The following is a 114,219-nucleotide window of genomic DNA, read 5'->3' on the forward strand; positions in this document are numbered from 1 at the left end:
CGCGGATCAGCGGCGACAGGATGATCAGGCCGATGCCGGCGGCGAGCCCGATCATCAGCGCACGGATGAGCACGGCGACGAGCTCGGTGCGGTCCCCTGCCCCCAGCGCCTGGGCGGAGAGGCCGCCGGTGGAGAGCCGGAGGAAGCCGAAACCCCAGAACAGGAAGGAGAAGACCAGCGCCCCCACGGCAATGGCCCCGATGTAATAGGGTTCCTTCAGCTGGCCGATGACGGCGGTGTTGACGACACCGATCAAGGGCTCCGAGACGTTGGAGAGCATGATCGGCACCGCCACCGCGAGGACCGAACGGTGCGTCACCTTTGCCTGTGGATCGAAGGACATGGGCTGCTGTTGCGTGTTCGGCGAAGCCAAGTCAAGCTGGGCCTCCCATGAGCCTGCCGCAACGCTTCCTCGACTGGTTTTCGGCGCGTGGCTGGGCGCCGCGCGCGCACCAGCTGGCGGTGCTCGATCATGCGCAGGCCCGCGAGAGCGTTTTGCTGATCTCGCCCACCGGCGGCGGCAAGACGCTCGCGGGCTTCCTGCCGAGTCTCGCGGAGATCACCGAGCGGGGATCGGGTGAGGGCATCCACACGCTCTACATCTCGCCCTTGAAGGCGCTGGCCGTCGACATCGCCCGCAACCTCGAGGCGCCCATCGCCGAGATGAAGCTGCCGGTGACGGTGGAGACGCGCACCGGCGACACGCCGCATTCCAAGCGCCAGCGGCAGCGGCAGAAGCCGCCGGACATCCTGATCACCACGCCCGAGCAGGTGTCGCTGCTGGTGGCGGACCCCCATGCGGCGCATCTGCTGAAGGGCCTGCGCACCGTCATCCTCGACGAGCTGCACTCCATGGTGACTTCGAAGCGCGGCGTGCTGCTGTCGCTGGCCCTCACGCGCGTGCAGTCCCATGCGCCGGAGGCGATCCGCATCGGATTATCGGCGACGGTGGCGGACCCCGATGCGCTGCGGGCCTGGCTGGCGTCGACCGGCGCCGAGCCTGCGCCACTGGTATTGGGCAAGCCCGGTGCGAAGCCGGAGATCCGCATCCTCTCCTCCGTCGAGCGCGTGCCGTGGTCGGGGCATTCCTCGCTCTATGCGATCCCGGAGGTCTATGAGGAGATCAAGCGGGCGAGGATGACGCTGATCTTCGTCAACACGCGCAGCCAGGCGGAGATGGTGTTCCAGGCCTTGTGGGAGGCGAATGACGACAATCTGCCGATCGCACTCCACCATGGCTCGCTGGATGTCGCACAGCGGCGCAAGGTCGAGGCGGCAATGGGCGAGGGCAAGCTGCGCGCCGTGGTCTGCACCTCCACCCTCGAACTCGGCATCGACTGGGGCGACGTCGACCTCGTGGTGCATGTGGGGGCGCCGAAGGGATCGAGCCGCCTGCTGCAGCGGATCGGGCGCTCGAACCACAAGCTGGACCTGCCGTCACAGGCGCTGCTGGTGCCGTCCAACCGCTTCGAGGTGCTGGAATGCACGGCGGCACTGCAGGCGGCGGAGGTGAATGCGCAGGACACCGAATACCCCATGGTGATGAAGCTCGACGTGCTGGCGCAGCACATCTTGGGCCGCGCCTGCGCCGGGCCGTTCCACCCGGATGAGCTGTTCGGCGAGGTGAGCAGTGCCTGGACCTATCGCAAGCTGACGCGGGTGGAGTTCGACAAGGCGGTCGATTACGTGGCGACCGGCGGCTATGCGCTCCGCGCCTATGAACGCTATGCCAAGCTGAAACTGCAGGCGGATGGCACGCTGCGGCTGGCGCATCCGCGGCTGGCCATGGCCTATCGGCTGAACATGGGCACCATCGTCGAGGACGAGATGCTGAAGGTCAGGCTCGCGCACGTGAAGCGCCGGCTGGGCAAGCGCGTGGTGGTGGGCGGGCGCGTGCTGGGCGAGGTGGAGGAATGGTTCGTCAGCCAGCTGACGGTCGGGCAGACCTTCGTGTTTGCCGGCGAGGTGCTGCGCTTCGAGGGGCTCGATGAGTTCGGGGCACTCGCCACGCGCTCCAATGACCGGGAACCGATGGTGCCCTCCTACCAGGGCGGCAAGTTTCCGCTGTCGACTTACCTTGCCGAGCGCGTGCGGCAGATGCTGGCGGACCCGAAATCCTGGAAGGACCTGCCGCCGCAGGTGCGCGGGTGGCTCTCCCTGCAGCGCTTCCGCTCGGTGGTGCCGAAGGCCGGGCAGATGCTGGTCGAGACCTTCCCGCGCGCCGACAAGCACTACATGGTGTGCTACCCCTTCGAAGGCAGGCTCGCGCACCAGACGCTGGGCATGCTGCTGACAAGGCGGCTGGAGCGCGCGGGGATGCAGCCCCTGGGCTTCGTCGCCTCGGAATATGCGCTGGTGATCTGGATGGTGCGCGATCTTTCTCTTGCGATCTCATCGAACCGCATCGCGCTGGGGCGACTCTTCGACGAGGACATGATGGGCGACGACCTCGAGGCCTGGATGGCGGAATCGGCGCTGATGAAGCGGACCTTCCGCAATGCCGCGATCATCGCGGGGCTGATTGAGCGCCGCCAGCCGGGCAAGGAGAAGACGGCGCGGCAGATGACGGTGAACACCGACCTGATCTATGACGTGCTGCGGACGCATGAGCCCGACCACCTGCTGCTGCGCGCGGCGTGGGACGATGCGGCGGAAGGGCTGATCGATGCCCATCGCCTCGGCGCCATGCTGAGGCGCATCAAGGGCCAGATCCTGCACAAGGCGCTCGACACGGTGTCGCCGCTGTCGGTGCCCATCCTCTTGGATATCGGCCGCGAATCGGTTTACGGCGAAGGCCATGATGCCCTTCTCGCCGAAGCCGCGAATGCCCTCATCGACGAGGCCATGCGGCTTGTCTAGGTCCCACCGCATCACGCTGTCCGGGGTTGATTTCATTCCTGACCTGTCGGGCGCCCTCTTCGCGCCGGAGTTCAACGCACTCCTGGTGGCGGACCTGCACCTCGAAAAGGGCACGAGCCTCGCGCGGCGCGGCGTTCACCTGCCGCCCTACGACACGCGCGAGTCGCTCCTGCAGCTGAAGGCGGCGGTGGAGAGCACGCGGCCACAGCGGCTGATTTTCCTCGGTGACAGCTTCCACGACCAGGGCGCGCGGGAGCGGATCGATGCGTCCGACCTCGCGATGCTACGGGCCATCACGGCAAAGGTGGAGACGGTGTGGATCACCGGCAACCACGACCCGGCGCCACCGGAGGATGTCGGCGGCATGATCGTGGAGGAGATGGTGCTGGGGCCGGTGAGCCTGCGCCACCACCAGAAGGCGCTGCGCGACGGCGAGGCGGAGATCTCCGGCCACCTGCACCCCGCAGCGGCGATCCATGCGCGCGGCCACCGCATCCGCTGCCGCTGCTTCATCGCGGATGAGAAGCGGCTGATCATGCCGGCCTTCGGCAGCTATACGGGTGCGTTGAGCGTCAGGTCAGAGGCCTTCGAGGGGCTGTTCGGCGACTTCCATGTGTGGATGATCGGCGACAAGGCCGTGCACCGCTTTCCGGCAGCCCAGGTCAGGTAACGATCACCGCCAGCAGTGCGGCGATGAGCGAGACCACCGCGCCCGCGGTGAGGATCATGCGCAGCCGGCCGAACCAGGCGGGCAAGCGGCCGGCATCGGCGCTCATCACGTCCCACAGGCCCTGCATCAGGAAACCGGCGATCAGCAGTGCCAGGGCCGGGATGGGCGGCAGGAAGGCGGCCGCAAGCCCGGCAAGCGAGCCCAGCACGGAGGCCGAGAATTCCAGCGCCTGGCGGCCCTGGTCATAGGGCCCGATGGCGGTGCCCCAGCGAATGCCGCCGAGGAACGAGAGAATGATCGCAGCGTAGACGATGACGAGCTTCAGCCCCGTCTCGGCGGGGAGCAGCGGTAGGCTGGCCCATTGTGAGGCGGCACCGGCAAGAAACGGAATGAGGCCTGCGAGGCCGAGCCACAGGGCGGGTGCCGGAATCCTGCCGGAAAGGGAATGATCGTTCATCCCCCCGTTTTGGCGCGGCGGCGGGCACGAGGCAAGGCTTACGAGGACTGCTTTACCGTATTGCCCGGCCGGCCGTCATTCCAGGCCGGGTCGACGACCGTCACCACATTGGCGCTGTCATCGGACGGGGTGGGCGTCCAGCCGGCGAGGCGGGCGGCGGCGCTGATGCGCTCGGTCTCCGGCATCTTCCGGGAAAGTGCCGTGGCCCGCTGGGCCGAATCCGGGTCGCCCTGCTTGGCCGACAGCGAATACCAGACGAAGGCGTCCTGCGCGCTCTGCGGCGTGCCGAGCCCGCGCTCGTAAAGGATGGCAAGATTGAACTGGCTGTCGGCGAAGCCGCGCTCGGCAGCGGCCTTGAACCAGCGGAAGGCGCGGTCGAAATCGGCAGGACCCGCCTTGTCGCCCGCCGCGATGACCGCCGCATTGTGCATGGCCTTGACGTTGCCGGCGAGTGCCGCCCGCTCATACCAGGCCAGGGCCTTGGCAGTATCGATCTCCGTGCCCTTGCCCAGTTCGTAGAGCGTGGCGAGACGATATTGCGCCGGGGCGAGACCGCCATTGGCGGCCTGCTGATACCAGTAGAGCGCCTTGGCGAAATCCTGCGGAACGCCCTGCCCATCGAGATAGCGGCCGGCGACGATGAACTGCGCAGTCGGATTGCCGTTGGCGGCGGCGATGCGCAGGGCCTCGGTGCCGGTCTCCGGCGGCGGCAGTTCGAGCCGGGTGACGAGCGGCGCATCGGCGGAGCGGGTGACGCTGCCCGGCGGCAGCGACCCGGTGACCACCGGATCGGTGGGGGCCACGAGCAGGCCGCCCTTGGCGGCAGCAACGGCCGGCGGCGCGGCAACGGCCGGGGCAGCGGGCATCTCGATCTGGCCCGACTGATTGGCGGCAGGCGGCGGAGCGGAGGGGGCGAAGAAGCTCCGGTACATGAGGAAGCTGGCGGCCGCGAGCACCACCACCCCGGCCAGGATCCAGGTGCGGCGGCCCACTGCCGGCTGGGCAGCAGGCGCGGCAGGAGCCGCAGTGCCTTGCTCGGCCTTGGGCGCGGCCTGCGGGCGGAGGTTGCGCAGGCGCTCCAGGAAGGAAAGCTTCGCTGGCTTCGGTTCCGCCACCGGCTGGGTGAGCACCGCATATTCGGCTCGCAGCGCCGAGGGCCGCGTGGCGGCGGCCTGGGCGGCGCGGCGCGCGGCGGCAATGAAGTCATCAGCCCCCGACAGCGGGTCGGCCTCGTTGGCGGCGGGGACTTCATCGGCTGGCAAGTGAGGCGCCGGTGCGGCAACCTCGCTCACGGGCGCCTCCACGGGCGGAGGCGGTGCTGCAGGGGCCGGCGCGGGCGGCGGCGGCGCTTCGAGCTCGGCGATCTTCTCGACGATCTCGGCCAGCGTCTCATGCACGGCTTCGAATGTGTCCTGGTGGCGGCGCTCGGCGGCGGCCGCGCTTTCGCGGATGGCGCGCAGGCCATCCTCCAGCGCCTGCAGTTCGGGCGAGGGCCCGGAGTAGGCGGGCTGCGGCGGCTGGTAGCGCTCCAGCGCGCGGCTGGCCGCGGCCTCCGCCGCCTCGCCCACCGAGCTGCGCGTCTGTTCGATCGAGTCGTAGAGCTGGCGGATGGCCTGTTCCATGGTCTCGAGGTGGCCGAGCTGCTGTTCGGTCTGGACCACGCGGTCATTGACGGCGGCGATCGAATCCTCGAGGCGATGCAGCGCCTGCTGGTCGCCCTGCAGGCGGATGGCCTCGGCCAGGCGATGGTCGAGTTCGGCGATGCGCTGCTCCAGCGCGCCGACCTGCGGCTCGTCGCGGCTGGCCATGGCGGCCTGTTCGAGCCGCCGGTTGATGTCGCCGAGGCGCTTGTCCATGTCGGCGAGGGGGCGCATGTCGGGCCCCTGCGCGACGCGGGCCGACAGCTGCTCCAGAGCGGCGCGCAGCGACTGCACGTCGCGTTCGCTGGCAGCACCCGCCTTGACGTCATCGAGGCGGCGGGCAAGGCCCGCCATGTCGCCGTGCAGCTTGGCAATCTCGGTGGCGACGATGGAGGGCGCGTTGGCGGCGGCCGCCTGCGCCTCCTTGAGGGAGGCCAGCATGCGGGTTTCCACCTCGCGCAGTTCACCGCGCAGCGCGGTGACGGCGGACGCCTGTGCCTGGTTGGCCATCTGCTGGGCGGTGGACCGCACCGCCTCCACCCGCTCCGTCATCAGGCCTTCGGAGCGCTGGATGCGGTTGACCATGTCGGCGAGCCGGCTTTCCAGCCCGGACAGGACCGGCACGGCGCGCAGGATGTCCTCGCCGTCGGGCATGACGCCACGGCGTTCGGCGACCTCTGCCATGCGGTCCTGCATCGACTTCAGGGAATCGCGGGTGCGCTTCTCGCTGACCTCGATGTGTTCGACGACCGAGCGGATGGCCGCTTCGAGCGCCGGGTAACCCGGCACGTCCTCCGGCCGCTCGAAGCCGCCGGGGCGGCCGAGCTGTGCAACCTGCCGGGACAGCAGGGTGAGGCGGTCGTTCACGGCGGTGAGCGCCTCCACGGTCTGCCGCTCGTTTTCCTCGATCCGGCTGGCGATGCGCTCGAATTCCGCACGGTCGGCGGCGCTGCTGCGGTCTGCCGCGGGAGACGGCGCCGAATGGCGCTCGCGCTGGGCGAGGTCGGCCAGTTGCTGGGCGATGTCCTGCAGGCGCAGCGCACTGTCATCGCGCCGCTCGGCGCGCGCCGAGAACGGGCGCGGGCTGACATCGGGAGGCCGGGAAGACTCAGAAGGCGGCGGCGGCGGAGCGGACACGAAGTTTTCCCATGGGTGAGAATCAGCCTGTCCCGACACATTATGCGCTCTCTGGTCGAAAATCACGCTATTTAACCACTCCCCCAGCGTGAGGCCGGCCTTGCGCGCCGCGAGCTTCGCGGCCTCGCGCGCCTCGGGTTCGATGCCCTTCACGCTCCAGGGTATGCCCGGTTTCATCAACCTACGTCTTTCAGTTGCCCGCGCCTGCGGCCGGGTGACCATGAAATGATCACGAAAACGGCGCGGGAATTCCCTCTCCAAAGCTTAAGGAGTTCGGTAAATATTCGGTTAAGCGGTTGTTCTTTTGCACGATTTTGTGCGGACTTCGCGAACCGGACGGTGTGTACTTAACCCAATCGAGAGATTTGCGGGCATTAAAATTGACGCAGGGGGATACACAAGCTTCCCTCCTGGGTTTATATGAACGACAACGGCCCCAGCGACTCGCCTTACCGGAGCAAGACAAATCATGAGCGTGACTGAAACCACCGAACGGTCGAAACGCGACCGCACCTATTCCATTACCGAGCTGTGCCGTGAGTTCGACGTTACCCCCCGCACCCTGCGCTTCTACGAGCAGAAGGGCCTGCTGCACCCGGCGCGCCGCGGCTGGACCCGCCTGTTCAGCTATCGCGACCGGGCCCGCCTGCAACTGATCCTGCGCGGCAAGAAGGTTGGCTTCGCCCTTGAGGAAATCAAGGAGATGCTCGACCTCTACAACCTGCGTGACGGGCAGCTGACACAGCTGCGCATCGCCTCAACCAAGATGCGCGAGCGCCTTGAGGCGCTGCGCAAGCAGCGCGTCGAACTCGAGGATGCGATCGGCGACCTCGAACGCACCGTCGTCGTCGTCGACGGCATGCTGAAGGAGCGCGAGGCCGCGCAGCCCAAGGCCGCGAACAGCTAAGCCCATCCATCCGCCTTGCGGAGTTCAGGCATCCGGGTGAAAACCCGGGTGCCTTTTTCTTGGACCGGACCCCTGCCCCATGACGCTTGCCTATGTGCTGAACCCGCTCGACCGCCGCGCCAATGACCGGCCCAATGCCGGCTGGATTGCCGAACGGCGCCAGCGGGCCGATGCAAGGCTGATCCGCATCGCGGGTGATGCCGCCCTGCTGCAGGACGGGACGCTGGTGACGGCGAATGACGTTACGGCCGAGCCTTCCGTGTTCCTTGGGCTGGACGCCAGCGGCGCGCCGTGGTTCGCCTGCCGGGTGCCGGCAACAGACGGGATGCGCGACCTGCGCAGCCTGGCGATGGAGGAGGCGCTGCCGCCGGAACAGCTCGGCATGCTGGCCCAGGCGCGTTCGCTGCTGCAGTGGCACGAGCGGCGCACCTATTGCTCGAACTGCGCGGCGAAACTCGAACTGGCCGATGCGGGCTACCGCCGCCACTGCCCGTCCTGCGGAATGGACCACTTCCCGCGCACCGACCCGGTGGTCATCATGGTCGTGCGGCATCAGGGCAGCATCCTGCTCGGCCGGCAATCATCCTGGAAGCCCGGCATGTATTCCGCCCTCGCCGGCTTCGTGGAACCCGGCGAAACCATCGAGGATGCCGCACGGCGCGAGGTGTTCGAGGAATCGGGCGTGCGCGTGGGGCCCGTGCGCTACGTGACGAGCCAGCCCTGGCCATTTCTCTCGAACCTGATGATCGGACTGGTCGGCGATGCCGTGTCGGCGGAGATCACGATCGACCGGAACGAACTTGAGGATGCACGCTGGTTTTCGGCGGACGAGGCGCGGATGATGGTGGAGCGCCGACACCCGGACGGGCTCTATGCGGCGAACCCCTATGCCATTGCGCATGAGCTGGTGCGGGTGGCGCTGGAGGGGTGAGGGCCGCGTCGTCCGTCATGCCCGGGCTCGTTCCGGGCATCCTTTGCGTGGCCGACAAAAGGATCGCCGGGACAAGCCCGGCGAGGATGCGTGAAGTCTGGCGTGATGAAGACGCGGGCCCTGCTCAGACCTTCTCGAACCGCTTGGCGATTTCGGCGCGGTGCGGCGAGGCCTTGTAGATGCCGAGCACGCGCAGATAGCTGGTGAAGAATTCAAGCTCCTCCATGGCGAGGCGCACGTTGCGCTCCGACGGGTGGCCCTCGATGTCGGCATAGAACTGGGTGGCCGAGAACTGACCCTCGATCTGGTAGGATTCGAGCTTGGTCATGTTGACCCCGTTCGTCGCGAATCCGCCCATGGCCTTGTAGAGGGCCGCGGGAACGTTCCGCACACGGAAGACGAAGGTGGTGATGACGGGAATGTCCTCGGGCTCGGCATCCTGCGGCGTGGCCGAAAGCACGACGAAGCGCGTGGTGTTGTGGCTCTCGTCCTCGATGTTCTCGCGGATCACCTCGAGGCCATAGATCTCGGCGGCGAGCTTCGAGGCGATGGCCGCCTGCGTCGGCTCTCGCGATTCCGAAAGCTCGCGCGCCGCACCTGCGGTGTCGGCGGCGACGACGGGCTTGATGCCGAGTTCGCGGATCACCTTGCGGCACTGGCCCAGCGCATGGACATGGCTGCGCACGATCTTGATCCTGGAACGGTCAGCGCCCGGCACGATCATCAACTGGTGATGCACGGGCAGGAAGTGCTCGCCGATGATGTAGAGGTTGGAGCGCGGCAGGAGGTGATGGATGTCGGCAACGCGGCCCGCCACCGAGTTGTCGATGGGGATCATGGCAAGCGCCGCCTCGCCATCGGCCACGGCCTGGAAGGCATCCTCGAAGGTGCCGCAGGCCAGGGGTTCATAGGTCGGGTAGGCTTCGATGCAGGCAATGTGCGAATTGGCACCGGGTTCGCCCTGGTAGGCGATCTTCAGGGGCATCAGGCTTTCCTCAGCATGCGGCGGGCGGTTTCAAGTTCGGCTGGCGTATCGACGCCGAGCGGCACCGTGTCAACCCGCACCACCACGATGCGCATGCCATTGTCCATGGCGCGCATCTGCTCGAGCTTGCGCTCCGCCTCGCGCGCGCTGACGGGGAGCGACACGAAACGCTCGAGCACCGGCCGCTTGTAGGCATAGACGCCGATATGGTGCCAGAACGGCGGCTGGTGCTCGGGCCCCACCTTGCGCAGGAAATCCCGCGCGAAGGCCACCTCGCGCTCCTCGCTCAGGGGGGCGATGGCCTTGACGATGTTGGGGTTGGCCACATCCTCGTCGCGCTCGATCTTCGCCGCGATGGTGGAAATGTCGGCGGCCTCGTTGGTGAGGCCGGCAAGGCAGCGCTGGATCGACAGGGAATCGATTGTCGGCAGGTCGCCCTGCAGGTTGACCACATGCTCGAAACGGCCCTGCGGGTCGCGCAGCGCCAGCGCCTCGGCAATGCGGTCCGAGCCTGAGGGCAGGGCCGGGTCGGTGACGATGGCGTCGCCGCCCTGGGCGCGCACCGCGTCGGCAATCTCCACCTCGGCGGCGGCGACCAGCACCTGGCCAATGTTCGCCTCCACCGCGCGCTTCCAGCACTGGACGATCATGGGAAGCCCGTTGATGTCGGCGAGCGGCTTTCCGGGAAGCCTCGTGGAGGCCATCCGGGCGGGGATGAGGACAATGGTATTTCGGTTATCGATCATGGAGTTAGCCAGAGGCGCGGCAAAATGGTGCAAACCCCCCATACACTATTGCGGCGGGGCGGAGAAAGCACTAGTTTCCGCGCCCGACGACGGCTCAAGGGGTTTCTACCTTCATGGACAGCTTTGAATTCAACAAGATCGCAGGCGCGGTGCTGGGCACGGCACTGGTGGTTTTCGGCCTGAACGAGTTGAGCAAGATCATCTATCACGCGCCGGAGCCGGAGAAGCAGGGCTTTGCCATCGAAGTGGCGGAAGCCGCCGGCAGCGGCGAGGCCGCCGCCGCAACACCCGCCGCACCTGCCGAATCGCTGGGCGCCATGCTGGCCTCGGCCGATGCCGCCAAGGGCCAGACCGTGTTCAAGGCCTGCGCTGCCTGCCATGACGGCTCGAAGGGCGGTCCCAACAAGGTCGGCCCCAACCTGTGGGGCGTGGTCGGCCGCATGCATGGTTCGCACGAGGGCTTTGCCTATTCGGACGCCATGGCAGCACTCAAGGACAAGCCCTGGACCTATGAGGCGCTGAACGAGTTCATCACCAATCCGAAGGCGGCCATTCCGGGTACCAAGATGGCCTTTGGCGGCATCAAGAAGGATGCCGACCGCGCCAACCTGCTGGCCTACCTGCAGACGCTGTCAGACAGCCCGGTGCCCTTCCCCGCCCCGTAAAGGCCGCAAATCTCACCGAAATTTAACACCGGCAAGCTGCTTGCCGGTGTTTTCTTTTGGGGCGCGGCTTGCTTATCTTGACCGAACCCTCGAACCCCGAGACGCCGCCTGGAGTTTTCGCCCCATGACCATCAGCCGCCGCACCCTGATGAAGCTCGCAGCGCTGGCGCCCGCCGCCAGGCTCGTCGGCATCCAGACGGCCCACGCGGAGGATCGCGACTTCCGCCATGCGCTGACGCTGTTCAACGACATCAAGTACCCCGCCGGCTTCCAGCATTTCGACTATGTGAACCCCGCCGCACCGAAGGGCGGGCGCGTTCGCTTCGGTCTCGTCGGGTCCTTCGACAACCTGAACCCATATACCTACAAGGGCGAGGCCGGCCCCGCCGTGCAGAACGACGCTCTGCTCACCTCCTCCCTCGACGAGCCTTCGACCGAATATGGCCTCGTGGCGAGCGGCGTGTGGCACCCGGAGGACCGCTCCATGGTGGTCTATCGCCTGCGGCCCGAGGCGCGCTTCCACGACGGTTCGCCGGTGACGCCGGATGACGTGATCTGGTCGATGCAGGCGCTGCGCGATGCCAACCCGTTCTACAACGCCTATTACAAGAACATCTCCAAGGCCGAGCAGACCGGCGATCATGAGGTGACCTTCACCTTCAACCAGACCGGCAACCGGGAGCTGCCGCTGATCACCGGCCAGCTGCCCGTGCTCTCCAGGGCGTGGTGGACCGGCAAGGACGACAAGGGCAAGCAGCGCAACATCCAGGAGACGAGCTTCGAGGTGCCGCTCGGCTCCGGCGCCTATGTGGCGGACGAGGTGAAGCTCGGCACGTCGATCCGCATGAAGCGGGTTGCCGACTACTGGGGCAAGGACCTGGCCGTGAACATCGGCCAGAACAATTTCGACACCATCGAATACATCTATTTCCGCGATGCCAATGTGGCCTTCGAGGCCTTCAAGGGCGACCAGTATGACTGGCGCACCGAGAGCTCCTCCAAGCTGTGGGCCACGGGCTATGATTTCCCGGCGGTGAAGTCCGGCAAGGTGGTGCTCGAGAAGATCAGGCTGAAGCAGGTGGAAGGCATGCAGGGCTGGGCGCTGAACCTCAGGCGCAACAAGTTCCAGGATGCGCGGGTTCGCCAGGCGCTGAACCTGGCCTTCGATTTCGAATGGGCGAACCAGAACCTGTTCTACGGCCAGTACACGCGCTCGCGCAGTTACTTCAACAATTCGGAAATGGAGGCAAAGGGGCTTCCCTCCGAGGCCGAGCTTGCGCTGCTGAACCCGCTGAAGGACCAGCTTCCGGCCGAGGTCTTCACCACCGAATATGCCAACCCGGTGAACGACACGCCGCAGAACCGGCGCAAGAACCTGCGGCAGGCAGCGAAGCTGCTTTCCGACGCGGGCTGGACCATCACCCAGGATGGCGGACGGAACGTGCTGAAGAACGCCAAGGGTGAGCAGCTGACCATCGAATTCCTGCTCGACTCGCCGCTGTTCGAGCGTATTGCGCTGCCCTACCAGCAACAGCTGGAATTGCTGGGTATCGGCGTTACGATCAAGACGGTGGACAGCGCGCAATATGAACGCCGCACCCAGACCTTCGACTATGACGTGGTGGTGGGCAACTGGGGACAGTCCCTGTCTCCGGGCAACGAGCAGCGCGAGTTCTGGGGCAGCGACGCGGCGAGCCGCAATGGCAGCCGCAACCTCGTCGGCATTTCGAACCCCGCCATCGACAAGCTCATCGAAACCCTCATCTTCGCGCCCGACCGCGAGAGCCTCGTGACGGCCAGCAAGGCGCTCGACCGGGCGCTGGTGTGGAACCACTACGTGATTCCGATGTGGTTCATCGACTATGCCCGCACCGCGCGCTGGGACCGCTTCGGCCGCCCGGACAAGCTGCCCGAACTCTCCACCGGCTTCCCCACCACCTGGTGGTGGGACGAGGAGAAGGCCAAGACGGTGGCCTCGAAGTGATGCGCCTTGCTGCGGCGGCGATTGCCCTGTGCCTCGGCGCGGTGGCGGCGCAGGCGGAAGCCCGCCATGGCATTTCCACCTTCGGCGACCTGAAATATCCCCCGGACTTCAAGCATTTCGACTACGTGAACCCGGCGGCGCCGAAGGGCGGCAGGATCGCCACCATCGGCACCGCGGCGATGGACACCTTCGACAGCTTCAACGCCTATATCCTGAAGGGTGATGCCGCACAGGGGCTCGACCTGCTGTTCGACAGCCTGATGGTGCGCGCCATGGACGAGCCCGACGCAATGTACGGGCTGGTCGCCAGCGACGCCGACATCGCGCAAGACCGCAAGAGCGTGACCTTCAACCTGCGTCCGGAGGCGAAATTCTCCGACGGTTCGGCGCTGACCGCAGAGGATGTCTGCGACAGCTTCCGGCTGATCTCGACCAAGGGACATGAGCGCATCCGCATCACCATCCGCGATGTCGAGGCCTGTGACGTGATCGATCCGCACAAGGTCCGCTATCGCTTCAAGGGCGAGCGCACGCGCGACCTGCCGCAGGCCGTGGCCGGCCTGCCGATCCTGTCCAGGGCCTATTACGCGAAGGTGGATTTTTCGAAATCGACACTCGAGCCGCCGCTCGGCTCCGGCCCCTATCTGATCAAGTCCTTCAAGCCCGGCGAATACGTCACCTACGGACGGCGCGACGATTACTGGGCGAGCGACCTGCCGGTGAACAAGGGGCGCTATAACTTCGACGAGGTGCGCTACGACTATTTCCGCGAGCGCATCGCGGGTTTCGAGGCGCTGAAGGCCGGCGCGGTCGACGTGCGCGAGGAGTTCACCTCGAAGGACTGGGCAACCGGCTATGACTTCGCCGCGGTGAAGGACGGGCGCGTCCTGAAGCAGGAAATGCCGGACGACACGCCGTCGGGCGCGCAGGGCTGGTTCTTCAACCTGCGCCGGGCGCAGTTCCAGGACATCCGCGTTCGCGAGGCGATCAACCTCGCCTTCGATTTCGAATGGACCAACAAGAACCTGTTCTATGGCGTCTACGACAGGACGCAGAGCTTCTTCCAGCGCTCGCCGCTGCAGGCAGACGGTGCGCCGAAGCCCGGCGAGCTTGCATTGCTCGACCCGCTCAAGTCTGCGCTGCGCCCGGAGGTGTTCGGCCCGGCCGTGCTGGCGCCGGTCAGCAACGGGTCAGGCCAGGACCGCGCGCTGCTGCGCAAGGCCTCATCACTGCTCGACGCGGCGGGCTGGAAGACCGACGGCACGCTGCGGCGCAATGCGGCCGGACAGACGCTGGATGTCGAATTCCTGATCGAGAGCCCGGTGTTCGAGCGCGTTCTCGGCCCCTATGTGAAGAACCTCCGCCTCATCGGCATCAATGCCACCATCCGCACGGTGGATGATGCGCAGTACCTGAAGCGCCTCAAGGACTACGACTATGACGTGGTGGGAAGCCGCTTCGTGACCAGCCAGACGCCGGGCGACGAACTGCGCGTGTTCTTCGGGTCGGAATCCGCCAATTCGCCCGGTTCCTACAATCTCTCGGGCCTCGCCTCTCCGGCCATCGACGCGCTGCTCGACAAGGTGGTGGAGGCCCCCTCCCGCGATGAGCTGAACACGGCCGGCCAGGCGCTGGACCGCGTGCTGCGGGCGGAGCAGTTCTGGGTGCCCAACTGGTACAAGGGCACCTATTGGCTGGCCTATTGGGACCGCTTCGGCAGGCCCGAAACCAAGCCCAAATACGACCGTGGCATCCTTGACACCTGGTGGTATGACGAGGCCAAGGCCAAGCGAATCGCCAACGGAAACTGATCCCGCTCCATGGGCGCCTATATCCTCAAACGCATCCTGCTGATGATCCCGACGCTGGTCGGGATCATGCTGATGACCTTCGCGGTCATCCAGTTCGTGCCGGGCGGCCCGGTCGAGCAGGTGATCGCCAAGATGCAGGGCAATGACTCCGATTCCACCGGGCGCATCAGCGGCAACACCGGAAACGAGGCAGGCGGCAACCAGGCGCAGATGACGCCTGGTGCGGACGCCGTGAACGTCAAGTATCGCGGCGCCCAGGGGCTGGACCCCGAATTCATCAAGAGCCTGGAAAAGCAGTTCGGCTTCGACAAGCCCGCACCCGAGCGCTTCCTGCTGATGATGAAGGACTACCTCACCTTCAACTTCGGCCAGAGCTATTTCCGCGACCGTTCGGTGATCAGCCTGATCCTCGAGAAGATGCCGGTGTCGATCTCGCTGGGCCTGTGGCTGACACTGATCCAGTATCTCGTATCGATCCCCCTCGGCATCCGCAAGGCGGTGAAGGACGGCTCGCCCTTCGATGTATGGACCTCGGGCGTCATCATCATCGGCTACGCGATCCCGAGTTTCATCTTCGCCATCATGCTGATCGTGTTCTTTGCCGGCGGCAGCTATTACAGCTGGTTCCCCTTGCGCGGGCTGACCTCGGACAATTTCGAGCAGCTGAGCTTCCTCGGCAAGATCGGCGACTATGCCTGGCATCTCGCGCTCCCTCTCTTCGCCATGGCCATCGGCAGCTTCGCCACCATGACGATGCTGACCAAGAACTCCTTCCTCGACGAGATCCGCAAGCAATATGTCACCACGGCGCGCGCCAAGGGGCTGACGGAATCGCAGGTTCTCTATGGCCATGTATTCCGCAACGCCATGCTGCTGGTGATCGCCGGTTTCCCCGGCGCCTTCATCGGCGCCTTCTTCGCAAGTTCGCTGCTGATCGAAACCATCTTTTCGCTCGACGGGCTGGGCTACCTGTTCTTCACCGCCACGGTGAACCGCGATTACCCGATCGTCTTCGCCAGCCTCTACATCTTCACGCTGTCGGGCCTGCTGGTGCAGCTGATCTCGGACCTCACCTATACCTGGATCGATCCGCGCATCGATTTCGAGAAGCGGGACGTCTGAGCCATGGCGATGCGCATCAGCCCCCTCAACAAGCGCCGCTGGCAACTGTTCCGCCAGAACCGCCGCGGCTTCGTGTCCTTCTGGCTGTTCATGGTGCTGTTCCTGATCTCGATCTTCGCACCCTTCATCGCCAATGACCGGCCCATCCTCGTCTCCTACAAGGGTGAATGGCTCTATCCGACTTTCGTGGATTATCCGGAAGCGAAGTTCGGCGGCTTCCTCGCCCGCACCGATTTCCGCGATCCGGTGAACCAGGAAGAGATCGAGGCCAATGGCTGGATGGTCTGGCCGCCGATCCGCTATTCCTACAACACGGTCAACAATGAACTTCCCAGGCCGGCCCCCTCGCCGCCGGCCTTCGAGCTCACGCGCGAACAGGCCTGTGCCAAGTACCCGCAAGGGGTGAACGACCCCAACTGCGTCTTTGGCAACCTCAACTGGCTGGGCACCGACGACCAGGGGCGCGACGTGGTGGCGCGCCTCATCTATGGCTTCCGCATCTCGGTGGCCTTCGGCCTCATCCTCACCGTGATCTCGTCCCTCATCGGCATGGCGGCGGGCGCGGTGCAGGGCTATTTCGGTGGCTGGACGGACCTCCTCTTCCAGCGCTTCATCGAGATCTGGACCTCGATGCCGTCGCTCTATCTGCTGATCATCCTGGCGGCTTTCATCACGCCAACCTTCTGGATCCTGCTGTTCATCCAGATCCTGTTCTCATGGACCTCGATCGTCGGCCTCGTCCGCGCCGAGTTCCTGCGGGCCCGCAATTTCGAATATGTGCGGGCGGCGCGCGCCCTGGGCCTTTCGGATGCCAGGATCATGTTCAAGCACCTGCTGCCCAATGCGGTGGTCTCCACCATCACCTTCATGCCCTTCATCGTGGCAGGCTCGGTGACGGTGCTGACCTCGCTCGACTTCCTCGGCTTCGGCCTTCCGCCCGGTTCGCCGTCGCTGGGCGAGCTGATCGCCCAGGGCAAGAACAACCTGCAGGCCCCGTGGCTGGCCATCACCGGCTTCCTCGTCGTCTCCATCATGCTGTCGCTGCTCGTCTTCATCGGCGAGGCGGTGCGTGATTCACTCGATCCGCGGAAGACCTTCGCATGAGTGACAAACTCCTCGCCGTGAAGGATCTTTCGGTCGCCTTTTCGCAAGGTGGCAGGACCACGCTGGCCGTCGACAGGCTGTCCTTCGACATCGCCAAGGGCGAAACGCTGGCGCTGGTGGGCGAGTCCGGCTCGGGCAAGTCCGTTTCAGCGCTGTCGATCCTCAAGCTGCTGCCCTACCCTTCGGCCTCGCATCCTTCAGGTTCCGTGCGCTTCATGGGCGAGGAGCTGCTGGACGCCGACGAGCGCGACCTCCGCCGCGTGCGCGGCAATGACATCACCATGGTGTTCCAGGAGCCGATGACCTCGCTCAACCCGCTGCACACGGTGGAGCGGCAGATTGGCGAAATCCTCGAGGTGCACCAGAACATCAAGGGAGATGCAGCCCGCACCCGCATCGTGGACCTGCTCGGCAAGGTGGGCATCCGCGACCCGGAAACGCGCCTCCTCGACTATCCGCACCAGTTGTCGGGCGGGCAGCGCCAGCGCGTGATGATCGCCATGGCGCTCGCCAACAACCCGGACCTGCTGATCGCCGACGAGCCGACGACAGCCCTCGACGTGACCGTGCAGGCGCAGATCCTGAAGCTGCTGAAGGACCTGCAGGCCGAGTTCGGCATGGCCATGCTGCTCATCACCCATGACCTCGGCATCGTGCGCAGGATGGCCGACAAGGTCGTCGTCATGCAACGCGGCAAGGCAGTGGAGAGCGGCGACGCCAAGGAAGTCTTCGCCAATCCGCAGCACGCCTATACCAGGATGCTGCTGACGGCGGAGCCCAAGGGCGCGCCTCCGCCAAGCGACCCGTCGGCACCCACGGTGCTGGAGACCAGGGGCCTCAAGGTGTGGTTCCCCATCAAGCGCGGCTTCTTCCGCAAGACGGTAGGGCATATCAAGGCCGTGGACGGAGTCGACGCCACTGTGCGCAGCGGGCAGACACTCGGCGTGGTGGGTGAATCGGGCTCCGGCAAGACGACACTGGGCCTTGCGCTGCTGCGCCTCATCCGCTCCGAAGGGCCGATCGTCTACATGGGCCGGAACATTGACGGCTACAACACCGCGATGATGCGCCCGCTGCGCAAGGAGATGCAGATCGTCTTCCAGGATCCCTTCGGTTCGCTGTCGCCGCGACTGTCGATCCAGCAGATCGTCGAGGAAGGCCTCACCGTGCAGGGCCGCAACCTCGGCTATGACCAGCGGCGTGAAATCGTGGCGCGTGCCCTGACGGAAGTAGGACTCGATCCCTCCACCATGGACCGCTATCCGCATGAATTCTCGGGCGGTCAACGCCAGCGCATCGCCATTGCGCGCGCCCTGGCGCTCGAACCGAAGTTCATCATGCTCGATGAGCCGACCTCGGCCCTCGACATGTCGGTGCAGGCGCAGATCGTCGACCTGCTGCGTGAACTGCAGCACAAGCATGGCCTGGCCTACCTGTTCATCAGCCATGACCTGAAGGTTGTGCGGGCGCTGGCGAACGAGGTGATCGTGATGCGCAATGGCGTCACCGTGGAGGCCGGCCCAACCGCCGAGGTCTTCTCAAATCCCAAGACCGACTATACAAGAGCGCTGATCGCGGCCGCCCTCAACCTCAAGGCCGCGCCGGAAGGTGTGGTGAACCAATAATGGCATTCCTCTTCGTCTTGCCGACATGGCCCGTGGATGTGTGGACCGCCGCCATGAAGAAGGTGGCTCCCGACCTCGACGTGCGCGTCTGGCCCGACGGCATGGGCAATGTTGACGATATCGAATATTGCGCCGCCTGGCTGCCGCCGCCCGGCGTGGTGAAGAGCCTGCCGAACCTCAAGGTCATCATGTCGCTCGGTGCAGGTGTCGATGCGATCCTCAAGGATCCGACGCTTCCCGACAATATCCCGATCGTGCGAGTCAACGACCCGGACCTCACGGGTCGCATGACCGAGTACATCGTGCTGCATGTGCTGATGCACCACCGCCAGCAGCGCCGCATCGATGAAAATCAGAAGAAGAAGGTCTGGGACTCCTTCCCTACCCATGCCGCAAAGGACCTGAGTGTCGGGATCATGGGAATGGGCGTGATGGGAACCGACTCTGCGCTCAGGCTGCGCGACCTCGGCTTCCGGGTGGCCGGCTGGAGCCGTGGCCGCAAGGAGATTCCGGGAGTGGAAAGCTTCGCCGGCGAGGCGGAATTCGATGCCTTCCTCGCGCGCACCGACGTGCTCGTGTCCCTGCTGCCGGCGACGCCGGAGACTGACGGCATCATCAACCGCGCCACCATCCGCAAACTTTCCCGCAAGGGGCCCTTCGGTGCACCGATCATCATCAATGCCGGGCGCGGCCGGCAACAGGTGGCGGACGATATCCTGGCCGCCCTCGATGCGGGCGAATTGCATGCCGCCACCCTTGACGTTTTCGTGCCCGAGCCGTTGCCGCCCGAGAGCCCCTTGTGGACGCACCCGCGCGTGACGGTGACCCCGCATTGCGCGGCCGACAGCGACCCTGAGACGATCTGCGCCTATGTGGCGGAAAACATCCGCCGGCACCGGCGGGGTGAGAGGCTCGACAATCTCGTGGACCGCGCGCGGGGATACTGAACCGGCGCCGTCAGAACGCCATGCGCCGCACGCTCGTCACCTGGCCGTAGCGCGCGGCGATCCGGTCAACCGCATCCTCCAGAGGTTCGGCCACTACCATCATGTGATGGCCATTGGCGTGCAGGAGCGTGCGATCATCGACCATGATGCCGACGTGGCCGTTCCAGAACACGAGGTCGCCACGCTTCAGTCCGTCGAGGTCATTGACCAGCAGGCGCTCGCCCAGCGTCTGCTCCTGCATGTCGCTGTCGCGCAGCGCAGCTCTGCCGCAGGCCTCGAGCGACAGTTGCACGAGGCCGGAACAGTCGAGCCCCTGCACCGACTTGCCGCCCCAGTAATAGGGAACGTGCCGGAACATCTCGGCCACGGCCACAAAGTCGGTCTCGGCATCATGCACGGGCTTCGCATGCGCCGTGAAGATGAAGCGGCCGTTGGACAGCTGAGAGTAAACACCGCTTTCCGCCGTCACCGTCACCTGCGCATTGAGGGTGAGCGGAATGGCGGGCACAGCCTTGAGGTTGGGCTCCGGGTACATGAAGGTGGAGGGCACGGCAATACGGTGTGTGGGCGTCACCACATGGGGTGAGAGGGCATTGCCGTTCACATAGCCGACATAACCATCCTTCACCAGCTGCACCCAGGCCCAGCCCTCCTCCTCGAGGAAGACCTTCACCTCTTCGCCGAACAGCGCCTGGGTGAGTTGCATCGCGTCGAAGCGCGGCGCCTTGTGCACGGTGACGACGGGTTCGATCACCTGCATCAGCCGCGGCGCGACGAAGCGCTCGGCCTGAACCTGGCCCGCGAGGGCTGCGTCGGCGAGATCTTGTCGAAAGGCGTGAAGTCTGGGGTCGAGCGTGCTCATGCCCGCTCCCTAGAGGCTTTTCGCGTGATTGCCAATCGTGTCCGCCAGGCGTTCGAGATAGAGCGCGCCCTTCACCGTGCGCTGGACCAGAACGTTGCGGCGATCCTTCTCGTCCCGCCGGCGGCTGACGAGTTCGAGCTTGCCCATGGTGTCCAGCGCGCGGGTAATGACAGGCTTGGTGACGCCCAGTTTCCTTGCCAGGTCACGCACCGTGTGCGGCGGCGCCTCCAGATAGATGGTGAGGAGGATGCAGACCTGGCGGACCGACAGATCAGGCTCGTCGTCCCGCACCATGGCAAGGGCAACATCATGCCAGAGGGTGAGGGACTGGGCGGTGGACAACGCAACGGACATGAACAGCCTTCTAGCAACCGCTGTGGTTGTTTCGGGTCCGTTACAGTCTGGCGGGAAACCGTCGTTCTGGCAACCGCTATGTGGCGCGCTGGCGGATCACCTCGAACAGCGCCCGCATGGCCTGGGCCTCGCCCCCCTTGGGACGCCCGGGACGCGCCACCGGCGTCCAGGCGAAGACATCGAAGTGAACATAGGCCCTGGCCTTTTCCACGAAGCGCTTGAGGAACAGGGCAGCGGTAATCGACCCAGCAAAGCCCGAGTCGCCGGCGTTGTTCATGTCAGCGACGGAAGACTCGAACAGCCGCGTGTATGGCTGCCAGAATGGCAGGCGCCAGACCGGGTCATTCACATCGCGGCCGGCGCGCGCGATGGCATCGGCCAGGTTCTCGTCATCGGTGAAGAAGGGCGGCAGGTCCGGCCCCAGGGCAACACGGGCCGCCCCTGTCAGCGTCGCCATGTCGATGAGAAGGTCGGGCTGCTCCGCGTCAGCGAGCGCCAATGCATCTCCGAGAACGAGCCGGCCCTCGGCGTCGGTATTGCCGATCTCCACGGTGATGCCCTTGCGGCTCTTCAGTACGTCACCCGGACGGAACGCATTGCCGGCGATGGAATTCTCCACGGCGGGAATGAGCACCCTCAGCCTGACCTTGAGGTTGGCCGCCATGATCATCTGCGCCAGGCCCAGCACATTGGCAGCCCCGCCCATGTCCTTCTTCATCAGCGCCATGCCAGACGCCGGCTTGATGTCGAGGCCGCCCGTGTCGAAGCACACGCCCTTGCCGACCAGCGTGACCTTCGGAGCCCGCGCCGGTCCCCAGCTGAAGTCGATCAGCCGTGGCACGCGCGGGCTGGCCTTGCCCACCGCATGGATCATCGGAAAGCCCTTTTCGAGAGCCTTGCCGGTGGTCACCGTGAGCTTCGCCTTGCCGGCGCGGGCGACGGCGCGGGCCGCCTGCTCCAACTCGTCCGGCCCCATGTCGGAGGCGGGGGTGTTGACGAGATCGCGAACCATGAAGCTCGCCCGCGCTGCCCGCAACACGGCCAGGCGATCCACCCCCTTCGGACAGACCAGCTGTGCGGCCGAAGCCGCGCGCTTTCCATACCGCTCGAAGCCATATGATTCGAGGCACCAGCCCAGCGCAAACAGGTCAGGACGCTCCAGTGCTCCGCCCACCGTGTAAGCGCCCGCCGGCAGGCTGCGACACAGCTTTCCAAGAGCGAAGGGGTCACTGGTATCAGCGCCCACCAGCACCTGTGCCAGGTCACCCTTCTTTCCGGGAACCGGCAGAACGCGTCCTGGCTGCGCCTTGAAACCGTTTGTTCCTGCCCATCCGCGCAGATCATCCGCCAGTCCATGGCGCATCTTTTCCCACTCCGCGGCCGCAATGACTGTGACGGGAACTCCGCGTGCGCTGGGGCTCAGAAGAATGTTTGCTGGATCGGTCATTGCGAACTCCGGGTTTGGCCTCCCTTAACGCCTATTGCTCTCATGGTTAATCAATTATTGACCGTTGCGCGCCAAGGTAGCCGAACAAACCGGACTGGAGTTTCGTGATGCCGAGGGCCAGGCCCCGCGCCGCCATTCTTATCCTGCTGGCTTCAGCCGTGGCGCTGACGGGCTGCAACAAGACCATGAGTTCGCTGACGCCCGGCAGCAGCCTCAACACCGCCTCCACCACGCCCGTCTCGCTCGATGCGCTGGCGGAACTGGGCGAGAAGTGGCAGTCCAACCCCAAGGACGTGAACAAGGGACTGGCCTATGCCAATGGCCTCGAGAGCGTCGGGCAGAAGGATGAGGCACTGACCGTCTACCAGAAGCTCTACGAGTCAGCCCCAGGCAATGCCAAGGTGGCCGGACTCTATGGCCGCAAGCTGGTCTCCGCGGGCAAGGCCGACCGGGCCGTTCCAATACTCGAGGCCGCAGAACGCGGTGACACGGACTGGCGCATCATGTCGGCGCTGGGCACGGCCTATGACCAGCAAGGCTTGTATCAGAAGGCCCGCGAGCAATATGCCAAGGCCCTGGCTGCCGATCCGCAGAACCTCGCGGTGATGAACAATCTCGCAATGTCCTATGCGCTGGAAGGCAATCTCAAGCAGGCGGAAACCGAACTGCGCGCCGCCGACGCACTTCCCCGATCCAAGAGCGAACCGCGCATCCGCCAGAACCTGGCGCTCGTCGTCGGCCTGCAGGGCCGCTTCGATGAGGCCACGAAGCTCGCCCAGCAGGACCTGCCGCCCGAACAGGTGCAGGAGAACATGGCCTACCTCAAGAAGATGCTGTCGCAGCCCAACACCTGGCAGCAGATCAGCGCCGGCGGCAACCAGGGCTGAGCCCGGTATCTGGCTAGAGGTACTGCATGGCCTTCATTATGATGGGGGTCAGAATGACCACGAAAATGACAGGCATGAAGAACAGCATCATCGGTACGGTGAGGCGCGGAGGAAGGGCTGCGGCCTTGCGCTCAGCTTCCGTCATGCGCATATCCCGGTTCTCCTGCGCGAGGACGCGGAGAGCAGCACCCATTGGCGTGCCATAGCGTTCTGATTGTATGAGGCTCGTCACCACCGACTTCACCTGCGGCAGACCGGTACGCTTCCCGAGATTTTCCAGCGCCTTTCGCCTGTCCTGCAAGTAGGAGAGTTCTGCAACGGTGAGCGTCAACTCTTCCGCGAGGGGGACCGAGATCGAGCCGATTTCCTGCGACACACGCTGCATGGCGGGCTCGATCGCCATGCCGGCCTCGACGCAGATCAGCAGCAAGTCGAGCGCGTCGGGCCATGCCCGGCGGATCGAGGCTTGCCGCTTCGCCACGAAGTTGCGCACGAAGAGAAGGGGAACGTAGTTGCCGACGATGACGCCGGTGGCTGCCGCAGCAAGCCGCATCGGCGGTGGAAAGACGTCGCCAAGGAAGGCCGACACGTAGACAAAGGTCGTCAACCCCACCAGCAGCGGAGCGACCACCCTCGTCGCCAGATAGATGATCAGGTGCCGCTCACTCCGAAAGCCCGCCTGGCGCAGCAACTCACGCGAAGGTTCGGCTTCGAAGACCTTGCGAAGGCGCAGCAGGTCCACGAGCGTGGCGGCAGCCCCGGAGTTCGTGTTCTGCCGAAGGCGCGAATCGCCTTGCCCCTGTTTGGCTCGCTGCTGAAGGCGCATTCTCTCCCGCTCCACGCTCACCGCCTGCATGCGAGCCTTCAGGGGATCGTTCTGCAGCATGGGCGCAGCCACACTCAGCACCGCCGCGAAGGCCGCCAGCGCAAACAGCAGCGTGACCAGCAATTCGGGGCGCAGCAGAGCGGAGACTGATTCGAGCATCGCCAGGGCGCCTCTCAGATGTCGAAGTTGATCATGCTGCGCATCATCAGGATTCCAGCCAGCATCCATACCCCCGCGCCAGCCAGCACCATGTGCCCCGTCGAAGAGTAGAGCAGCGGGTCGAGGAACCCCGGGCTCATGAACAGCAGCGTACCGACCATGACGAAAGGGAGGGATCCGATGATGGCGGCCGAGGACCTTGCTTCCTGCGACATGGCGCGGATCTTGCCCTTGAGCTTCTTGCGCTCACGCAGCACTCGGGAGAGGTTTGCAAGAGCCTCGGACAGATTGCCACCGGACTTCGACTGAATGCTGATGACGATCCCGAGGAAACTCACTTCCGGCAGGGGGACACGGTCGAACATGCGCTCCAGCCCCTGGTCGATGGTGACACCAAGGCGCTGGCCTTCAACCACCTCCATGAACTCCGGGCCGAGGGGAGGACCTGATTCCGTTGCAATCACCCGCATGGCGTCAGACAGCGGCAAACCGGCCTTCAGGCCGCGAACCATCACATCCACGGCATCGGCAAGATCTTCCAGGAATATCTTCTGGCGTCGCTTGGCGGCGGAGAGAAGAAACCAGCGCGGCAATCCGAAAGCTCCGACAATGCCGCTGAGCACACCGATGTACCAAGGAAAGCCGAATAGCAGGGGAAGCACATACAGCACTGCGCCCGCAGCGCCTGAGATCATCCAGAATCTGGCAACCGAAATCGAATACCCGGCACGGCTGATCTGCAGCCGAAGCGGCACGGCGCCCTTTTTCTGGCGCGCCCTATCGTCGATCTGCTTCAGCGTATCCTGAAGCTTCGCCCGACGCTTGTCCTTCTGGTTGTCGATGAGTTGTGAAGTTCGGGGGCGGCGGCGGGCTTCGCCGGATCGTGCGTTCGTCACCAGGTTCCGCACCCGGTCTTCGCCCTCTGCCGGGACGAGATAGGGAAAAATCAGCGCAAGGATGACCCCGCCGACGGCAATCGCCACCAGGACAAGAAATAGCAACTCCGTCCGGTCAAGGCCGAACATCGCGACATCAGCCTCCGTCGCCCTGGACTTCAGCCAGCTCGAGTGTCTCGGCCAGCCGCCGTTCCTCGTTGAAATAGCGGGCCCGATCCCAGAAATGGGGCCGCGAGATGCCCGTGCCACGGTGGCGTCCGATGACCTTGCCGTTGGCGTCTTCACCTGAGATTTCATAGACCATGAGGTCCTGGGTGATGATCACGTCACCCTCCATGCCGACCACCTCGGTGACGTGGGTGATACGTCTTGACCCGTCACGCAGGCGTGCCGCCTGAACGATCACGTCGATGGAGCCGCAGACCATTTCCTTGATCGTCTTGGATGGAAGGGAAAAGCCACCCATGGTGATCATCGACTCGATGCGCGAGAGCGCCTCGCGGGGGGAATTGGCGTGCAGTGTTCCCATCGACCCGTCATGGCCGGTGTTCATCGCCTGCAGCAGGTCGAACGCCTCCGGACCGCGCACCTCGCCGACGATGATCCGTTCAGGGCGCATGCGAAGACAGTTCTTCACGAGGTCCCGCATGCTGATCTCGCCTTCACCCTCCAGATTTGGCGGACGTGTTTCGAGCCTCACCACATGCGGCTGCTGCAGTTGCAGTTCTGCCGCGTCCTCACAGGTGATGATGCGCTCATCGTTCTCGATATAGGCGGTGAGGCAGTTGAGGAGCGTTGTCTTGCCCGAGCCCGTGCCACCCGAAATGAGCACATTGCAGCGAACCCGCCCGATGATCTCGAGCAGAGTTGCGCCTTCACGGGTAATCGAGCCGAAGCGCACCAGGTCCGGCAGCTTGAGGCGATCCTTCTTGAACTTGCGGATGGTGAGGGCGGGACCGTCGATCGCCAGGGGTGGCACGATCACGTTCACACGTGAGCCATCCAGAAGGCGAGCGTCACAGATCGGGCTCGCCTCGTCCACGCGGCGCCCAATCTGGCTCACGATACGCTGGCAGATGTTGAGGAGTTGCGTGTTGTCCCGGAACCTCACGCCAGTCTTCTGCACCCGCCCGGCAACTTCGATGAAGGTCGTCCCGGAGCCATTGACCATGATGTCGGAGATGTCGTCGCGTGCCAGCAACGGTTCGAGCGGCCCAAAGCCCAGAACGTCGTTGCAGATGTCCTCGAGCAATTCTTCCTGCTCGGGAACCGACATCACCACGTCCTTCAGCGTGATGATCTCGCTGACGATGTCACGAATCTCATCACGCGCCGCGTCGCGGTCGATCTGCGACAGCTGGGTGAGGTCGATCGCATCGATCAGGGCGTTGAAGATGGTGCTCTTGATGTCGTAGTAGTTGTCGGAACGCCGTGCCCCATGACCGATCTCCAGCCGCGGCGCCGCAGGTCCGGCAGGCAGCCCAGGCTGGGCGCTCCGGTCCATCACGGGGTTGCGCTGGCCCTGCCCGGACGAGAACAGCTGCTTTCCTGCTTGCCCGCCAGACTCGGAGGATCCGGGCTGGACCGGTGCAAGGACATCCTTTGAAGGGCTGTCGCCCGAGCGCTTGCCGAACATCACTTCTTACCCCTCATCATGAACTTCTTGAGGAACGAGTTGCCGGCCGGGGCCGCCTTCGCGGGCTTGTCACCCCCCAGGCTGCGCGACAGGCCGCGGATCGCCTCAGCCGCCTTGCTGCGGGGCGCCAGTTCGAGCAGCATCTTTCCGTTGTTCAGCGCAGCGCCGAAGTTCTGCGGGTCGAATGGGATTGCTCCGGCGAGGTCGATGCCGATGGCCTTGCGGAAATCGGCAGCGGCAATCTCCGCACGCTTCGGAATGCCCACCTGGTTGAGAATGACGGTGGGCGGCGGATCGTTGGGCCGGGCGAGTTTCAGCATGTCGGCAAGCGCGCGCGTGTTGCGGAGGCTCGCCAGCTCCGGCTCGGCGGTGATGATGACCTGGTCGGCATGGAGCAGCGTGAACCTGACCCAGGGTGCCCACAGGGCCGGAACATCAACGACGATGAGCGGCACACTTGCCCGCATGGATGTCAGCACAGCCTCGACGGCATGCGCCTCAATGACGAAATCCTTGTCAACGCCACCTGGCCCGCCAAGCAGGCTCAGCTTTCCACCAAGCCGCACCAGCAGGCGATCCAGCAGCTGCGTGTCTACGCGCTCGGGCTGCGCGAGGGCTTCCATGATGCCCCCGCTGGCATCGAGATTGAAGTCGAGGGCGGCCGTGCCGAAGGCCAGGTCGAGATCGACGATAGCGGTCTCGACATCACGCGTGCGGGATAGTTCCCACCCGCAATTATGAGAAATGGTGCTTGAGCCGACGCCACCTTTCGCACCGACGAATGCAATCACGCGGCCAATGGGAACGGCCTTCTCGCTGCGATAGAGTGATGCAATGGTATCGATGAGTTGCAGGGGCGAGACTGGCGCCACCACGTATTCGCTGACGCCACGGCTGATGAGTTCGCGATAGAGGATCACGTCATTGACATGACCGATGATCACGACCTTGGTCTCGGGCTGGCAGACTTCCGCCAGGGCGGTGAGGCTGGACAACAGTTCCTCACGCGCTGCACCGGTTTCGACGATCAGGAGATTGGGCGTCGACTGCGTCTGATAGAGCCGGATGGCCGCCGGGAGACCACCCGTCACCACCGTGGCATGGGCACGCGCCATGCGACGGTCGGTGAATGCGGCCTGGAGGCTCTCCACCGTCTTTGGCAGTTCGCAGAAGGCCTGAATGTTGATCCGCGGCACCAGAGCGACCGGAAGGCCATCCGGACCACCACGCGTATTGACTTCATAAGGGCGGGTCATCACGAGATGCGCCTCGATGCGGGCTGGAGGGAAGGCATGGCTGTGATCATCAGTTGCTGGATCCCGAAGAGTTGGAAGAGACCGTGGAGTCTTTGATCGGAGCCTGCCACTCGCCGGAGAGATACTTGGTCATCGCCGGATTCTGCGCCGCGCTCCATGCCGGGGTCATTTCCCTTGGGTGCTGCAAATCCTCCGGATTGGCGATCATGGCGGCGAAGTTCTGCTGGAAAGCGCAGCCGAAGTTCGGCCCGGAATCATTGAACTGGCTGCCGCGCATGTTGCTGGACCAGTCGCCGCACGGTTTTGTTTCCGCAACTTTTCTTGCAAAAGTAAGGGTCACGTTGCTCCCACCGCCGTCATAGGGTGTGACGAGAACCGCCTGCCGCGCCATGCCTTCCTTCACGAGCACACCGGCCGCGTGACCTGCAACCTGCCTTGCCAGCTTGTTGCCAGCCGGATAGGACACTGTGACTGGCGTGGTAGCGCTGGCCCGCGCCTGGCGGCCAAAGCGGGAGATTTCGCCGATTTCCGCGGCTTGCAAGCCACCGTTCGTCACCGGCACGGTGAGCTTTACCGAACGCTCCACCACCTTGATGGGAAAGTTCTCGTCGACGCTCTGGGGCACGTAGACGTCATCGAAGCTGGCCAGGTTCGGGGAGCACCCAGCGGAGAGGACGGCGGTGGCTGCGAGCAGGCCCGTGGCGGCCATGCGGCTGCGGAGGCGAAGTATGTTCCTGATCTTCATTGGTTTGCCTGCCTCTATTCGACGATGTGGCCGACGCTGCCGTGATAGGTGCCCGCGGCCACGTCGTTCGCCGCGTCCGGCAGGCCATAGATCTTGTTCAAGCGCCCGAGGAACAGTTGCTGCAGATCGGTGGCGTTGTTGTAGCGGTCGATCGGGGTGGCTGTCTGATCCGGGTTGGCGGGGCCGACGACATAGGGCGTCACGATGACGACGAGTTCACTCTGGTTGCGCTGAAAGCTCTGGCTCGAGAACAGCGCACCAAGAATGGGCAGTGAGCGCAGGCCCGGCGTATTGTTGATCTTCTGCAGCGAGACGTTCTTGATAAGGCCTGCCAGCATCATCGAGCCGCCGGAGGGAAGCTCAATCGAAGTATTAGCATTCCGGAAGTCGATGATCGGCTTTTCACCGAAGGGGTTTTCCGCGAGGTCGCTGACCTCGGTGAAGATGCTGAGCGCAATCCGGCCTTCCGACAGAACCGTCGGTGTGAAGTCCAGCGTGATGCCGTATTTCTGGAAATCGATCGTGCAGGCATAGTAGGGGTTGTTCTGTTCCGGCGCGTCGCAGACGGAATAGGGATACTGTCCACCGGCATGAAAACTGGCGGGTGCGCCGGAGACAGCTGTCAAGGTCGGCTCAGCCAGCACCGTCGCCAGGCCGCTCGCCTCGAGGGCGCGGATCGTCGCGGAGATGTCCACCGGGCCGCCCGGGATATTTGCAACGCCGTCGAGGATGCGTTGCCGGCTTACCGGATAGGTGTCGTTTATCCACTTGAAGTTAAAGGCTCCGGCCGTAATTGAGCCATCAAGATTGATGCCCAGCTGCTTCAGCAGCGTGCGCTTCAGCTCGACCACGCGCACCTTCAGCATCACCTGGTTGCTCTCGGCGATCTTCAGCAGGTTCACCACGGACTGATCGTTTCCACCATAACTTCGGATGAAGCGCCGGGCGAGGTCCTCAGCCATCTTGCCCTGTTGCGTGTCGGCAACCGTGCCCCTCAGAACGACACTGTTGCCCGTGCTGTCGACAGTGATCGCACTGCCCGGAAGAGACCGGTCGAGAAGCGCCTTCAGCGCCACCCCATCGATTGCCACCTCGAGATTGAGCTGCAGGATCTGGCGCCCTGCCCCATCGAGGAAGAAGACATTCGTCTGCCCCAGGCTGCGCGCGAAGAGATAGGCCGTGCTGCGGTTCTTCAGGTAGACGTCGACCATCGCGGGATTACCGACGATGACGTCCTTGATCACGGCCGGCAGCTTGAGCACGGCGCTCTTCTGCAGCCCGAGCCGCAGCGAGCGTGCGGCCTGCGGGGCACTGAGATCGATGGTGCTGCCCGTTTCTGCCGCTGCTGCGTGCTGCTGTGACGTTTCGACGCCAATGAGCATGACCAGCGTGAGGGCAAGGCCAACCATGCCGAGGTGCCGCCTCAGGATGGGCTCAAGCGTGGATGGCAGGAATGAAAGCTTGCGCGTCATCAAGGTCCTCATTTTCCGGGGATCGTGCGCTCAAAGCCGTAGCGGATGATCAGTGTGCCGGCTGCCGCCCGGCGGGGGTTGCGGAATTCGTCTGACAGCATCGGTGTGTCGTCGGGGAGTCCGTTGGGCCCCACTTCGGACAGCGATCGCAACAGCAGCGACACAGTGCCCGAAGCATCGACCTTGGTGAGGATCTGGGCCTGGAGCGGGTCGAGTTCGAGCACTGCCGTCCGGCCGCCCGGTATGCTTGGGTCGTCGCCGGCGCGCAGCGTCTGGTTGATGGCGAGCACCTTCACATTGGTCAGCACCGTCTCGGTTGCGGGGACCTTGATGCCGTTGCGGCCGGTCACCTGGCGGGTGAGAAGGACGTCGACGCGGTCATTGGGAAGGATGAAGCCGCTGACCGACGTGGTTTCGTTGATGGGAATGGCAATTGCCCGCATGCCCTCGGGCAGAATGGCGCTGACAAACCCCCGGTCGCCTGGACGCACGATCTTTGCCGCGACGATGGGCTCACCCGCCACCATGGACTGGCGGGCGCGCGCCTGGGCCATCATGTCCAGCGCATCGGGTGCTGCATCCTTGGTGATCATGTCTGGTGAAATCGAGTCGCGGGGCCAGGGCCGCCATTCGACCGCGAAGTTGCCGAGCTGCTCGCCCTGCAGAAGATTTCGGGCAGCGACCAGGACATCCGTCTTGGCCGTCTTCTCGATGACAACGGGCTGGCTGACCTGCGGAGCCGGTGCGCGCCGCAGCAACCCGGCCGACAGATAGGCGGCCAGCAACGCCGCAAGCAGCGCCGCCGCGAGGAGTATGAGCCGCATCCTGTTCATCGTGGAGAACCCGTAAGGTACCAATATGGAGACATTTGGCTACCTTGAGGTGTATTCGTCAAATTTGCGTTAACTATGTTTACCCGCCTGCAGCCCGCATCATCCAGCTGAAGGGCGTGGCAAGAATGGCGCCAGCCGCGAGGGCGAAGCCATAGGGAACCTTCGGAGAAAGCTGCCGGAAAGCGTCTCCGGCAGCACTACTCCGGGCAGACACTTCGAGCTCGAGAAGCACGAAAAGCGCCATGGCAGCAGCCAGCAATGCGCCGGAGATTGCCGTAAGTCCGATGAAGAGAATCGAGGCCGGAAAACCAAGCCACAGTCCGGCTGCGGCCATGAGTTTCCCATCCCCGGCACCCAGAATACCCAGAGCGAAAAGAACGAGGCCCGCAACGAACAATGACGCTGCGGTGGCGCCGTGAACAAGCACAAGCCACCACGGCATGCCGGCGATCAGCGCGAGAGGGAAAAAGGCGACCACAGAGAGAATGACGAGGCGGTTTGGAATCCGCCTCGTCATCACGTCCCTGGCTGCGGCCAGGACCATGATAAGGGGAAACAGGAGCATGGCGACATCACCAGCCACTGACCACTCAAGATGCGGGTTCAGTCACCCTGCATCAGATGCCGCTGAGGCCGGATTTGATGTCGCCGAAGATCTCATTCACTCGAGTCCCCAGCTGGGTGACTGCCGTGATGATGACCAACGCGATGAGCCCCGCCAGCAAGGCATATTCGATTGCCGTTGCACCGGACTCCTCCCTCAGATAGCGCGCGAGAATGTTCATTTTGAAACTCCAAGCAATGGTTGAACCGACTATGGCCAGAGCTCTTCTCCAGAACCAAACCATAAGTAGCATTTTTCGCCACTTCGTTTTAAGGGGAAGTAAATGACTTCGTCAAGTGAACTGTTTTCAACGTCCTACAAGTATCTTGAACAATAAATCGTTGTTCCACAGTAGTAATGTAGTATAGTTTTAATATTACTTTATACATTCCATTCTGCCGTGTAATTCTCCCCTCATGGCGAGCTGTCATAATGATGAGAAATGAACAACCATAGATCTTTATCGATTGCAGATAAGAGGAGTGCTTCGGGGAATTCTTTGTCACATCATTTGAGCTGAGCACGAGTTCGGGCCGGCAAGACGAGGCACACACCTCGGAGTGGCTGGTCACGCATGGTGAGCACCTGCTCTAAAGCACCTATTCTGAACGACATCGGCAATCTGCGCAATTTTTAATTGAAAGTTTATCGATCCTGCGCCATGCTACCCTCAATCGTGTGAGGTGAGTTCCATGTCGCGTCTCTCAAGCAGCTCTTTTTGTCGAATACTTCCGGCCCTGATAGTATTGCTTCTGATGACCCATGATCATCCTGCTGAGGCCGCCCAGGAGTTGCGGCTCATCGACAACCAGTCACAATTGATCAAGCTTGCCGAACCCCCGTCCACCGTCGTCGTGGGCAATCCCGCCATTGCCGACATCACCACAGATGGTACCTCACTCTTCTTTCATCCGCGCGCCCCCGGGGTGACCAACGTGATTGCCATGGACGCAAAAGGCGGGAAACTGGCCGACTACCTGGTGCGCGTGATCTTTCAGGACAGCTACAGCGTCGCGATGTACACGCCGACCGGGCGCCGCACCTACAGCTGCGTCGTGGACTGCGAGCTGATCCTGCGGCTGGGCGACAACAACGACTATTTCGACAAATTCACCTACCAGGCCGAGGCCAAGAACACCCTCTCTTCCACGCAGGCCATGGGCGAAGACCTGCTGGTGCCCCAGTACAGCCCGTTCACATTCGGCATCCAACCGCAGTAGCTGATGAAACCTTTGATTGTTTAGACCACCCGTTTTGCGGTATAATGGCACTGGCGCGGCCACGAACAGCCCGCTGGAGGCATGGATGAAGGAGAGGTTCCGTTTCTCGAAGGAGTCCATCAGGACACGGGAACGCCAAAATGGTGTAACGGCGATCGAATTTGCGATCGTTGCCCCGGTCCTCTTCCTGTTGTTGATGGGGCTCGCCGAGATGAGCCTGCTCATTTACGTCAAGGCGAAGGTAATGCGGAGCGCGGAACTCGGCGCGCGCGAGATCCGGACGCTGAAAGTCGGCCCATCCGACAATAGGGCGACGACGGGCAACCAGATGACCGCGCAGAATTTCACGAAGAACGTGATCTGCCAGAAATTCGCGGACAGGGACGAATGCGTATCGCGCATATCCGTCGACGTGCGGACCGCCGACACCTTCGCCGCACTCAGGGGAAAGCTTCCGGCGAACCTCAAGGATGTGGGTCCCGATGCGGCCTATACCGAAGAATTCAAGCCCGGCGGCCCCGGGAAGATGGGATCGCTGATCGTGACTTATGACTGGCAGCTTTTCACGCCGGGCCTGACGTTCATGTTCGCCAATGTTCCCGGCATGCAGGGCATCAGCCGACTGACGGCCATTGCCGTATACCGGAACGAGATGTGACATGGCGCCGTGGCTGCCATCAGCAATGTCGCGACGGCGTGGCTCTTCCCGCGGCGTTGCCGCCATCGAATTTGCCATCGTGGCCCCGTTGCTCATCGCTTTGGTGCTCGGCACCTTCAACCTGACACAGCTGATTGCCATGAAGCGGAAGGTTGCCGCGGCCACGGAACTGGTCGCAGACCTCGTGACCCGGCACGACACGGAGATCGCGTCGACCTCGATCGATGACTACTTCGTCGCCGTCGAACTGGCGCTGAGGCCCGTGGACGTCTCGACGATGCACATCGATTTGTATAATTTCTACCAGGAAGCAGGCACCATCAAAACGCGATGGAAGAAGTCCTCGGCCAACGGCACGGCTTGCACCACGCAAACTCCCACCACCAGAGACCCCGTCGGCGAGCTTACGAACGATGGCAAGGATGTGGTCGTGGCGGTGCTCTGCATGCCATTCTTGGCATTGGGGGACACAGCTCCCGGAATGCAGATGTTCGGGGGCATCAAGCTGGAGAAAAAGGTTGTCATGCGCCCGCGCCAGTCCGTGACGCTGGCCTGCACCCCCGCCCCATGCCCGTGAAGATGCTGGCGCGGCCTCCGGGGCTGCGCTAAGCCGGAAGGCTGGAGCGCCTTCCTTGGAACTTTCGGTTTTCCTCGCCGTGCTGGCCGCGGCGGTGATGCATGCAGGCTGGAACGTGCTGGTCAAGCTGAAGCTGGACCGGTTCCTGTCCCTGTGCCTGATCCAGACGCTGATGGGATTCATGGGGCTGGCCATGCTGCTGGTCTTCCCTGCGCCCGCGCTGGCAAGCCTCCCCTATGCCCTCGCCTCGGGTGTGCTGCACCTGGGCTACAACCTGTTCCTTGCCCGCAGTTATCGCACCGGTGACCTCAGCCAGGTCTATCCCATTGCACGTGGCGCCGCGCCATTGCTCACCCTGGCCGTAACCTGGACCTTCATGCATGAAGAACTGACGCTGCTGGGTGGCGCAGGCGTGGCAATTCTCGTTCTCGGCATCTGGATGATCAGCCTCTTGGGGCACCGCGGCCTGAGGCTGGACGGGCTCACCATGTTCTTCGCCATCGGAACATCGGTCTTCATCGCGGCCTACACCATTGTGGACGGCATGGGCGGGCGGGCCTCGGGGCAACCGTCGTCCTATGCCGGCATGGTGTTCGTCTTCGATGCTCTCTTCCTTGCGGCGACCGCAATTGGCCTTCGCGGCCCCGGCATCGTGCGGGAAGTGGCGCCCTACTGGAAGACCGGCGTGGTGGGGGCCCTGCTCTCCGTCGGCGCCTACTGGATTGCCATCTGGGCCATGACCAAGGCGCCGATCGCCAGTGTCGCTGCCCTGCGCGAGACCAGCATCCTCGTCGTCATGCTGCTGTCGATGCGCGTTCTCAAGGAAACCGTGAGCCTGCCGCGGCTTGCCGGCGCAGCGCTGATCGTGGCGGGCGCAGTCCTGATCAGGCTCGCCTGAACATCAGGCACTGCCGATGAGAATGCCGGTCAGGAACACCAGGAAGCCCCCGACCGCGATCTGGAACGCCGCCTTCAGGAAGGGCGTATCCATGTATTTGTAGCGGATCCAGGAAATCGCCCAGAGCTCGACGAAGACCACAGCGATGGCCAGCCAGGTGGCGACCCAGAAATCGGGAATGAGATAGGGTAGCGCATGGCCGAGGCCGCCCACCGCCGTCATGATGCCGGCGGCAAGCCCGCGGATGAGCGGATGACCGCGCCCGGTCAGCTTGCCATCATCCGAAAGGCCCTCGGCAAGACCCATGGAAATGCCCGCTCCGACCGAGGCCGCCGTACCGACCAGAAAGGTCTCCCACGTGTTGTGGGTGGCGAAGGCAGCGGCGAACAGCGGCGCCAGGGTCGACACCGATCCGTCCATCAGGCCGACGAGGCCCGGCTGGATCACCTGAAGCAGGAACAGCCGGCGCTTGGCCTCTCCCTCCTCGATCTTGGCGTCAGCCGTGAGATGGGTCGTCCCCAGCTTCACCGCGATCGATTCGTGGCCCTTCTCGGCCTCCGCCAGTTCCAGCAGCAGCTTGCGCACCTGGGGGTCGTTGCTGCGCTCGGCCGCCTGCTTATAGAAGCAGTAATTCTCGAGTTCGATCACCTCGGCACGCTGGCGCATCTCCTCGATGTTCATCTTGCCGATGGTCCAGGCCGGCTTGTGGCGCACGAAGCCCTGTATGTCAGAACGCCGGATCAGCGGAATGAAGTCGCCGAACTTCTTGGCATAGAGGTCGGTGAGCCAGCGGCGATGCTCGTGCTCCTCCTCCGCCATCTCGACGAAGACCTTTGCAGAGGCCGGATACGTATCCATGAGGGCGTGGGCGAAGCCGGCATAGGCGCGGGCGTCGTCATCCTCGCTGGAAATCGCCAGGGCGAGTAGTTCCTGTTCCGTCAGGTCGGAGAAGCTCTTCACAGTCCGCAATCCAAGTATGAGGCCACATATTAGAATCATTCCAAACTACGGTCCAGCACAACGGCGGTTCACGGGAAAAACACATCCTTAAGTGAGACTGCGCTATGAAAAAGGCTACGTTCAGGGACCTCCATGATTGCCGTTACGAGCGTGCAGGCCACGCGCCTCAGTCACCTTGCCGCCCGCTGGTTCCGCGACAGGGCGGTTGCCCTGCTGTCCGGGTTCCGGACCCACTTCACAATCTATGTCCTGTGTGTCGGGACATATCTGGCGGGCCTGGTTCAGAGCCACCTGCTGGGTGAGCCGCTGTCGCTGGGCCTCGCGGGCCTCGCCAGCACTGCGGCGCTCATCCTGGTCGCCGGCATCGTCAGCTGGCGCCTGTTCGCGAAACTCGTGCGGCTGTGGCGCTCGGGCTATTCCGGCAGTCCCACGCTGGCGCTGATCGACGACCTGTTCAACGGCATCCTCACTCCGGGCCGGATTTCCAACGGCTTCCATGTGCTGATCGCGACCGGCATCTTCGCCATCGGCTTCACCAACATCAAATCCAACATTCCGAGGGCAAACCCGTTCAGCTGGGATGAAACCTTCATGCTGCTGGACAGGTCGCTGCACTTTGGCCTGCTGCCCCACCAGTGGCTGATGCCGCTGTTCGGCTATCCCCTCGTCACCCTGTTCATGAACGTCGCCTATAACCTGTGGTTCTTCATGATGATGGGTTTCGTGATCTGGCAGGGTTACCGTGACCGGGACACTGTCCTGCGCCAGCAGTTCCTCCTTGCCTATGTTCTGCTCTGGATCACGGGGACCATCCTGATGGGAACGATCTTCTCGTCGGCGGGGCCATGCTTCTACAGCCGCGTTGCCCTGGGACCCGATCCCTATCACGGGCTGATGAGCTATCTCAGGTGGACCAACGCGCTCTACCCGATCTGGGCGGTCACCACGCAGGACATGGTGTGGGACAGCTACGTGACGAGCAAGGGCGTGATCTCCGGCATCTCCGCCATGCCGTCGATGCATGTGGGTTCATCGGTACTGTTCTTCCTGTGCGCCCGCGCCTCGGGCCTTCGCTGGCTGGCCTGGTTCAGCGGCGTCTTTGCCGTGCTGATCATGCTCGGCTCGGTTCTGCTGGCCTGGCATTATGCAGTGGACGGCTATGCGGGGGCGCTCATCGCGCTCGCCTGCTGGTGGCTGGCGGGCTGGTGGGTGACGCGCGGCCCGCTCAGTTTTCGTCCATCTTGAGGGCGGAGATGAAGGCCTCCTGCGGGATTTCGACCTTGCCGAACTGCCGCATCTTCTTCTTGCCTTCCTTCTGCTTGTCGAGAAGCTTCTTCTTGCGGCTGATGTCGCCGCCATAGCACTTGGACGTCACGTCCTTGCGCAGCGCCGAGAGCGTCTCGCGCGCCACGATCTTGCCGCCGATCGCCGCCTGGATGGGGATCTGGAACATGTGGCGCGGGATCAGCTCCTTCAGCTTCTCGCACATCACGCGGCCGCGCTGCTCGGCGCGCGCGCGGTGCACGATCATGGCCAGCGCATCGACGGGCTCGGCATTGACGAGGATGCCCAAGCGCACCAGGTCGCCCTCCTCGTAGCCGATCATCTTGTAGTCGAAGGAGGCATAGCCGCGCGAGACCGACTTGAGCCGGTCGTAGAAGTCGAACACGACTTCGTTGAGCGGCAGGTCATAGACCACCATGGCGCGCGAACCCGCATAGGTGAGCTGCTTCTGGCGGCCGCGCCGATCCTCGCAGAGCTTGAGGACGGAACCCAGATAGTCGTCGGGGACGAGGATGGTCGCCTCGATCCACGGCTCCTCGATCGATTCGATCAGCGTCTGGTCGGGAAGATCCGCCGGATTGTGCAGGTCGAGGTGCGAGCCGTCGCGCAGGTTAACCTTGTAGATGACGGAGGGTGCCGTCGTGATGATGTCGACGTTGAACTCGCGCTCGATCCGCTCACGGACGATTTCGAGATGCAGCAGGCCGAGGAAGCCGCAGCGGAAACCGAAGCCCAGGGCCGCGGAGGTTTCCATGTCATAGGTGAAGCTCGCGTCGTTGAGGCGGAGCTTGCCCATGGCCTCGCGCAGCTCCTCGAAGCGCGCCGCATCGACGGGGAAGAAGCCGGCGAAGACGACGGACTGTGCGGGCCGGAAGCCCGGCAGCGGCACGACGTCCATGTTCTTTTCATCGACGATGGTGTCACCCACACGGGTGTCGGCCACCTGCTTGATGGACGCGGTGAAGAAGCCGATTTCGCCGGGGCCGAGCTCGTCCACGGTTTCCTTCTTGGGGCGCGACACGCCCACGCGCTCGAGCTGGTAGACCGCGTTGGTCGAGACGAGGCGAACCTTCTGGCCCTTCTTCATCACGCCATCGATGATGCGCACGAGGACGACGACGCCGAGATAGGGGTCGTACCAGCTGTCGACGAGGAGTGCCTTCAAGGGCTTGCTGCGGTCACCCTTGGGGGCGGGGAGGCGGTGGACGATGGCTTCGAGCACGTCAGGCACGCCGACGCCGGTCTTGGCGGAAATGGGGATCGCATCCGAGGCATCGATGCCGATCACGTCCTCGATCTGCTGGCGCACGCGGTCGGCATCGGCCGCCGGCAGGTCGACCTTGTTGAGGACCGGCACGATCTCGTGGTTGTTGTTGATCGCCTGGTAGACGTTGGCGAGCGTCTGCGCCTCAACACCCTGCGAGGCGTCGACGACGAGGAGCGAACCCTCGCAGGCGGCGAGCGAGCGCGAGACCTCATAGGCGAAGTCGACGTGGCCGGGCGTGTCGATGAGGTTCAACACGTATTTCTCGCCGTTCTTCGCGGTGTAGTCGAGACGGACGGTATTGGCCTTGATGGTGATGCCGCGCTCGCGCTCGATGTCCATCGAGTCGAGGATCTGGTCCACCATCTCGCGGTCGGACACGGCCCCGCAGAGCTGGATCAACCGGTCGGCAAGGGTCGACTTGCCGTGGTCGATGTGGGCGATGATGGAGAAATTCCGGATATGGGCGGTGTCAATCATGATTGCCGGGGTGTTTGGCATTGGCGGGTGGGGAGGTCAAGCACTGGCGGGGCCGCAGCCATGGGGCATCCCTTGCGAGGGTGGCCCTTGTCCCTCCGGGAGCAAGCGGGAGGCGCGGGCGCTGCCCGGCGCGGTGTGCCGATCCTTGTGGGACCGGCGGCGGAGCCCTGAGCAGCGCCCGCATCTGGCAGGGTGAGGCCTTCGAAGGAGAGCTTGCGCAACAGTCCCCTGGACTGCCCCGGCTTGCCCTGAGGGCGCGAGGGTCGTAATGCCCCCGGGTCTCCTTTTCGGCCCCCGGGAGTGTGGATTACGTTGAGCCACACCCGCAGGCCTGCCCTCCACCCCGCCCGAGCTCACCGTCGCGAGCAGGACCTCGTTGGGGAGGAGTGGCGGGTATATATCACATGGTACGAAAAAAATCTAGAAGAAGATTCCTAAGAGTGCACGGTTGAGTCCCCCTCCACGCATCATGCCCGGGCTTGTCCCGGGCATCCTTTGCGGGGCCGGCAAAAAGGATACGCGGGACAAGCCCGCGTATGATGAGCATGTGTGCAGGCGCCGCCCCCTCCCTCTGCCTTCGCCGGGATGACGGATGTAAGGGGGAAAGCACTGCGGCAGGCCGAGCTCCCCGAGGCCGTCGGGATTCGCGAGGGTGATCTCGCGGAAGGAGGCATCATCCAGCATGGGGCGAGGTTAGGGCGAGTCGGTGGTGAATGGGGATGAAACATTCCAATCAGACCGTCACCCCGGCGAAAGCCGGGGCCCCCCTTCGTGCCGTATCTGCCGAACCAAAGTGGGACCGCGGCCATCGCCGGGGTGACACCGCTATAGGCGGGTAACCTACGGCTTGAGTTGCGCCGCCTCGGCAGCCAGTTTTTCGATCCCGGCCCAGTCCTTCGCCTCGACCAGCTTCTTCGGCGCCATCCACGAGCCGCCGACGGTGATGACATTGGAGAGCTTCAGATAGCTTACTGCCTTTTCGGGCGTGATCCCGCCCGTCGGGCAGAAGCGGATTTGCGGCAGGGGAGATGCGAGAGACGACAGATAGGCCGTGCCGCCCGCAGGTTCCGCGGGGAAGAACTTCTGGATGGCATAGCCCCATTCCAAGAGCGCCATGCACTCCGACGCGGTGACGCCGCCCGGCAGAAGGGCGATGTCGTAATCCTCCGCCGCACCCAGCAACCGGCCGGTCGACCCCGGCGACACGGCGAACTTGCAGCCGAGCCGGTCGCAGTCGCGCAGCTGTTCCGGCGTCAGCACCGTGCCGGAACCGACGATGGCACCCTCGACCTCGGCGATGATGGCGCGGATGCAGTCCATCGCCTTCTCAGTCCGGAGCGTAATCTCGAGAACGGGGAGCCCGCCATTGACGAGCGCGCGCGCCAGCGGCACGGCGTCTTCCACCTTCTCGATCACCATCACCGGCACGACCGGCGCCAGCGCCAGGGCCTCGGCGAGACCCTTCTGATAGGTCTTCGTCATCACACAGCCTCGAAAATCGATGCGCCCTGGTCGGCGCGGCCCGCGTTGCGGCGGAACATCTGGAACAGCTCGCGGCCGGTGCCCACCTCATTGGCGGCGAGATCGGCCTTGACCGCCTCGCGCGCCGAGAGATCGGCCAGCACCTCGAGCGTGCCTTGATCGGCATCGAGGCGGATCATGTCGCCATCGCGGATCTTGGCGATCGGCCCGCCATCGGCAGCTTCCGGCGTCAGGTGAATGGCAGCCGGCACCTTGCCGGATGCGCCCGACATGCGGCCATCGGTGACGAGCGCCACCTTGAGGCCACGCTCCTGCAGCACGGCGAGCGGCGGGGTGAGGCGGTGGAGCTCCGGCATGCCATTGGCCTTCGGCCCCTGGAAGCGCACCACCGCCACGACGTCGCGGTTGAGCTCGCCCGCCTTGAAGGCCGCCTGCAGCTCCTCCTGCGAGTGGAACACTTTCGCCGGCGCCTCGATCACATGGCGGTCCGCCGGGATCGACGAGGTCTTGATGACCGAGAGCCCGAGATTGCCGGAAAGCACGTTGAGGCCGCCCGTCGGCTGGAAGGGATCGCGCGCGCCGCGCAGCACCTTCTCATCCGCACTCTTGTGAACAGCATCGGCATAGATGAGCTCGCCATCCGCGCCGAGCTTCGCTTCCCTGGTATAGCCCGAAAGCCCGGTGCCCATGATGGTCTGCACGTCCTCGTGCAGCAGGCCCGCGCCCAGCAGTTCGCGGATCAGGAAGCCCATGCCGCCTGCCGCATTGAAGTGGTTCACATCTGCCTTGCCGTTCGGGTAGACGCGCGCCATCAGCGGCACGGCCTGCGAAAGCTCGGCGAGGTCTTCCCAGGTGAGCGCGATGCCCGCGGCGGCCGCCATGGCGATCAGGTGCATGGTGTGGTTGGTCGAACCGCCGGTGGCGAGCAAGCCCACGACGCCATTCACCACCGCCTTCTCGTCATAGATGCGGCCGATCGGCTGGTAGTCGTTGCCGAGTGCGGTGATGGAGAGGGCGCGCCTGGCACTCTCACGCGTGATTGCATCGCGCAACGGCGTATTGGGGTTGACGAAGGTCGAGCCCGGCAGATGCAGCCCCATGATCTCCATCAGCATCTGGTTGGAATTCGCCGTGCCGTAGAAGGTGCAGGTGCCGGGGCCGTGATAGGACAGGGCCTCGGCTTCGAGCAGCTGGTCGCGGCCCACCTTTCCTTCCGCATAGAGCTGGCGGATCTTGGCCTTCTCGTCATTGGGAAGCCCGCTGGTCATCGGGCCGGCGGGGATGAACACAGCGGGTAGATGCCCGAACGACAGGGCGCCGATGATGAGCCCCGGCACGATCTTGTCGCAGACACCGAGATAGACCGCCGCATCGAACATCTGGTGCGAGAGCGCCACCGCCGTCGACAGCGCGATCACGTCGCGCGAGAACAGCGAGAGCTCCATGCCGGTCTCGCCCTGGGTCACGCCATCGCACATGGCGGGAACGCCACCAGCCACCTGCGCGGTGCCGCCCACCGCACGCGCCGCCTCGCGGATCATGGCGGGATAGGTCTCGAAGGGCTGGTGCGCCGAGAGCATGTCGTTATAGGCGGTGACGATGGCGAGGTTCGGCGCATTGCCATTGCGCAGCGCGTTCTTGTCATGCGGCCCGCAGGCGGCGAAGCCATGCGCGATGTTGGCGCAGCCCAGCGCCTTGCGCTTGGGGCTCAGCGCGATGGCGGCGTCGATCTTGTCGAGGTAGCGGCGGCGCGGGGCGCGGCTGCGCGCGATGATGTTTTCGGTGACGGCGGAAATCGTCTCGTTCACGGCCATGGCTTCACCTCTATGGGCACCAGTAGAGCGTCACGGGTGCGGCACTGCGCAGCACCGCGCGCACCGGCATGTCTTCCTCGGGGCCTTCGCCCAGAGCCTTGGTCAGCACCTGCTTCTTCTCGGCGCCTTCGATGTGAAGCGCAAGGCGGCCCGCGGATTCGAGCACCGGTAGCGTGAAGGTGAGGCGTGGCTCGCCCGCACCGGGCGCCGAAATGGCGATGAGGCGCTTGGGCGTTTCGCCGTCAATGGCTTCCGCCAGCGTATCGCCGCCGGGGAAGAACGATGCCGTGTGCCCGTCATTGCCCATGCCCAGCACGGCGACGTCGAAGCCGGGAAGCTTCGCGGCATCCGGATTGTCGACCAGCGGCACGAAGCGCGCGGCGGCGGCCTTGTTCTGCAACAGGTGCTGGCGCACGAGCCGGGCGTTGGAGCGTTCGGAGCTTTCCGGCACCTGGCGCTCGTCGACCAGCGTCACCGAGACCCTGCTCCACGGAATGTCGGCCTGCGACAGCTTCTCGAAGAACAGCTTCGGCGTGGTGCCGCCGGAAACGGCGAGCGTCGCCTTGCCCTTGGCCTCGATGGCGCGGGCGAGCTCGTCGCCCACGTCACGCGCCAGACCCTCGGCCAGCGCCTCGCGGGCCTCGAAGATGCGTTCGGCTTCAATCAATGTCCTGGTCCTCGTACCATGTGCGGCCGTCGCGTTCGATCAGCGCCACGGCGGAAGATGGGCCCCATGTGCCCGCGGTATATTGCTTCGGGAGTTCCGAAGAGGCGGCCCACGCATCGAGCACCGGGTCGATCCAGCCCCAGGCCGCTTCCACCTCGTCGCGGCGCATGAACAGCGCCTGGTTGCCGCGCACCACGTCCATGATGAGCCGCTCATAGGCATCCGGATTGCGCACGTTGAAGGCATCCGCGAAGCTCATGTCGAGCGGCACGTTGGAGAGCCGCATGCCGCCGGGGCCCGGGTCCTTGATCATCAGCCATAGCTTCACGCCCTCGTCGGGCTGGAGCCTGATGACGAGGCGGTTGGGCGCGATCGGCCCCGCCTGCCCGTCAAACACCGAATGCGGAATCGGCTTGAAGGTGACCACGATCTCGGAGACGCGCGAGGGCAGCCGCTTGCCGGTGCGGAGATAGAAGGGAACACCCGCCCAGCGCCAGTTGTTGATCTCGGCCTTGAGCGCCACGAAGGTCTCGGTCTTCGACGTCGCGGAGCCCAGCTCCTCGAGATAGCCCTTCACAGCCCCGCCATTCGCAGCACCGGCGCGATACTGCCCGCGCACGGTGACGTTGGGCACGGCCTCGGCGGTAATCGGCTTCAGCGACTTCAGCACCTTGAGCTTCTCGTCGCGCAGCGCATCGGCCTGGGTCGAGGTCGGCGGCTCCATCGCCACCAGACACAACAGCTGCAGCATGTGGTTCTGCACCATGTCCCTGAGCGCGCCCGCGGTGTCGTAGTAGCCCGCGCGGCCCTCGACGCCCAGCGTCTCCGCCACCGTGATCTGCACATGGTCGATGTGGCCCGAGTTCCACACGGGCTCGAACAGGGCATTGGCGAAGCGCAGCGCCATCAGGTTCTGCACCGTCTCCTTCCCGAGATAATGGTCGATGCGGTAGATCTGCGGTTCCTTGAACACCTTGCCGATGGACTCGTTCAGCGCATGCGCCGAGGCGCCGGACTTGCCGAGCGGCTTCTCGATCACCACGCGGGTCTGCGGCGTGACGAGGTGATAGGCGCCCAAGCGGTCGCAGATCGGGCCGAACAGGTCCGGCCCCACCGCAAGGTAGAACACCCGGATGCGATGAGATTCGGGCTTCAGCAGCTTGCCGAGCTCGGCCCAGCCTGCATCCTGCGCGGCATCCGCCGTCACATAGCTCACGCGCTCGAGGAAGCGGGCCATCACGTCGGCCGGGCGGTCGGCCTCCGGCACGTGGTCTTCGATCGCCTTTCTGGCAAAGGCCTGGAACGCCTCGTTCGTCAGGCTGCGGCGCGAGCAGCCGATGATGCGCGAGCCCGGCGGGATCTGGCCCTGCAGGTCGCGGTGGAACAGCGCGGGCAGCAGCTTGCGCTGGGACAGGTCGCCCGTGGCGCCGAAGACCACGAGGTCGAACAGCTCCACCGGGATGATGCGCGGGGTCATATTATGTCTTTCAACCGACTTTTGATGTGCGCCACTCAAATAGCGGCTTTCGATTACGAGTCAATGAAGGCGGCAATACGTCAGGGCAGGTGATTTATTGCAATCCTCACTGAAATGGCCCATGATTGCTTAAAAATCAGCAGTTTGGGAGGACGGCATGATCCTGTGTTGCGGCGAGGCCCTGATCGATTTTCTGCCTAGAAAAACGGCAGATGGTGCTCCTGCCTATGAACCGGTCTGCGGCGGCTCGGTCTATAACACCGCCATCGCCCTGGGCCGCCTCGGTGTGCCGGTCGGCCTGTTCACCGGTCTGTCGACCGACTTCTTCGGCGACATGCTCCGCGACGGCCTCAAGGCCTCCAAGGTCAGCCTGTCCTTCATCAAGGACTGGGACAGGCCCTCGACGCTGGCCTTCGTCAAGCTCACCAAGGGCCACGCCCGCTACTCCTTCTTCGACGACAATTCGGCCGGCCGCATGCTGACGAGGCGCGACCTGCCGAAGCTCGACAAGAAGGTCCAGGCGCTGCATTTCGGCTCGATAAGCCTGATCCCGGAGCCCGGCGGCGAGACCCTCGAACAGCTGATGAAGCGCGAGTCCAAGGCCCGCGTCATCTGCCTCGACCCCAACATCCGCCCCGGCATGATCAGGGACCGCAGGAAGCACATGGCGCGCCTCACCCGCATGATCGCCATGGCCGACATCGTGAAGGTGTCGGACGAGGACGTGGCCTGGATGACCGGCAAGGATGACGCCGCAGCGGCGGCGAAGAAGTGGCTGAAGCTGGGCGCCAAGCTGGTCGTCGTCACCCGCGGCGCCAGGGGCGTCGAGGCCTTCACCGCGCAGGGCTTCATGAGCATGGCGGCCCAGAAGGTGAAGGTCGCCGACACGGTCGGGGCAGGGGACACCTTCACCGCCGGCCTCCTCACCGCACTCCGCGCCATGAAACTGCTCGACAAGACGAAGCTCTCCGCACTCGAGGCCGAGGACCTTGCCCTGGCGCTCGGCTTCGCCGCCAAGGCCGCGTCGATCACCTGCTCCAGGCCCGGCGCCAACCCGCCCTGGGCGCGGGAGATGGTGTAAAGAGCCAATCACCTTCCCCCCTCTTCCCATATCGTCCTCATCATCGCCGGGCTTGTCCCGGCGATCCTTTCTTGCGGCCACCAAAAGGATGCCCGGGACAAGCCCGGGCATGATGAAGCAGAGAGGACAGGGAGTGAGGCAGGAAGACGTATGCACACATCTCATCAGCCTCCCTTGACATTCCCCGCCGCCCCGCCGAGGTGATCCCCCAATGGATTTCCCCGTCGACCAGATCATCCCGCAGCTTTCCGACGCCCTCGCCAGGGGCCCCGCGGCCCTCCTCGTCGCCGAGCCGGGGGCGGGCAAGACCACGCGCGTTCCCCTGAAGCTCGTCGATGCACCCTGGCTCAAGGGCCAGAAGATCGTCATGCTCGAACCGCGGCGCCTCGCGGCGCGCAATGCCGCGCATCGCATGGCGGAGACGCTGGGCGAGGCGGTGGGCGAGACCGTGGGCTACACCGTCCGCCTCGAACGCCGCGTCTCGGCGAAAACCCGCATCGAGGTCGTCACCGAGGGCATCCTCACCCGGAGGCTTCAGCAGGACCCGGAACTCGCCGGCACCGGCCTCGTCATCTTCGACGAATTCCACGAACGCTCGCTCGATGCCGATCTCGGCCTCGCCCTCACCCTCGACATCCAGCGCGGGCTTCGCGACGACCTCAAGATCCTCGTCATGTCGGCCACACTCGATGCCGCGCGCGTCGCGGCACATCTCGGCAATGCGCCCGTCATCGATGCGCCGGGCCGCGTCTTCCCGGTCGAGACGCGCCACCTCGACAAGGCCCAGCGCCAGACCATCTCGGCCGATGCCGTGCGTGCCGTTCACCGCGCGCTGGACGAGACGGACAAGTCCATCCTCGTCTTCCTCCCCGGCGAGGCCGAGATCCGCCGCACCGAGGAAGCGCTCAACACCTCCGGCCTGCCGAGGAACACCGTGGTCCGCCCGCTCTACGGCGCCATGAGCTTTGCCGAGCAGGACGCGGCGATCCGGCCCTCACCGCCGGGCGAGCGCAAGGTGGTGCTGGCCACCACAATCGCCGAGACGAGCCTCACCATCGACGGCATCGGCGCCGTCATCGACTGCGGCTTCAAGCGCGTGCCGCGCTTCGACCCCGCCTCCGGCATGACGGCGCTCGAGACCGTGCGCGTGTCGATGGCCAGCGCCGACCAGCGCCGCGGCCGTGCCGGACGGCTCGGCCCCGGCATCGGCTATCGCCTCTGGCCCGAAGCGGAATCGCGCGCGCTGAAGCCCCATGACGAGCCGGAGATCTTCGTCGCCGACTTGGCCCCCCTCGTGCTGGAACTCGCCGCCTGGGGCGTCACCGATCCAAAATCGCTGCCCTGGCTCGATCCGCCGCCCGCGGCTCCATTCGCCCAGGCTCAGGACCTGCTGCGGCGCCTCGAAGCGCTCGATCACGACAACAAGATCACCGCCATGGGCAAGCAGATGGTGCGCCTGCCGCTGCACCCGCGACTTGCTCACATGGTGGTGAAGGGCAACAGCGCGCTCGCCGCCGACCTCGCCGCCATGCTGTCCGAACGCGATGGCCTGCCGCGCGATGCGGGTGTCGACATCACCTCGCGCCTGTCGCATCTCCGCGGCGGCGCACGCGACCGCATCCGCCAGTCGGCGAAACAGATCCGCCAGATCGCCGGCATCAAGGATGAGGAAAGCGACGTCAGCGCCGGCGTGCTGATCTCCTATGCCTTCCCGGACCGCATTGCCCAGCGCCGCGGCGGCGACCGGCGCTATCGGCTCTCCGGCGGCGGCGGTGCGGTGCTGCCGGAGCATGACGCGCTGGTGACGCAGGATTTCCTCGCGGTGGCAACAACCGACGGCGCCTCTGGTGACCAGAAGATCTTCCTCGCGGCACCCCTGTCGCTGAAGGAGATCGAGGAGCACTTCCGGGACCAGATCGAAGCCCGCGACGGCGTCTTCTGGGACAGCCGCACCAAGGCGGTGAGCGCGTCGAAGTCGCGCCGTCTCGGCCAGTTGGTGCTGGAGGAGAAGCCCTCCGCCAACGCCGACCCCACACTGATCGCCGAGGCGATGACCGAGGGCGTGCGCGACATGGGCCTCGCCGCGCTGCCCTGGACCGATGGCGCCAGGATCCTCCGGGCGCGGGCCATGTTTCTCCGCCGCCTCTATCCGGAGGAGGGCTGGCCCGACCTCTCGGATGAGGCCCTGCTTGCGAGCCTCGCCGACTGGCTCACCCCGTATCTCGCCGGCATCAGCCGCAGGGCCCATCTCGACCGCCTCGACATGCACCAGATCATCCAGTCGCTGATCCCGCATGAACTGGCCCGCAAGTTGGACCGCCTCGCGCCTGTGCGCATCGAGGTGCCCTCGGGTGCCGACGTCCGCATCGACTACGAGACCGAGGGCGACCCCGTGCTGCGCGTGAGGCTGCAGGAAATGTTCGGCCTCGCCCGAACCCCCGCCATCGCCGAAGGCCGCAGCCCCTTGCGTATCGAGCTCCTCTCACCGGCAGGCCGCCCCCTCGCCGTCACCCAGTCACTCGAAACCTTCTGGACCAACGGCTATCCGAGTGTCCGCTCCGACATGCGCGGAAGATACCCGAAGCACGCCTGGCCGGAGGACCCGCTCAACGCCGCGCCGGTGAAGCCGCGGCGGCTGAGGTAGAATCTCCCTCTCGGATGGCGTCATCCCGGCGCCATGTGCGCCCTAGTCCTTCGCGCCCTTCAGCACGTCGACATATTTCGCAATGGCCACGGCGGTGGGCGAAAAGAGCTGGCGGTAATAGAGCAGCGCCGTGATGGCGAGCGTCGCGGCGATGCAGACCCAGGGGCCGGCGAAGAGGAACATGGCGGCCACGGCATAGTAATAGCCGCGGATGCCGGTGTTGATGGAGCGCACCGCCTCGGTGAGCACCACGGCGGATTGTTCGCCCATCACGCGGGCCTGCGGCGTATCGGCCTTCGAGGCCTGCAGGCCCCCGAGCATTGCGAAGGTATAGGCCATCTTGCGCAGCGCATAGGTGAAGGAGAAGAAGCACTGGGCAAGAATGGCCGTAAGAAGGAAGACGCAGAGCGTGAACAGCTCGAGCGGCATGCTGTGATCGACGAAGGCAAGGCCACGCGTCAGCAGATAGACGCTGTTGACGTTGGCGAGCGCGCCGACGAGGCCCGCCAGCACGAGAAGCGTGCCGGAGCCGAAGTAGGAAATCGAATTGGAGATGTGCCCGAGCATGATCGCATCGAAGACGCGGTGCTCGCGCTCGGCGCCCTGGTGCACCTCGAACCACCGCAGCCGCACGGCATGCAGCTGTGAATTGAGCGAGCCGCGGCCAAGAAGCCCGAGGATGGGCGTGTAGAATCCCCACAAGGCGAGGACGAGCACGATGGCCGCCGCGTGGGCGAGACCGAAGCCCGAGGGCAGGTACTGGGCGGCCAGCGCTGTCATTGCGGCTTGTGCATTTCCTTGATCTCGGTGGTGCGGATCTCCGGCGCGCGCTCGAGCGTGTAGTTCAGGTTGAAGGCCGATTGCGCCATGAAGACCGGGTCGCCGTCAAGGTCATGCGCGATCGAGAAGCGGTTGTTGGCGATGAACTCGTCGAGCTTCTTGGGGACGTCGCAGGTGATCCAGCGCATCACCTCGTAGCGCGCCGGCTCGAAGCTGGCGGGAACGCCATATTCATTGGCCAGCCGGTCTGCCAGCACGTCGAGCTGCAGCGCGCCGACGACGCCGACGATGGCAGGCGAGCCATCGGCCGGGATGAAGAGCTGAACGACCCCCTCCTCCGCCAGCTGCTGCAGCGCCTCGCGCAGCTTCTTGGCCTTCATCGGGTCGCCGAGCTTCACGCGGCGCAGGATTTCGGGCGCGAAGCTGGGCACTCCGGTGAAGACCACGTCCTCACCCTCCGTCAGCGTGTCGCCGATGCGCAGGAGACCATGGTTGGGAATGCCCACCACGTCACCCGCGAAGGCCTCGTCCGCGATCGAACGGTCCTGCGCGAAGAAGAACTGCGGCGCGTTGAGCGCCACCGTCTTGCCGGTGCGCACGAGCTTCGCCTTCATGCCGCGCGTGAGCTTGCCCGAGGCCAGCCGCATGAAGGCAATGCGGTCCCTGTGGTTCGGGTCCATGTTGGCCTGGATCTTGAAGACGATGCCGGTCATCTTCGGCTCGGTGGCGTGCACCACGCGGCCCGCTGCCTGCTGGTCGCGCGGCGGCGGCGCATAGGCGATCAGGGCTTCGAGAAGATCGCGCACGCCGAAATTCTTCAATGCCGAACCGAAATAGACGGGCGAAAGATGGCCCTCGAGGAAGGCCTGCCGGTCGAAGCTGGTGCAGAGGTCCTTCACCAGGTCGATCTCGTCGCGCCACTTGGCGAAGGTGTCGGGCTTGACCAGCGTCGGGATCAGCGGGTCATCGGGGCCGGAGACAGGGACGCCCGCCGGGTCCTGCTCGAGCTGGCGGACGCGCGGCGAGTTCAAGTCATAGGTGCCGGCGAAGTCCTTGCCCTGGCCGATGGGCCAGACCATGGGGGCGACGCTGAGCGCCAGGCCCTTCTCGATCTCATCAAGGAGGTCGAGGGGATCGCGCGCCTCGCGGTCCATCTTGTTGACGAAGGTGATGATGGGAATGTCACGCAGGCGGCAGATCTCGAAGAGCTTGCGCGTGCGGGCCTCGATGCCCTTGGCGGCGTCGATGACCATCACCGCCGCGTCGACGGCGGTGAGCGTGCGGTAGGTGTCTTCCGAGAAGTCCTCGTGGCCGGGCGTGTCGAGCAGGTTGAAGACCGTGCCGTCATACTCGAAGGTCATGACCGAGGTGACGACCGAGATGCCGCGGGCGCGCTCGATCGACATCCAGTCGGAGCGGGTGCGGCGGCGGTCGCCCTTGGCGCGGACCTGGCCGGCAAGCTGGATGGCGCCGCCGAACAGGAGGAGCTTTTCGGTCAGCGTGGTCTTGCCGGCGTCCGGGTGGGAGATGATGGCGAAGGTGCGCCGGCGCGCCACTTCCTGTTCGAGCGGGTTGGTCACTTGAAACCTGAAAAATGAAGGGTGACGGGCTTCCTAGACGGCTTTTGTGGGCTGGTAAAGCTTGCCGAAAAGCGGCTTCCGTGGCAGTTGAGGGACCGGGGGAAAAGCCATGACGGAACTGGCACTTGTCGGCGATATCGGAGGCACCAATTCGCGCTTCGGGCTGGTTGAGCCCGGGACGACGCGGGTGGCTGAGGTCGCCGTCCAGAAGAACGACAATTTCGCTTCGCTGGAAGACTCGATCGCGGCCTATGTGAAGGCCAAGGGCGTTTCGCAGCTGGCGGGTGCGGCCATCGCGGTGGCAGGCCCGGTCGAGGGCGAGGTAGTGCACCTCACCAACCGCAACTGGAGCTTCACGCGGGAGTCGCTGCGCAGGGCCGCGGATGCCCGCCAGTTCCGCCTGCTCAATGATTTCGAGGCGCTCGCCTTGGCGCTCCCCCATCTCGATGGCGAGGACGTCGTCCAGATCGGCGGCGAGCTGCCGCAGAAGCCCTCCGTGAAGATCGTGCTCGGCCCCGGCACCGGGCTCGGCATGGCAACGCTGGCGCCGCTGCCGCTGGGCGGCTGGATGGCACTGCCGGGCGAGGTGGGGCACATCACGCTCCCCGTCGTCACGCAAGCCGAGTTCGACTGGCGCGACAGGATGTCCAAGCCCGGCGTTCTCTTCGAGGCGGAAGATGCGATCACCGGCGGAGGCCTCCTGCGCATGTATCGCGCGGTGGCGGAAAGGCCGACCCTTGAGACGCCCGAGGCCGTGCTGCAGGCGGCCCTTGCCGGGGCTGACCCGGCGGCGGTGAAGACGCTGGACCAGTTCATCGTGTGGCTCGCCCGCGTGGCGGGCGATGCCGCCATGACCATGCAGGCCAAGGGCGGCGTCTATCTCGCGGGCGGCATCGCGCCCTCCATCGTGAACAAGTTGAAATCCGGGCCCTTCAGGTCCATCTTCGAGGAGAAGGGGCGGCTTGCCTTCGTGATGAAGCCGATCCCCGTCTACGTGATCGTCGACAAGTTTCCCGCGTTCAAAGGATGTGCCGCCGCAATAGCCGACATGAGGTGAAGCCATGTGGAAGGATACCGACGTTCTCCTCGTCATCGACGTCCAGAACGACTTTTGCCCCGGTGGCAAGCTCGCCGTGCCCGGCGGCGACGAGGTGGTGCCGCTCATCAACCGCATCGCCCATGGCTTCAGGCACGTCATCCTGACGCAGGACTGGCACCCGGCCGAGCACAAGTCCTTCGCCGCCCAGCACCCGGCCAAGAACCCCTTCGAGATCGCCATGATGCACTACGGCCACCAGACGCTGTGGCCCGACCACTGCGTGCAGGGCACGCATGGCGCGGAGTTCCACAAGGACCTCCACGTCAATGCCGAGCTCATCCTGCGCAAGGGCTTCAGGGAAGAGATCGACAGCTACTCCGCCTTCTTCGAGAACGACCGCACGACGCCCACGGGGCTGGGCGGTTATCTCAGGGAGCGCGGCTTCGAGAAGGTGGTCTGTGTCGGCCTCGCCTTCGATTACTGCGTGCGCTTCTCGGCCGAGGACGCGCGGCGCCTGGGCTTCGAGACCGAGGTGATCGAGGCGGCCTGCCGCTCGATCGACCTTGACGGCTCCGCCGCGGCGGCGCGCCAGAGCTTCCAGGAGCACGGGATCGCGCTGGCCTAGCACCTTCTTCTTCATCATGCCCGGGCGTGTCCCGGGCAACCTCTTTGGCGCCCCCGAACGGATCGCCGGGACAAGCCCGGCGATGATGAAGATATGGAGCTTCATGCGCCCTGCGCAGGGCCCCACCCTGCCATAAGGGATGCGCGTGACACCGCATCGCGCTAAGCCGCCTCCATGAGCCCGCGTCTCACAGGCATCGTGCTGATGATGGCCGCCATGGTCTTCTTCACGCTGCTCGATGCCACAGCCAAGCACCTCGTCCAGAGCCTGCCGCCCGTGGTGGCGGTGTTCGGGCGCTATGCCGTGGCGCTGGGACTGTCGATCGCAGTCATCCTGCGCAAGGGCGACCTGGCGCTGGTGACGACGAGCTATCCGAAGCTGCAGGTGCTGCGCGGGTTGCTGCTGATGGCTTCGACCGCGCTCAACTTCACCGCCATCATCTACCTGCAGCTCGCCCAGACGGCGGCAATCTTCTTCTCGATCCCGCTGTGGGTCTGCGCACTCTCCGTGCCGATTCTCGGCGAGAAGGTGGGCCTCAGGCGCTGGATCGCGGTGGCCATCGGTTTCCTCGGCGTGCTGGTCATCATGCGGCCGGGCACAGGGTCCTTCCACTGGGCCATGCTGCTGTCGGTCACGGCCTCGCTGTGTGGTGCGGTCTACAACATCGTGACGCGCAAGGTGGGCGGGCGCGACCGGGCGGAGACCTCGCTGTTCTATGTGGGCCTCGTGGGTGCTGCCGCTGCCGCGCTGCCGCTGCCCTTCGTGTGGAAGACGCCTCAGGGGATCGAGTGGCTGCTGCTCGGATTCATGGGGCTTGCCGGAACGATCGGCCACTTCATGCTGATCCAGGCGCATCGCCTGGCGCCCGCGAGCGCGCTCGCCCCTTACATGTATACGCAGATCGTGTGGATGATCGCGGTGGGATACCTGTTCTTCGGCGACGTGCCGGACCTGTGGACACTGGTGGGTGCGGCCATCGTGGTGGCGAGCGGGCTCTTCGTCTTCGCTGGCGAGGCGAGGGCCTTGAGGACCCCCGCCAAGCCGTGAGCCTCAGGCCAGCGTATAGGCCGTCTTGATCGCGGTGTAGAAGTCGACCGCATGGCGCCCCTGCTCGCGCGCGCCATAGCTCGAGCCCTTCCGGCCGCCGAACGGAACGTGATAGTCCACACCCGCCGTGGCGAGGTTCACCATCACCATGCCCGCCGCCGACTTCTTGCGGAAGTCGGTCGCGTATTTGAGCGAGGTGGTGATGATGCCGGACGACAGTCCGAAGGCCGTGTCGTTGGCAACGCCCAGCGCCTCGTCGTAGGAGTCGACCTTGATCACCGAGGCGACGGGGCCGAAGACCTCCTCACGGTTGATGCGCATGTCGTTCTTCGTGCCGATGAACAGCGCAGGTGACAGGTAGTGGCCCTTGGTGTCGCGGTTCAGCCGCTCGCCGCCCCAGGCGAGTTCGGCCCCCTCGTCGCGCGCGATCTGGATGTAGCGCTCGTCCTGCGCCATCTGGGCTTCGTCGACGACGGGGCCGATGACCGTGCCGTCCTTCAGCGCGTGGTCGACCTTCAGCTTCTTCATGCCGTCCACCATGCGCTCGACGAAGGCATCATGCACCTTCGACTGGACGATGAGGCGCGAGGAAGCCGTGCAGCGCTGGCCGGTCTGGTAGAAGGCGCCGTCGAGGGCTGCCGCCACCGCGAGGTCGAGGTTCGCATCGTCCAGCACCACGAGCGGGTTCTTGCCGCCCATCTCAAGCTGGAACTTGGCGCCGCGCGAGGCGCAGGCCATGGCCACCTTGCCGCCGGTCTCGACCGAGCCGGTGAAGGAAATGGCGTTCACGTCACGCGAGTCGAGCAGCGTCTGGCCGACGACCGAGCCGCGGCCCATGACGACGTTGAACACGCCCTTGGGGATCCCCGAGCGCGAGATGATCTCCGAGAGCGCCCAGGCCGAGCCCGGCACAAGGTCGGCGGGCTTGAACACCACCGCATTGCCGAAGGCGAGAGCCGGCGCCATCTTCCAGGCGGGAATGGCGATGGGGAAGTTCCACGGGCAGATGAGGCCGACGACGCCGAGGGCCTCGCGCGTGATGGTCACGTCCACGCCGGGGCGCACCGAGGAAATGGCGACACCCTCGACGCGCAGCGCTTCCTGCGCGAAGAACTTGAAGATCTGGGCGGCACGCATCGTCTCGGCGATGCCGTTGGAGAGGGGCTTTCCCTCCTCGCGCGACAGGAGGCGGCCGATCTCGTCCTTGCGGGCCAGGAGCTCGGTGCCGATGAATTCCAGCGCGTCGGCGCGGACCTGCGGCGTGGCGGCGGCCCAGGCAGGTTGCGCAACCTTGGCAGCGGCGATGGCGGCTTCCGTCTGCGCCTTGTCGGCCTGGGCATATTCGCCGACGATGTCGCTGACGTCCGAGGGGTTGATGTTCTCGCGGACCCCCTTGCCCTCCAGCCATTCGCCATTGATGAAATTGCGGTGCAGCGCCATGATGCCAAAACTCCCTGATTTTCGGGGCGGAACATAAGGACGCGGGACAGTTGAGGCAAGCATGCATGTAGGCCTGATCGGGGCGGGGATGATGGGCCATGGCATGGCTGCCAACCTGCTGAAACATGGCCACCGGGTGAGCGTCATCGCGCACCGCAACCGCGCGCCGGTCGAGGACCTGGTGGCGAAGGGCGCGACCGAGGCCCGGACGCTGGGCGAGATCGCGCGGGCCGAGGCGATCCTGCTCTGTGTGACGACCTCCAAGGTGGTGGAAGACACGATCCGGCAGCTGACGCCGCACCTGCGGGCCGGCCAGATCATCATGGATGCCGGCACCTCCGCCCCCGCCGCCACGAAGAAGCTGGCGCAGGAACTGGCGGCGCTGGGCGTGGCCTATGCCGACATTCCGCTGACCGGCGGGCCGGAGCAGGCGGAACAGGGCGTGCTGGGCGTGCTCTGCGGCGCCAGCCCCGAGACCTTCGCCCGCATCAGCCCCCTGCTCGGCTGTTTTGCAACCACCATCCGCCATTTCGGGCCGCCGGGCTCAGGCCACACGGCCAAGCTCATTTCCAACTATCTCGTCACCGGAATGGTGGCGCTGGTGGCGGAGGCCTTTGGCGCCGCGCGGCAGGCGACGATCGACTGGCAGGACCTCTATGAGGTGATGCTCAATGGGTCTGGCAATTCCGGCGTGCTGCGCAAGATGGTCGAACCTGCACTCAAGGGCGATTTCGACGGCTATCGTTTTGCACTTGCGAATGCGGCGAAGGACATCGGCTACTATGCCGAACTGGCCGAGGGGCTGGGTTGCAGTTCGAAGCTGACGGATTCCGTTGCGGAGGTCTTCGCCCGCGCCGTAGAAACAGGCCATGGCGGACGGAACGTCAGCCACCTGCTGGACCCTGCAATCGACGATGTGAGCTGATGCTGAAAATCAATCCTGCCGTGGCGGCCATCGAGGAAGAGACCGCCTTCACCGTCATGGACCGTGCCAATGCGCTGCGCGCGCAGGGACACCCGGTCATCAACTTGGGGATAGGGCAGCCGGATTTCCAGCCGCCGAAGCATATCCTGGAGGCCGCCGAGAAGGCGGTGCGCGATGGCCCCCATGGCTATACGAGCCCGCAGGGCCTGCCCGCGCTGCGCGATGCGGTGGCGCAATATGTGGGTGGCCGCTTCAAGGTGCCGGTGACGGGCGACGAGGTGGTGATCGTGCCGGGCGGCAAGGTGACCTTCTATTTCGCCTGCCAGATCTTCGGGGGCCCCGGTGCGGAGATCCTCTATCCCGACCCCGGCTTCCCGCCCTATCGCGATGCCGCGCGCTCCAGCGGGGCGAAGCCCGTGCCCTACCCCATCCGCGAGGAGAAGGACTTCGGCTTCGATGCAGAAGAGGTGCTCTCGCTCATCACGCCGGCCACCCGCCTCATCATCATCAATTCGCCGGCGAACCCGACGGGCGGCGTGGTCTCGCGCGCGGAGATCACCAGGCTCGCTCATGGGCTGGCGAAGCACCCGAACGTGGCGGTGCTCTCCGACGAGATCTACAGCCACCAGGTCTATGATGGCGTCGACTTCGTGAGCTTCCTCAGCTTCCCGGAACTCCGCGACCGCACCATCATCCTCGACGGCTGGTCGAAGACCTTTGCGATGACGGGCTGGCGGCTGGGTTTCGGAATCTGGCCGAAGCATTTGATCGAATACGTGAAGAAGCTGATCACCGTCGACCACTCCTGCACTTCGGTCGCAACCCAGATGGGCGGTCTCGCGGCCATCACCGGCCCGATGGACGAGATCGAGGACTTCCGCAAGAGCTTCCAGAAGCGCCGCGACATGGTGGTGACGGGGCTCAACGACATCAAGGGCGTTCGCTGCCGCGTGCCGGGTGGTGCCTTCTATGCCTTCCCCAACATCACCGGCACCGGCTGGCAGTCGCGCGACCTCGCCCGCGAACTGCTCGACAAGGCCTATGTGGCCCTGATCTTCGGCGAAAGCTTCGGGCAGAACGGCAAGGGCTTCATGCGGCTGTCCTATGCCGCGAGCGAAGCGGATCTTGCTGAAGCGCTGAAGCGGATGAAGGCCTTCATCGAGGCATGAGCGGCAATCTCTACGCCCGCTTCGAGCGCGTGTTCGCGGCCAATGCAGATCGCGTTGCCCTGCGCACGCCCGATGGAACGGCCTCGCTCACCTTCGGCGATCTGGCGCGCGGGGCGTCCCGCTATGCCAATGCGCTGAGCGCGCTCGGCGTCGAACCGGGCGACCGCGTGACGGTGCAGGTCGAGAAATCCATCGCCAATGTGCTGCTCTACCTCGCCGTGCTGAAGGTGGGTGCGGTCTACCAGCCGCTCAACACCGCCTATACGGCGGCGGAGGTCTCCTATTTCGTGGAGGACGCGCAGCCGAAACTGATCGTGTGCGACCCGGCGCGGCAGGCCGAGATGCGGGCGCTGGGCGACAGCGCGAAGGTCTTCGCGGTGGTGAACCTCGACGCCCATGGCGGAGGCTCGCTCGCCGCGATGGCCGCGACCATGGATGACCGGCACGACACAGTGGCGCGCGAGGCCGACGACCTCGCAGGCCTGCTCTATACCTCCGGCACCACGGGCCGCTCCAAGGGTGCCATGATCACGCATGCGAACCTCGCCTCGAATGCGGAGACATTGGTTGAACTGTGGCGCATGACGTCAGCCGACACGCTGCTGCACGCGCTGCCGATCTTCCATGTGCATGGGCTCTACGTGGCGCTGAACACGTCCTTTCTCGCTGCCGCATCCATGATCTGGTTCGGCAGGTTCGACGCCCAGGCGATGATCGCGGCCATGCCGCAGGCCACGGTGCTGATGGGCGTGCCGACCTTCTACACGCGCCTGCTGTCAGAACCCGCATTCACCATGGAAACGGCACGCAACATGCGGCTGTTCATTTCCGGCTCGGCGCCGCTGCTGGCAGAAACGCACACATCCTTCGCGGAGCGCACCGGCCACGCCATTCTCGAGCGCTATGGCATGACCGAGACCGGCATGATCACGTCCAACCCCCATGACGGCGCGCGCCTGCCCGGCACGGTCGGCTTCGCATTGCCCGGCGTCGCGGTGCGCATCAGGGGCGAGCAGCCCGGCGTTCTTGAAGTGAAGGGCCCGAATGTCTTCAGGGGCTACTGGCGCATGCCGGAGAAAACGCGCGAGGACTTCACAGCAGACCACTGGTTCATCACCGGCGACGTCTGCACCATCGACGCGCAAGGCCGCGTCACCATCGTGGGGCGCGCCAAGGACCTCATCATCTCCGGCGGTTTCAACGTCTACCCGAAGGAGATCGAGGAGGTGCTGGATGCGATTCCCGAAGTCGCCGAGAGCGCCGTCATCGGCGTGCCGCATCCGGATTTCGGCGAGGGCGTGGTTGCCGTGGTGACGGCTCGCGGAAGGCTTGCACCCGAGGCGGAGATCATCGCCGCGCTCTCGGCATCGCTTGCCAGGTTCAAGGTGCCCAAGCGCATCTTCGAGGTGGCCGAACTGCCCCGCAACGCCATGGGCAAGGTGCAGAAGGCGGAGCTGCGCAAACGCTATGCCGCCACCTTCACGACGGGGTGAGTCACACCACCTCCACCGGTTGCAGCATCATGAGAATGCTCTTCTGGCGGAAGTCATGTGCCAGCCGCGCGCGGTAGGCCGACCACCAGTCGCGGTCGCCGTCCTGCGTCAGCACCTCGAAGATCACCACGTCATCGGCATGCATTTCGCCGCCATCATGCCACAAGCCGCTGGCCGGTGACTGGAGATGGGCCGTCACACCCCCGAAGCGGCCCGACAGTTCCGCCTCGACGGCGCGGAACATCCGGGCGGGAAAGGCGCCGCCCGCATTGTCACGCAAGGGAAGGTAGAACCGCACCAGACGCATCTGCAGCGAACGTAGCGCAATGCGGATCGTTCCGGAAATTGGAACCTTTTTCAATGCCGCGCGTTCTTCCGCGGGTCGGAGACCATTCATCACGATGCCGACCACGGGTTGCAGGCGACGGGAGACGGAATGCTGATCGGCAGCACAACGCAGAAGCAGGCGGGGGAGGTTCCGCCAGCCGCTTCGCCGGCCGCCCCCGGCATGCGCGAGGACCGCACCACCCACCTCGAAACGCTCTATCGCCTCACCGACCGGCTCTATCGCGCCGCCGGCATGGAGGCCATGCTTGACGCCGCGCTGGACGCGATCAGCGAGGGGCTGGGCTGCGAGAAGTGCTCGATCCTGCTGTTCGATGGCGGCGGGGTGATGCGCTTCGTGGCCTGGCGGGGCCTGTCCGAGCACTATCGCCGCACCCTCGAGGGTCACTCGCCGTGGACGGCCGACACGCTCGACCCGCCCCCCATCTTTGTCGGCGACATTGCGCAGACGGAAGAGAGCGACATCGTCAGGCAGACGATTCTCGCCGAGGGCATCCGCAGCCTCGCCTTCATCCCCATCACCAGCCAGGGCCGGGTGATCGGCAAGTTCATGGCCTATCACAGCGAGGCCAATGCCTGCGGCGAAAGCTGCCGGGCGCTGGCGGTGACCATCGCACGGCAGCTGGGCTTCAGCCTCGAACGCGCCAAGGCGGAGCGCGCCCGGCTCGCCGCGCTGGGCGAGCTGCAGGAGTCGGAGCAGCGCTTCCGGCTCATGGCCGAACATGCGCCGGTGATGATCTGGATGTGCGACGCCGAAGGCCGCTGCCTGCACCTCAACCAGATGCTGCGGCGCTTCTGGAATGTGGCGGACGGCGATCTCGCGAGCTTCGACTGGCGCGGCTCCATGCACCCAGGCGACGTGGAGCGCGTGATGGGCGCCATGGGCGGCGCACTGCAGCGGCGCGAGAAGGTGTGCGTGACCGGGCGCTACCGCAATGCGGATGGTGACTATCGCACGCTCGAAACCGTGGCACATCCGCGCTTCGCGGCGGATGGCAGCTTCATGGGGCTCACCGGCGTCAACACCGACATCACCGAACGGGAGCGCGCCGAGAAGGCGCTGCGCGACAGCGAGGAGCGCTTCCGCATGGTGGTCGAGGCCGCCCCCAGCGGCATGGTGATGACCGATGGCGCGGGCCGCATCCTGATGATCAACGGTCTGGCCGAAAAACTCTTCGGCTATGCGCGGGGAGAACTCGATGGCCGGGCGATCGAGGTGCTGGTGCCGCTTGCCGCCCGCGACCTGCACCCCGCGCTGCGCGCCAGTCACCTGGCAGGCGCCCACAACCCGGTGAAGGGCGAGGTGACGGGTCGGCGCAAGGATGGGCGAGAGATTCCGCTGGAGGTGGGCATCAACCCCATCGTCACCTCGGACGGCATCCGCATCATCGCCACGGTGTCGGACATCGCCGAGCGCAAGCGCACCGAGGCGCAGCGCGAGCTGCTGCTGGCAGAGCTGAACCACCGGGTGAAGAACACCCTCGCCGTGGTGCAGGGCCTCGCCTACCAGACCTTCCGCAAGACCGATGCCGGCGCCCGCCGCGCCTTCGAGGGGCGGCTTCAGGCACTGGCCACCGCGCATGACCTGCTCACGCGCTCACACTGGGAGAGCACCTCGCTCGACCAGCTGGTGGGCGACACGCTGCGCCCGGCCGGCGCCAACCGCGCCCGCATCGAGGTCTCGGGCCCGGCGATCCGGCTCAGCCCCCATGCGGCGCTGACCATCGCGCTTGCGCTCCACGAGCTCTTCACCAACACGCTCAAATATGGCGCTCTTTCCAGCGAGGAGGGAAAGGTGCTGCTGACGTGGCGGCACCTCGACTGCGAGGGCAAGCTCCGCATCACGTGGCGCGAGGAGGGCGGGCCTCCGGTGCAGCCGCCCCGGCATCGTGGCTTCGGCTCGCTGCTGCTCGAACGCACCCTGGCGAAGGACCTCGACGGACGGGTGGCGCTTGCCTTCGAACCTGCAGGTGTGGTCTGTGTGATTGAAATGCCGATTGCGGATCCGGGAGGGCATGCATGCCTTGGCTGAAGGGAAAGCGCATCCTGGTGGTGGAGGATGAAGCCCTCATCGCCGTGATGGTGGAAGACATGCTGATCGAGATGGGCAGCGTGGTCGTGGGCCCCGCGGCCACCATCGAACAGGCGCTGGCGCTGGCCCGCGCGGAACAGATCGACGGCGCGGTGCTGGACGTGAACGTGCGCGGCGAACGGATCGACCCGGTGGCCGACGCCCTTGCGGCGCGCGGCGTGCCCATGCTCTTCGCCACCGGCTATGGCGAGGTGAAGCTTGGCAGCGGCGCAGCGGCCACGGTGATCGACAAGCCCTATACCCAGGACAAGCTCGCCCGCGGTCTCGCCGCGGCGATGGGCGGGGCTGCGTTGCGGCAGAGTGCCGGCTAAGGCGGAAAGCGGCTTCACCGCTTCCCGCCCCCCTGACGCCTCAGGCGCCGGACGACCGGCTGCCGGCGAGGGTTGAGGTGCCTGAACCACTGCCCGGCGCCGGCTGCGTGGTGGAGCCTTGCGCGGACGTGGCGTTGCGGTCCTTCACACGCAGATTGTTCTGCACATGCTTCACGCCGGAAATGGCCTCCGCCAGGTCTTCGGCACGGCGCTTTTCCTCGCGGCTCGTGACCTGTCCGGTGAGTGTCACCTCGCCGCTCGCCACCTTCACCTCGATGTCGGAGGCATCGAGCCAGCCATCATCGGTGAAACGGTCGTTCACGTCCTCGCGGATGCGATCGTCGGAGCGGGTATAGCCGCGCGGGCCGCGGCCCCGATGCTCGTCCATCTCGCGCCGGCGGCGGGCGTCGTCGTCGCCGAACCACGAGGAGACCTCGTCACCGGCACGTTCCCAGAAACCGCGCTCGCCGCCGCCCTGCCGGCCCTGCGCGTTGCCATAGCCGCTCGACCCATAACCATGGCCGGAGCCATAGCCCGAGCCTGAGCCCGTGCCATAGGTGCCCGAGCCATAGCTGCCGCTGCCATAGCTGCCGCGGCTGCCATAGCCGCCCGCACCATCATCGATCGCGCCCTGGCCGCCGCGGGACCCCCCGTAGCTGCCTTCGCCCACATAGGGCCGGTTCATGCCCTGGCCATAGGAGCCGGAGGAGCTCCCCCAACCGCCGCGCCCGCCGGAGGACTGGCCATGATCGCGGTCCATGCGATGGCTGCCCCCCTGGCCGAAGCGGCCCGTGCCGCCGCCCTGCCAGCCTTCCTCGCCATAGCGCCCCATGCGGTTCCACTCGCCGCCCTGCTGCTGGCCATAGCCGCCCTGCCAGCCCGACTGCTGCTGGCCGGAGCCGAATGGCTCGCGGCGTTCCTGGTCATCGAAGCCATGCTGCTGGGCATGCTCGCCAAATCCGCCGTCCTCACCCTGCCAGCCGCCGCGTTGCTGCCGCTCGCGGTCCTGCCAGTTGCGATCCCTGTTCTGTGCCATGATGCGTTCCTTCGCTGTGGCCGTACCCATGGGGCAAACCCGGTGCGGGCGAAGCTGGTTCCGTGCACTCCTGCATGCTTTGCGCGCGAAACGGCAGCGTGTATGAGAGCGCCATGACAACCGTGATCGATGACGCCGCCGTTCTGGAAGCCTTCGGAGTTTGCATTGTCGCCTATATGGTGATCGTGGCCCTGCATGTCGTGGGCCTGCATGCGACGGTGCGCATCTTCCGGCACAATTTCCACCCGCAGGACATCGCCAAGCTGCGCTATCACCAGACGGTGATCCTCATCCTCTCGGCGATGATGGTGCTGTTCGGCCTGCACCTCCTCACCAATTTCGCCTGGGGCGGCTTCATCTATGGTGCGGGCGTGCTTCCGAGCGTGCGTGACGGCGTGTTCTATTCGCTGGAGAACTACACCTCGCTGGGCCTGACGCGGGTGAACGTGGGCGATACCTGGCGCATGCTGGCGCCGATGATCTCGCTGTCGGGCGTGTTCTGCCTCGCCTGGTCGACGGCGATGCTGGTGAGTTTCCTCGGCCAGATCTATTCGTTGCGCCTGGGAGAATGAGACAGGGGCCGGCCTTCCGCCGGCCCCATCGAGAGATCAGGCGAGCCCGCCGAGCTTGCCGCTGGCTTCCGCCATCAGGTAGTAGAACGTCACGCGGTGCTTGGTCTTGTCGGCCTTCATCTTCTCGCACACCGCCTTGATGATCTTGTCGCTTTCCGCCGCGTCGAGGCCGAGCACCTTGGTGGCGAAGCCCTTGCGGATGCGGTCCACCTCCGCCTCGTCGGTGCAGGACACCAGCGAAGCATCACGCGACTGCAGCGCGATGCCGCAGAACTTGACGATGGCCGCGACGGCCTTGTCGTCGACGGCGGCGGTGTATTTGGCGATGTCGGTCTTGTAGTCCATCTTGTCTCTTCCTTTTCTGTCGGATTGGGCAGGCACGGCGAAATCACGGCGCTTCGGGCCGCGCCACGCGGCGCGACACGTTGCGGATCACCTTGTCCGCAAGCTCCGAATTGGTGACGGTGATGAGCGAGCCGTCCTCGGCCCGGATGCGGGTGGACCGCATGCCGATGTCCTCGACCGTTCCCGACAGCGGGCTCGAATCGATGGTGTCGCCCACCTTGATCGAGCCGTCGAGGAACAGGATGACACCGGCCAGGATGTTCTCCAGCGTCGGCTTGGCGGCAAGCGCCACGGCAAGGCCGCCGACGCCGAAGCCGGCGATGATGCCATAGACCGGTACGCCCGCCGCGCTGATGCCGTAGATGACGATGCCGAGCGCCGCCATGGCCGAGGCGATGCGCGTGCCCAGCCGGACGATGCTGGTGTCGAAGGTCTTGTCGGATTTCGTCAGCACCGCCGAAAGCCAGGTGCCCACCCACTCGCCGATGATCAGCACACAGACGATGAAGGCGCCGTAGAACAGCGTCATGAACACCAGCGTCATGACGGTGGCGCCAGCGCCGGACAGCCCGGCCTGGTCGACCACGATGCCGGTGGCATAGAGCGACAGCAGGCCGGTGGCCACGGCCTGGGCGAACCAGCGCAGGCCGCGCCGGCGAAACAGGTAGCCCACCGCCACCGGGATCGCCAGCACGGCGGCGAGGATCAGCGCCGCGATCAGCCACTGGAACACGGTGTTGGAGCCAAGGTCCCAGCGCAGGACGCCGGGCAGCTTCTGGGTCACGCCGGCCCAGCGTGGCGGCAGCAGCCCGCCGGGGGTTTCGGTGAGGTAGCGGTAGGGGCTGAAGCCCTGCCGGTTGCGCGTTCCCACCACCGCGTCATAGAGCGCGGGCACACTCGCCACCATGTCGGCGGTGAACACCACGTCGCCCATGCGCATGCCGGAACCGATGGTGCCGACCTGGATATAGGTGCCGGGGATGACCCACAGCCCGTCGCGCAGCTTGCGGAAGTCGGTGGCCTTGGTGACGCCCTCTGCCTTGAGGATCTCCCACAGCATGAAGGCCGTCTCGAGGCCTGCCGACTCGCGCCGCCACTCCGGCACCGCAGAGAGGTCCATCGAGTCGAGCACGTCCTTCTTGAGAAGCTCGATCTCGCCGGCCTGCTGTTCGTCGATCTCGGGATAGAACCAGGCGTCGTAGTAGCTGCGCGCCCATTCGCGCGCCTTCATGCGCAGCACGGTGCGGTCGACGGCGGTGAGGAAGGTCGCGAGGTGCTTCTCGGGCGTTGAGCGGTCGACCGTGATGTCGGCATAGCCGCCCTCGCCGTCGCTTGCCGCCGCCAGCGCGGGCAAAGCCATGATGAAGATCGCCAGGATGAATGCAACAACCGTCCGCACGCCGGGTTCCTCTTGCCGTGGACACACAACCGGGAGGCTTCATATTGAAGCGCGGTGCGGCGGGTAATGCGATTTCTACCTAAGCGGCAGCATTTCCTTGGCAAGGCCGGGCGGCGCCTGCCACCTGCGATTGGCATGGCCTCCACCGGGGCGGCGTCAGGGGGCGCGCGGAAAGGCGGCGCGGCCGATCGCCAACCCCACCCGGGCAATGATCGAGACCAGCAGGCAGCCGAGGAAGTCGCCCGTCATCATGGCGGTATAGTTGTGCAGGAACTGCTGCGGCTGGGTGCGGCCCTCGGCGAGGAAATGCAGGTTGAACAGCAGCGGCGTGACGACCGAGACCGCCAGCGCCAGCAGCGGCAGGTGAATGGGCCTGAGCTGCGTCAGCGAGCCCTTGATCCCGGCCACGCGGCAGAAGGCCTTCACGGTGAAGTAGGGTGCAAAGCCGGAGATGAATGCGTTGATCAGCACCTCGCGGGCGCTGCCATGGCCGAACTCCACCATGAACATCAGCGGATCGGCGAGGAAGATGCCGAGCGCGCCCCAGACGCCGAAGACGATCACGATCAGCAGGCGGAAGCCCGCCGGCACGAACACCAGGTCGATGCCCGGCGCAACATGGGTGCCCGCCATCAGGTACTTGTTGGCGATCCACACGGCGCACCACAACACGCCACTCGTCACCACCAACGCGGCGTCAAGCAGCCATGACTCGTCCTGTCGGCGATGCGGCATGTGCCCCCTCCGGAGCCGCCGGGCTCCGGTTCAAGCCGGCCGTTATAACAGCGCACAGCCGCCGGCACCATGCACTTGTCGGTGCCATGACCGGCCCTGAGCCCGCACGGACGGCGCCGGCTTCACGCCTTGCGTGCTCATTGCAACGCCTGTCCAGGGGCAGGGCCGCAGGACGCAACCCCGCTGTGGCGGTGCCCTGGGGCGGCCTCAGTGCCGGCCGCGCAGGAAGCTGCCGCCCGCTGCAACCACCCCCTCCGCGAAGCGGCTGGGGCGCAGCGGGTTGTCCTGGTGGCGCATCTCGCCGGTGAGGAGCCGCGCGACACGCCGCCCGGCCTCGGGCGCCAGCATGACACCTGCCCAGTAGCCGCAGTTGAGGTGGAAGCCCTTGACCTCCGTGGCGCCGATCAGCGGCTGGTCGTCGGGGGTGTACATGTAATAGCCCGCCGTGGTGGTGAGGTCGCTGCTGCTCAGCGTCTCCGCCACATCGGCCCAGAAGGGTGACAGCGCGGTGATCTTGTCGAGCAGCACCGCGGCATAGTCCCAGTCGGTCGGCACGTCCTCGACCGGGTTCGGCACCGGCTTCTCGTCGGGGTCGACCCAGGCCATCAGCGCGCCGCCATGTTCGGGGCGCCAGTAGGTTTCCTGCCCGATGTCGATGCACAGCGGCGCCTCGCGCGGGATCTGCGGCTTGGGCGCGACATGCACCTTCTGGCGGCGCACCGCGTCGATGGGCAGGCTCAGCCCCACCATCCGCGCGATGCCTTGAGCGAAGGGCCCGGCACAGTTCACCACCTGGCGCGTGGCGATCGCGCCGCGGTCGGTGATGACGGCGCAGACGCCATCACCATCCGTCTCGATGCCGGTTGCCCTGGTGGCGAGCAGGAACTTCGCCGCCGAGCCCTTGGCGAAGCCCTGCGTGGCCTCATGCGAGGACAGCCAGCCGTCATTCTGGTGGAAGGTGCCGCAGACCATGCGCTCCGAGATATAGGGGAAGCGATGCGCGATCTCCGCCTGGTTCAGGAACTCGGACCCGGTCACGCCATGGCTGTGATGCACCGCCACCGCCTGCTTCAGCGTCTCCGCCATGGCGGGCGCGTCCGAGACGAATAGATAGCCCTGGTGCTTCAGCGCAATGTCATGCCCGGGAAGGCCGACCGTCGCGGCGAAATCCTCGTAGATGCGGATCGACGGCAGCACGAGGTCGGCCATCGCCTTCTCGGTCATCTGGGCGCGGAAGCTTTCGATGGAGAGCGGCGTGGTGAGCGTCGACAGGCCGCCGCGCATCTCGACCAGCACCGTGTCGAGCCCCGCCTTCGACAGCCAGAAGGCCGTGGCCACGCCCACGATGCCGCCGCCGATGACCACGACATCCGCCGTCCTCGGCAGGCTGGCCTGATCCGGCACGAAGATCTTGCGCCCCGGGCTCATGCGCCGAAGGTCCACGTGCCCGGTGGAACATAGGTTTCCTTCACCGTGCGCGGCGAGGTCCAGCGCAGCATGTTCATCCACGAGCCTGCCTTGTCGTTGGTGCCCGAGCCGCGCATGCCGCCGAAGGGCTGCTGGCCGATCAACGCGCCCGTCGGCTTGTCGTTGAGGTAGATGTTGCCCGCGGCATTGACCAGCGCCTGCGAGGCCTGGTTGAGCGCGATCGGGTCCGGCGAGAAGACGGAGCCCGTCAGCGCATAGGGGCTGGTCTCGTCGATCAGCGCGAACATCTCCGGCCAGCTGGCATCGTCGTAGGGATAAACGGTGAGCACGGGGCCGAACAGCTCGTCGTGCATCAGCGCGTGGCGCGGGTTGGAGGTCTCGAGCACGGTGGGCTGCACGAACCAGCCGACCTCGTCCGAGGCCGTGCCGCCGGCGATGACCGTGATCTCGGCATCGGACTGCGCCGCCCCGAGCCGTGCCGAGAGGCGGTCGAAGGAGGCCTTGTCGATGACAGCGCCCATGAAGGTCCTGGGGTCCGCCACGTCGCCCACGGGGAGTTCGGCAAGGCGCTCCCTGATGCGGCGGCTGAGCGCCGGCCACAGGCTCTTCGGAACATAGGCGCGCGAGGCGGCAGAGCACTTCTGGCCCTGGAACTCGAAGGCAGCCCGCACCAGCGCGATGGCCAGCACCTCGACATCGGCCGAGGGATGCGCCAGCACGAAGCCCTTGCCGCCCGTTTCGCCGACAAGGCGGGGGAAGGTGCGGTAGTTCGACATGTTGGCGCCCACGCCCGCCCAGATCGACCGGAACACCGCGGTCGAACCGGTGTAGTGCACGCCCGCGAGCTCCGGCGAGGCGAGCGCCACGCGCGTCATCGCAGCCGCGTCCGCCGGCACGAAGTTGATGACGCCGGCAGGAAGCCCCGCCTTCTGCAGCGCCCGGAAGAAGATGTAGTTGGCAAGCGCCGACTTCTCCGACGGCTTCCACACGACGCCATTGCCCATCAGCGCGGGCGCCGTCGAGAGGTTGGCGCCGATCGCCGTGAAATTGAACGGCGACACGGCATAGACGAAGCCCTCGAGCGGGCGCCAGTCGATGCGGTTGGCAGCGCCCGCCGTCGACACCGGATGCTCGCGGAACAGCTTCTGCGCATAGAACACGTTGAAGCGCAGGAAGTCGATCAGCTCGCAGGCGGCATCGGGGTCGGACTGGTCGATGGTCTTGGACTGGCCGAGCATGGTGGCGGCGTTGATGCGGGTGCGCACGTCGCTGCCCACGATCTCGGCGGCGCGCAGCATGACGGCGGCGCGCGACTGGAAGGGCAGCTTTGCCCAGTCGGCGGCCGACCTGACCGCCGTCTCGATCGCCTCGCGATGCTGGGCCTCGGTCGGGCGGTGGATGCGCGCGACGACGCGGGCCTTGTCATGGGGCGAGCGGACTTCGACAACGTCATTGGAAAAATAGTCCTTGCCGCCGATGACGGTCGGGATGTCCACCACCTCGTGGTCCGCCAGCGCCCGGGCCAGCGCGGTGTGCTCCGGCGTGCCGGGCCTGTAGGCCCATTCGGGCTCGTTCTTGGGGAAGGGAAGATCGGGGACGAGGTTCACGGCGCAGGCTCTCCGGGTTGAGGGGGCGGCCCCATATAGTCCGCCCCGCGCGCCGGCCCCAAGCGCCGAAACCTCACGCATGTGTTGACTTTGCGGCAAAGGGTGCTGGCGCTACTCGTGCCGCGCCTGCCATTCCTTCCAGCGCATGTAGGCATTGGCTCCGATCGCGTCGACAGGGTGGGGCGGCAGCTTTGCCGGCGCGCCCTCGGCGAGGAAGAACCCCGTGATGTCGCTGGTCCGGCCGCAGGCCAGTTCGGCGGCGGCCATGCCCATCAGCGTGCCGCGCGCCGTGCCCAGCCCGTTGCACACGCAGGCTGCAAACAGGCCGGGCTCCAGTTCGCGCATCACCGAGACGCCGTTCTGCGACAGGCAGAGGTGGCCGGACCATGCATAGGCGAAGCCGACATCGCCAAGTGCCGGAAAGCGCGCCATGAACTTGTGCCGCATGCGGCGGACGAGGCGCTGCAGGTCGGCGTCACTGGTCTGCATGTCCGGGCGGTAATAGCCGCCCTGGCGGATGACGAGGCGGTTGCCGCCCTGCGCCGGGCCGATCCGCCGCAACGTGGTGCCCATGGCATCGGCGGGGGTAATGCCCCAGCACGCAGCACCGCCCAACCGGCGCAGCTGGTCCTCGTCCAGCTCCGCCGTCATGCAGGCGTTGAGCATGATGTGCATCAGCCGCCCGCTGCGGAATCCGAAGCTCTCGAGGTGGCCGTTGCTGGCGAGGATCACCTTGGCAGCGGCGAGGCTGCCCTGCGCGGTGGAAAGCTGCCAGCCGTCCCCGGTACTTTCGAAGCGCAGCACCGGCGACTGCTCGAACAGCGCCACGCCCTGCCGCACGAGCCCTGCGGCGAGGCCGCGCACATAGCCCGCCGGCTGCAGCATGGCGGTGCCCGGGGTGAACAGGCCGCCGCGATAATAGGTCGATCCGGTGATCTCGCGCATCGTGGCGGCGTCCAGCAGCTCATGCGGCTCGCCGAGTGCCGCAAGGTGCGCGGCATAGCTCTGGTTGGCGGCCAGCCCGCGCGCCGAGGCCGCGCCATTGATCTTGCCGGCGCGCTGGAAATAGCCCTCGGGAATGCCAAGCTCATCCACCGCTGCCGCGGCGAAATCGATGGCCTGGCGGTTGAGCCGGGTCAGCGCAAGGTCGCGCGCCGCGCCGCCGCCGGCATAGTCACGCGAGGTCAGGTCATGCGGCAAGTCGATCATGAAGCCGGAATTGCGCCCGGCCCCGCCCTCGGCCACGCGGCCGGCCTCGAGGATGGCGATGCGCGCCCCCGGCGCCATCTGGCGCAGCCGCCGCGCGGCGGAAAGCCCGGCGAAACCGGCCCCGACGATCGCAACGTCACAAGCGGCGGGCCCGCGCAGTGCGGGTTGCGCGGGCACGGGGCCGAGTATCTCGGACCACCCGGCCGGGCCGGTGTGAACGGGCAGGCGGCGGACGCTGCGCAGGCTCATCGGTGACTCGCCCACAGGCGTATCGGACCTAACGATATCAATGGGATAAATGGCGGAAGAGGAGGGATTCGAACCCTCGATACGCTTTCACGTATGCACGCGTTCCAGGCGTGTGCCTTAAACCACTCGGCCACCCTTCCTTGAAGTGGTGCGGGAATATCGTCATCCCCTTCATAAATCAAGCTTTGTTGAATGGTGCAGCGCAGATTGTCCGCCTATATCTGGCGGGCAACAGAAGAAGGACGAAGCCCCATGTTCTTTGCCCGCCAAAAGTCCCGCATGATTTCCCCCGCCGAGGCGCTGCCCGGCCGCGCCGAACCGCTGGCCACCGCCGAAACCCACCTGGTGAACGGCAACCCGCTGAAGGGCCCCTACCCCGCCGGCTTCGAGACCGCGGTCTTCGCACTCGGCTGCTACTGGGGTGCGGAGCGCAAGTTCTGGCAGCAGCCGGGCGTGTGGGTGACCGCGGTCGGCAATGCCGGCGGCTTCAGCCCCAACCCCACCTATGAGGAGGTGTGCTCGGGGCTGACGGGCCATGCCGAGTCGGTGCTGGTGGTCTATGACCCGAAGCAGGTGTCCTATGAGCAGCTGCTGAAGCTGTTCTTCGAGTCGCATGACCCGACCCAGGGCCTGCGGCAGGGAAACGATGTCGGCTCGCAGTATCGCTCGGCCATCTACTGGACCAGCCCGGCCCAGCGCGATGCGGCACTGGCCGCCAAGGCGATGTATGAGCAGGCGCTGGCGGCCAAGGGCTTCGGCCCGGTGACCACGGAGATCGCCGAGGCCGGCCCCTTCTATTTCGCCGAAGCCTATCACCAGCAGTATCTCGCCCGGAATCCCGGCGGCTATTGCGGGCTGGGCGGCACCGGCGTGTCCTGCCCCATCGGCACCGGCGTCGCCGCCTGACCGGATCAGCGGCCGTCACTCCATGAAGGTGACGGCCGTGCCCTTCTTCACCATCTTCGAGAGTTCCTCGGCGTCCCAGTTGGTCAGCCGCACGCAGCCATGCGACTGTGTCTTGGCGATGAGCGCGGGCTCCGGCGTGCCGTGGATGCCATAGGTGGGCTCGGTCAGGTCGATCCACACCGTGCCGACCGGATTGTTCGGCCCCGCGGCGATCTCGAGCAGGTCCTTGGTCTTCACCCCGCTGAAGTTCAGCTCCTTCGGATTGTAATAATACTTGGGCTCCGGCGCGATGGCGCTGACCTCGTGGGTGCCCGTCGGGCTCGGCGTGCCCTCGCTGCCGATCGAGGCGGGATAGAAGGCGACGAGCCTGTCCTGCGCATCATAGGCATAAAGTGCGCCCTGCCCCTTCACGACGTCGATGCGGGTGACGGTCTCCTTCTCATCGCGCGCTGCCACCTGGGCCACGGTGATCCCGCTCCCCGCCCTTGCGAAATCGGCGCCGGGGTTCAGGGCCTCGAGCAGGTCCTCGTCCATGTGGAATTTCTCGGCCAGCAACTCGCGCGGCGAGGTGAAGGACAGGTGCGCGAGCTTCGCCATGTCCTCGAGCCTGTCCGGCACCTTCATCACGAATGGACCCTGCACGTCCTTTTCCGAAATCGTGTAGCGCTGCAGCACGGGCTTGCCGTCCTCCGCCGCCAGTGCCTGCAGCAGGGCGGCATCATCCTTGCCGTCGAGGCCATTGGCCACCTCGTAGGCCGCGATGGCCTTGCGCACAATGTCGCCGGCGAGGCCGTCGATCACGCCGGGCGAGAAGCGCGAGCGGTCGAGCAGCACCTGCAGGCGGATCATGGCGGGGTCGATGGCCTTCCCGTCACCTTGGGCGAAGGACTGGGCCTGTTCGACGGCCTGCGGGTCGAGTCCAGCCGCCTGAACGGGACCCGGCAGGGCGAGCAGCAGGACAAGGGCGAGGGCGGGAAGGCGTGTCATGGGACCTCTGGGCGAAGTTCGGGTCCCGAACGGATGTGGCACGGATGTGGTTCCAGCGGCCCACAGAGGCGTGCTGACGGCCGTTCTGCAGCGCTCGGCTAGGGGGCTAGCCTGAAATGAAAATGCCCAAAAGCAATCGTTACGAATGTCATCAGGGCGCTGCGCTCCGTTTCGTCACGCCAGCTTCACCCATTCCCGCCGCTGTGAGGAGGCAATCGCCGCCTCGACCACCTTCTGGATCTCGTAGGCCTCGCGGAAATCCGGCGTGGCCTTCTCGCCGCGGCCGATGGCGCGCAGGAATTCGCCCATCTCGATGGTCTTGAGGTCGTTGAAGCCCAGCTGGTGGCCGCCGGCGATGCAGAACTCGCCATAAGGCGGGTGCTGCGGGCCCGCCTCGATCTTCACATAGCCATTGTTGCGGCTGTCGCCGCCGGCGCGGTAGAACAGCAGCTCGTTCAGCCGCTCCTGGGTGAAGACGAGCGAGCCCTTGTCGCCGCTGATCTCGAAGCCCAGCTGCATCTTGCGCCCGGTGGCGATCCAGTTGGCCTCGATGGTGCCGCCGCAGCCGCGCCCGAAATCGACGAGGATCCGCGCCACGTCGTCGACCAGAACCTCCTTGCGTTCCGCCGCTCCCCTCGCCACCGGGCGGCTCTTCACCACGGTCCGCACGTCGGCCGAGACCTGCGCGATGGACCCCAGCAGGAAGCGCGCCATGCCGATGATGTGCGAGCCGAGATCGGCGATGACGCCCGGGCCCCCGACGGGGTCGATGCGCCACGTATAGGGGCTCTCGGGATCATGCATGTAGTCCTCGGCATGGATGCCGCGGAAGCCGGTGATCTCGCCCAGCTCGCCGGCTGCGATCATGTCGCGGGCCTGCTTCAGGAGCGGGTTCTTGATGTAGTTGAAGCCCACCTGCGTGACGGCGCCGGCCTTCTCCGCCGCCGCGACCATCGCAGCCGAGTCGGCGAGCGTCGGCGACAGCGGCTTCTCGCAGTGGACATGCTTGCCCGCGGCGATGGCCGCCAGCGCCATCTCCTTGTGCAGCGTGTTGGGCGTGGTGATGGAGACGACGTCGATCCTGGGGTCGTTCACCAGCGCCCGCCAGTCGCTGGTGGCGCGCGCAAAGCCGTATTGATGCGCGGCTCTTGCCGCCAGCGCCTCGTTGACGTCGGCGATCATCTCCAGCCGCGGCACCGGAATGTCCGGGAAGGCGGCGAGCGCGGCACGATAGGCAAAGGCATGGGCCTTGCCCATGAAGCCCGTGCCGATGATGCCGATGCCCAGCTCCTTCATCAGGCGACCACCTCGTAGCCTGCCGCCGTCATCACCCGCATCAGCTCCTTGTGGCCGACCTGCGCCATCTTGAGGGGCGGCGCCTTCTTGGGGTCCTGCTCGGCCTCGACCACGAACCAGCCCTCATAGCCATAGCCGGCGAGCTTCTTCACGATCGCTTCGAAGTCGAGCGAGCCGTCGCCCGGCACGGTGAAGGCGCCCTTGATCACCGCATCGAGGAAGCTCTCCTTCGAGCGGTCGAGCCCCTTGATCACCTCCATGCGCACGTCCTTGGTGTGGACGTGGCGGATGCGCGCGTGATGCTTGTCGATGCAGCGCAGAACGTCACCACCTGCGAAGGCCATGTGGCCCGCGTCGAAGAGCAGCGCGATGTCGGAGGCCGCCATGAAGGCATCGAGCTCGGCCTCGGTCTCGACCACGGCACCCATGTGGTGGTGGTAGACGATGGGCATGCCCTGTGCCTCGACCCACTTGCCGAACTCCGAGACCTTGGCGCCATAGGCCTTCATCTCGTCGGCCGAGAGCTTCGCCTTGCTGGCGAGCGGGCGCGACTGGTCGCCCTGGATCGAGAGGCCCACCTCGCCATAGACGATGCAGGGGGCGTTCACCGCCTTGAACAGGTCGATCATCGGCTGGATGCGCTGCTTGTTCGACTCCAGCGACTCGTTCACCAGCGTGGCCGAGAACCAGCCACCGCACAGCGTGACATCGGCCTTCTTCAAGGCAGGGAGCATTTCGGCGGCCGTCGACGGGAACCGGCGGCCCTGCTCCATGCCGGTGAAGCCGGCCGAGCGCGACTGGCGCAGGCATTCTTCCAGCGAGACATCGTCCGAGAGCTGCGGAAGATCGTCGTTCCACCAGGCGATGGGCGACATGCCCAGCTTTGCTTTCAACATCTCAGACTCCAATGCGTTGCTTCTTGCGGATGGTTTCGTGGTGCTCGCGGGCCTTGCGCACCTCCGGCCGGTCGGAGACCTCCGGCACGCCGACATCCCAGTCGGCGTCACCCGGCACCCAGGCATAGGCGTCGGTGACGATGGAGATGACCGTCGTGCGGTCGGTGGTCTTGGCCCACTTCAATGCGGCTTCGAGGTCGGCGAGGCTCTCGCACTGCCGGGTGAGCGCACCCATGGAGGCGGCATGCTGCGCGAAGTTGACCGCGAAGGGCTCCTTCACGCGGCTGTCCTTGATCAGGTTGTTGAAGGAGGGCGTGCCCTTGAAGTTCTGCAGGCGGTTGATCACCGCATAGCCGCCATTGTCGCAGACCACGACGATCAGCTTGTGGCCGGTGAGGACCGTCGAATAGATGTCGGAGTTCATCATCAGGTAGGAGCCATCGCCCACCATCACGATGGTTTCACCGTCGCCCTTCTTGGCCATGGCATGGCCCCAGCCGCCGGCGATCTCGTAGCCCATGGCGGAGAAGCCGAATTCGAGGTCATAGGTGTTGGGGTTCTTGATCTTCCAGCCCTTGGCCGTCTCGCCGGGAAGGCCGCCCGCCGCCGTCACCATGGTATCGTTGGGTGCCGCCCATTTGTTGACGACGCCGACCACCTGCGCATAGGTCGGCACCGGATCGTTGGTGGGCTTCTGGTGCTGGTCGAGGAGATCGTTCCAGCCCTTGAAGGCCGCCTTGCCCTTCTGCGTCCAGGCGGCGTCGACCTTCCAGCCGGCAAGAGCAGCGGCGAGTTCCGCCACCGTCTCCTTCGCGTCGCCGACCACGGCGAGGGCCCGGTGCTTGGTCGCGTCATAGCGCGCGGCATTGATCGAGACGAACTGCGCATCCTGCGCGAAGACCGTCCACGAGCCGGTGGTGAAGTCCTGCAATCTCGTACCGATGGCGATGATGACATCCGCCGCCCCCGCCATCTCGTTGGCCGAGGACGAGCCGATGACGCCGATGGGGCCGACATGGGCCGGGTGGTCATGCGTGACGGCACCCTTGCCGGCGATGGTCTCGGCCATGGGTACGCCGTGCTTCAGCGCGAAGTCGGCCACTTCCTTTTCCGCGCCCGAATAGCGGACACCGCCGCCGGAGATGATGAGCGGCCGCCTGGCGGACTTGATCAGCTCCACCGCCTTCGCCACGCGGTCGCGGTCCGGCCTGAGGCGCGGGATGGTGTGGACCGTGGGGGCGAAGAAGGCCTCGGGATAGTCGAAGGCAATTTCCTGCGTGTCCTGGCAGAGGCCGATGAAGGCCGGGCCGCAGTCGCCGGGGTCGAGCATCGTTGCCACCGCCTGTGGCAGCGACGAGATGATCTGCTCGGGATGCGTGATGCGGTCCCAGTAGCGCGTCACCGCCTTGAAGGCGTCGTTGACCGAGACGGTCGGGTTGTTGAACTGCTCCACCTGCTGCAGCACCGGGTCGGGCCGGCGGTTGGCGAAGACATCGCCCGCGAGGATGAGGATGGGGAGCCGGTTGGCATGCGCGCAGCCCGCCGCCGTGACCATGTTGAGGGCACCGGGTCCGATGGAGGAGAGTGCCACCATGATCTGCCGGCGCCGCATCGCCTTGGCATAGCCCACGGCAGCCAGCGCCATCGACTGCTCGTTCTGGCCGCGCCAGGTGGGCAGCTTGTCCTGCACCGCCTCCAGCGCCTCGGAAATGCAGGTAACGTTGCCATGGCCGAAGATGCCGAAGAGCCCGGCGAAGAGCGGTACCTGCTTGCCGTCGATGACGGTGAACTGGTTGCACAGGTAGCGCACGAGCGCCTGGCCCATGGTCAAGCGGACAGTCGACATGGCGGATCCTCCCATTGGCATGCGTATTGGAACATTTCTTCTATTTCTTCAAGCGATGGAATGCAGCTTCCATTCCAGAACCTGCGGCCCGGCGACCAGTCTAGGCACGCCCCGGCGCTTGCGCCAGTTCCGCGGCATTGACCACCAGTGCCGGGTCCAGCCTGCCGGCAAAATGATCGAGCACGTTCTGGACCGAGGCCACCGCCATGCGGGCCGCGCACTCCGCCGTGAGGCCCGCGGCATGGGGGCTGAGCAGCACGCGCTCGTTGGCCAGCAGCGGGTCGTCGGCCGGGGGCGGCTCGGTCTTGAACACGTCGAGGCCGGCCCCCGCGAGGCGGCCCTCGCGCAGCGCCCGGTCCAGCGCCGCCTCATCGACCAGCCCGCCGCGCGCCGCATTGACGAGGATGGCGCCGGGCTTCATCGCGCCGATCTCCTCCTCCCACATCACCGCACCCGCGGTGGTGCCCGGCATGTGGAGCGAGACATAGTCGGCACTGCCCAGCGCCTTCACCAGGTCGGGCTCGGGGCGCACGCCGTGCTTGGCCATCACCTCGGGCTTGACGAAGGGGTCATAGGCCGCAACCGCCATGCCGAAGGCATTGGCGAGCTGCGCGACACGCCGGCCGATGCGGCCGAAGCCGACGAGCAGCAGCGTCTTGCCGTCGAGTTCCACCGTCTCGAAACGGTTCCTGACGTTCCATTGGCCGCGGCGGATCGCGGCATCGTGCTGGGCCGCCTTGCGCGCCGTGGCGAGCATCAGCATCAGCGTGTGCTCGGCGACGGCACGCGAATTGACGTCGCCGACGATTGCCAGCGGAATGCCGCGCGCGGAGAGCGCCTTCACGTCCACCGCGTCATAGCCCACGCCGTGGCGCGACACGATCTTGAGGTTCGGCGCTGCGGCGACCACCTCTGCCGTCATCGGCTGGGTCCGGAGGATCACAGCGTCCGCCGTGCCCACATGCGGCAGGTAGGACTCGAGCGAGATCTCGTCGACCAGCGTGAAGCTCATGTCCTTCGCGGCCTTGAGCCGCTCGAGGCCCGCAGCGTGCAGCTTTCCGGCAACGAGGATGTGGGCCATCTCAATACCCCGCGTTCTTCGGTGCCGCGGCCTCGGCCACCTGTTCGCCGATGAGCTTGCGGGCCTGGTCGACGCTCGCCTTCGCCGCACCCGCCAGCAGGCGCACGTCGTTGAGCAGCGTCACCATGTCGAAGCCCCAGCCGATGGCGCGCGCCGCATAGGCCGAGTTGCCGCAATGGATGGCCGCCTTGATACCCGCCTCATGGGCGCGGGCGAGGATTTCCCTGATGGCCTCGATCATCTCCGGCTCCTCGCGGTCGAAGCCCGTGGGATACTTGCGGCCGGTGAGGCCGAGCGTGAGGTCGGCGGGGCCGATATAGACGCCGTCGAGGCCGGGTGTCGCCACGATGTCCTTCAGGTTCTTCATGCCGTCCGCCGTCTCGATCATGGCGAGTGCGATCACCTGGCTATCGGCCCACTTGCCGTAATCCGCACCATGCGCGAAGACCGCGCGGGTGGGGCCCATGCTGCGCTGGCCATGCGGCGGATAGCGCAGGCAGGAGACGAACTGTTCGCTTTCCGCGCGGCTGTTGATCATCGGGCAGATGATGCCGAGTGCCCCGGCGTCCAGCGCCTTCATGATGTCGCCCGGCGCATTCCACGGGACGCGCACCAAGGGCGTGACGGGGGAGGCCTTCATCGCCTGCAGCATGGGGGCCAGGGCCTCGTAACCGAGGAAGCCGTGCTGCTGGTCGATGGTGAGCGAGTCATAGCCCTGCGCAGCAAGGATTTCGGTGGTGAAGGCATTGCCGATCGACAGCCAGCCGTTGAGCACCGGCTTGCCCTCGGCCCACAGGCGGCGGACGTTGTTCTGGGTCATCTTGGTTTCTCCCTGGCCTCCTTGATTGGCCAGCATCGGGCCGCCGTCAAGTGACCGAGCACCGATGCCGGAGCATGGCTGGACGGGCTGGAATTGCCGGGCGGGATGGCGTAACCAGCCTCCTCGCACAGGCGGCGGAGGAATGATGTCGGAAAGAGGCATGGTGATCGTCGGGGGTGGCATGGCGGGGGCACGCGCCATCGTGAGCCTGCGGGCCAATGGCTATGAGGGCCCCATCACGCTGGTCAGCGAGGAAACGCTGCTGCCCTATGACCGGCCACCCCTCTCCAAGGCCATGCTGCTGGAGGAGAAGGAGCCGCAGCCGGTGCACCTTCTGGATGACGGCATGATCGCCTCGCTCGGCGCCATCTTTGTGCGCGGCGTGAAGGCCGTGGGGCTCGACCGCAAGGCGAAGGCGCTGGTACTGGAGGACGGCCGCGCCATTTCCTACGACAAGCTGCTGATTGCCACCGGCGCCAAGCCGCGCCGCCTGTCCATCGAAGGCGGCGAACTCGCCTATACGCTGCGCGACTTCGCCGACGGCGACCACCTGCGCCACCGCCTGCGCCAGAGCAGGTCGGCCGCCATCATCGGCGGCGGCTTCATCGGCCTCGAGGTGGCTTCGAGCGCGCGTAAGCTCGGCCTCGACGTGACGCTCGTCGAGGCGCAACCCCGCATCCTGATGCGCGGCGTGCCCGAAGAAATTGCCAGGGTGGTGCATGCGCGCCATGTCGAGGCGGGCGTCACCATGCAGGTGGGCACTGCCTTGAAGGCGGTGGAGACCGATGGCGTGCGGCTGGCGGATGACCGCAAGGTCACGGCCGAGATCGTGGTGGCGGGCATCGGTGCGGCACCTGAGATTTCCCTCGCGCAGGGCGCCGGGCTTGCCATCGACAATGGCATCGCCTGCGATGCGAGGCTGCAGACCAGCGACCCCGACATCTATGCCGCAGGCGACTGCTGCTCCTTCCCGCACGGGCTCTTCGGCAACAAGCGCATGCGCCTCGAGGCCTGGCGCAATGCCACCGACCAGGCCAATGTCGCGTCCGAGAACATGCTGGGCGGATCGAAGCCTTATATGGCCGTGCCGTGGTTCTGGTCCGACCAGTATGACCTGTCGCTGCAGATCGCCGGCAACCCGGCGGACGGGCCGGAGATCGTGAAGCGCCAGACGGGCGAGCAGTCCTTCGTGATGTTCCACCGCGACCATGAGGGCCGCCTCGTCGGCGCTTCCGGCATCGGGCCGGGCAATTCCATCGCGCGTGACGTGAAGCTGGCCGAGATGCTGATCGGCAAGCGCGCGGCCCCTTCGGCCGAACAGCTGGCCGATCCTTCCGTCCAACTCAAAGTGCTTCTCAAGGGCTGACAATGAATTTCGCATCCGACAATGTCTATGGCGTGCACCCGAAGATTCTCGCTGCGCTGGCAGACGTGAATGGCGGCACGGCGCCCTCCTATGGCGGCGACGACCAGACGAAGCGCGCCGAGGAGATGCTGAAGGAGATCTTCGGCTGCGAACTGCGCGCCTTCCTCGTCACCAGCGGCACGGCGGCGAACGGCCTTGCGCTGTCGACCATCACGCCGGGCTTCGGCGCCATCTTCTGCAATGCGGAGGCCCACATCGCGGTCGACGAGTGCAACTCGCCGGAATTCTTCACCGGCGGCGCCAAGATCATCGGTCTCAACGGCCCCGGCGGCAAGATCACGCCGCGCCAAGTGGAGAAGGCGCTGAAGGGCTTCATCCGCGGCGAACATGACCCCAAGCCGAAGGGTGTCTCGCTCACCAATGCAACGGAACTCGGCACGGTCTATTCGCCGTCGGAGGTCAAGGCCTTCTCCGACCTGATCCGCCCGCGCGGCATGAAGCTGCACATGGATGGCGCGCGCTTCGCCAATGCGGTGGCAGGCCTGGGCTGCACGCCCGCCGAGCTCACCTGGAAATCCGGCGTCGACGTCCTGTCCTTCGGCGCCACCAAGAACGGCGCGATGATGCTGGAGGCCGTCGTGTTCTTCGACCTCGGGCTCGCCGAGGACTTCGCCTATCGCCGCATGCGCGGCGGGCAGCTGCTCTCCAAGAGCCGCTATCTGGGTGCCCAGATGATCGCCTATCTCGAGGATGGCCTGTGGCTGGAGAACGCCAGGCGCGCCAACGCGCTGGCGCAGAGGCTGGCAAAGGGCCTCACTGCGGGCGGCAAGGTGCGCATCCCCAACCCGGTTGAGGCCAACGAGGTTTTCGCGGTGATGCCGAAGACCATGTTCGACCGCCTGCAGGCCAGCGGTGCCAAGTTCTACGACTGGATGCCGGACAGCCTCGGCGACGCGATCAGGCCGGACGAGATCTTCGCGCGATTCGTTCTCTCCTTCGCGACGCCGGAGGAGGAGGTCGGGGCCTTCGCCAGGCTGGTGGCGGAGGGATAGCGGCCCCTCCTCGCCTCCCTCCGCGGCGCTAGACTTTCGGGTGCATGCGGCGCGACGGATCAACTTCTCTGGGAAAATGAGCTCACTTATTCGTTGATGACGCAACGTCAGTATTGATCTGGCGCAATTCACTGCATGTTCAGTCAAGTAAGATGGACAGCATTGAAATTGACAGCCAGATACGTGGCGAAACCGATGACCGACAAGACGACGCCCCCGTGCCTCCAGGCCCTTGACCTTGGCGACGTGGCAAGGATCGTCCAGGCGGTGTTTCCCGACTACTCCCTGTGCGAGTGCGCCCGCATGGTGGCCGTGCTTGTGCCGACGACCGGCTGTGTGTGTTCCCTGTGCGCGCCGGGAATCTATCCAGATTGCGTGCGCGACATCATCGCCCCGCCTGGCGACGCGGCCAGCGCCGCCTGACACGCAAAAGGCGCCCCCTTGCGGGAGCGCCCCTCGTTCACGTCACGCGGACGATCGTTCAGGCAGCCTTGCGGGCCTCGATGACCTTGGGGCTCTCGACACCGTTCACCGGGATGGTGCGCGGCTTCAGAGCTTCCGGCACCTCGCGCTTCAGCGCGACGTGGAGCAGGCCGTTCTCCATGCCGGCAGACTGCACATGCATGTGGTCGGCAAGCTGGAAGCGGCGCTCGAAGGCGCGCGACGCGATGCCCTGGTGGAGGAACTCGCCGGTCTGCTCCGGCTTGTCGGTCTTCTTGGCCGAAACGGTGAGGGCGCTGCCCTTCACTTCCACCGTGATGTCTTCCGGCGCGAAGCCGGCCACCGCCATGGTGATGCGGTAGTCGTCATCCGAGAGCTTCTCGATGTTGTAGGGCGGATAGCTGGGCGCGTCGAAGGCCTGGGCCTCGTTCAGCATGCGGGCGAGACGGTCATAGCCGACGGTCGAACGATAGAGGGGGGTGAGATCGAACATGGTCACATTCTCCTTGAGCAATGTCACAGATGGTGCCCGCCATTGGCCGGGCTGGTTTGCTTCACAGGCCCCGGATGGGCGCCTGCACTGCGAGAGATAGGAAGCCCCGCCCCTGTTTCAAGCCCCCGGGCCCCGAAGCTGAACGGTGGATGAACGGCTGGTTCGGGTTGGGTTCAATCTCGCCCGGCTAGTGTGCTGCCAACGATGACCGATGAGCGGCATCGCGTTGAGGAGCACCACCATGAAGGCCCTTTCGATCAAGACCCTGTTCGCCGCCGGTGCGCTTGCCGCAGCCCTGGCCGTCATTCCCGGTACCGAGGCACACGCCGATGTTGATGTCGGCCTCGCCATCTATCCGCCGGTCGCACCGCTCCATGTGGGCGGCTATGGCGGGGGCTATGGCGATGGCTATGACGGCGGTTATGAAGGCGGCTATAACGGTGGCTATAGCGGTGGCTATTACGGCGGCTGGAACCGCCCGCCGGCGCCGCCTGCCTATGGCGGCTGGGTGAGCTGCCGCGACGGCCGCCGCATTCTGTGGCGCTCGGGCTACCGCAATGTGGAGGTGGAGAGCTGCCGCCGCGGCTTCTATCGCTACACCGCCTGGCGCAACGGCAAGCAGTACCTGATGGCGGTCGACCGCGGGGGCGACGTGAGCCGCCTGCGCCGGATCTACTGAGCCGGGCCTGCGTTGGGGATGGCGGTGCGCCGCCATCCCGCCGCCGCAGAATGGCCATGAAACTTCACCACACAATGTCACCGCCAGCGGTTGCGCAACGCCGCGGCATCTGTTTCACTCAGGACGCGGGCCCGCGTATCGGCCCCGCGCCGCAAAGGTAAAGTAGATGTTCCGATCTTCGATCATTCGCGGGCTCAGCCTCGCGGCCCTGGGTCTGACGGCCTTCGGACTGATGCCGGAGAGCGCCATGGCCGGGGGCAACCACGGCGAGCCGCCGCCGGTCTACGAACAGAACTACTCGGGACCGCCGGTCATCCGCCGCATTCCCGGCCTGCGCATCCTGTTCGGCGACTATGCCTTGACCGAGGAGGAATACGACCAGCTCTACGAAAAGAAGAAGAACAAGAAAAAGAAGCAGATCGACGAGAGCTACTATGAGCCCGCGCCGGCCGCCCCGGCCAAGCCGAAGGCGGTGAAGCCCGCGGCCAAGACGGCCGCCCCCGCAACCGCAAAGCCGGCCACGGACCCAGCGCTGCCGCAGAAGACCGCCAACGCCGCGCCCGCCAAGCCTGCCGCCGGCGGGCCGCTGAGCTGCGAGAAGGCCACCGAGGTGGTGAGCAGCTATGGCTTCTCCAGCGTCGAGGCCTCGGCCTGCACCGGCAGCCTCTATGCCTTCAATGCCAAGCGCGGCGGCAAGAGCTTCGCCATCAAGCTCAACCCGGCGAGCGGCGAGCTGACCGAGGTCAAGAAGCTGCCCTGAGGCTTGCCCGCAACGGCACGCCACCGCTAATGTGGCGGCGTGCAAGCGACCCTCCATCCCACGCCCGAGAACCCGCTGCCGCCGGGTGCGGAATGCCTCGACCTGACGACGCGCGACAAGCAGCGGCTGCGGGTGATGAAGGCCGTTCCGGACAACCCGCGCGGCACCTTCGTGATCCTCGGCGGACGCGGCGACTTCATCGAGCGCTATTTCGAGACGGCGCGCGAGCTGATGGAGCGGGGCTTTGCCGTGGTCTGCCTCGACATGCGCGGCCAGGGCGGCTCGCAGCGCCCCAGGAGCCAGCCCTACCGCGATCGCACGCGCAGCTTCGGGGGCTTCGACGAGGACGTCCGCGCGTTGATGGAAGGCCTCGTGCTGACCTCCTGCCCGCCGCCCTATTATGCCCTGGGCCACTCGACCGGTGCCCACGTGCTGCTGCGGCTGCTGCGCGACAGGACGTGGTTTGCCCGCGCCATCCTGGTTTCGCCGCTGGTCGAGATCATCTATGGGCCATGGCCCCGGCCGGTGGCCACGCTGCTGGTCAATTTCATGTGGTTCACCGGGCTGGCCGACCGTTTCCTGCCCGGCGTGCGCAAGGTGCCGATGGGGCGGGCGGATTTTCCGGGAAATCCGCTGACCACCGACCGCCGCCGCTGGGAGCGCGACAGCGCCACGCTGGAACGGGCCCCCGAGCTCGGTCTTGGCGGCCCGACCTTCGGCTGGCTGGGCGCGGCGCGCAGCTCGATCGCCCGCCTGCGCCGGATGAAGAAGGCCCAGGCGCCGGTGCTGATCGTGGCGGCGGGTGCCGACCGCGTGGTGGGCAACGAGGGCATCCGCCGGCTGGCACGCAAGGTGCCGGGCGTGGCCCTGACCTTCATCCCCGATGCGAAACACGAAATCCTTGGCGAGTGCGACATGATCCGCCGCCAGTTCCTCGCCGCCCTCGACAGCTTCCTGCCGGCCTAGCTGCCGATCTGCTCGAAGGCAAGGTTGATGCGCACCAGCATGGCGCGCACATAGTCCATCACCTCCCCGGGAAGCTCGAAGGAGGCGATGCGGTCGGGGTGATAGAGCCTGGCCATGCGGTGATAGGCCTGGCGGATTTCCTCGGGGCTGGCCTCCTTCGACACCTTGAGCACGGCATATGGGTCGAAGCTGGGGGCGCCGGGGTTGCGGCCGTCGGGGTCCAGCTGGTCCGCCTTCGGCACATTGGCCGAACGCACCGAGCGGATGGTGGCCTTGGAGATGAAGAGCTGCTGGCCGGACGGCGACACCGCATCGAGGAAGGCATCGCCATTGTTGAGCGCATCCCCCAGCCGGTTGGACAGCGGCAGGCGGATCGACACCGTGACCACCGCGCCGTCGGTCTGGGTGACGAAGACGGGCGTGCGGTTGAACTTGTCGTCGCGTCCGGTGAACATTGCGATTCCCCTGGAAGTTGAATACATCGCCAGCGGTGAACCAACCGTTAAATTGCCTTTCGATGCTGCGCATGCTAAGCGCGCCGCAACCTCCCATTTCCACGCATGCAGAAAGTCAGTGCGCCTCATGAATTTGCGCAATATCGCCATCATTGCCCACGTCGACCACGGCAAGACCACGCTGATCGACCGTCTCCTGTCGCAGTCGGGCTCGTTCCGCGAGAACCAGAAGGTGGCCGAACGCGCCATGGACTCGAACGACCTGGAGCGTGAGCGCGGCATCACCATCCTGGCCAAGGTGACCTCGCTGAACTGGAAGGACACCCGCATCAACATCGTCGACACCCCCGGCCACGCCGATTTCGGCGGCGAGGTGGAACGCATCCTCAACATGGTGGACGGTGCCGTCCTTCTGGTGGACGCCGCCGAAGGCCCCATGCCGCAGACCAAGTTCGTGCTGCAGAAGGCCTTGAAGATCGGCCTCAGGCCCATCGTCTGCATCAACAAGATCGACCGTCCGGACGAGCGCCACAACGAGGTGGTGAACGAGGTCTTCGACCTCTTCGCCAATCTTGACGCGAACGAGGAGCAGCTCGACTTCCCGATCATCTACGGCTCCGCCAAGCAGGGCTGGATGTCGGACAGCCCGACCGGCTCGCAGGAGAACATGGCGCCGCTCTTCGACCTGATCGTCAAGCACTTCCATTCGCCCACGGTGGAAGAGGGCCCCTTCCGCATGCTGGTGACGACGATCGAATCCAACCCCTTCCTCGGCCGCGTGCTGACCGGTCGCGTGACCTCGGGCGCCATCAAGGCCAACCAGGCGGTGAAGGCACTGTCGCGCGATGGCAAGGTGGCCGAGCAGGGCCGCATTTCAAAGGTGCTCGCCTTCCGCGGACTGGAGCGCGTGCCGGTGGATGAAGCCGAAGCGGGCGACATCATCGCCATCTCCGGCCTCACCACCGCGACGGTGGCCGACACGATCTGCGACCCCTCCGTCACCGAGCCGATTTTCGCCCAGCCGATCGACCCGCCGACGCTGACCATGACCTTCCGCATCAATGACGGCCCGCTCGCCGGCAAGGAAGGCGACAAGGTGCAATCCCGCGTCATCCGCGAGCGCCTGCTGCGCGAGGCGGAGGGCAATGTCGCCCTCAAGGTGACGCCGTCGGAGAACGAGACCGACGCCTTCGAGGTGGCGGGCCGCGGCGAACTCCAGCTCGGCATCCTGATCGAGACCATGCGCCGCGAGGGCTTCGAGCTCACCGTCGGCCGTCCGCGCGTGGTGTTCAAGCAGGACGAGGAAACCGGCGAGCGCATGGAGCCGGTCGAGGAAGTGATCATCGACGTCGACGAGGCCTATACCGGCGCCGTCGTGCAGAAGCTCTCGGAGCGCAAGGGCGAGCTGAAGGACATGCGTCCCTCCGGCGTCGGCCGCCAGCGTATCGTGTTCCACGCGCCGACCCGCGGCCTGATCGGCTACCAGTCGGAACTCCTGTCCGACACGCGCGGCACGGCGATCTTCAACCGCATCTTCCACGGCTATGCGCCGCACTTCGGCGAGATCCCAGGCCGCCACACCGGCGCGCTGATCTCCAACAGCGATGGCGAGGCCGTGGCCTATGCCATCTTCAACCTGCAGGACCGCGGGCCGATGTTCATCGAGCATGGCACCAAGGTCTATCCCGGCATGATCGTGGGCGAGCACACCCGCGGCAATGACCTCGAGCTCAACGTCATCAAGGGCAAGAAGCTGTCCAACGTCCGCGCCGCCGGCAAGGACGAGGCGCTGATCCTGACGCCCCCCATCAAGATGTCGCTCGAGAAGGCGCTGGCCTATGTCGGCGAGGACGAGCTCGTCGAGGTAACGCCGAAGTCGATCCGCCTGCGAAAGGCCATCCTCGACCCGCACGAGCGCAAGAAGGTGAGCCGCCAGAAGGAAGCCGAGAGCGAGGCCTGAGGGCCTTCTCCGGCCGATGACGGCAATGTGAGGCGTGCCGGCCCCTCGCCCGCTTGGCGAGGGGAAAGACCGGGCGTAGCCTTGGCCAATCCAACCCGCAAGCGGAAGGACGCAGCCATGCTTCAGCCTTGCCGATCCCTTGCTCTCGCCGCTGTCGCCCTGCTGGCGGCAGCACTCCCCGTGTCGGCGATGAACCGCGAAGGCCATGACGACTGGATGCTGGACTTTCCGCCCGGCATCGAGGCCTTCACCGGCGGCAAGGACCAGAAGCCGCTGCCCAGCCCGCGCTGCCCGGTGAGCTGGGAAACGCTCAAGGACAATCCCTACGAACAGATCCCGCTGCCCAGCCATGGCTGCGGCCCGGCCCCCTCGGGCGGGAAGAACCAGACGGCGAAGTGACGCCAGCCCGCGCCCTCGGCTGCGGCGCAGCTCAGGCAGGCGAAGCCGCATGGATGAAGGCAGGCGAGCCGCCCGCCGCAAAGGTAGCGGGACACAGACAGAAGGAGGATAGCCAATTGCGCCGTGCCGTGGCAGAGAGGCCTCCACAAAGGTCAAATTCCAAGGAAGTCCCATGCGCATCGACGCCATTTCGATCGGCAAGAACCCCCCGAAGGAAGTCAACGTCATCGTCGAGGTGCCGGTCGGCGGCGAGCCGATCAAGTACGAGATGGACAAGGCGGCGGGCACCCTGGTGGTCGACCGCTTCCTCTATACCTCGATGCGCTATCCCGGCAATTACGGCTTCATCCCGCACACGCTGTCGGACGACGGCGACCCGATCGACGTGCTGATCGCCAACCAGCGCGGCATCATTCCCGGCGCCCTCGTTGCGGTGAAGCCGGTCGGCGTGCTCAAGATGCAGGACGAGGCGGGCCATGACGAGAAGATCGTCGCCGTGCCCACCGCCAAGCTGACCAGGCGCTACGAGAACGTGCATGAATACACCGACCTGCCCGACATCACGCTGAAGCAGATCGAGCACTTCTTCGAACACTACAAGGACCTCGAGCCCGGCAAGTGGGTGAAGGTCGTGGGCTGGGGCAATGCGGCCGAAGCCGAGCAGATGATCCTCGACGCCATCGAGCGCGCCAAGAAGGCGAAGGCCTGAGCCTTCTCGATGTCCGGGCAGGCGAAGGCCTGAGCCTTCGCAATGTCCGGGCGGCCGAAGGCCCGAGCCTTCGCCGTGCTGCTCAGTTGACCGTCACCACCGCGCCGGTGGGGCCAAGGATGGTGGCGCCCTGCATGGTGGCGGGCGAGATGTCGCCCGACTTCTTGAGCTTCTTCACCTTGATCTTGCCGGTATAGGTGACGGCGGAGCCGACGAGCGGCGTGGTCTTGAGGGTGAGCTTGTATTCGCCGGCGAGGAAGGACTTGCCGTCGCTGCGCTTCAGATAGGCATAGCCGGCGCTGATGTGCTGGCCATAGACGGCCCTGACCTCATAGGATGATCCCGGCTCCTGCAGCCACACCTCGTTGAGCTTGAGCGGCCCTGCGAAGGCGAGGTCGACGATGAGATAGACGCTGGTGTCGTCGGTCTTGGGCGTCCACTGGTAGGAACGGACCACCGTGGCGGTCGTGGCGTTCACCACCGACGCGCCAAGCCGCAGCTTGCCCAGCGTGTCCGGCACCGGATAGGCCACCGCCGCCATCGCCTGGGTGGCGCTGAAGGTGCCGTAGGACCAGTAGGCCTGCCCCGGGGGTGCGGCGGAGCCCGAACCCGAGGGCGGCCAGTTGAGGCCGAAGCTGTTCTGCACCAGCAGCGCGCCGCGTTCCTTGTCCTTGCCCGCCTTGTCGTCATAGCCGACGATCAGCTGGCCATGGCCGCTGTTGGGCACCACGGCTGTTTCATAGATGACGCCGCTCTTGAAGGCCGGGCGCTTGGCATAGCCGCACAGCACCGACCCGGTGAAGGCAACGGCCTGCCCGCTCTGCACATGCGCCCTGATCTGGTCCACCGCGCCGGCATTGCCGGTGACCGGGATCACCGCATAGCTGCCGATCAGGAAACGCGTCATGCTGGGACGGTCGCCGGTGTTGATGTTGTTGAGATAGGTGCAGTTGGACTGGTAGGGAACCTGGGTCCGGCTGGGGGCGCCCGCGCCCGCCAGCTGCTCCAGATAGTCGAGGCTGCGCGAGCCCTGCGGGCATTGCCGGCCGGCGCGCTTCTGGATCAGCGCATAGAGCCAGGCGGCGCTGGCCGAATTCTGCGGCTGGCTGGCATCCCACTTCTGGGCGCCCGTGCTGGTGCGTGCGGCGGTGTAGGAGCCGAGACCATAGCCGTAGGATTGCGCCTCGCAGGTGCCCGGAGAGCCGGGCTCCGCCGTCGAGCCCTGCTGGGCCACGGCCGGGAGGTTGCTGAGCATGGCCTGCTTGGGCAGGTTGCCGACGGGCTTGCCCTTCTTGCCGGTGAGCGCCTGGGGCGGCAGGGCCTTCACCGCGTTGACGATGTCGGACAGCGACAGCACCACGCCGTAATTGGCCGATGCTTCGCAACTGGCGGCCCGGGCGGCGGTGGCGCCGCCGAGCAGGACGGCTGCCGACAGGAGGCCGGCGAAAGCACGTTTCAGAGGGCGAACGGGGCGGCGCATGGGCTTGCCTTCCATGATGCGGATCACTCGAAGCTAAACCCAAACGGGCCTTTTGCAAAGGTTTGCATAAAGGTTTGCATAGAGGATTGTCAGAAGACTGGCGATAACGACGGGCCCAGGATGGGGGCCCGGGATCGGCGCCGGCCTATTTCAGCACCACCACGAAGCGCTCCCGGTCCAGCCGCAGCAGGGTGGCGGAGCCGACGGGCAAGGTCTCGAGGTCCGCCTTGAACATGGCCTTTTCATTGTCGGTGAGGGTGAAGATCCGCTGTGTGGGGTCGCGCTCGAGCAGTGTCAGGCTGAGCAGCGGGCCGAGGGCCTGGGTGCACTGGAAGGCGCTGCACATTTCCCGGCTGCGCACCCAGCGTGGCGTGTCGCCGCTGTCGTAGCTGCCGAGCAGCGCGATCTTCCAGTTGATGACGCCGGAGGCGCGGATGGTGGCGAGGAACTGCGTCATGGTGGAGACGTCGCGCCGGTTGAGATTGGCGAGGTGCACCTGCGCGGACGACAAGGCCGCGGCCGAGATCACCACCACCATGGCACCCGCCACACCCGCCACCCAGCGGCCCGCGGCATTGCCCAGCGGCACCGTGAGCGCGACGGCCGCGACGAAACACGGCACCAGCGCCAGCGGCCAGACCGCCGCATAGTGGAAGGGAAAATTGCGCGACACGAGGCCCAGTGCCAGTGGCAGGGCGGAGAGCAGCAAACCCCCCGCCACGAGTGCGGCGACGCGCGCCACGTCACGCGCGAAGAGGCTCTGCAGCAGTGCGGCGGCGGCCATCACCCAGACCAGCGCCTTCACCACGCCGGGAAACAGGTAGTGTGACTGGAACAGGAACATCTTCCAGTAATCGAGGTAGCGCAGCAGCAGCCCGATGCTGTCCTGCGGGCTGGAGACGAGACCATCGGTGCCGATGTTGCCGGCACGGGTGAGGCTGGCGCCGGTGATGGCGAGCGCTGCGAAGATGATGCCGACACCCACGGCCCCCGCCAGAAGCAGGCTGAGCACCATCGGCCACAGGCTGGCGAACAGGCCGCGGCCATCCTGCAGGCGGGCCCGGATCGCCTCGATGAGGGCGACGCCGCACATGAGGAAGACGAGCTCGTTGCGGGTGGCGATGGCCACGCCCCCCGCGAGGGCCCCCAGCGGCAGGGCATGCCAGCGGCCCTTCATTCCCTCGGGTCCGGCGGGCGCAATGGTGAGGAACCAGAAGCTGAGCAGCACGAAGGCAAGCGACAGCGGCAGCTGGTTCACCGTAAAGTGCATGTGCTCCACCAGCAGCGGACTGCTGATGAACAGCGACAGGATGAGCAGCCGCAGCCAGGGCGATGCCGTCCACCGCCGGAACACCACGAAAATGAAGACCGTCATCGTGGCGTAGAACAGCACGGTGTCGAAGGGGTGCAGCGGATAGGCCCTGAGTGCCAGCGCCGAGACCAGCGCGAAAACGGGGCGGCCGGAGGACACGGTCAGCGTGGTCTGGTAGTCGGCGATGCCGGCATAGGCCCACCATTGATCCACCGCCATCAGGTTCTGGAACATGAAGCCGCCGCCGGCGGCGAGGATGACGATGACGAGATAGAGACCGGCCTGACGCAGGAAGGCATTGAGATCGCCCAGCGCCGCGCCGATCGCACCGCCGAGAGATGTCTCCGAACCTGCCGATGGAACCGCCTGCATGGCCCCCCCGTGCCCCAGCTTGCGGCATGACTATGCGTGGATTCGCAGGGCAAGCAAGCGCCGCCGCGGCGGGTGCAACTTTCACACGAACGAGCCGAAGCTTCGGCGCGGTGGCAAACCGGTCGCGCTGCCCGCGCCTTGCGCGGCGCAGAAGCGGAGGCTATTCAGGGCCGATCGTCAGGATACTGAGAATATCCGGAATTTTCCCTGGGGCTGGACGCATGGTGAAACTGTCGCTGATCGTCCCGGTGCTGAACGAGGCAGAGGCCATCGGCCCCTTCGCCGACCGCGTGGCCGGCGTCTTCGCACCCCATCCCGACATCGCGGTTGAGCTGGTCTTCGTCAATGACGGCAGCAGCGATGCGTCGCTGGCGGCCATGCTGGCGGTGAAGAAGCCCGGCCTGCGGGTGCGCGTCATCGACCTCAGCCGCAATTTCGGCAAGGAAGCGGCCCTGACGGCAGGGCTTCAGCACGCCGGCGGCGACGTGGTGGTGCCGATCGACGTCGACCTTCAGCACCCGCCGGAGGTGATCCTCGAGATGCTGGCCAAATGGCGCGAGGGCTATGAGGTGGTGCTGGGCCGCCGCACCGACCGCGCCAGTGAGCCCTGGGCGCGCGGCAAGCTCGCCGCCCTGTTCTACCGCCTCCACAACCGCATCGCCTCGCCGCAGATCCCCGAGAATGTCGGCGACTTCCGGCTGATGGACCGGCGCGTGGTGGAGGCGCTGCGCCAGCTCCCTGAATCGCAGCGCTTCATGAAGGGGCTGTTCGCCTGGGTGGGCTTCCGCACCGCATCCGTCGACTACAGCTGCGCCCCGCGCGTGGCGGGCCGCAGCAGGTTCAGCGGCTGGAAGCTGTGGAACTTCGCCATCGAGGGCGTCACCAGCTTCAGCTCCTATCCGCTGCGGGTATGGACCTATCTCGGCATCCTGGTGTCGCTCGCCGCCTTCGTCTTCGCCGTGATCGTGATCTTCCAGGTGCTGATCTACGGCATCGACGTGCCGGGCTATGCCTCGCTGTTCGTGGCGGTGAACCTGCTGGGCGGCATGCAGCTGATCGGCATCGGCATCATGGGCGAATACCTGGGGCGCAACTATTTCGAATCGAAGCGTCGCCCGGTCTATCTCGTGCGCCACATCTACGAAGACCCGTGAGTGCCGGGCGCGGCATGCTGCGCGAGGCGCTGCTGGGCCTGCGCTTCGGCATCGTGGGCGTGGCGGCGAGCCTCACCCATTTCGCGGTTCTCACCGCACTCCTCAGCCTTGCGAAGGCGGGGCCCGTGCTTGCCAACACCTGCGCCTATGCCCTGGCGCTGGGCGTGTCCTTCACGGGGCACCATTTCTGGACCTTCCGCACCGGCGGGCCGCTGGTGAGGTCCTTCCTCCGCTTCCTCGGCGCATCGGGCGGCGCCTATGTGGTCAGCACGCTGGTGCTGGTGGCGCTGCTGCGCGCCACGGCCCTGCCCGATGCCATGGCAGCCCTGCTGGCGGTGGCGGTCATGCCGCTCGTCACATTCCTGGCGCACCGCTTCTGGGTGTTCCGCCGCCGCGACTGAGGGCAAGGGCCCGGGCCCCAAGCCCGGGCGCGCGCTTACATGGCGGGCTGTTCGATGCCCCTCGCCGCGCAGGCGGCCTTCACCGTGTTGTAGAGCAGGCAGGCGATGGTCATGGGGCCCACGCCGCCGGGGACGGGCGTGATGGCGCCCGCCACCTTCTCGCAGGAGGCATAGTCGCAGTCACCCACCAGCTTGCCCTTGCCGTCGCGCTCGATGCGGTTGATGCCGACGTCGATCACGGTGGCGCCCGGCTTCAGCCAGTCGCCCTTGACCATCTCCGGACGGCCCACAGCGGCGATCACGAGATCGGCGCGGCGCACGACGCCCGGCAGGTCCTTGGTCTTGGAGTGGGCAATGGTGACGGTGCAGTTCTCGGCCAGCAGCAGCTGCGCCACCGGCTTGCCGACGATGTTGGAGCGGCCGATCACCACCGCCTCCAGCCCGTCGAGCGAGCCCAGCACGTCCTTGGCCAGCATGACGGAGCCCACCGGCGTGCAGGGCACCAGCGAGTCCTGCCCCGTCGACAGCTTGCCGACATTGACGACGTGGAAGCCATCGACGTCCTTCGCCGGCGAGATGGCGGTCAGAACCTTCATCGAATCGATGTGCTTGGGCAGCGGCAGCTGCACCAGGATGCCATGCACGGCGGGGTCGTTGTTCAGCTTCTCGACCAGCGCCAGCACGTCCTTCTCGGAGGTCTCGGCGGGGAGCTTGTGCTCCCACGAGTTCATGCCGACCTCGACCGTCTGCTTGGCCTTGTTGGCCACATAGACCTTGGAGGCCGGATCCTCGCCCACCAGCACCACCGCCAGGCCGGGGGTGAAGCCATGCTGCGACTTGAGGCTGTCCACGGCCTTGGCGATCCGCCCCCTGAGGCCCTCCGCGAAGGCCTTGCCGTCAATCACTTTCGCCATATTCAATTTTCCTTCCCTGCATTCACTTTCCCGGCAATCAATGCCTCAAGTTCCGCGGGATTTCCAGTGACCAGAATGGTCTTGTTGCGCTCGGTTTCGCCCGCAACGAGCTGGAAGGCCGATTTGGGCATCCGGCAGGCCTTGGCGAGGGTTTCGATAACCGCCTTGTTGGCCCGGCCCTTGTCCGGCACCGCCGTCACCTTCACGGCCAGCGACACCGCCCCGTCGGCGGCGACATGGAGCCCTCCCACCTCGTCGCGGGACGATTTGGGGGTGACGCGGACAGTGAGCAGGAGCCCGCCCTTGCCGGGGCGGAGAGGCGTGGTCACGCCCAGCCGAGATTGACGAAGACCCGGGTCACCAGCATGCCGAAGAACTGCATGGCGATGAGCAGCACGATGGGCGAGATGTCGATGCCGCCCAGGTCCGGCAGGACGCGGCGGATCGGCCGGAGCAGCGGCTCGGTCAGCCGCTCCAGCGCATAGCCGATCTGGCGCACATAGGGGTTGGAGCGGTTGACGATGCCGAAGGCCACAAGCCAGCTCATCACCACCATCGCCAGGATGATCCAGAAATAGATGTTGATGACCGTCAAGATCAGCCACAGGAAGGGGTTCATCGACATCATGGACGTTGAGGCCTTTCGGATCGTTTTGTCGAGATGTAGGCGCGGGGCGGCCCGCAAGCAAGCTTGACGCTGCCCCGGCCACGGACTAGAAACCGCTCCGCCTGTGGACACAGCCTTGAAAAGGGGCGGTAGCTCAGTTGGGAGAGCGCGGCGTTCGCAATGCCGAGGTCAGGGGTTCGATCCCCCTTCGCTCCACCAGGCCATTCAACCACGATGCTGTCGGACGCTGGCCCTGCCACTGCGGGCAATGCCAGGGATGTGCCGTGCCGCAAGGCTATGGCGCGGAGAGTTTCCCGATCAGGTCCACCAGCATGCGCCTCAGTTCAGGGTCCCGGACGGCCTTGGCGGCCATCGGGGTGCCGGGCGCCATGCGCTCCGGATCGGCGAGGAAGGCGTCCAGCGTTTCCGCCGTCCAGACCGTGCCCATCGCCTTCAGGCTAGGCGAGTAGTCCACCCCCGGCACGCTTGCCGCCGTCCGCCCGATGATGCCGGTGAAGGGTATCCGTCCGCCGGTTGCGTCGCTGACGGCGAGGGCGTGGCACATGAGGCATTGTTGCAGGGCCTCGCGCGCCGGCTCCGGCGCGGCCGCCATGATCGCCTGTATCCTGCCGTCGCGGTCCTTCTCGAGCACGATGATCTCATAGTCGTCGGTGAGGATGGCGATGCGGCCGCCCGGCATCTGGACCATGTCGCGCAGGCGCTGGTTCAGGAGGATCGGTTCGTCATAGAGCACGCTGTCGCCATCGAGCCGCAGCCGGTGCAGCGTGTGCTGCTTGAGCGAGCCGACGAGAAGATCGCCGTCCCATTCCTCGGCGAAGCCGCGGGCTTCCATCAGCTGGCTGATGCCGATGGACGGAACATAGGCGAAGACCGGCTTCTGATACTGCGAATGGTCTCCCCGCTTCTTCGCCAGGAACCAGTCGCCGCCACCATAGCTGGTGCCCAGTGTTTCATATGGCCAGCCATAATTCACCCCATCGCGCACCAGGTTGATTTCATCGCCACCCTGCGGCCCGTGTTCGGTTTCGAAGATGCGGCCATCGCCAGTGATGGCGAGCCCCTGCCCATTGCGGTGACCGGTCGAGAAATGCCGGTGCGCGCCTGTTGAGAAATCGATTTCAACTATCTTGCCAATATCGCTCTTGGGGTCCTGCACGGAGCCCTCGACCTGGTTGACGCCGCCATAGAGATCGAAATCGCCGACCGTCACCAGCAGCGTGTGGTCGGAGGTCTGGACAAGGCGGCCACCTGCCTGAAGCCCGTTGAAGACGGAATCGTCGTTCATGTGAGGCCCGATGCAGGGCGTGGCTTCGAAGACCGGCTTCACGCTGGTCGGTTTCGCATCGAGATCGAGAATGGCGACCGCGAACTGGAAGCACTTGTAGGCGTCGTTCCACCGCGTGTAGGACACGGCCGTCCTGCCGTCCTGCAGGCGAAGCAGGTCGAGAAGCTTGAGGCTCGGGTTGTCCTGGGTCGCGGTGCTCGGTTCGGCCGACATCATTTCCGTCCAGAACATCGGAAGGTCGAAGCCGGTGTCTTCGATCGAGATGTCCGGCTGAAGCTTCAGCTTGTAGAAGCGGCCGCTGCAATGTCCGAGCAGCAGGCCGTCACCATCCACCTCGATTGCGCCCGGCGTGTTGACATCGAAGGGGCAACGCGGAATCCCGAGCAGCGCATAGCGTGACACCTTGAGGTCGATCAGGCCCGTTGACAGCAGTGTCGTGCCAAGCGCCGAGATCTCCGCACCACCCGCCTGCGCATCGGCACCCACACCCAGCTTCACCTTGATGGAATTGCCGATGGCCCGCGCCGTGCTGCCGATGAACTTGCTCGTTTCGGCGATCGCACCGTCGGGACGCTCGACGTCATACAGGACGAGGGGAACGAGCAAGCCCGTCGTCACGAGCAGCAAGAACCCGGCGACGAACCACGCGATCCAATGTCTCTTCGAGTAACTCATCTGCCCCATCCGCGATGCTGCCGGATTCCGAAGACGATCGCTCCACGGAATTCCGCTGTCGGGCGCAGGGGTATTTCCCCGCCCCTGGCTGAGGCAGCACGTGTTCTCGGTTCGTGATCGCTTGTTGCCCGGAAGGACGGATTGGGAAAGAAAGGGCCAAAAGTCAATACGTGAAGCAGCCCATGCGCTTTCACGAACGACTCCAGACGGGGATACGGGGGGCTCTGGCACCGCCGGCCCCCCATCCTCAATCTGTGGGCATCCGGCCTCCAGAGACCGGGCGCGGGCAACGCCTGACTAGTGGACGAAGACGCATCCCAGGAAGTCGTACTTCGAACCAAGCGGCGCACTCAGGGCACTGCTTTCAATGTCGATCCGCCCGCCATTCCAGCAATCGAAGCTATTGGTCCAGTTCAGCATCTTTGGCAATGTCGACACACCGTTCCAGTCCACGAAGTGGAGCGACGAACCCGTCCCGGCCTGTACGTCGCCCGAGGTGTTCGAAAGTGTGACGGTGTCGAACATCACCCTGCTCTGCTCCGCGTTCAAGCCGATGTTGTTGCCATTGATCGTCGTGCGCGCGAAAATCACGTCGCTTTGGTTGAGCCAGACGCCGTTGGCGCCGTAGATGATGACGGCATTTTCCACCGTTCCGCGCGATTGCGAGAAGCTGATGCCCGTGTCGGTGATGTTGCGGATGCGCAAGTTCAGCCTTGATGTGGTCTTGTTCCAGATCTTGAAATCGCAGAGGTTGCCACCGATGCCATAGCGGCTCTGCTCGACCGTCATGAACCCGTTCGTCGGTCCGCTTGCCTTCGCCTGCACGCGAAGGCTTGCGCCCTGGCCGCAGCTGATACCGGCACCGGGGCTCTTCACATAGGCTTCGAAGGCGCCGGTGGGACCAGCGGGAAAGGCCGGATCGCCTTCGACGACGAGCGTCGAGGAACCCCAAACATCGAGGCCGGATCCATAGCCCCCGACAACCCGGCTGTTCGTGACCTTGGCGGTGCCACCCCAGACGCCGACGACGGCTTCCACATTGGGGGCGCTGAGGTCGCTTGAAATCACCGTCAGCATTCCGCCCTTGTTGGTTTCGACAAGCGTATCTGCCGCGCCCGTCGCATTGTTCAAGACCATCTTGCGGAGCGTGACGTCACCCAGCGCGTTGACAGCGGGAAGCAGGACGTTGGCAGGCGTGATCTTGGAAGTGGCCGTAGCACCCACGATGACGATGGTCTTGCCCTGCGGGACGACGATGTTCTCGTTGCAGGTTCCGGACACGTTTATGGTCGCCACGGTCCCGGCAACAACCGCATCGATGGTTGCCTGCAGCTTGACCGTGGAGGAACAGGTTATGTTCGTCGTCGTGGTGGTGAGAGCGGAGCCCGGGACGGCGGACAGGGCGAGCGAGGCACTTGCAAACAGCAAAACGGCAAGTTTGTTTCCCATTGAATTCCCCCAGTGTTTGCCTGCTACGGCGGTTATGACCCCAGATAAGCACTCACGCTATTGACTAAGTAACCATTTACGAACCTGCTTTGTTAAGCAACAAGAATTTTGCGGCACTCGCCAAAACGCCCGTGGTTCAGGCCCTGAAAGCCGGCAATGTGCGGCTCGCGACCGGGGATGGACGTCGGCATCACGGCATAAGTTTCATCCAGTGCGTGCAGGCCCCGCGCCGGTCCGCTCATGCGATCTCCGCCGCCAGCCTCTGCGCCAGCCAGGGTGCCGTCGAATACTTGCCGGTGTCGACCGACACATAGCTGCCGCGGCGGGTGATGCCGAAGTCGGCCCGGCGATGGATGGTGGCGGCGGGATCGGCCAGCGAGCCAGAGGCAGCGGCGTAGACCCAGCCGCCCGCCACGATGATGCTCTCCGCCTCCGCCCGCAGCTCCGCCACCTGGGGCAGGAAGGCCTCGAGTGCTGCGAGGCTGTCGCTCGCCACCTGCGCGTCGAAACCGCCACCCGCGGGTGGCGTCCACTGCGGGTCGAGGTCCCGGCTCTCATGCTGCAAACCGGCCGGATACCAGGAAAGATAGAAGTCGCGGCCATTGTAGTTCTTGATGTCGCCAAAGGGCCCGGCGGCGATGACGGCGCCGGGGGCATCCACATGCCGCCGCGTGCGCAGGAACACGGCCAGCCGGTAGCGCTGCGACCAGTCGGCCGGCAGCGGCAGCCCGGCGCTCACGTCCACCGGCAGGCGGCCCTGCCAGAGCGCATTCACCACGCAGTCGAAGGGACCCTCCGCGCCCTCGGGCGTGAGCACGCGCCAGCGTGCGCCCTGTTCCACGCCCACAACGCGGCGGCCGCAGCAGAGGCGGATGCGGCCATCGGCCTCGACCGCGGCGCGCAGCAGGTCGGCCACCGCCCGCGTCTGCACCGAACGCTCGGGCACGTGGAACCCCGCCACGATGGCGGGCGAGCCTGTGAGCCTTGCCAGTTCCGCCATGCCGAAGCGCCGTGCCGCGCCATGGCCGCCGCCGCCGGGGTGGGCCCTCACGAGGGCCGCAACGGCATCGAGGCGCTGCGCCATGAGGTCCGGCGGCACCACGGAGGTGGCATGGCAGAGGAAGACGTCGTCGCCCTCCGTCATCAGCCCGGAAAGGGACGTCTCGATGAGGTCCTCGACCAGCGGCACGAAGGCCAGACCGCCGGCGATCACCCGCCGCGCCGTGTCGAGGCTGGCATCGGCGCTGTACATGTAGCCGAGGTGGATCTTGCCCTCGTTCCAGCGGCTGGCACCCGCCATGATCTCCGGCATCTGCTCGAAGATCACCGGGCTGGCGCCGCGCCGGGCAAGGAACAGCGCCAGCGCCGAGCCCATGATGCCGCCGCCGAGAATGGCCACGCTGCGGCCCGTCACGCCGCCGGCTCCGGCTGGTAGGACTGGGCGCTGAACGGCTCGCTCGCCAGCACGCAGAGGACTGCCCCCGGCGTGACATAGTGCTGCTCCGACCACACGCCTGCCTCGACGAGCAGGCCACGCGAACAGTCATCGAGCACCACGCAGGCCTCCTCACCGCCATGGCGCATCCGCACGGTGATGCTGCCTGACAGGCAGAACAGCAGCTGCCGCGCGGTGCGGTGGGCATGGCCGCCGCGCCGCGTGCCCGCCGGCACGCCGTGCACGAAAAAGCTGCGCTGCGGAGCGAAGGGCAGCCCATCATGCGGCAGCGCGGTGAGCGTGCCGCGTGCATCCGCCTGCGCCTCGAAGGCAAGGAGTTGTGCACGCCCGCCGAGGAAGGCCGCCACCGGCCGGTAGCACGCCATGCCGCTCACGACAGCCACCGCAGCACGGGTTTGGGCAGCACCGCCTTGCCGGCGGCGCGGATGGGCCGCGGCAGCCAGTGAAACCGTCCCTGCCGTGGACGCGACTGCACGAGCAGTGCTTCGCTGAGTGCGAGCTTGTCACCCTCGCCGAGGTCCGACTGCCAGATCTCGCGCAGGCACGAGGCATGGACCGCCAGCCACTGCGCATCGTCATAGCTCCAGGTTCGCGACAGGCTGTGCTTCTGCAGGAACTTGAAGCACAGCGTTTCCTGCACCCGGACGAAATCGCCGAGCAGGCTGAGGTGCAGCAGCCATGGCAGGTCGCAGACGAACTCGCCTGCCGAATGGCGCTTGACGCCCCTGACGCGCCGCGCCGCCGCCATGCGGAACAATCCGCGATTGGGCACCCACCAGCCCGCCGGCTGGCGCAGCATGACGAGGCCGCGCGCCGCTGCTCCCTCCTGCCCCGCAGGCGCGGTGAAGGCCCAGTGCTGCGCCGTGCCGCCGATCTCCGTCATTTCCATGTCGCCATAGGCCAGCACCGCTTGCGGCGCGGCGGCAAGTGCCGCCGACAGCCGCTCAAGGCAGTGGGGCGCCAGGATGTCGTCGTGGAAGGCGAACATCGCGCAGTCGGTGGCAGCCTGGCCGAGCAGGAAATTGCAGTTGCCGGCATAGCCCTGGCGCTGCGCCTGCCGGACCACGCTGAAGCGCGCATCGCGCGCCGCATGGGCGGCACACAGATCGAAGGTTGAATCGGTGCTGACATCCACCGAGATGATGGCCCTGAACTCCGCGCCGGACTGCGCCGAGACCGATTGCAGCATCGGCGCGATAAAGGTCGCGGCATTGTAGGCGGGGATGAGCACCGTCACGGAAGGCTGGGTCATGATGTGGCGCGATCATCTCCGCTGCGGGCGGCCCGATCGACGGGCGGCGGGCCACCCGCCGTTTATGGTCTGACCGCCGCGCCGGTCAAGCGCAGCCTGCCAGCCATGCGCGCCTCCTGCATGCTTCGCATGGAACGGCGGGGCGGCACGGCAGTTAGGCCCAATGTGCATTTCAGCAAGCCGACCAGGGAGCAGGATTTGACCGAGCTTGACGCTGCAGCGCGTCCCGAGTTGTGGGGCGGGCTCGAGTGTTCCGTGGTGCGCGTGGGCAACGACTGCCGCAACCAGTTCGCGGAAACCGGCCATCTGAACCGCCCCGACGACCTCGACCGGATCGCCGCCCTCGGAATCCGGACGCTCCGCTACCCAGTGTCATGGGAAACCACCGCCCCCGACAGCCCGGAGCGCTGCGACTGGCGCTTCGCCGACGAACGGCTCGCGCGCATGCGGCGGCTGGGCCTGCGGCCGATCGCGGGCCTGCTGCATCATGGCAGCGGCCCCCGCTACACCTCCATGACCGACCCGGATTTCCCCGCCCTGCTCGCCCGCCATGCCGGCGAGGTGGCGGCGCGCTTCCCGTGGATCGACCTCTTCACGCCGGTCAACGAACCGCTCACCACGGCGCGCTTCAGCGGGCTTTATGGCCATTGGTACCCGCATGGCCGCGACATGCCGACATTCCTGCGTTGCCTCGTCAACGAATGCCTGGCGACGGCACTGGCGATGCGCGCCATCCGCCGGGTCAACGGCGCCGCACGGCTGGTGCAGACGGAGGATCTCGGCAAGGTCTTCAGCACGCCCCAGCTGCAGGACCAGGCCGAGCATGAGAACCAGCGGCGCTGGCTGAGCATCGACCTGCTGTGCGGGCGCGTCGACCGCCATCACCCGTGGCACGCCACGCTGCTCCGCAGCGGCATCCGCGAGGCCGAACTGGCGCTGCTGTCCGAGGGTGAGGGCAGGCCCGACATCCTCGGGATCAACTATTACGCCACCAGCGAACGCTACCTCGACGAGGCACTCGGGCGCTACCCGCCCTGCTTCCATGGCGGCAATGGCCGCCAGGCCTATGCCGACGTGGAGGCGCTGCGCATCGACCTCCCCGATGGCGAGACGGGCGCGCGCGCCCGCCTGGCGGAGGCGTGGGAGCGCTACCACCTGCCGCTGGCGGTGACCGAAGTGCACCATGGCTCCACCCGCGAGGAACAGCTGCGCTGGCTGGCCGAGGTGTGGGACGATGCGGCGGCGCTGAAGCGCGACGGCGTGGACCTGCGCGCCGTCACGGCCTGGTCGCTGCTGGGCGCGCTCGACTGGAACAGCCTGCTCACCAGGCGGCATGGCCATTACGAGGTGGGGGCCTTCGACATCCGCGGACCCCGGCTGCGCCTGACGGCGCTGGGCAAGGCCCTGCGGCAGCTTTCGGAAACGGGCTGCATCACGCACCCTGCCCTCGACCAGAAGGGCTGGTGGCGCCGCGACGGGCGGCACTATTGGCCGCCCGCCGGCCGGGCCCCGCCCGTGCTCAGGCGGACGCGCAGCATTCTCATCGCGGGCGCCAGCGGCAAGCTGGGCGCCGCGCTGGCCAGGGCTTGCGCGCAGCGCGGGCTGGACATCACCTGCCCCGGGCGCGGCGAACTCGACGTGACGGATGAACGCCAGGTGGCCGAAGCCATCCGGCAGCACCGGCCCTGGGCAGTGATCAATGCCGCCGCGCCGCGCGAGGCGGAGGATCCGCGCCGGCAATTCCGCGTCACCAGCCTGGGCGCGGAGAACCTTGCCAGGGCCTGCGCCGCGGGCGGCCTGCCCTTCGTCACCTTCTCCTCCGACCGGGTGTTCGACGGGGCTCTGGAGCGGCCCTATGTGGAGGGCGACGCCACCGCCCCCGCCTGCCTCATCGGGCGCAGCAAGGCGGAGGCGGAGCGTCGCGTCAGCCGCGCCCATGGCGATGCGCTGATCATCCGCATGAGCCGGCTGTTCGGCGGCGACGACGACCCCGCGCTGCTGCTCGCCGGCTGGGCACGCAGCCGCGGCACCGGCACCTTCTTCACCGCCACCTATCTGCCGGACGTGGTGCGTGCCGCCCTCGACCTGCTCATCGATGGCGAGACCGGCACCTGGCACCTGCCAAGCCACGGGGCGCTGTCGCGCCGCGAGATGGAGTGCCTGTTCCCGGTGGCAGCCCAGCAGGCGAGGCCGGCGGGGCGGCTGGTGATGCTGGGCAGCGAACGCGCACGGCTGATGCCCAGCCTGGCCGAGGCCCTGCAGCGCCAGAAGGAGGTGCTCGCCGCGGCGCAACCTGCGCCGCCCTGCGCCGTTGCCGCAGAATGAGCGATGCCGCGGCCGGCGCCCTCGCCGATCTCAGCCGAAACGCCGCGGCGTGCGCTCGGCCTCGCACCACAGCGCGAAGTTCTGCGCCGTGCGTTCGCTGTCGCGCGCATTGCCGTTGCCGGGCGCGAAGGTGACCTCGCCAAGCCAGGGGCGGCCCTCGCCGTCCACCAGGAAATCGATGCGGGCAAAGCTCAGCTGGCGGCCGATCTCGCGTGCATAGTCGAGGATCAGCGGCCTCGTCTGTTCATCGAGCGTCCATGATTTCAACACCGGCCGCGTCGGGTGCTGCTGGGCGAGAGGCGCGAAGCCGGGGTCCATCCACAGGCTCGACTCGTAGCAGGTGCCCTCCTCGTCCAGGCTCTTGAGATAGATGGTGATGAGGGCAATCTGGCCGCCGAAACTCCAGACGTTGAAGGACGGCGTGTCGGTGTCCTCGCCGATGGCCCTTTCCAGCAGCACCTCCGGGGTGAAGGCGCCATACCACCACTCGCCGTCAGCCAGGCCATAGGGGGTTGCCAGCCACTGCCGGCACAGCCGCTGCAGGTTCTCGCGCTGGCGCGCCTCGAGCGGATAGCGGATGCGGCGGAACATGCCCGAGCCGTGACTGGCCTTGAGGTAGTAGACTCCTTCCGGCACGGCCGAATCGGGTGGCAGCACGGGCTGGGTCGAATGCCAGACGATTTCCGGGCAGCTGAGGCGCCCGGCGAGGCTCTCCGGAATGAAACGCGAGGTCAGCAGCTTGTTGCCCGATTCGGGTACCTTGAAGGGCCGCAGGAACTTGGAGGCGAACAGCTTTTCGGCATAGTGGCGGGGCTGCAGCAGGTCGGGGTCATAGCCGTGGACGGCGTGAAACCGGTTCATGGCGCGCGTCAGCACCAGGGCGAGCCGTGCTCCGCTGTAGAAGTCGATACCGCGCAGAAATCCTTCCGCGGGGCGGGCGGCGGGGGAGAACAGGCCCCGCCTGCGGAGTTCCGAAAGCTGCGCCGCCGCCACCCGGCCGGAGCGCAGCAGCGAGGCGCGACGCCCAAAGAGTGCCTGCGCACGGCGCCATGCCAAAGCGGGCGCGACCTGGCCAAACGGCCACCCCGGCACATCCTCATCGGGCAAATGCGTCATCCCCCGGCTGCAAATTCATCCCCCCATGCGTTGAGCTAAGGCCAACAAACCGCTGCACTGTCAACATGGACGCCCGGTTGCATGTAGCCGAGCCCGGCGGCGGCAGGACGCGCCACTGTGGAAACTCAATCGAAGATTACAGTAACACCGAAGGACAGCAGCCATGGGTTGAGAATAGATGAGGAGCGCCGCCTAGTGGCCATATCGGCGCGTTTGGCACTTCTCTTTCTGGTCGCCGGGTGCAAAAAGGGGCGCCAATTGAGCTGTTCATGGCGTGGCCACGCCCGTTGTGATGGCCGGGGCCAAAAGATATGCCAAAGACATTTCGCAAATCGCCCGCGGAGCCTGCAATGTGTGAAATCGTTTTCAGCAAAGCCGCCCGAAGGTCCCCCACGCGATGTGGACGAGGACGCGCGGCGTGACCAACGTCCTGCCGGAAACCGGCACCACCCGCTCGATGTCGCTGATGTTCCGCGAGCGGACGCAGTTTGCGGGCGCCGTGCTGCTGGCCGTCATCGTCCCCTTCTTCGGCCGCTATGGCTTCGACCACGATGTGAAGGCGCTGGACCAGACCGACACCTCGGTGCTCGTGCTGTTCGCCATCATCGCCAGCCACATCTTTCTCAAGAGCTTCTCGCGCTATCCCTCGCAGGATCCGTTCTCGACCGTGCTGCCGGCGGTGACGGCGAGTTTTGCAATCGTCCTCATCCTCATCACCGCGGGGCACCTCGATTATTCCCGCTCGCTGCTGCTGGTCGGCTACGGCCTGACGCTGGTGTGGTATGGCGGGCTGGCCCTGATGCGCGAACGCCTGCTCAAGCCACGCCTCGCGGTGGTACCCTTCGGCAGCCAGCGCGAGTTGACGCGCCTCGGCAGGGCCGAATGGCGCACCCTGCAGGAACCGCCGGCACAGGCTCCCACGCGGGCCGTCGATGGCGTGGTCGCCGACCTCAGCGCCGACCTTGCGCCCAAGTGGGAGGAGTTCATCGTCCGCTGCGCCACCCAGGGCATTCCCATCTATGACAGCACGCTGACGCGCGAATTCATGACCGGGGAAGTGGACCTCGTGCATGCCGGCGACATTGGCATCGACGCCCTGCACCCGCAGCGCAACTACCTCTACATCAAGTCCGTCATCGATCTCCTCATGGCGATCGCGGTGCTGCCCGTGGTTCTGCCGGTGCTGGGTCTCACCATCCTGCTGATCAAGCTGGACAGCAGCGGGCCGGCCTTCTTCGTGCAGAAGCGCGTGGGCTACCGCGGCCGCCTGTTCGACTGCTACAAGCTGCGCTCGATGCATGCCAACGCCCATCTGATGGGGCCGGACTTCACCACCTCGGAGGACCCGCGCATCACCCGCGTCGGCCGCTTCATCCGCAAGTACCGGCTGGACGAGCTGCCGCAGGTGTTCAACATCCTGAAGGGTGAAATGAGCTGGATCGGGCCACGCCCGGAGGCCGCCGCCCTGGCGCATGAATATGAGCGGCACATTCCCTATTACGCCTTCCGCCACTCGGTGAAGCCGGGCATCACCGGCTGGGCGGCCATCCGCCAGGGCAATGTCGCCGAGGTCGAGGAAGCAACGCGCAAGCTGCGCAACGACTTCTTCTACATCAAGAACATCTCCGCCTCGCTCGACGCCTTCATCACCGTCAAGACGATGTGGATCGTGCTGACGGGCTTCGGGTCGCGGTGATGCCGGGCGAGACGATGGCGCGGCCTGCCAGCAGCGTTGATTCGGGGCTGCCGTCACGTCACCACTCCATGGTTGCAGTTTCTCGCCGGTTGTTGCACGCGATGGTTCGGGGCCGGCGGCAACCGGGTGCGGTCCTGCCGGAAATCAACACCCATGTGGCGTTCTTCCGCCACCCTGCGGCGGGCGAAGTTGGTGTCTTTCGGGTCGCGGACGTGTACAATCATGACACCATTGCAATGGAAACACACGCAGACGTGACATGAGCACCGCCACCTGGACCGATCGCGCGCCTGGCCAAGAGCGCGCCCTTGGCCATTGGGCATGGCCGGCGACGCTGTCTTTCGCGCTGCTGCTCGCAATCGTTTCCGGCGGTTCGTCCCAGGCCGACTCCTGGGCCTTCCTGCTGTTCCGGCTGATCTGCATCGGCATTCTCGGCGTGGCGCTGCTGCGCCTGCTTTCGACGAAGCTGGCCCGTACCGAGGTGCTCGCCCTGCTGCTGGTCATCGCGGCGGTGGCGCTGGTGGCGCTGCAGCTCGTGCCATTGCCCTTCGCGCTGTTCGAAAGCCTTCCGGGCCGCGCCCCCATCGCCAAGATATTCTCCATCGCCGGCATCCCGCCGCAGATGATGCCGATGACGCTGAGCCCCGAGGCGACGCTGGCCTGCATCCTCACCCTGCTGCCGCCGATCGCCTTCTTCGTGGCACTGCTGACCAGTGGCCAGCGCGCCCGCTGGATGCTGGTTGGCGCCATCCTGCTGGGCAGCATCGCCAACACCTTCCTCGGCCTCGCCCAGCGCCTGCAGGGCGCCAAGGGCGGCCTTTATCTCTACGACATGCCCTTTTACGGATCGGCGACGGGCTTCTTCTCCAACCGCAACAACTTCGCCATGCTGCTCTGCGTCGCCATTCCGCTGACCTGGGCGCTGACGCAGAAGCTGATCCGCGGCCGCGTGCTGCCGCCGGTGGCGGCCCTGGCGGGCGGCGCGGTGATGATGCTCATCATCCTCATGGGGCTTGCCGCGTCAGGCTCGCGCTCCGGCATCCTGCTCGGCATGCTGGCGCTCACCCTCTCGACGCTGATGGTGCTGGTCACGCCCCAGGGCTCCGACCGCGGTGCGCGGCGCGGCCAGCGCGCCAAGATGTCGGTCTTCGCCATTCTGGGTGCCGCCTTCATCATCGGCCAGTTCGGGATGACCGGCCTGCTGCGCATTGCCGACAGCGACCCGCTGACCGACTCCCGCAGCCTGATGCGGCGCACCACGATCAGCGCCGCCGCGGAGTATTTCCCGCTGGGCAGCGGCTTCGGCACCTTCCGGCCGGTCTATGGCATGCACGAGCAGCCCTCGGCGATGGAACGCACCTATGTGAACCACGCGCACAATGACTGGCTGGAACTGTGGCTCGAGGGTGGCGTGCCGGCGGCCATCCTGATGGCCTGCTTCCTGGCGCTGTTCGCCTATCAGACGCTGCGGGTGTGGAACCCGCGCGGCGCTTATGCCGAGCAGGTGCTGCCGCGCGCTGCGAGCATCGTGGCGCTGGTGCTGATGCTGCATTCGCTGGTCGAGTTCCCGCTGCGCATGCCGTCGCTCGCCTGCATCTTCGCCGGCATGATGGCGATCCTGATGGCGGCACCCGCCGCCCGCCAGCCCAAGCCGCAACAGCGGCAACCCAGCCAGCGCCGGCGCAAGGACCATGGCGAGACGCACCCCGAGCGCCCCGCCCCGCCGCCCGCTGCCACCACACCACCCGTGTTCCGCGTGCCGCGCGGCGATGACGACCTCCGCCCGCGTGACGGCGCCGGAGCCCCGACCGAAAGGCTCACCCGCCGATGATCGACCTTCACAGCCACATCCTTCACGAAACCGACGATGGCGCCACCAGCCTCGAGGTGGCCCTCGACATGGCCCGCTGGGCCGCCGACGACGGCGTCGAGGTGATGGCCTGCACGCCGCATTTCCTGCCTGGCGTCTATGATCCCGACCCCCAGCAGGTGGTGCGCCGCGTGGCGGAGCTGAACGACCACCTGCTCGATGCCGGTATCGAACTCGCCCTCGTCACCGGCTGCGAGGCGCATGTCCGCCCGGACCTCGTCCGCCGCCTCGCCAATGGCCAGGTGCTGACGCTGCACTTCGGCAAGTACGTGCTGATCGAAATGCCGCCCTCGACCCTGCCGCCCAACATGGACCGCTTGTTCTTTGACCTTTTGGCAGCGGGCTACAAGCCGATCATGGCGCATGTCGAACGCTACCGCTGGGCCGACCGCGCCATGCCGTTCATCCAGAACCTCGCCCTCTCCGGCGTGCTGATGCAGGTGACCGCGGGCTCGTTCTTCGGCGACTACGGGCGCTCCGCGGCCGACCTGTCGGCGAAGCTCCTCGACATGGACCTCGTCCATCTCGTCGCCTCCGACGCGCATGACGTGACGCGCCGCCCGCCGGGCCTCAGCAAGGCCTGGGCCTATGTGCAGGGCGCACGCGGCACGGCGGAGGCCAACATGATTTTCAAGCGGCGGCCGGAGGTCATCCTCCTCGGCGAGGCAGCCGACGTCGAAACGCACGAAAGCGCAGAGGTCCTGTGAACAGCTTGCTCCCGACATCCACCGTGCTGCGCCGCGCCCGCGTGCTGGTCCTGCTGCTGCTGGCGGCGGGCCTGGCGGCCTGCAACGAAACCGGCCCCTCGCTGTCCAACTCGCAGCAGGCCGCCTTCTCCGGCACCGATGCAGGGCCGAGCGCCACCGGCTCGGCGGCCGGCACCATCCGCCCCTCGAAGCAGAGTGCTGCGGCCGTCTCGCAACTGTTCGAGCAATATTCGGTGCCCGACCAGGACGGCCTCGTCACCGACTACCGCGTGGCGCCGATGGACGTGCTGGATGTCACCGTCTACGACGCGCCCAACCTGTCACGCCCGGCACAGGTGAGCGCTTCCGGCTTCATCTCGCTGCCGCTGATCGGCGACGTGCGGGCGACCGGCAAGACCACCGACCAGCTGCAGGCGGACATCGCGGCGCGGCTGGCCAAGGACTTCATGCAGAAGCCCCAGGTGTTCGTGACGGTGAAGGAATACAACAGCCAGCGCGTGACGGTGGACGGCGCGGTGACGAAGCCCGGCGTCTTCCCGCTCAAGGGCGAGACGACGCTGGTCGAGGTCATCGCACAGGCCGGCGGCCTCAACGACATGGGCTCGCCCAGCAATGTCTATGTGCTGCGCAAGGTCAACGGCCAGAAAATGGCGGCGCGCTTCGACCTCAACGAGATCCGCAAGGGCATCAAGAACGATCCCACCATGCGCGCCGGCGACATCGTGATGGTCGACGAGTCGAGCGGCAAGGTGATGTTCAAGGGGCTGCAGAGCGCCATGGGCTTCACCGGCCTGTTCAGCCTGCTGGCACTCTGAGCGGCGCCATGAACCAGGTTCCGCAGATCCCCGACAATTCGCGCCGCGACGAGGGCGGCCGCCGCGCCATGCAGGCGGCCGACGCCGCGCGCGACACCCGCCTCGACGTCTACCAGGAGCCGCAGGGCTATGGCCCCTATGGCGACGAGGACACCAAGGCCTTCGACGTCTTCAAGTACCTGCGCATCGTCACCAAGTACAAGTGGCTGATCGCCGGCATCGCACTGGCGGTGTTCGCCGTCACCGCCGTCTCGACCTTCATGACGACGCCGATCTACAAGGCCACCGCCAGCATCCAGATCGACCGCGAGGCGACCAAGGTTCTCGACAAGGGCGACGTCGGCAACGAGGAGTCCGGCGGCGAGGACTTCTACAACACCCAGTACCAGCTGCTGCAGAGCCGCACGCTTGCCGAACGCGTGGCGGCCGCGCTGGCGCTCGCCAACGACAAGGAATTCAACGCCGCCGTGGCGCCCTCGCTGGTGACGCTGCTCAAGGGCAAGCTGCTGGCCCTGATCTTTTCCGACGACAAGGCGGATGCCGAGGCAGAGGCGCAGGCCAGCAGCGACCGGAACCGCGAAGCCGCCTCGCGCCTGCTCGACGGGCTCGAGGTGCAGCCGGTGCGCGGTTCGCGCATCGTCAACGTCAGTTTCAGCCACCCCGACCCGGCGGTGGCCCAGCGCATCGCCAACGGCTATGCCGAGGTGTTCATCACCGACAACCTGGATCGGCGCTTCGAGGCCAGCGCCTATGCCCGCAAGTTCCTCGAGGAGCGGCTGGCGCAGCTCAAGGCCAAGCTGGAGGAGACCGAGAAGCAGGTCGTCCAGTATGCCGACGAGAAAGGCATCATCACGGTGGGTGACGGCAAGACGGTGGTCGACGCCGACATCGCTGCCATCAACACCAAGCTCACCGAGGCGCGCTACGAGAAGATGCGCCTCGAGCTGGTGTGGCAGCGGGTGGAAAATGCCGACGGCCTGGAAATCGCCGAGATCCGCAACAACGAGACGGTGCAGGAAAACCGCAAGCTGCGCTCCGAACTTTCGGCCCAGTACCAGCAGAAGCTGAACGTGTTCAAGCCGAGCTATCCCGAGATGGTCCAGCTCAGGAGCCAGATCAGCGAGCTGGACGAGCAGCTGGCCCAGGCGGTGCGCTCGGTGAAGGCCGACATCAAGTCCTCCTATGAGGCGGCGCGCGTCTCCGTCGCCATGCTGGAGGCGGAGCTGCAGAAGACCAAGGACACGCTGGTCGAACAGCGCAACCGCTCGATCCAGTACAACATCCTGCAGCGCGAGGTGGACACCAACCGCCAGCTCTATGACGGCCTGCTGCAGCGCTACAAGGAGATCGGCGTCGCCGGCGGCATCGGCACCAACAACGTGTCATTCGTCGACAAGGCAGACCGCCCGAACAATCCGGCCTACCCGAAGATCCCGCGCAACCTGCTGATCGGCCTTCTGGCCGGGCTGGTGCTCGGCTGCATGGTCGCCTATGGCCTCGACTTCCTCGACGAGACCTTCAAGGTGCCGGAGGACGTGGAGAAGGAAACCGGACTGCCAGTCATCGGCGTGGTGCCCCTGCCCAAGGCGGGCATGACCCTCGACGAATCACTGCGCGACCACCGCTCTCCGATCTCGGAAGCCTACCGCTCGCTGCGCACCAGCCTGCAGTTCTCGACGCCCCAGGGGCTTCCCACCTCGCTGATGATCACCAGCTCGAACCCGTCCGAGGGCAAGAGCACCACCGCCATCGGCATTGCCGACACCTTCGGCAAGATGGGCATGAAGGTGCTGCTGATCGATTCCGACCTGCGCAAGTCATCGCTGCACAAGCGCCTGCAGCTGCGCAACGAGCGCGGCCTCTCCAACTACCTGATCGGCGGCATCGAGGCAGCCGACACGCTGCAGGTGACGCCGATGCAGAACGTCTTCGCCATCACCTCGGGCCCGCTGCCGCCCAACCCCGCCGAACTGCTGTCGGGTCCGCGCATGGCGGACCTGGTGCGCGCCGCCGGCGATGCCTATGACATCGTCATCGTCGACGGCCCGCCCATCATCGGGCTGGCGGACGCGCCGCTGCTGGCGGGCGCCACCCAGGCCACCCTGCTGCTGGTGAGCGCCAACAGCACGCGCAAGCGCACCTTCCGCATCGCCGTGCGCCGCATGCAGGTGGTGCGCGCCAACATCATCGGCACGGTGCTGAACAAGTTCGACCGCAAGGAAGCGGGCTATGGCTATGGCTACGGCTATGGCGACAGCGACTACGAATATTATGGCTATGGGCAGCCCAAGCAGCTGCCCTCGCAGAACAGCTAGTGGCCGGTGATGACGCGCCGGCACGCCATCGATATCGCGATTGACGCGCGGACGCGCAAGGGTCCGGCGTCGTTGCTGTCGGTCGGCCCGTTGCCGGAAGGGGTGAAGGACCTGCTGCGCATCGTTGCCGAGGGCGAGTGGCGCAGTCCCGCCACCGAACATGTCTACCGCGCGCACAGTTCCGAGGAGGTGCGCGCCGCGAGCGCCGCCTTCCTCGCCGCGGCCTTGTTTCACAGCAAGGCCGACCCCTACCGCGTGCTTGGCATAACCCCCGAGGCAAGCCACGAGGACCTGCGCGAGAACAAGCGCCTGTTGCTGAAGTGGCTGCACCCGGACCGCAACCCGAGCCCCGGGGCACGGGCCCATCTGGGCCGCGTGCTGGAGGCGGCAGAGGCCATCGAGGACGGCCGCGCCAAGGCGGCAGCACCGGAGCTTCCGCCGCGCATCGTGGTGCCGGCCCGCAGCAAGCGGCCGCGGCGCGCCAAGGCAGACCCGCTCAAGAGCGCCGTCCAGCAAATCGTCGAGGCCGTGGCGCGCACCGGGAAGGTCCTGATCGTCACGGCCCTGGTGACCATCATCGGCCTCGTGGCCTGGCGCTACGTGATGAACGAGCCGATCGGCACCACGCTCGAGCGCTATACGCGGCTGGCGGTGGGGATGGCCCCGTGGTAGCGGCCTTGTTTCCCCCGCCGCGCACGGGCTCGGGCTGGCTGGGCAAGGTGACGCTGGCCCTAGGTGCCGTGTTCCTTGCCACCACCTGCTACCTGGTGCTCAAGGGTGCCGTGTCCGGCGGACCCGCCGAGGCGCCTGCCATGAGCGCCGAGGCGCTGAAGAAACTCACGCCCGGCGAGCGGGCCGATGCCGCGGTGGCGGCGCAGCGGTCCTTCGTGCGCGATCCCCTCGATGCCGCTGCGGTGCTGGGCCTCGCCGTGCTGGCGGATGCCGAGGGCAATGCCGAAGCCTCGGAGCGGCTGCGGCTGAGCGCCGGCGACATGTCGCCCCGCGCCACAAAGATCCAGGCCGAGGCGATGATCATCCTGCTCAAGCGCCGCGATTTCGATGCGGTGATGACCCGCGTCGACGGCCTCATCCGCGCGCGGCCGAGCGATGCCCCGAAGCTCTTCGCGCTCGCTGCCGAGATTGCCGGCGACCCGGACGGCGCCAAGGCCGTGGCGCGCATGCTGGCCAGCAACCCGCCATGGCGCGAGCGCTTCTTCGCCAGCCTGCTGGCCAAGGGCCAACCGGCCACCGCCACCCGCCTGATGGACGAGTTGCAGGCCATGGGCGCCCCGGTGCGCGACGCCGAGGTGGCAGGCGTGGTCGACAACTACATGAAGGCGGGCGCCATCGACACCGCCTATGCGGTGTGGCTGTCGACGCTCGGCGAAAACGAACTGCGCGACGTGAAGCGGGTCTATGACGGCGGCTTCGCGCACCCCATCCGCAACCTGCGCTTCGACTGGACGGTGAAGCCGGCCGATGGCCTGACCTACCGCCAGTTCCCGCGCAACACGGCAAGCATGGACCAGACGCTGCAGTTCGACCTCGCCGACTTCAAGGGGAGCTTTGCCAATCTCTCGCAGATGCTGCGGCTGCGTCCGGGGCGCTTCCGCCTGACCGGCGAAGTGCGCTTCGAGGGTTTCGAATCGCCCACCGGCCTCGTGTTCCGTCTCTACTGCTTCGAGGCGGGCCGCTTCAGGCCCCTCGATTCGACGGCACCCCTGCCCCAGTCGACCCAGTGGATCGGCTTCGACAAGAGCTTCGATGTTCCGCCCGAAGGGTGCACACACCAGATGTTGCAACTCGAGAGCCAGCGGGCGCTCGAAAAATCGCAACTGACACGCGGCACGGTTGCAGTCGACGCGATAGACATTGACATCCTGCCAGGCTTGGCTCCATAAAACCATGAGCAAGGGGATATCTCTCATGATGCATGTGAAAACGTTTTCGGGCTGCCTTCTGGCTGCTCTTCTGGCTTCCACCTCCGTGGCTCTGGCCAACGACATCGCGATTGTCAGCAAGGTTGGCGGCAAGAACGTGACCTGGCAGCATGGCGACGCCAGCGCAGCACCCCGGGTGCAGACCCTGCTCGGCGCCGGTGACAGCATCACCGCCGGCAAGGGCAGCTTCGTCGAGATCAACTACCTTGCAGACAATTGCACCATCCGCGTCAACGCCGGCGGCAACATGGTGATCGGCGATGCCTCGCCCTGCTCCGCTGCCGCGCAGCAAAAGGCTGATGCCGCCAAGGCTGGCGACGCCAAGCTCATCCCCGCTGCCGTTGCTCCTGCCGAAGTGATGGACGCCAAGGGCCCGGTCACCCGCGTCAACAAGGGCGACGGCATGGTCGCGGCCTCGGTCGGCGACAGCCTGAAGGCTGGCGATGAAGTCTTCGCCGGCAAGAACAGCTCGGTTTCGCTGTACTTCGCTTCTGCCCAGTGCAGCTATACCGTCGCCGCCTCGAGCGTTTACAAGGTGACGGACAAGGCGCCCTGCAAGGCCTCGACCGCCAATGTGGTGCCGACGGCTGACGTGCCCAGCGAAATCGATCCTGTGCCGCTGGTTCCGCCGCTCGCCATTCTCGGCCTCGGCGCAGTGGTCGTCGGTGGCGCCGCCGCCGTGATCATCGTCAACGAGAACGACCCGAGCAACGACAATTCCCCGGCCACGCTGGACTGATCTTCCGGTCCCGCATCCGCTTGGTTTTCTTGAGCACACCGGGCCCCGCGCCCGGTGTGTCTGCATCCGGGGGTGGGCTGGCTTTGCCGCTGACGTTGAGACCCAGGAGCACGGCAGGACGTCATGACCAAGACTGCACTCATCACCGGTGTCACCGGCCAGGATGGCGCCTATCTGGCGGAGCTGCTGCTTGCCAAGGGCTATGAGGTGCATGGCATCAAGCGCCGCTCGTCCTCCTTCAACACCGGCCGGATCGACCATCTCTACCAGGACCCGCACGAGACCGACCGCCGCCTGATCCTGCACTATGGCGACATGACGGATGCGACGAACCTCATCCGCATCGTGCAGGAAACGAAACCCAACGAGATCTACAATCTCGCCGCCCAGAGCCATGTGCAGGTGAGTTTCGAAACGCCGGAATACACCGCCAATGCCGACGCGCTGGGCACGCTCCGCCTGCTGGAGGCGGTAAAGCTTCTCGGCCTCCAGGACGTGACGCGCCTCTACCAGGCCTCGACCTCCGAGCTCTATGGCAAGGTGCAGGGCGTGCCGCAGTCGGAGACGACGCCCTTCTATCCGCGCTCGCCCTATGCGGCGGCCAAGCTCTATGCCTACTGGATCATCGTCAATTACCGCGAGGCCTATGGCCTGCACGCCTCGAACGGCATCCTGTTCAACCACGAGAGCCCGCTGCGCGGCGAAACCTTCGTGACCCGCAAGGTGACCCGCGGCGCCGCCGCCATCGCGCTCGGCCTGCAGGACAGGCTCTACCTCGGCAATCTCGATGCCGAGCGCGACTGGGGCCACGCACGCGACTATGTGGAAGCCATGTGGCTGATGCTGCAGCAGGACAAGCCGGGCGACTACGTGATCGCCACCGGCCGCAAGCATTCCGTCCGCGACCTCGTCACCCGTGCCTTCGCCGAGGCGGGCATCACGCTTGCCTTCGAGGGCCATGGTGCTGCGGAAAAGGGCCGCGACGCAGCCAGCGGGCGCATCCTCGTCGAGGTGGACCCGCGCTACTTCCGCCCCACCGAGGTGGACCTGCTGCTCGGCGACCCGTCCAAGGCCCGGTGGGAACTCGGCTGGGAGGCACGCACCAGCTTCGAGGACATGATCGCCGAGATGGTGCAAAGCGACCTCAGGCTCCTCGAGCAGGAACGCGGCCTGCGCCGGCCAAGCGAAGAACCCGCCGCCGTCAGGGCTGTCTGATGCGCGCCGGCCCGGACATGACGATCTCGGTCCTGACGGTCTGCCGCAATGCCGAGGCCACCATTGGCCGCACCATCGAATCCTTCCTCGCACAGGATCATCCGAACAAGGAAATGGTGCTGGTCGACGGCGCCTCGACCGATGCCACGGTGGCCATCGCCCGAGGCTTCGCAGCACCCCAGATCCGCATCCTGAGCGAGCCCGACCGCGGCATGTATGACGCGCTCAACAAGGGCCTCGGCCTCTACACCGGTGACGCCGTCGGCGTGCTCAATGCCGATGACGCCTATCGCGGCGGCAGCGTGCTGTCGCGCATCGCCGAGGCGCTGCAGGACCACGACGCCACGCATGGCGACCTCGACTTCCATGACGGACAGGGCCGCGTGGTGCGGCGCTGGCGCGGCACGCCGCGGCCGCACAGGGGCTTCGCCGCGGGCTGGATGCCGGCTCACCCGACCTTCTACGTCCGCCGCCAGCTGGCAGAGGCCGTCG

The 114,219-nt window shown here is 65.9% G+C and carries 106 protein-coding genes and 2 tRNA genes (2 of these 108 running past the window's edge); 53 read left to right on the forward strand and 55 right to left on the reverse strand.

Features of this window, described 5'->3' with window-relative positions:
• Positions 1-343 carry the start of an MATE family efflux transporter gene (locus tag DK847_RS02495; protein ID WP_111196020.1) on the reverse strand. It extends 983 nt beyond the left edge of the window, so 343 of the gene's 1,326 nt are visible here — the first part of the coding sequence; the start codon lies at positions 341-343; its stop codon lies beyond the left edge, outside the window.
• 47 nt (positions 344-390) lie between these two features.
• Between DK847_RS02495 and DK847_RS02500 the strand changes: the two genes are divergently transcribed.
• Together DK847_RS02500 and pdeM are read left to right on the forward strand one after the other, a co-directional pair.
• Complete coding sequence (locus DK847_RS02500; RefSeq protein ID WP_111196021.1) at positions 391-2,859, forward strand: ligase-associated DNA damage response DEXH box helicase; 2,469 nt, start codon at positions 391-393, stop codon at positions 2,857-2,859.
• Complete coding sequence (gene pdeM / locus DK847_RS02505; protein WP_245414496.1) at positions 2,852-3,529, forward strand: ligase-associated DNA damage response endonuclease PdeM; 678 nt, start codon at positions 2,852-2,854, stop codon at positions 3,527-3,529. Before DK847_RS02500 ends, pdeM begins: the two co-directional genes overlap by 8 nt.
• Here pdeM and DK847_RS02510 read toward each other — a convergent pair.
• Both DK847_RS02510 and DK847_RS02515 read right to left on the reverse strand, forming a co-directional pair.
• The gene (locus tag DK847_RS02510) at positions 3,522-3,986 is read right to left on the reverse strand and encodes a DUF3429 domain-containing protein (RefSeq protein ID WP_111196023.1); all 465 of its coding nucleotides are present in this window, start codon (positions 3,984-3,986) and stop codon (positions 3,522-3,524) included. The genes pdeM and DK847_RS02510 overlap by 8 nt on opposite strands.
• Positions 3,987-4,024: 38 nt before the next feature.
• Positions 4,025-6,940, reverse strand: a complete 2,916-nt coding sequence (locus DK847_RS02515; protein WP_146256019.1) for an SEL1-like repeat protein — start codon at positions 6,938-6,940, stop codon at positions 4,025-4,027.
• A 292-nt stretch (positions 6,941-7,232) separates the two neighbouring features.
• On the opposite strand from DK847_RS02515, the gene DK847_RS02520 reads away from it, so the two are divergent.
• Both DK847_RS02520 and nudC read left to right on the forward strand, forming a co-directional pair.
• Positions 7,233-7,670 carry a MerR family transcriptional regulator gene (locus DK847_RS02520; RefSeq protein ID WP_111196025.1) on the forward strand — a complete coding sequence of 146 codons (438 nt, stop codon included), beginning with the start codon at positions 7,233-7,235 and terminating at the stop codon, positions 7,668-7,670.
• Between the two features lie 79 nt (positions 7,671-7,749).
• Positions 7,750-8,601 carry an NAD(+) diphosphatase gene (gene nudC, locus DK847_RS02525; protein ID WP_111196026.1) on the forward strand — a complete coding sequence of 284 codons (852 nt, stop codon included), beginning with the start codon at positions 7,750-7,752 and terminating at the stop codon, positions 8,599-8,601.
• Positions 8,602-8,725: 124 nt separating this feature from the next.
• Here the strand turns inward: nudC and DK847_RS02530 are convergent, their stop codons facing one another.
• Complete coding sequence (locus tag DK847_RS02530) at positions 8,726-9,586, reverse strand: prephenate dehydratase (protein WP_111196027.1); 861 nt, start codon at positions 9,584-9,586, stop codon at positions 8,726-8,728.
• Complete coding sequence (locus tag DK847_RS02535) at positions 9,586-10,332, reverse strand: 3-deoxy-manno-octulosonate cytidylyltransferase (RefSeq protein ID WP_111196028.1); 747 nt, start codon at positions 10,330-10,332, stop codon at positions 9,586-9,588. Before DK847_RS02535 ends, DK847_RS02530 begins: the two co-directional genes overlap by 1 nt.
• Positions 10,333-10,445: 113 nt before the next feature.
• Between DK847_RS02535 and DK847_RS02540 the strand changes: the two genes are divergently transcribed.
• The 7 genes from DK847_RS02540 to DK847_RS02570 all read left to right on the forward strand — a co-directional run bounded on the left by DK847_RS02540 (position 10,446) and on the right by DK847_RS02570 (position 19,590).
• On the forward strand, positions 10,446-10,997 hold the full coding sequence (locus DK847_RS02540) for a c-type cytochrome (protein ID WP_111196029.1): 552 nt from the start codon (positions 10,446-10,448) through the stop codon (positions 10,995-10,997).
• 124 nt (positions 10,998-11,121) lie between these two features.
• Positions 11,122-12,981 carry an extracellular solute-binding protein gene (locus DK847_RS02545; protein WP_111196030.1) on the forward strand — a complete coding sequence of 620 codons (1,860 nt, stop codon included), beginning with the start codon at positions 11,122-11,124 and terminating at the stop codon, positions 12,979-12,981.
• On the forward strand, positions 12,981-14,792 hold the full coding sequence (locus DK847_RS02550) for an extracellular solute-binding protein (protein WP_111196031.1): 1,812 nt from the start codon (positions 12,981-12,983) through the stop codon (positions 14,790-14,792). The genes DK847_RS02545 and DK847_RS02550 overlap by 1 nt, the downstream gene beginning before the upstream one ends.
• A gap of 9 nt (positions 14,793-14,801) precedes the next feature.
• Entirely contained in the window at positions 14,802-15,914 is a 1,113-nt protein-coding gene (locus DK847_RS02555) for a microcin C ABC transporter permease YejB (RefSeq protein WP_111196032.1), read from the forward strand.
• A gap of 3 nt (positions 15,915-15,917) precedes the next feature.
• The gene (locus DK847_RS02560; protein ID WP_111196033.1) at positions 15,918-17,018 is read left to right on the forward strand and encodes an ABC transporter permease; all 1,101 of its coding nucleotides are present in this window, start codon (positions 15,918-15,920) and stop codon (positions 17,016-17,018) included.
• Positions 17,015-18,643, forward strand: a complete 1,629-nt coding sequence (locus tag DK847_RS02565; RefSeq protein ID WP_111196034.1) for an ABC transporter ATP-binding protein — start codon at positions 17,015-17,017, stop codon at positions 18,641-18,643. Before DK847_RS02560 ends, DK847_RS02565 begins: the two co-directional genes overlap by 4 nt.
• Before the next feature lie 53 nt (positions 18,644-18,696).
• Positions 18,697-19,590 carry a 2-hydroxyacid dehydrogenase gene (locus DK847_RS02570; protein ID WP_161957111.1) on the forward strand — a complete coding sequence of 298 codons (894 nt, stop codon included), beginning with the start codon at positions 18,697-18,699 and terminating at the stop codon, positions 19,588-19,590.
• A gap of 10 nt (positions 19,591-19,600) precedes the next feature.
• On the opposite strand, the gene DK847_RS02575 is transcribed toward DK847_RS02570, so the two are convergent.
• The 3 genes from DK847_RS02575 to DK847_RS02585 form a co-directional block, all read right to left on the reverse strand.
• Entirely contained in the window at positions 19,601-20,452 is an 852-nt protein-coding gene (locus tag DK847_RS02575) for a C40 family peptidase (RefSeq protein ID WP_111196036.1), read from the reverse strand.
• Positions 20,453-20,461: 9 nt separating this feature from the next.
• A complete protein-coding gene (locus DK847_RS02580) occupies positions 20,462-20,806 on the reverse strand; it encodes a MarR family transcriptional regulator (RefSeq protein WP_111196037.1) in 345 nt (114 codons plus the stop codon).
• Between the two features lie 76 nt (positions 20,807-20,882).
• Positions 20,883-22,253, reverse strand: coding sequence for a leucyl aminopeptidase family protein (locus DK847_RS02585; protein WP_111196038.1), 1,371 nt, complete (start codon positions 22,251-22,253; stop codon positions 20,883-20,885).
• Positions 22,254-22,360: 107 nt separating this feature from the next.
• Here DK847_RS02585 and DK847_RS02590 point away from each other — a divergent pair, with 107 nt between their 5' ends.
• The gene (locus tag DK847_RS02590) at positions 22,361-23,140 is read left to right on the forward strand and encodes a tetratricopeptide repeat protein (protein ID WP_111196039.1); all 780 of its coding nucleotides are present in this window, start codon (positions 22,361-22,363) and stop codon (positions 23,138-23,140) included.
• 13 nt (positions 23,141-23,153) lie between these two features.
• Here DK847_RS02590 and DK847_RS02595 read toward each other — a convergent pair whose 3' ends face one another.
• The 9 genes from DK847_RS02595 to DK847_RS02635 form a co-directional block, all read right to left on the reverse strand.
• Complete coding sequence (locus tag DK847_RS02595) at positions 23,154-24,125, reverse strand: type II secretion system F family protein (protein WP_111196040.1); 972 nt, start codon at positions 24,123-24,125, stop codon at positions 23,154-23,156.
• Between the two features lie 14 nt (positions 24,126-24,139).
• On the reverse strand, positions 24,140-25,150 hold the full coding sequence (locus tag DK847_RS02600; RefSeq protein ID WP_111196041.1) for a type II secretion system F family protein: 1,011 nt from the start codon (positions 25,148-25,150) through the stop codon (positions 24,140-24,142).
• A gap of 7 nt (positions 25,151-25,157) precedes the next feature.
• Entirely contained in the window at positions 25,158-26,657 is a 1,500-nt protein-coding gene (locus DK847_RS02605) for a TadA family conjugal transfer-associated ATPase (RefSeq protein WP_245414498.1), read from the reverse strand.
• On the reverse strand, positions 26,657-27,913 hold the full coding sequence (locus tag DK847_RS02610) for a CpaE/TadZ family protein (RefSeq protein WP_111196042.1): 1,257 nt from the start codon (positions 27,911-27,913) through the stop codon (positions 26,657-26,659). Before DK847_RS02610 ends, DK847_RS02605 begins: the two co-directional genes overlap by 1 nt.
• A 49-nt stretch (positions 27,914-27,962) precedes the next feature.
• Positions 27,963-28,658 carry a CpaD family pilus assembly protein gene (locus DK847_RS02615; protein WP_111196043.1) on the reverse strand — a complete coding sequence of 232 codons (696 nt, stop codon included), beginning with the start codon at positions 28,656-28,658 and terminating at the stop codon, positions 27,963-27,965.
• Between the two features lie 14 nt (positions 28,659-28,672).
• Positions 28,673-30,130, reverse strand: a complete 1,458-nt coding sequence (locus DK847_RS02620; RefSeq protein WP_161957112.1) for a type II and III secretion system protein family protein — start codon at positions 30,128-30,130, stop codon at positions 28,673-28,675.
• A gap of 8 nt (positions 30,131-30,138) precedes the next feature.
• A complete protein-coding gene (cpaB, locus tag DK847_RS02625) occupies positions 30,139-30,954 on the reverse strand; it encodes a Flp pilus assembly protein CpaB (RefSeq protein WP_161957113.1) in 816 nt (271 codons plus the stop codon).
• 88 nt (positions 30,955-31,042) lie between these two features.
• A complete protein-coding gene (locus tag DK847_RS02630) occupies positions 31,043-31,528 on the reverse strand; it encodes an A24 family peptidase (RefSeq protein ID WP_111196046.1) in 486 nt (161 codons plus the stop codon).
• Between the two features lie 52 nt (positions 31,529-31,580).
• Positions 31,581-31,748, reverse strand: a complete 168-nt coding sequence (locus tag DK847_RS02635) for a Flp family type IVb pilin (RefSeq protein ID WP_111196047.1) — start codon at positions 31,746-31,748, stop codon at positions 31,581-31,583.
• A gap of 574 nt (positions 31,749-32,322) precedes the next feature.
• Between DK847_RS02635 and DK847_RS02640 the strand changes: the two genes are divergently transcribed.
• From DK847_RS02640 to DK847_RS02655, 4 genes are all read left to right on the forward strand, one after another.
• On the forward strand, positions 32,323-32,787 hold the full coding sequence (locus tag DK847_RS02640) for a pilus assembly protein N-terminal domain-containing protein (protein ID WP_161957114.1): 465 nt from the start codon (positions 32,323-32,325) through the stop codon (positions 32,785-32,787).
• 85 nt (positions 32,788-32,872) lie between these two features.
• Complete coding sequence (locus tag DK847_RS02645; RefSeq protein WP_146256020.1) at positions 32,873-33,445, forward strand: TadE/TadG family type IV pilus assembly protein; 573 nt, start codon at positions 32,873-32,875, stop codon at positions 33,443-33,445.
• A gap of 1 nt (position 33,446) precedes the next feature.
• A complete protein-coding gene (locus DK847_RS02650; RefSeq protein ID WP_111196050.1) occupies positions 33,447-34,022 on the forward strand; it encodes a TadE/TadG family type IV pilus assembly protein in 576 nt (191 codons plus the stop codon).
• 55 nt (positions 34,023-34,077) lie between these two features.
• Entirely contained in the window at positions 34,078-34,920 is an 843-nt protein-coding gene (locus DK847_RS02655; protein WP_146256021.1) for an EamA family transporter, read from the forward strand.
• 3 nt (positions 34,921-34,923) lie between these two features.
• Here the strand turns inward: DK847_RS02655 and mbfA are convergent, their stop codons facing one another.
• On the reverse strand, positions 34,924-35,880 hold the full coding sequence (mbfA, locus tag DK847_RS02660) for an iron exporter MbfA (protein ID WP_245414499.1): 957 nt from the start codon (positions 35,878-35,880) through the stop codon (positions 34,924-34,926).
• A 132-nt stretch (positions 35,881-36,012) separates the two neighbouring features.
• Between mbfA and DK847_RS02665 the strand changes: the two genes are divergently transcribed.
• Positions 36,013-37,125: a phosphatase PAP2 family protein gene (locus DK847_RS02665; protein WP_111196053.1), complete on the forward strand. Its 1,113-nt coding sequence runs from the start codon at positions 36,013-36,015 to the stop codon at positions 37,123-37,125.
• On the opposite strand, the gene lepA is transcribed toward DK847_RS02665, so the two are convergent.
• From lepA to zwf, 5 genes are all read right to left on the reverse strand, one after another.
• Entirely contained in the window at positions 37,106-38,908 is a 1,803-nt protein-coding gene (gene lepA, locus DK847_RS02670) for a translation elongation factor 4 (RefSeq protein WP_111196054.1), read from the reverse strand. The two genes, DK847_RS02665 and lepA, sit on opposite strands and share 20 nt — an antisense overlap.
• Before the next feature lie 840 nt (positions 38,909-39,748).
• Positions 39,749-40,390, reverse strand: a complete 642-nt coding sequence (eda, locus tag DK847_RS02675) for a bifunctional 4-hydroxy-2-oxoglutarate aldolase/2-dehydro-3-deoxy-phosphogluconate aldolase (protein ID WP_111196055.1) — start codon at positions 40,388-40,390, stop codon at positions 39,749-39,751.
• Positions 40,390-42,204: a phosphogluconate dehydratase gene (gene edd, locus DK847_RS02680; RefSeq protein ID WP_111196056.1), complete on the reverse strand. Its 1,815-nt coding sequence runs from the start codon at positions 42,202-42,204 to the stop codon at positions 40,390-40,392. Before edd ends, eda begins: the two co-directional genes overlap by 1 nt.
• 10 nt (positions 42,205-42,214) lie before the next feature.
• On the reverse strand, positions 42,215-42,871 hold the full coding sequence (pgl, locus tag DK847_RS02685) for a 6-phosphogluconolactonase (protein WP_425358672.1): 657 nt from the start codon (positions 42,869-42,871) through the stop codon (positions 42,215-42,217).
• Complete coding sequence (gene zwf / locus DK847_RS02690) at positions 42,864-44,348, reverse strand: glucose-6-phosphate dehydrogenase (protein ID WP_111196057.1); 1,485 nt, start codon at positions 44,346-44,348, stop codon at positions 42,864-42,866. The genes pgl and zwf overlap by 8 nt, the downstream gene beginning before the upstream one ends.
• A 157-nt stretch (positions 44,349-44,505) precedes the next feature.
• Between zwf and DK847_RS02695 the strand changes: the two genes are divergently transcribed.
• Together DK847_RS02695 and hrpB are read left to right on the forward strand one after the other, a co-directional pair.
• Entirely contained in the window at positions 44,506-45,429 is a 924-nt protein-coding gene (locus tag DK847_RS02695) for a carbohydrate kinase family protein (RefSeq protein WP_111196058.1), read from the forward strand.
• A gap of 211 nt (positions 45,430-45,640) precedes the next feature.
• Positions 45,641-48,073 (forward strand): ATP-dependent helicase HrpB, encoded by a 2,433-nt coding sequence (hrpB, locus tag DK847_RS02700; protein WP_111196059.1) that lies wholly within the window; start codon positions 45,641-45,643, stop codon positions 48,071-48,073.
• Positions 48,074-48,115: 42 nt separating this feature from the next.
• Here the strand turns inward: hrpB and DK847_RS02705 are convergent, their stop codons facing one another.
• On the reverse strand, positions 48,116-48,853 hold the full coding sequence (locus tag DK847_RS02705; RefSeq protein WP_111196060.1) for a DUF599 domain-containing protein: 738 nt from the start codon (positions 48,851-48,853) through the stop codon (positions 48,116-48,118).
• On the reverse strand, positions 48,850-50,433 hold the full coding sequence (locus tag DK847_RS02710) for a peptide chain release factor 3 (RefSeq protein ID WP_111196061.1): 1,584 nt from the start codon (positions 50,431-50,433) through the stop codon (positions 48,850-48,852). Before DK847_RS02710 ends, DK847_RS02705 begins: the two co-directional genes overlap by 4 nt.
• Positions 50,434-50,542: 109 nt before the next feature.
• Between DK847_RS02710 and DK847_RS02715 the strand changes: the two genes are divergently transcribed.
• From DK847_RS02715 to DK847_RS02725, 3 genes are all read left to right on the forward strand, one after another.
• Positions 50,543-51,490: a glucokinase gene (locus DK847_RS02715; protein ID WP_111196062.1), complete on the forward strand. Its 948-nt coding sequence runs from the start codon at positions 50,543-50,545 to the stop codon at positions 51,488-51,490.
• Positions 51,491-51,494: 4 nt separating this feature from the next.
• Positions 51,495-52,097 carry a bifunctional nicotinamidase/pyrazinamidase gene (gene pncA / locus DK847_RS02720; protein ID WP_111196063.1) on the forward strand — a complete coding sequence of 201 codons (603 nt, stop codon included), beginning with the start codon at positions 51,495-51,497 and terminating at the stop codon, positions 52,095-52,097.
• Positions 52,098-52,271: 174 nt separating this feature from the next.
• Positions 52,272-53,144, forward strand: coding sequence for a DMT family transporter (locus DK847_RS02725; RefSeq protein ID WP_111196064.1), 873 nt, complete (start codon positions 52,272-52,274; stop codon positions 53,142-53,144).
• Between the two features lie 3 nt (positions 53,145-53,147).
• On the opposite strand, the gene DK847_RS02730 is transcribed toward DK847_RS02725, so the two are convergent.
• On the reverse strand, positions 53,148-54,584 hold the full coding sequence (locus DK847_RS02730; protein ID WP_111196065.1) for an aldehyde dehydrogenase family protein: 1,437 nt from the start codon (positions 54,582-54,584) through the stop codon (positions 53,148-53,150).
• A gap of 61 nt (positions 54,585-54,645) precedes the next feature.
• On the opposite strand from DK847_RS02730, the gene DK847_RS02735 reads away from it, so the two are divergent.
• Genes DK847_RS02735 through DK847_RS02745 form a run of 3 tightly spaced genes read left to right on the forward strand, consistent with a single transcriptional unit; the run spans position 54,646 to position 58,171 of the window.
• Positions 54,646-55,509, forward strand: coding sequence for an NAD(P)-dependent oxidoreductase (locus tag DK847_RS02735; protein ID WP_111196066.1), 864 nt, complete (start codon positions 54,646-54,648; stop codon positions 55,507-55,509).
• The gene (locus tag DK847_RS02740) at positions 55,509-56,678 is read left to right on the forward strand and encodes a pyridoxal phosphate-dependent aminotransferase (protein WP_111196067.1); all 1,170 of its coding nucleotides are present in this window, start codon (positions 55,509-55,511) and stop codon (positions 56,676-56,678) included. The genes DK847_RS02735 and DK847_RS02740 overlap by 1 nt, the downstream gene beginning before the upstream one ends.
• Positions 56,675-58,171, forward strand: coding sequence for a malonate--CoA ligase (locus DK847_RS02745; protein ID WP_111196068.1), 1,497 nt, complete (start codon positions 56,675-56,677; stop codon positions 58,169-58,171). Before DK847_RS02740 ends, DK847_RS02745 begins: the two co-directional genes overlap by 4 nt.
• A gap of 1 nt (position 58,172) precedes the next feature.
• On the opposite strand, the gene DK847_RS02750 is transcribed toward DK847_RS02745, so the two are convergent.
• Positions 58,173-58,469: a hypothetical protein gene (locus DK847_RS02750; RefSeq protein ID WP_146256022.1), complete on the reverse strand. Its 297-nt coding sequence runs from the start codon at positions 58,467-58,469 to the stop codon at positions 58,173-58,175.
• 138 nt (positions 58,470-58,607) lie between these two features.
• On the opposite strand from DK847_RS02750, the gene DK847_RS02755 reads away from it, so the two are divergent.
• Positions 58,608-60,548 (forward strand): PAS domain S-box protein, encoded by a 1,941-nt coding sequence (locus DK847_RS02755; RefSeq protein WP_111196070.1) that lies wholly within the window; start codon positions 58,608-58,610, stop codon positions 60,546-60,548.
• On the forward strand, positions 60,536-60,919 hold the full coding sequence (locus DK847_RS02760; protein ID WP_111196071.1) for a response regulator: 384 nt from the start codon (positions 60,536-60,538) through the stop codon (positions 60,917-60,919). Before DK847_RS02755 ends, DK847_RS02760 begins: the two co-directional genes overlap by 13 nt.
• Positions 60,920-60,959: 40 nt before the next feature.
• Here the strand turns inward: DK847_RS02760 and DK847_RS21100 are convergent, their stop codons facing one another.
• The gene (locus DK847_RS21100; protein WP_425358673.1) at positions 60,960-61,955 is read right to left on the reverse strand and encodes a BON domain-containing protein; all 996 of its coding nucleotides are present in this window, start codon (positions 61,953-61,955) and stop codon (positions 60,960-60,962) included.
• A gap of 113 nt (positions 61,956-62,068) precedes the next feature.
• On the opposite strand from DK847_RS21100, the gene DK847_RS02770 reads away from it, so the two are divergent.
• Positions 62,069-62,527 carry a hypothetical protein gene (locus DK847_RS02770; protein WP_111196072.1) on the forward strand — a complete coding sequence of 153 codons (459 nt, stop codon included), beginning with the start codon at positions 62,069-62,071 and terminating at the stop codon, positions 62,525-62,527.
• 36 nt (positions 62,528-62,563) lie between these two features.
• Here the strand turns inward: DK847_RS02770 and DK847_RS02775 are convergent, their stop codons facing one another.
• From DK847_RS02775 to DK847_RS02805, 7 genes are all read right to left on the reverse strand, one after another.
• Entirely contained in the window at positions 62,564-62,872 is a 309-nt protein-coding gene (locus DK847_RS02775) for a DUF2853 family protein (RefSeq protein WP_111196073.1), read from the reverse strand.
• Positions 62,873-62,915: 43 nt separating this feature from the next.
• Positions 62,916-64,271: a mechanosensitive ion channel family protein gene (locus DK847_RS02780; protein WP_111196074.1), complete on the reverse strand. Its 1,356-nt coding sequence runs from the start codon at positions 64,269-64,271 to the stop codon at positions 62,916-62,918.
• A gap of 156 nt (positions 64,272-64,427) precedes the next feature.
• Positions 64,428-65,006 (reverse strand): hypothetical protein, encoded by a 579-nt coding sequence (locus DK847_RS02785; RefSeq protein ID WP_146256023.1) that lies wholly within the window; start codon positions 65,004-65,006, stop codon positions 64,428-64,430.
• Positions 65,007-65,213: 207 nt separating this feature from the next.
• Positions 65,214-66,434 carry an NAD(P)/FAD-dependent oxidoreductase gene (locus DK847_RS02790; protein WP_111196076.1) on the reverse strand — a complete coding sequence of 407 codons (1,221 nt, stop codon included), beginning with the start codon at positions 66,432-66,434 and terminating at the stop codon, positions 65,214-65,216.
• Entirely contained in the window at positions 66,431-68,041 is a 1,611-nt protein-coding gene (gene pruA, locus DK847_RS02795) for an L-glutamate gamma-semialdehyde dehydrogenase (protein ID WP_204508210.1), read from the reverse strand. Before pruA ends, DK847_RS02790 begins: the two co-directional genes overlap by 4 nt.
• 111 nt (positions 68,042-68,152) lie before the next feature.
• Positions 68,153-69,499 carry an NAD(P)/FAD-dependent oxidoreductase gene (locus DK847_RS02800; RefSeq protein ID WP_111196332.1) on the reverse strand — a complete coding sequence of 449 codons (1,347 nt, stop codon included), beginning with the start codon at positions 69,497-69,499 and terminating at the stop codon, positions 68,153-68,155.
• 50 nt (positions 69,500-69,549) lie between these two features.
• Positions 69,550-69,639 (reverse strand) — tRNA-Ser (locus DK847_RS02805).
• A gap of 112 nt (positions 69,640-69,751) precedes the next feature.
• Between DK847_RS02805 and msrA the strand changes: the two genes are divergently transcribed.
• The gene (gene msrA / locus DK847_RS02810) at positions 69,752-70,405 is read left to right on the forward strand and encodes a peptide-methionine (S)-S-oxide reductase MsrA (RefSeq protein WP_111196078.1); all 654 of its coding nucleotides are present in this window, start codon (positions 69,752-69,754) and stop codon (positions 70,403-70,405) included.
• Between the two features lie 15 nt (positions 70,406-70,420).
• Here the strand turns inward: msrA and DK847_RS02815 are convergent, their stop codons facing one another.
• The 6 genes from DK847_RS02815 to DK847_RS02840 all read right to left on the reverse strand — a co-directional run bounded on the left by DK847_RS02815 (position 70,421) and on the right by DK847_RS02840 (position 77,331).
• Positions 70,421-71,392: a L,D-transpeptidase family protein gene (locus DK847_RS02815; protein ID WP_111196079.1), complete on the reverse strand. Its 972-nt coding sequence runs from the start codon at positions 71,390-71,392 to the stop codon at positions 70,421-70,423.
• Positions 71,393-71,566: 174 nt separating this feature from the next.
• A complete protein-coding gene (locus DK847_RS02820; protein ID WP_111196080.1) occupies positions 71,567-72,688 on the reverse strand; it encodes a Gfo/Idh/MocA family protein in 1,122 nt (373 codons plus the stop codon).
• Positions 72,688-73,581, reverse strand: a complete 894-nt coding sequence (gene iolE / locus DK847_RS02825) for a myo-inosose-2 dehydratase (RefSeq protein WP_111196333.1) — start codon at positions 73,579-73,581, stop codon at positions 72,688-72,690. The genes DK847_RS02820 and iolE overlap by 1 nt, the downstream gene beginning before the upstream one ends.
• 4 nt (positions 73,582-73,585) lie before the next feature.
• On the reverse strand, positions 73,586-75,430 hold the full coding sequence (gene iolD / locus DK847_RS02830) for a 3D-(3,5/4)-trihydroxycyclohexane-1,2-dione acylhydrolase (decyclizing) (protein WP_111196081.1): 1,845 nt from the start codon (positions 75,428-75,430) through the stop codon (positions 73,586-73,588).
• 100 nt (positions 75,431-75,530) lie between these two features.
• Positions 75,531-76,511 (reverse strand): hydroxyacid dehydrogenase, encoded by a 981-nt coding sequence (locus tag DK847_RS02835; protein WP_111196082.1) that lies wholly within the window; start codon positions 76,509-76,511, stop codon positions 75,531-75,533.
• A gap of 1 nt (position 76,512) precedes the next feature.
• On the reverse strand, positions 76,513-77,331 hold the full coding sequence (locus DK847_RS02840) for an HpcH/HpaI aldolase family protein (RefSeq protein ID WP_111196334.1): 819 nt from the start codon (positions 77,329-77,331) through the stop codon (positions 76,513-76,515).
• 142 nt (positions 77,332-77,473) lie between these two features.
• On the opposite strand from DK847_RS02840, the gene DK847_RS02845 reads away from it, so the two are divergent.
• The 3 genes from DK847_RS02845 (at position 77,474) to DK847_RS02855 (ending at position 80,172) form a co-directional block, all read left to right on the forward strand.
• On the forward strand, positions 77,474-78,697 hold the full coding sequence (locus DK847_RS02845; RefSeq protein ID WP_111196083.1) for an NAD(P)/FAD-dependent oxidoreductase: 1,224 nt from the start codon (positions 77,474-77,476) through the stop codon (positions 78,695-78,697).
• A gap of 2 nt (positions 78,698-78,699) precedes the next feature.
• Positions 78,700-79,749, forward strand: coding sequence for a threonine aldolase family protein (locus tag DK847_RS02850; RefSeq protein ID WP_111196084.1), 1,050 nt, complete (start codon positions 78,700-78,702; stop codon positions 79,747-79,749).
• A gap of 195 nt (positions 79,750-79,944) precedes the next feature.
• Positions 79,945-80,172: a hypothetical protein gene (locus DK847_RS02855; protein ID WP_111196085.1), complete on the forward strand. Its 228-nt coding sequence runs from the start codon at positions 79,945-79,947 to the stop codon at positions 80,170-80,172.
• A gap of 58 nt (positions 80,173-80,230) precedes the next feature.
• Here the strand turns inward: DK847_RS02855 and DK847_RS02860 are convergent, their stop codons facing one another.
• Positions 80,231-80,689, reverse strand: a complete 459-nt coding sequence (locus DK847_RS02860; protein ID WP_111196335.1) for an Hsp20 family protein — start codon at positions 80,687-80,689, stop codon at positions 80,231-80,233.
• 235 nt (positions 80,690-80,924) lie between these two features.
• Between DK847_RS02860 and DK847_RS20755 the strand changes: the two genes are divergently transcribed.
• The 3 genes from DK847_RS20755 to DK847_RS02875 all read left to right on the forward strand — a co-directional run bounded on the left by DK847_RS20755 (position 80,925) and on the right by DK847_RS02875 (position 83,088).
• Positions 80,925-81,362 carry a hypothetical protein gene (locus DK847_RS20755; protein ID WP_146256024.1) on the forward strand — a complete coding sequence of 146 codons (438 nt, stop codon included), beginning with the start codon at positions 80,925-80,927 and terminating at the stop codon, positions 81,360-81,362.
• Between the two features lie 166 nt (positions 81,363-81,528).
• Positions 81,529-82,122: a hypothetical protein gene (locus DK847_RS20760; protein ID WP_193548171.1), complete on the forward strand. Its 594-nt coding sequence runs from the start codon at positions 81,529-81,531 to the stop codon at positions 82,120-82,122.
• A gap of 39 nt (positions 82,123-82,161) precedes the next feature.
• Positions 82,162-83,088 carry an alpha/beta fold hydrolase gene (locus DK847_RS02875; RefSeq protein ID WP_111196087.1) on the forward strand — a complete coding sequence of 309 codons (927 nt, stop codon included), beginning with the start codon at positions 82,162-82,164 and terminating at the stop codon, positions 83,086-83,088.
• Here DK847_RS02875 and DK847_RS02880 read toward each other — a convergent pair.
• Entirely contained in the window at positions 83,085-83,543 is a 459-nt protein-coding gene (locus DK847_RS02880; protein ID WP_161957115.1) for a J domain-containing protein, read from the reverse strand. The genes DK847_RS02875 and DK847_RS02880 overlap by 4 nt on opposite strands.
• A gap of 127 nt (positions 83,544-83,670) precedes the next feature.
• Between DK847_RS02880 and typA the strand changes: the two genes are divergently transcribed.
• The 3 genes from typA (at position 83,671) to ppa (ending at position 86,611) form a co-directional block, all read left to right on the forward strand.
• On the forward strand, positions 83,671-85,503 hold the full coding sequence (gene typA / locus DK847_RS02885; RefSeq protein ID WP_111196088.1) for a translational GTPase TypA: 1,833 nt from the start codon (positions 83,671-83,673) through the stop codon (positions 85,501-85,503).
• Between the two features lie 117 nt (positions 85,504-85,620).
• Positions 85,621-85,902 carry a hypothetical protein gene (locus tag DK847_RS02890; protein ID WP_146256025.1) on the forward strand — a complete coding sequence of 94 codons (282 nt, stop codon included), beginning with the start codon at positions 85,621-85,623 and terminating at the stop codon, positions 85,900-85,902.
• Positions 85,903-86,074: 172 nt separating this feature from the next.
• Positions 86,075-86,611 (forward strand): inorganic diphosphatase, encoded by a 537-nt coding sequence (gene ppa / locus DK847_RS02895; protein WP_111196090.1) that lies wholly within the window; start codon positions 86,075-86,077, stop codon positions 86,609-86,611.
• A gap of 82 nt (positions 86,612-86,693) precedes the next feature.
• Here ppa and DK847_RS02900 read toward each other — a convergent pair whose 3' ends face one another.
• Positions 86,694-88,091 (reverse strand): C1 family peptidase, encoded by a 1,398-nt coding sequence (locus tag DK847_RS02900; RefSeq protein ID WP_146256026.1) that lies wholly within the window; start codon positions 88,089-88,091, stop codon positions 86,694-86,696.
• Positions 88,092-88,236: 145 nt separating this feature from the next.
• Positions 88,237-89,775: a glucosyltransferase domain-containing protein gene (locus DK847_RS02905; RefSeq protein WP_111196092.1), complete on the reverse strand. Its 1,539-nt coding sequence runs from the start codon at positions 89,773-89,775 to the stop codon at positions 88,237-88,239.
• A 221-nt stretch (positions 89,776-89,996) separates the two neighbouring features.
• Between DK847_RS02905 and DK847_RS02910 the strand changes: the two genes are divergently transcribed.
• Entirely contained in the window at positions 89,997-90,929 is a 933-nt protein-coding gene (locus DK847_RS02910; protein WP_111196093.1) for a glycosyltransferase family 2 protein, read from the forward strand.
• Complete coding sequence (locus DK847_RS02915) at positions 90,926-91,330, forward strand: GtrA family protein (RefSeq protein ID WP_146256027.1); 405 nt, start codon at positions 90,926-90,928, stop codon at positions 91,328-91,330. The genes DK847_RS02910 and DK847_RS02915 overlap by 4 nt, the downstream gene beginning before the upstream one ends.
• Before the next feature lie 35 nt (positions 91,331-91,365).
• Here the strand turns inward: DK847_RS02915 and folD are convergent, their stop codons facing one another.
• The 3 genes from folD to DK847_RS02930 are packed head-to-tail and all read right to left on the reverse strand — an operon-like array spanning position 91,366 to position 92,872.
• Positions 91,366-92,244, reverse strand: coding sequence for a bifunctional methylenetetrahydrofolate dehydrogenase/methenyltetrahydrofolate cyclohydrolase FolD (folD, locus tag DK847_RS02920; protein ID WP_111196095.1), 879 nt, complete (start codon positions 92,242-92,244; stop codon positions 91,366-91,368).
• A 2-nt stretch (positions 92,245-92,246) separates the two neighbouring features.
• Entirely contained in the window at positions 92,247-92,573 is a 327-nt protein-coding gene (locus DK847_RS02925; protein ID WP_111196096.1) for a DUF167 family protein, read from the reverse strand.
• Positions 92,570-92,872, reverse strand: coding sequence for a YggT family protein (locus DK847_RS02930; RefSeq protein ID WP_425358674.1), 303 nt, complete (start codon positions 92,870-92,872; stop codon positions 92,570-92,572). The genes DK847_RS02925 and DK847_RS02930 overlap by 4 nt, the downstream gene beginning before the upstream one ends.
• 122 nt (positions 92,873-92,994) lie before the next feature.
• Between DK847_RS02930 and DK847_RS02935 the strand changes: the two genes are divergently transcribed.
• Positions 92,995-93,070 (forward strand) — tRNA-Ala (locus DK847_RS02935).
• A 76-nt stretch (positions 93,071-93,146) separates the two neighbouring features.
• On the opposite strand, the gene DK847_RS02940 is transcribed toward DK847_RS02935, so the two are convergent.
• The 6 genes from DK847_RS02940 to DK847_RS02960 all read right to left on the reverse strand — a co-directional run bounded on the left by DK847_RS02940 (position 93,147) and on the right by DK847_RS02960 (position 98,989).
• Entirely contained in the window at positions 93,147-94,832 is a 1,686-nt protein-coding gene (locus DK847_RS02940) for a PQQ-dependent sugar dehydrogenase (protein WP_161957116.1), read from the reverse strand.
• 297 nt (positions 94,833-95,129) lie between these two features.
• Positions 95,130-96,281 (reverse strand): hypothetical protein, encoded by a 1,152-nt coding sequence (locus DK847_RS02945; protein WP_146256028.1) that lies wholly within the window; start codon positions 96,279-96,281, stop codon positions 95,130-95,132.
• Positions 96,282-96,373: 92 nt separating this feature from the next.
• Entirely contained in the window at positions 96,374-96,523 is a 150-nt protein-coding gene (locus DK847_RS20510; protein WP_161957117.1) for a hypothetical protein, read from the reverse strand.
• On the reverse strand, positions 96,520-97,695 hold the full coding sequence (locus tag DK847_RS02950) for an FAD-dependent oxidoreductase (RefSeq protein WP_111196099.1): 1,176 nt from the start codon (positions 97,693-97,695) through the stop codon (positions 96,520-96,522). Before DK847_RS02950 ends, DK847_RS20510 begins: the two co-directional genes overlap by 4 nt.
• Positions 97,692-98,102 (reverse strand): sugar 3,4-ketoisomerase, encoded by a 411-nt coding sequence (locus tag DK847_RS02955; RefSeq protein ID WP_111196100.1) that lies wholly within the window; start codon positions 98,100-98,102, stop codon positions 97,692-97,694. Before DK847_RS02955 ends, DK847_RS02950 begins: the two co-directional genes overlap by 4 nt.
• Positions 98,103-98,107: 5 nt before the next feature.
• Complete coding sequence (locus DK847_RS02960) at positions 98,108-98,989, reverse strand: glycosyltransferase family 2 protein (RefSeq protein WP_111196101.1); 882 nt, start codon at positions 98,987-98,989, stop codon at positions 98,108-98,110.
• Positions 98,990-99,187: 198 nt separating this feature from the next.
• On the opposite strand from DK847_RS02960, the gene DK847_RS02965 reads away from it, so the two are divergent.
• Complete coding sequence (locus DK847_RS02965) at positions 99,188-101,314, forward strand: family 1 glycosylhydrolase (RefSeq protein WP_245414500.1); 2,127 nt, start codon at positions 99,188-99,190, stop codon at positions 101,312-101,314.
• Positions 101,315-101,344: 30 nt separating this feature from the next.
• Here DK847_RS02965 and DK847_RS02970 read toward each other — a convergent pair whose 3' ends face one another.
• Positions 101,345-102,370: an ATP-grasp domain-containing protein gene (locus DK847_RS02970; protein WP_161957118.1), complete on the reverse strand. Its 1,026-nt coding sequence runs from the start codon at positions 102,368-102,370 to the stop codon at positions 101,345-101,347.
• A gap of 478 nt (positions 102,371-102,848) precedes the next feature.
• On the opposite strand from DK847_RS02970, the gene DK847_RS02975 reads away from it, so the two are divergent.
• From DK847_RS02975 to DK847_RS03020, 11 genes are all read left to right on the forward strand, one after another.
• Positions 102,849-104,126, forward strand: a complete 1,278-nt coding sequence (locus DK847_RS02975) for a sugar transferase (protein ID WP_161957119.1) — start codon at positions 102,849-102,851, stop codon at positions 104,124-104,126.
• Positions 104,126-104,389 (forward strand): hypothetical protein, encoded by a 264-nt coding sequence (locus DK847_RS20515; protein ID WP_161957120.1) that lies wholly within the window; start codon positions 104,126-104,128, stop codon positions 104,387-104,389. The genes DK847_RS02975 and DK847_RS20515 overlap by 1 nt, the downstream gene beginning before the upstream one ends.
• Positions 104,386-105,957, forward strand: a complete 1,572-nt coding sequence (locus tag DK847_RS02980; RefSeq protein WP_111196104.1) for an O-antigen ligase family protein — start codon at positions 104,386-104,388, stop codon at positions 105,955-105,957. Before DK847_RS20515 ends, DK847_RS02980 begins: the two co-directional genes overlap by 4 nt.
• Positions 105,954-106,703 carry a tyrosine-protein phosphatase gene (locus DK847_RS02985; protein WP_111196105.1) on the forward strand — a complete coding sequence of 250 codons (750 nt, stop codon included), beginning with the start codon at positions 105,954-105,956 and terminating at the stop codon, positions 106,701-106,703. Before DK847_RS02980 ends, DK847_RS02985 begins: the two co-directional genes overlap by 4 nt.
• Positions 106,700-107,518, forward strand: coding sequence for a polysaccharide biosynthesis/export family protein (locus DK847_RS02990; protein ID WP_146256029.1), 819 nt, complete (start codon positions 106,700-106,702; stop codon positions 107,516-107,518). The genes DK847_RS02985 and DK847_RS02990 overlap by 4 nt, the downstream gene beginning before the upstream one ends.
• 8 nt (positions 107,519-107,526) lie before the next feature.
• The gene (locus tag DK847_RS02995; RefSeq protein ID WP_111196107.1) at positions 107,527-109,833 is read left to right on the forward strand and encodes a GumC family protein; all 2,307 of its coding nucleotides are present in this window, start codon (positions 107,527-107,529) and stop codon (positions 109,831-109,833) included.
• A 9-nt stretch (positions 109,834-109,842) separates the two neighbouring features.
• Positions 109,843-110,505: a J domain-containing protein gene (locus DK847_RS03000; RefSeq protein ID WP_111196108.1), complete on the forward strand. Its 663-nt coding sequence runs from the start codon at positions 109,843-109,845 to the stop codon at positions 110,503-110,505.
• On the forward strand, positions 110,499-111,734 hold the full coding sequence (locus DK847_RS03005; protein WP_146256030.1) for a tetratricopeptide repeat protein: 1,236 nt from the start codon (positions 110,499-110,501) through the stop codon (positions 111,732-111,734). The genes DK847_RS03000 and DK847_RS03005 overlap by 7 nt, the downstream gene beginning before the upstream one ends.
• Positions 111,735-111,759: 25 nt before the next feature.
• A complete protein-coding gene (locus DK847_RS03010; RefSeq protein ID WP_111196110.1) occupies positions 111,760-112,512 on the forward strand; it encodes a FecR family protein in 753 nt (250 codons plus the stop codon).
• 123 nt (positions 112,513-112,635) lie between these two features.
• Complete coding sequence (gene gmd, locus DK847_RS03015) at positions 112,636-113,727, forward strand: GDP-mannose 4,6-dehydratase (RefSeq protein WP_111196111.1); 1,092 nt, start codon at positions 112,636-112,638, stop codon at positions 113,725-113,727.
• A protein-coding gene (locus DK847_RS03020; RefSeq protein ID WP_111196112.1) for a glycosyltransferase crosses the window boundary here: on the forward strand, positions 113,727-114,219 show its 5' portion. The gene runs 281 nt beyond the window's last position; the window shows 493 of its 774 coding nt (coding positions 1-493); it begins with the start codon at positions 113,727-113,729; its stop codon lies beyond the right edge, outside the window. Before gmd ends, DK847_RS03020 begins: the two co-directional genes overlap by 1 nt.

This window comes from Aestuariivirga litoralis (assembly GCF_003234965.1).
GTDB classification, from domain to species: Bacteria; Pseudomonadota; Alphaproteobacteria; order Rhizobiales; family Aestuariivirgaceae; genus Aestuariivirga; species Aestuariivirga litoralis.

Bases quoted from the DNA above. Each gene is read 5' to 3' on its own strand.
- DK847_RS02500 (WP_111196021.1), top strand. From the start codon at position 391: ATGAGCCTGCCGCAACGCTTCCTCGACTGGTTTTCGGCGCGTGGCTGG.
- DK847_RS02510 (WP_111196023.1), bottom strand. From the start codon at position 3,986: ATGAACGATCATTCCCTTTCCGGCAGGATTCCGGCACCCGCCCTGTGG.
- DK847_RS02515 (WP_146256019.1), bottom strand. From the start codon at position 6,940: ATGAAACCGGGCATACCCTGGAGCGTGAAGGGCATCGAACCCGAGGCG.
- DK847_RS02520 (WP_111196025.1), top strand. From the start codon at position 7,233: ATGAGCGTGACTGAAACCACCGAACGGTCGAAACGCGACCGCACCTAT.
- nudC (WP_111196026.1), top strand. From the start codon at position 7,750: ATGACGCTTGCCTATGTGCTGAACCCGCTCGACCGCCGCGCCAATGAC.
- DK847_RS02530 (WP_111196027.1), bottom strand. From the start codon at position 9,586: ATGCCCCTGAAGATCGCCTACCAGGGCGAACCCGGTGCCAATTCGCAC.
- DK847_RS02535 (WP_111196028.1), bottom strand. From the start codon at position 10,332: ATGATCGATAACCGAAATACCATTGTCCTCATCCCCGCCCGGATGGCC.
- DK847_RS02540 (WP_111196029.1), top strand. From the start codon at position 10,446: ATGGACAGCTTTGAATTCAACAAGATCGCAGGCGCGGTGCTGGGCACG.
- DK847_RS02545 (WP_111196030.1), top strand. From the start codon at position 11,122: ATGACCATCAGCCGCCGCACCCTGATGAAGCTCGCAGCGCTGGCGCCC.
- DK847_RS02550 (WP_111196031.1), top strand. From the start codon at position 12,981: ATGCGCCTTGCTGCGGCGGCGATTGCCCTGTGCCTCGGCGCGGTGGCG.
- DK847_RS02555 (WP_111196032.1), top strand. From the start codon at position 14,802: ATGGGCGCCTATATCCTCAAACGCATCCTGCTGATGATCCCGACGCTG.
- DK847_RS02560 (WP_111196033.1), top strand. From the start codon at position 15,918: ATGGCGATGCGCATCAGCCCCCTCAACAAGCGCCGCTGGCAACTGTTC.
- DK847_RS02565 (WP_111196034.1), top strand. From the start codon at position 17,015: ATGAGTGACAAACTCCTCGCCGTGAAGGATCTTTCGGTCGCCTTTTCG.
- DK847_RS02570 (WP_161957111.1), top strand. From the start codon at position 18,697: ATGAAGAAGGTGGCTCCCGACCTCGACGTGCGCGTCTGGCCCGACGGC.
- DK847_RS02575 (WP_111196036.1), bottom strand. From the start codon at position 20,452: ATGAGCACGCTCGACCCCAGACTTCACGCCTTTCGACAAGATCTCGCC.
- DK847_RS02580 (WP_111196037.1), bottom strand. From the start codon at position 20,806: ATGTCCGTTGCGTTGTCCACCGCCCAGTCCCTCACCCTCTGGCATGAT.
- DK847_RS02585 (WP_111196038.1), bottom strand. From the start codon at position 22,253: ATGACCGATCCAGCAAACATTCTTCTGAGCCCCAGCGCACGCGGAGTT.
- DK847_RS02590 (WP_111196039.1), top strand. From the start codon at position 22,361: ATGCCGAGGGCCAGGCCCCGCGCCGCCATTCTTATCCTGCTGGCTTCA.
- DK847_RS02595 (WP_111196040.1), bottom strand. From the start codon at position 24,125: ATGCTCGAATCAGTCTCCGCTCTGCTGCGCCCCGAATTGCTGGTCACG.
- DK847_RS02600 (WP_111196041.1), bottom strand. From the start codon at position 25,150: ATGTTCGGCCTTGACCGGACGGAGTTGCTATTTCTTGTCCTGGTGGCG.
- DK847_RS02605 (WP_245414498.1), bottom strand. From the start codon at position 26,657: ATGTTCGGCAAGCGCTCGGGCGACAGCCCTTCAAAGGATGTCCTTGCA.
- DK847_RS02610 (WP_111196042.1), bottom strand. From the start codon at position 27,913: ATGACCCGCCCTTATGAAGTCAATACGCGTGGTGGTCCGGATGGCCTT.
- DK847_RS02615 (WP_111196043.1), bottom strand. From the start codon at position 28,658: ATGAAGATCAGGAACATACTTCGCCTCCGCAGCCGCATGGCCGCCACG.
- DK847_RS02620 (WP_161957112.1), bottom strand. From the start codon at position 30,130: ATGACGCGCAAGCTTTCATTCCTGCCATCCACGCTTGAGCCCATCCTG.
- cpaB (WP_161957113.1), bottom strand. From the start codon at position 30,954: ATGCGGCTCATACTCCTCGCGGCGGCGCTGCTTGCGGCGTTGCTGGCC.
- DK847_RS02630 (WP_111196046.1), bottom strand. From the start codon at position 31,528: ATGCTCCTGTTTCCCCTTATCATGGTCCTGGCCGCAGCCAGGGACGTG.
- DK847_RS02635 (WP_111196047.1), bottom strand. From the start codon at position 31,748: ATGAACATTCTCGCGCGCTATCTGAGGGAGGAGTCCGGTGCAACGGCA.
- DK847_RS02640 (WP_161957114.1), top strand. From the start codon at position 32,323: ATGACCCATGATCATCCTGCTGAGGCCGCCCAGGAGTTGCGGCTCATC.
- DK847_RS02645 (WP_146256020.1), top strand. From the start codon at position 32,873: ATGAAGGAGAGGTTCCGTTTCTCGAAGGAGTCCATCAGGACACGGGAA.
- DK847_RS02650 (WP_111196050.1), top strand. From the start codon at position 33,447: ATGGCGCCGTGGCTGCCATCAGCAATGTCGCGACGGCGTGGCTCTTCC.
- DK847_RS02665 (WP_111196053.1), top strand. From the start codon at position 36,013: ATGATTGCCGTTACGAGCGTGCAGGCCACGCGCCTCAGTCACCTTGCC.
- lepA (WP_111196054.1), bottom strand. From the start codon at position 38,908: ATGATTGACACCGCCCATATCCGGAATTTCTCCATCATCGCCCACATC.
- eda (WP_111196055.1), bottom strand. From the start codon at position 40,390: ATGACGAAGACCTATCAGAAGGGTCTCGCCGAGGCCCTGGCGCTGGCG.
- edd (WP_111196056.1), bottom strand. From the start codon at position 42,204: ATGGCCGTGAACGAGACGATTTCCGCCGTCACCGAAAACATCATCGCG.
- zwf (WP_111196057.1), bottom strand. From the start codon at position 44,348: ATGACCCCGCGCATCATCCCGGTGGAGCTGTTCGACCTCGTGGTCTTC.
- DK847_RS02695 (WP_111196058.1), top strand. From the start codon at position 44,506: ATGATCCTGTGTTGCGGCGAGGCCCTGATCGATTTTCTGCCTAGAAAA.
- hrpB (WP_111196059.1), top strand. From the start codon at position 45,641: ATGGATTTCCCCGTCGACCAGATCATCCCGCAGCTTTCCGACGCCCTC.
- DK847_RS02705 (WP_111196060.1), bottom strand. From the start codon at position 48,853: ATGACAGCGCTGGCCGCCCAGTACCTGCCCTCGGGCTTCGGTCTCGCC.
- DK847_RS02715 (WP_111196062.1), top strand. From the start codon at position 50,543: ATGACGGAACTGGCACTTGTCGGCGATATCGGAGGCACCAATTCGCGC.
- pncA (WP_111196063.1), top strand. From the start codon at position 51,495: ATGTGGAAGGATACCGACGTTCTCCTCGTCATCGACGTCCAGAACGAC.
- DK847_RS02725 (WP_111196064.1), top strand. From the start codon at position 52,272: ATGAGCCCGCGTCTCACAGGCATCGTGCTGATGATGGCCGCCATGGTC.
- DK847_RS02730 (WP_111196065.1), bottom strand. From the start codon at position 54,584: ATGGCGCTGCACCGCAATTTCATCAATGGCGAATGGCTGGAGGGCAAG.
- DK847_RS02735 (WP_111196066.1), top strand. From the start codon at position 54,646: ATGCATGTAGGCCTGATCGGGGCGGGGATGATGGGCCATGGCATGGCT.
- DK847_RS02740 (WP_111196067.1), top strand. From the start codon at position 55,509: ATGCTGAAAATCAATCCTGCCGTGGCGGCCATCGAGGAAGAGACCGCC.
- DK847_RS02745 (WP_111196068.1), top strand. From the start codon at position 56,675: ATGAGCGGCAATCTCTACGCCCGCTTCGAGCGCGTGTTCGCGGCCAAT.
- DK847_RS02755 (WP_111196070.1), top strand. From the start codon at position 58,608: ATGCTGATCGGCAGCACAACGCAGAAGCAGGCGGGGGAGGTTCCGCCA.
- DK847_RS02760 (WP_111196071.1), top strand. From the start codon at position 60,536: ATGCCTTGGCTGAAGGGAAAGCGCATCCTGGTGGTGGAGGATGAAGCC.
- DK847_RS21100 (WP_425358673.1), bottom strand. From the start codon at position 61,955: ATGGCACAGAACAGGGATCGCAACTGGCAGGACCGCGAGCGGCAGCAA.
- DK847_RS02770 (WP_111196072.1), top strand. From the start codon at position 62,069: ATGACAACCGTGATCGATGACGCCGCCGTTCTGGAAGCCTTCGGAGTT.
- DK847_RS02775 (WP_111196073.1), bottom strand. From the start codon at position 62,872: ATGGACTACAAGACCGACATCGCCAAATACACCGCCGCCGTCGACGAC.
- DK847_RS02785 (WP_146256023.1), bottom strand. From the start codon at position 65,006: ATGCCGCATCGCCGACAGGACGAGTCATGGCTGCTTGACGCCGCGTTG.
- DK847_RS02790 (WP_111196076.1), bottom strand. From the start codon at position 66,434: ATGAGCCCGGGGCGCAAGATCTTCGTGCCGGATCAGGCCAGCCTGCCG.
- DK847_RS02800 (WP_111196332.1), bottom strand. From the start codon at position 69,499: ATGAGCCTGCGCAGCGTCCGCCGCCTGCCCGTTCACACCGGCCCGGCC.
- msrA (WP_111196078.1), top strand. From the start codon at position 69,752: ATGTTCTTTGCCCGCCAAAAGTCCCGCATGATTTCCCCCGCCGAGGCG.
- DK847_RS02815 (WP_111196079.1), bottom strand. From the start codon at position 71,392: ATGACACGCCTTCCCGCCCTCGCCCTTGTCCTGCTGCTCGCCCTGCCG.
- DK847_RS02820 (WP_111196080.1), bottom strand. From the start codon at position 72,688: ATGAAGGAGCTGGGCATCGGCATCATCGGCACGGGCTTCATGGGCAAG.
- iolD (WP_111196081.1), bottom strand. From the start codon at position 75,430: ATGTCGACTGTCCGCTTGACCATGGGCCAGGCGCTCGTGCGCTACCTG.
- DK847_RS02835 (WP_111196082.1), bottom strand. From the start codon at position 76,511: ATGGCCCACATCCTCGTTGCCGGAAAGCTGCACGCTGCGGGCCTCGAG.
- DK847_RS02840 (WP_111196334.1), bottom strand. From the start codon at position 77,331: ATGACCCAGAACAACGTCCGCCGCCTGTGGGCCGAGGGCAAGCCGGTG.
- DK847_RS02845 (WP_111196083.1), top strand. From the start codon at position 77,474: ATGATGTCGGAAAGAGGCATGGTGATCGTCGGGGGTGGCATGGCGGGG.
- DK847_RS02850 (WP_111196084.1), top strand. From the start codon at position 78,700: ATGAATTTCGCATCCGACAATGTCTATGGCGTGCACCCGAAGATTCTC.
- DK847_RS02855 (WP_111196085.1), top strand. From the start codon at position 79,945: ATGACCGACAAGACGACGCCCCCGTGCCTCCAGGCCCTTGACCTTGGC.
- DK847_RS20755 (WP_146256024.1), top strand. From the start codon at position 80,925: ATGAAGGCCCTTTCGATCAAGACCCTGTTCGCCGCCGGTGCGCTTGCC.
- DK847_RS20760 (WP_193548171.1), top strand. From the start codon at position 81,529: ATGTTCCGATCTTCGATCATTCGCGGGCTCAGCCTCGCGGCCCTGGGT.
- DK847_RS02880 (WP_161957115.1), bottom strand. From the start codon at position 83,543: ATGTTCACCGGACGCGACGACAAGTTCAACCGCACGCCCGTCTTCGTC.
- typA (WP_111196088.1), top strand. From the start codon at position 83,671: ATGAATTTGCGCAATATCGCCATCATTGCCCACGTCGACCACGGCAAG.
- DK847_RS02890 (WP_146256025.1), top strand. From the start codon at position 85,621: ATGCTTCAGCCTTGCCGATCCCTTGCTCTCGCCGCTGTCGCCCTGCTG.
- ppa (WP_111196090.1), top strand. From the start codon at position 86,075: ATGCGCATCGACGCCATTTCGATCGGCAAGAACCCCCCGAAGGAAGTC.
- DK847_RS02900 (WP_146256026.1), bottom strand. From the start codon at position 88,091: ATGCGCCGCCCCGTTCGCCCTCTGAAACGTGCTTTCGCCGGCCTCCTG.
- DK847_RS02905 (WP_111196092.1), bottom strand. From the start codon at position 89,775: ATGCAGGCGGTTCCATCGGCAGGTTCGGAGACATCTCTCGGCGGTGCG.
- DK847_RS02910 (WP_111196093.1), top strand. From the start codon at position 89,997: ATGGTGAAACTGTCGCTGATCGTCCCGGTGCTGAACGAGGCAGAGGCC.
- folD (WP_111196095.1), bottom strand. From the start codon at position 92,244: ATGGCGAAAGTGATTGACGGCAAGGCCTTCGCGGAGGGCCTCAGGGGG.
- DK847_RS02930 (WP_425358674.1), bottom strand. From the start codon at position 92,872: ATGATGTCGATGAACCCCTTCCTGTGGCTGATCTTGACGGTCATCAAC.
- DK847_RS02940 (WP_161957116.1), bottom strand. From the start codon at position 94,832: ATGAGTTACTCGAAGAGACATTGGATCGCGTGGTTCGTCGCCGGGTTC.
- DK847_RS02945 (WP_146256028.1), bottom strand. From the start codon at position 96,281: ATGGGAAACAAACTTGCCGTTTTGCTGTTTGCAAGTGCCTCGCTCGCC.
- DK847_RS20510 (WP_161957117.1), bottom strand. From the start codon at position 96,523: ATGAGCGGACCGGCGCGGGGCCTGCACGCACTGGATGAAACTTATGCC.
- DK847_RS02955 (WP_111196100.1), bottom strand. From the start codon at position 98,102: ATGGCGTGCTACCGGCCGGTGGCGGCCTTCCTCGGCGGGCGTGCACAA.
- DK847_RS02960 (WP_111196101.1), bottom strand. From the start codon at position 98,989: ATGACCCAGCCTTCCGTGACGGTGCTCATCCCCGCCTACAATGCCGCG.
- DK847_RS20515 (WP_161957120.1), top strand. From the start codon at position 104,126: ATGCCGGGCGAGACGATGGCGCGGCCTGCCAGCAGCGTTGATTCGGGG.
- DK847_RS02980 (WP_111196104.1), top strand. From the start codon at position 104,386: ATGAGCACCGCCACCTGGACCGATCGCGCGCCTGGCCAAGAGCGCGCC.
- DK847_RS02985 (WP_111196105.1), top strand. From the start codon at position 105,954: ATGATCGACCTTCACAGCCACATCCTTCACGAAACCGACGATGGCGCC.
- DK847_RS02995 (WP_111196107.1), top strand. From the start codon at position 107,527: ATGAACCAGGTTCCGCAGATCCCCGACAATTCGCGCCGCGACGAGGGC.
- DK847_RS03000 (WP_111196108.1), top strand. From the start codon at position 109,843: ATGACGCGCCGGCACGCCATCGATATCGCGATTGACGCGCGGACGCGC.
- DK847_RS03010 (WP_111196110.1), top strand. From the start codon at position 111,760: ATGATGCATGTGAAAACGTTTTCGGGCTGCCTTCTGGCTGCTCTTCTG.
- gmd (WP_111196111.1), top strand. From the start codon at position 112,636: ATGACCAAGACTGCACTCATCACCGGTGTCACCGGCCAGGATGGCGCC.